Annotated in this window: 91 protein-coding genes, 1 tRNA gene and 5 pseudogenes (1 of these 97 running past the window's edge); 45 read left to right on the top strand and 52 right to left on the bottom strand. The window is 36.9% G+C overall.

All coding sequences use genetic code 11. The annotated features are described in order from the left end of the window. Both uvrB and ACFIJW_RS09795 read left to right on the top strand, forming a co-directional pair. Positions 1-1,814, top strand: partial view of an excinuclease ABC subunit UvrB gene (gene uvrB, locus ACFIJW_RS09800; protein WP_375634198.1) — the 3' portion only. It extends 496 nt beyond the left edge of the window; the window shows 1,814 of its 2,310 coding nt (coding positions 497-2,310); its start codon lies beyond the left edge, outside the window; the stop codon is at positions 1,812-1,814. A gap of 628 nt (positions 1,815-2,442) precedes the next feature. Continuing rightward, the gene (locus tag ACFIJW_RS09795; protein ID WP_375634293.1) at positions 2,443-3,231 is read left to right on the top strand and encodes a BA14K family protein; all 789 of its coding nucleotides are present in this window, start codon (positions 2,443-2,445) and stop codon (positions 3,229-3,231) included. A 69-nt stretch (positions 3,232-3,300) separates the two neighbouring features. Here ACFIJW_RS09795 and ACFIJW_RS09790 read toward each other — a convergent pair. Continuing rightward, positions 3,301-3,611: pseudogene (locus tag ACFIJW_RS09790) on the bottom strand (MBL fold metallo-hydrolase); the annotation flags it as partial. Positions 3,612-3,615: 4 nt separating this feature from the next. Here ACFIJW_RS09790 and ACFIJW_RS09785 point away from each other — a divergent pair. Both ACFIJW_RS09785 and ACFIJW_RS09780 read left to right on the top strand, forming a co-directional pair. Continuing rightward, positions 3,616-4,014: pseudogene (locus tag ACFIJW_RS09785) on the top strand (sensor histidine kinase); the annotation flags it as partial. A gap of 472 nt (positions 4,015-4,486) precedes the next feature. Further along, positions 4,487-5,110, top strand: coding sequence for a BA14K family protein (locus ACFIJW_RS09780; RefSeq protein ID WP_375634202.1), 624 nt, complete (start codon positions 4,487-4,489; stop codon positions 5,108-5,110). Positions 5,111-5,177: 67 nt separating this feature from the next. Here ACFIJW_RS09780 and ACFIJW_RS09775 read toward each other — a convergent pair whose 3' ends face one another. Beyond that, the gene (locus tag ACFIJW_RS09775; protein ID WP_375634204.1) at positions 5,178-5,828 is read right to left on the bottom strand and encodes an MBL fold metallo-hydrolase; all 651 of its coding nucleotides are present in this window, start codon (positions 5,826-5,828) and stop codon (positions 5,178-5,180) included. Between the two features lie 144 nt (positions 5,829-5,972). On the opposite strand from ACFIJW_RS09775, the gene ACFIJW_RS09770 reads away from it, so the two are divergent. Beyond that, a complete protein-coding gene (locus tag ACFIJW_RS09770; protein WP_375612976.1) occupies positions 5,973-6,677 on the top strand; it encodes a response regulator in 705 nt (234 codons plus the stop codon). An 8-nt stretch (positions 6,678-6,685) separates the two neighbouring features. After that, positions 6,686-8,026, top strand: a complete 1,341-nt coding sequence (locus tag ACFIJW_RS09765) for an ATP-binding protein (protein ID WP_375617608.1) — start codon at positions 6,686-6,688, stop codon at positions 8,024-8,026. Positions 8,027-8,071: 45 nt separating this feature from the next. Here ACFIJW_RS09765 and ACFIJW_RS09760 read toward each other — a convergent pair whose 3' ends face one another. Then, positions 8,072-8,572 (bottom strand): YbjN domain-containing protein, encoded by a 501-nt coding sequence (locus ACFIJW_RS09760; RefSeq protein ID WP_375634290.1) that lies wholly within the window; start codon positions 8,570-8,572, stop codon positions 8,072-8,074. A 403-nt stretch (positions 8,573-8,975) separates the two neighbouring features. Then, positions 8,976-9,221: an accessory factor UbiK family protein gene (locus ACFIJW_RS09755; protein ID WP_273791228.1), complete on the bottom strand. Its 246-nt coding sequence runs from the start codon at positions 9,219-9,221 to the stop codon at positions 8,976-8,978. Positions 9,222-9,542: 321 nt separating this feature from the next. Between ACFIJW_RS09755 and lgt the strand changes: the two genes are divergently transcribed. From lgt to ACFIJW_RS09735, 4 genes are all read left to right on the top strand, one after another. Then, entirely contained in the window at positions 9,543-10,421 is an 879-nt protein-coding gene (gene lgt, locus ACFIJW_RS09750) for a prolipoprotein diacylglyceryl transferase (RefSeq protein WP_375634208.1), read from the top strand. Continuing rightward, the gene (locus ACFIJW_RS09745; protein ID WP_375634210.1) at positions 10,396-11,475 is read left to right on the top strand and encodes a class I SAM-dependent methyltransferase; all 1,080 of its coding nucleotides are present in this window, start codon (positions 10,396-10,398) and stop codon (positions 11,473-11,475) included. The genes lgt and ACFIJW_RS09745 overlap by 26 nt, the downstream gene beginning before the upstream one ends. 102 nt (positions 11,476-11,577) lie before the next feature. Continuing rightward, on the top strand, positions 11,578-12,369 hold the full coding sequence (gene pgeF, locus ACFIJW_RS09740; RefSeq protein ID WP_375634288.1) for a peptidoglycan editing factor PgeF: 792 nt from the start codon (positions 11,578-11,580) through the stop codon (positions 12,367-12,369). Between the two features lie 474 nt (positions 12,370-12,843). Beyond that, entirely contained in the window at positions 12,844-13,776 is a 933-nt protein-coding gene (locus ACFIJW_RS09735) for a ribose-phosphate pyrophosphokinase (protein WP_375606345.1), read from the top strand. On the opposite strand, the gene ACFIJW_RS09730 is transcribed toward ACFIJW_RS09735, so the two are convergent. Next, positions 13,773-15,272 carry a helicase HerA domain-containing protein gene (locus tag ACFIJW_RS09730; RefSeq protein WP_375634287.1) on the bottom strand — a complete coding sequence of 500 codons (1,500 nt, stop codon included), beginning with the start codon at positions 15,270-15,272 and terminating at the stop codon, positions 13,773-13,775. The two genes, ACFIJW_RS09735 and ACFIJW_RS09730, sit on opposite strands and share 4 nt — an antisense overlap. Before the next feature lie 292 nt (positions 15,273-15,564). On the opposite strand from ACFIJW_RS09730, the gene ACFIJW_RS09725 reads away from it, so the two are divergent. Both ACFIJW_RS09725 and pth read left to right on the top strand, forming a co-directional pair. Continuing rightward, positions 15,565-16,194, top strand: a complete 630-nt coding sequence (locus ACFIJW_RS09725; RefSeq protein ID WP_375634286.1) for a 50S ribosomal protein L25/general stress protein Ctc — start codon at positions 15,565-15,567, stop codon at positions 16,192-16,194. A 76-nt stretch (positions 16,195-16,270) separates the two neighbouring features. Continuing rightward, positions 16,271-16,852: an aminoacyl-tRNA hydrolase gene (pth, locus tag ACFIJW_RS09720; RefSeq protein ID WP_375634285.1), complete on the top strand. Its 582-nt coding sequence runs from the start codon at positions 16,271-16,273 to the stop codon at positions 16,850-16,852. 221 nt (positions 16,853-17,073) lie between these two features. Here pth and ACFIJW_RS09715 read toward each other — a convergent pair whose 3' ends face one another. Beyond that, on the bottom strand, positions 17,074-17,817 hold the full coding sequence (locus tag ACFIJW_RS09715; protein WP_375611178.1) for a L,D-transpeptidase: 744 nt from the start codon (positions 17,815-17,817) through the stop codon (positions 17,074-17,076). Positions 17,818-18,082: 265 nt separating this feature from the next. On the opposite strand from ACFIJW_RS09715, the gene ychF reads away from it, so the two are divergent. Further along, positions 18,083-19,186, top strand: a complete 1,104-nt coding sequence (ychF, locus tag ACFIJW_RS09710) for a redox-regulated ATPase YchF (protein WP_375634283.1) — start codon at positions 18,083-18,085, stop codon at positions 19,184-19,186. 159 nt (positions 19,187-19,345) lie between these two features. Here ychF and ACFIJW_RS09705 read toward each other — a convergent pair whose 3' ends face one another. The 4 genes from ACFIJW_RS09705 to petA form a co-directional block, all read right to left on the bottom strand. After that, positions 19,346-19,786, bottom strand: a complete 441-nt coding sequence (locus ACFIJW_RS09705) for a PRC-barrel domain-containing protein (protein WP_375611176.1) — start codon at positions 19,784-19,786, stop codon at positions 19,346-19,348. Positions 19,787-19,896: 110 nt separating this feature from the next. Continuing rightward, a complete protein-coding gene (locus ACFIJW_RS09700) occupies positions 19,897-20,793 on the bottom strand; it encodes a cytochrome c1 (RefSeq protein WP_375634282.1) in 897 nt (298 codons plus the stop codon). Further along, a complete protein-coding gene (locus tag ACFIJW_RS09695) occupies positions 20,787-22,043 on the bottom strand; it encodes a cytochrome bc complex cytochrome b subunit (RefSeq protein WP_375634280.1) in 1,257 nt (418 codons plus the stop codon). Before ACFIJW_RS09695 ends, ACFIJW_RS09700 begins: the two co-directional genes overlap by 7 nt. Positions 22,044-22,047: 4 nt before the next feature. After that, positions 22,048-22,596, bottom strand: coding sequence for a ubiquinol-cytochrome c reductase iron-sulfur subunit (petA, locus tag ACFIJW_RS09690; protein WP_375634279.1), 549 nt, complete (start codon positions 22,594-22,596; stop codon positions 22,048-22,050). A gap of 746 nt (positions 22,597-23,342) precedes the next feature. Here petA and ACFIJW_RS09685 point away from each other — a divergent pair. After that, complete coding sequence (locus ACFIJW_RS09685; protein ID WP_375634307.1) at positions 23,343-23,819, top strand: tRNA (cytidine(34)-2'-O)-methyltransferase; 477 nt, start codon at positions 23,343-23,345, stop codon at positions 23,817-23,819. Positions 23,820-24,304: 485 nt separating this feature from the next. Here ACFIJW_RS09685 and ACFIJW_RS09680 read toward each other — a convergent pair whose 3' ends face one another. Next, the gene (locus ACFIJW_RS09680; RefSeq protein WP_375634230.1) at positions 24,305-25,558 is read right to left on the bottom strand and encodes a CCA tRNA nucleotidyltransferase; all 1,254 of its coding nucleotides are present in this window, start codon (positions 25,556-25,558) and stop codon (positions 24,305-24,307) included. Between the two features lie 245 nt (positions 25,559-25,803). On the opposite strand from ACFIJW_RS09680, the gene ACFIJW_RS09675 reads away from it, so the two are divergent. The 5 genes from ACFIJW_RS09675 (at position 25,804) to ACFIJW_RS09655 (ending at position 34,115) form a co-directional block, all read left to right on the top strand. Continuing rightward, the gene (locus ACFIJW_RS09675; RefSeq protein WP_375634232.1) at positions 25,804-26,835 is read left to right on the top strand and encodes an AAA family ATPase; all 1,032 of its coding nucleotides are present in this window, start codon (positions 25,804-25,806) and stop codon (positions 26,833-26,835) included. Continuing rightward, on the top strand, positions 26,836-27,747 hold the full coding sequence (locus ACFIJW_RS09670; protein ID WP_375617591.1) for a DUF58 domain-containing protein: 912 nt from the start codon (positions 26,836-26,838) through the stop codon (positions 27,745-27,747). After that, positions 27,744-30,542 (top strand): DUF4159 domain-containing protein, encoded by a 2,799-nt coding sequence (locus tag ACFIJW_RS09665; protein WP_375634234.1) that lies wholly within the window; start codon positions 27,744-27,746, stop codon positions 30,540-30,542. The genes ACFIJW_RS09670 and ACFIJW_RS09665 overlap by 4 nt, the downstream gene beginning before the upstream one ends. Then, positions 30,539-32,635: a glutamine amidotransferase gene (locus ACFIJW_RS09660; protein ID WP_375634236.1), complete on the top strand. Its 2,097-nt coding sequence runs from the start codon at positions 30,539-30,541 to the stop codon at positions 32,633-32,635. Before ACFIJW_RS09665 ends, ACFIJW_RS09660 begins: the two co-directional genes overlap by 4 nt. Positions 32,636-33,230: 595 nt before the next feature. Next, on the top strand, positions 33,231-34,115 hold the full coding sequence (locus ACFIJW_RS09655) for a metallophosphoesterase family protein (protein WP_375634238.1): 885 nt from the start codon (positions 33,231-33,233) through the stop codon (positions 34,113-34,115). 905 nt (positions 34,116-35,020) lie between these two features. On the opposite strand, the gene ACFIJW_RS09650 is transcribed toward ACFIJW_RS09655, so the two are convergent. The 13 genes from ACFIJW_RS09650 to ACFIJW_RS09590 form a co-directional block, all read right to left on the bottom strand. Next, a complete protein-coding gene (locus tag ACFIJW_RS09650; protein ID WP_375617587.1) occupies positions 35,021-35,146 on the bottom strand; it encodes a hypothetical protein in 126 nt (41 codons plus the stop codon). A 347-nt stretch (positions 35,147-35,493) separates the two neighbouring features. Then, the gene (locus tag ACFIJW_RS09645) at positions 35,494-36,318 is read right to left on the bottom strand and encodes an outer membrane protein (RefSeq protein ID WP_375634241.1); all 825 of its coding nucleotides are present in this window, start codon (positions 36,316-36,318) and stop codon (positions 35,494-35,496) included. Between the two features lie 452 nt (positions 36,319-36,770). Further along, positions 36,771-39,716, bottom strand: coding sequence for a bifunctional [glutamine synthetase] adenylyltransferase/[glutamine synthetase]-adenylyl-L-tyrosine phosphorylase (locus ACFIJW_RS09640; RefSeq protein ID WP_375634243.1), 2,946 nt, complete (start codon positions 39,714-39,716; stop codon positions 36,771-36,773). 77 nt (positions 39,717-39,793) lie between these two features. Next, positions 39,794-41,176 carry an ATP-binding protein gene (locus ACFIJW_RS09635; protein WP_375634245.1) on the bottom strand — a complete coding sequence of 461 codons (1,383 nt, stop codon included), beginning with the start codon at positions 41,174-41,176 and terminating at the stop codon, positions 39,794-39,796. Continuing rightward, positions 41,173-41,859, bottom strand: coding sequence for a response regulator transcription factor (locus ACFIJW_RS09630; protein WP_273791552.1), 687 nt, complete (start codon positions 41,857-41,859; stop codon positions 41,173-41,175). Before ACFIJW_RS09630 ends, ACFIJW_RS09635 begins: the two co-directional genes overlap by 4 nt. Before the next feature lie 72 nt (positions 41,860-41,931). After that, positions 41,932-43,443: a Do family serine endopeptidase gene (locus ACFIJW_RS09625; RefSeq protein ID WP_375611163.1), complete on the bottom strand. Its 1,512-nt coding sequence runs from the start codon at positions 43,441-43,443 to the stop codon at positions 41,932-41,934. Positions 43,444-43,661: 218 nt separating this feature from the next. Next, the gene (locus ACFIJW_RS09620) at positions 43,662-44,072 is read right to left on the bottom strand and encodes a cytochrome c-type biogenesis protein CcmH (protein WP_375634247.1); all 411 of its coding nucleotides are present in this window, start codon (positions 44,070-44,072) and stop codon (positions 43,662-43,664) included. Position 44,073: 1 nt separating this feature from the next. Continuing rightward, the gene (locus ACFIJW_RS09615; RefSeq protein WP_375634249.1) at positions 44,074-46,053 is read right to left on the bottom strand and encodes a heme lyase CcmF/NrfE family subunit; all 1,980 of its coding nucleotides are present in this window, start codon (positions 46,051-46,053) and stop codon (positions 44,074-44,076) included. Between the two features lie 7 nt (positions 46,054-46,060). Beyond that, entirely contained in the window at positions 46,061-46,540 is a 480-nt protein-coding gene (gene ccmE, locus ACFIJW_RS09610; RefSeq protein WP_375634251.1) for a cytochrome c maturation protein CcmE, read from the bottom strand. 77 nt (positions 46,541-46,617) lie between these two features. Then, positions 46,618-47,388: a tetratricopeptide repeat protein gene (locus ACFIJW_RS09605; protein ID WP_375634274.1), complete on the bottom strand. Its 771-nt coding sequence runs from the start codon at positions 47,386-47,388 to the stop codon at positions 46,618-46,620. A gap of 230 nt (positions 47,389-47,618) precedes the next feature. Continuing rightward, a complete protein-coding gene (locus ACFIJW_RS09600) occupies positions 47,619-49,037 on the bottom strand; it encodes an ATP-binding protein (RefSeq protein ID WP_375634272.1) in 1,419 nt (472 codons plus the stop codon). After that, positions 49,037-49,702 (bottom strand): response regulator transcription factor, encoded by a 666-nt coding sequence (locus tag ACFIJW_RS09595; RefSeq protein ID WP_375634257.1) that lies wholly within the window; start codon positions 49,700-49,702, stop codon positions 49,037-49,039. Before ACFIJW_RS09595 ends, ACFIJW_RS09600 begins: the two co-directional genes overlap by 1 nt. Positions 49,703-49,723: 21 nt before the next feature. Next, complete coding sequence (locus ACFIJW_RS09590; RefSeq protein WP_375634259.1) at positions 49,724-49,960, bottom strand: hypothetical protein; 237 nt, start codon at positions 49,958-49,960, stop codon at positions 49,724-49,726. Between the two features lie 348 nt (positions 49,961-50,308). On the opposite strand from ACFIJW_RS09590, the gene ACFIJW_RS09585 reads away from it, so the two are divergent. The 4 genes from ACFIJW_RS09585 (at position 50,309) to ACFIJW_RS09570 (ending at position 54,920) form a co-directional block, all read left to right on the top strand. Then, positions 50,309-52,462, top strand: coding sequence for a transglycosylase domain-containing protein (locus ACFIJW_RS09585; RefSeq protein ID WP_375634261.1), 2,154 nt, complete (start codon positions 50,309-50,311; stop codon positions 52,460-52,462). A gap of 17 nt (positions 52,463-52,479) precedes the next feature. Continuing rightward, positions 52,480-53,076 carry a DUF1214 domain-containing protein gene (locus ACFIJW_RS09580; protein ID WP_375634262.1) on the top strand — a complete coding sequence of 199 codons (597 nt, stop codon included), beginning with the start codon at positions 52,480-52,482 and terminating at the stop codon, positions 53,074-53,076. Further along, positions 53,069-53,608 (top strand): hypothetical protein, encoded by a 540-nt coding sequence (locus ACFIJW_RS09575; protein WP_375634269.1) that lies wholly within the window; start codon positions 53,069-53,071, stop codon positions 53,606-53,608. The genes ACFIJW_RS09580 and ACFIJW_RS09575 overlap by 8 nt, the downstream gene beginning before the upstream one ends. Positions 53,609-54,134: 526 nt before the next feature. Continuing rightward, entirely contained in the window at positions 54,135-54,920 is a 786-nt protein-coding gene (locus ACFIJW_RS09570; RefSeq protein WP_375634267.1) for a DUF1499 domain-containing protein, read from the top strand. Positions 54,921-56,378: 1,458 nt separating this feature from the next. Here ACFIJW_RS09570 and ACFIJW_RS09565 read toward each other — a convergent pair. Then, positions 56,379-56,669 carry a hypothetical protein gene (locus ACFIJW_RS09565; protein ID WP_375634265.1) on the bottom strand — a complete coding sequence of 97 codons (291 nt, stop codon included), beginning with the start codon at positions 56,667-56,669 and terminating at the stop codon, positions 56,379-56,381. Between the two features lie 256 nt (positions 56,670-56,925). On the opposite strand from ACFIJW_RS09565, the gene ACFIJW_RS09560 reads away from it, so the two are divergent. The 3 genes from ACFIJW_RS09560 to ACFIJW_RS09550 are packed head-to-tail and all read left to right on the top strand — an operon-like array spanning position 56,926 to position 60,379. Continuing rightward, positions 56,926-58,593: a peptidase domain-containing ABC transporter gene (locus ACFIJW_RS09560; protein WP_375634263.1), complete on the top strand. Its 1,668-nt coding sequence runs from the start codon at positions 56,926-56,928 to the stop codon at positions 58,591-58,593. Then, positions 58,583-59,908 carry an HlyD family type I secretion periplasmic adaptor subunit gene (locus ACFIJW_RS09555; protein WP_375634260.1) on the top strand — a complete coding sequence of 442 codons (1,326 nt, stop codon included), beginning with the start codon at positions 58,583-58,585 and terminating at the stop codon, positions 59,906-59,908. Before ACFIJW_RS09560 ends, ACFIJW_RS09555 begins: the two co-directional genes overlap by 11 nt. 6 nt (positions 59,909-59,914) lie before the next feature. Next, positions 59,915-60,379: a toxin-activating lysine-acyltransferase gene (locus ACFIJW_RS09550; protein WP_375634258.1), complete on the top strand. Its 465-nt coding sequence runs from the start codon at positions 59,915-59,917 to the stop codon at positions 60,377-60,379. A gap of 232 nt (positions 60,380-60,611) precedes the next feature. On the opposite strand, the gene ACFIJW_RS09545 is transcribed toward ACFIJW_RS09550, so the two are convergent. Further along, positions 60,612-60,686: transfer RNA gene (locus ACFIJW_RS09545), tRNA-Gln, on the bottom strand. A gap of 559 nt (positions 60,687-61,245) precedes the next feature. Between ACFIJW_RS09545 and ACFIJW_RS09540 the strand changes: the two are divergent. Next, positions 61,246-61,955 (top strand): annotated as a pseudogene (locus ACFIJW_RS09540) (tyrosine-type recombinase/integrase); the annotation flags it as partial. A 492-nt stretch (positions 61,956-62,447) separates the two neighbouring features. Next, positions 62,448-63,050 (top strand): superoxide dismutase, encoded by a 603-nt coding sequence (locus tag ACFIJW_RS09535; protein WP_375606385.1) that lies wholly within the window; start codon positions 62,448-62,450, stop codon positions 63,048-63,050. Positions 63,051-63,132: 82 nt separating this feature from the next. Here ACFIJW_RS09535 and ACFIJW_RS09530 read toward each other — a convergent pair whose 3' ends face one another. Further along, positions 63,133-65,226, bottom strand: coding sequence for a S9 family peptidase (locus tag ACFIJW_RS09530; protein WP_375634256.1), 2,094 nt, complete (start codon positions 65,224-65,226; stop codon positions 63,133-63,135). A gap of 855 nt (positions 65,227-66,081) precedes the next feature. Between ACFIJW_RS09530 and ACFIJW_RS09525 the strand changes: the two genes are divergently transcribed. After that, positions 66,082-66,519, top strand: a complete 438-nt coding sequence (locus ACFIJW_RS09525; RefSeq protein WP_012754848.1) for a MucR family transcriptional regulator — start codon at positions 66,082-66,084, stop codon at positions 66,517-66,519. A gap of 98 nt (positions 66,520-66,617) precedes the next feature. On the opposite strand, the gene ACFIJW_RS09520 is transcribed toward ACFIJW_RS09525, so the two are convergent. Together ACFIJW_RS09520 and ACFIJW_RS09515 are read right to left on the bottom strand one after the other, a co-directional pair. Continuing rightward, the gene (locus tag ACFIJW_RS09520; RefSeq protein ID WP_375611146.1) at positions 66,618-67,028 is read right to left on the bottom strand and encodes a SufE family protein; all 411 of its coding nucleotides are present in this window, start codon (positions 67,026-67,028) and stop codon (positions 66,618-66,620) included. Positions 67,029-67,136: 108 nt separating this feature from the next. After that, positions 67,137-67,512 (bottom strand): annotated as a pseudogene (locus ACFIJW_RS09515) (DUF5330 domain-containing protein). Between the two features lie 1,054 nt (positions 67,513-68,566). Here ACFIJW_RS09515 and ACFIJW_RS09510 point away from each other — a divergent pair. Then, positions 68,567-69,427 (top strand): peptidoglycan-binding protein, encoded by an 861-nt coding sequence (locus tag ACFIJW_RS09510; RefSeq protein WP_375634254.1) that lies wholly within the window; start codon positions 68,567-68,569, stop codon positions 69,425-69,427. 847 nt (positions 69,428-70,274) lie between these two features. Here ACFIJW_RS09510 and ACFIJW_RS09505 read toward each other — a convergent pair. The 4 genes from ACFIJW_RS09505 to ACFIJW_RS09490 form a co-directional block, all read right to left on the bottom strand. Continuing rightward, the gene (locus tag ACFIJW_RS09505) at positions 70,275-70,472 is read right to left on the bottom strand and encodes a hypothetical protein (RefSeq protein ID WP_375634252.1); all 198 of its coding nucleotides are present in this window, start codon (positions 70,470-70,472) and stop codon (positions 70,275-70,277) included. A 719-nt stretch (positions 70,473-71,191) separates the two neighbouring features. Beyond that, positions 71,192-73,858, bottom strand: coding sequence for a pyruvate, phosphate dikinase (gene ppdK, locus ACFIJW_RS09500; RefSeq protein WP_375634250.1), 2,667 nt, complete (start codon positions 73,856-73,858; stop codon positions 71,192-71,194). Positions 73,859-74,030: 172 nt separating this feature from the next. Next, positions 74,031-74,687 (bottom strand): DsbA family protein, encoded by a 657-nt coding sequence (locus ACFIJW_RS09495; RefSeq protein ID WP_375611143.1) that lies wholly within the window; start codon positions 74,685-74,687, stop codon positions 74,031-74,033. Positions 74,688-74,769: 82 nt separating this feature from the next. Further along, a complete protein-coding gene (locus ACFIJW_RS09490) occupies positions 74,770-75,270 on the bottom strand; it encodes a DUF721 domain-containing protein (protein ID WP_375631604.1) in 501 nt (166 codons plus the stop codon). A 142-nt stretch (positions 75,271-75,412) separates the two neighbouring features. Between ACFIJW_RS09490 and mutY the strand changes: the two genes are divergently transcribed. Next, complete coding sequence (gene mutY, locus ACFIJW_RS09485) at positions 75,413-76,471, top strand: A/G-specific adenine glycosylase (protein WP_375634248.1); 1,059 nt, start codon at positions 75,413-75,415, stop codon at positions 76,469-76,471. A gap of 757 nt (positions 76,472-77,228) precedes the next feature. Here mutY and ACFIJW_RS09480 read toward each other — a convergent pair. Next, the gene (locus tag ACFIJW_RS09480) at positions 77,229-78,317 is read right to left on the bottom strand and encodes a site-specific DNA-methyltransferase (RefSeq protein WP_375613050.1); all 1,089 of its coding nucleotides are present in this window, start codon (positions 78,315-78,317) and stop codon (positions 77,229-77,231) included. 371 nt (positions 78,318-78,688) lie between these two features. Here ACFIJW_RS09480 and ACFIJW_RS09475 point away from each other — a divergent pair, with 371 nt between their 5' ends. The 7 genes from ACFIJW_RS09475 (at position 78,689) to ACFIJW_RS09445 (ending at position 89,531) form a co-directional block, all read left to right on the top strand. Beyond that, positions 78,689-79,384 (top strand): HAD family hydrolase, encoded by a 696-nt coding sequence (locus tag ACFIJW_RS09475; RefSeq protein ID WP_375634246.1) that lies wholly within the window; start codon positions 78,689-78,691, stop codon positions 79,382-79,384. A 2,000-nt stretch (positions 79,385-81,384) separates the two neighbouring features. Beyond that, complete coding sequence (locus ACFIJW_RS09470) at positions 81,385-81,741, top strand: hypothetical protein (RefSeq protein ID WP_375634244.1); 357 nt, start codon at positions 81,385-81,387, stop codon at positions 81,739-81,741. A 178-nt stretch (positions 81,742-81,919) separates the two neighbouring features. Then, positions 81,920-82,282, top strand: coding sequence for a hypothetical protein (locus tag ACFIJW_RS09465; RefSeq protein ID WP_375634242.1), 363 nt, complete (start codon positions 81,920-81,922; stop codon positions 82,280-82,282). 209 nt (positions 82,283-82,491) lie between these two features. After that, positions 82,492-82,854, top strand: a complete 363-nt coding sequence (locus ACFIJW_RS09460; RefSeq protein ID WP_375634240.1) for a hypothetical protein — start codon at positions 82,492-82,494, stop codon at positions 82,852-82,854. A gap of 637 nt (positions 82,855-83,491) precedes the next feature. Further along, on the top strand, positions 83,492-84,889 hold the full coding sequence (gene thrC, locus ACFIJW_RS09455) for a threonine synthase (protein WP_375634239.1): 1,398 nt from the start codon (positions 83,492-83,494) through the stop codon (positions 84,887-84,889). Positions 84,890-84,972: 83 nt separating this feature from the next. Beyond that, positions 84,973-86,247, top strand: a complete 1,275-nt coding sequence (locus ACFIJW_RS09450) for a M16 family metallopeptidase (RefSeq protein ID WP_375618402.1) — start codon at positions 84,973-84,975, stop codon at positions 86,245-86,247. Between the two features lie 398 nt (positions 86,248-86,645). Further along, on the top strand, positions 86,646-89,531 hold the full coding sequence (locus ACFIJW_RS09445) for an EAL domain-containing protein (protein WP_375634237.1): 2,886 nt from the start codon (positions 86,646-86,648) through the stop codon (positions 89,529-89,531). A 35-nt stretch (positions 89,532-89,566) separates the two neighbouring features. Here ACFIJW_RS09445 and ACFIJW_RS09440 read toward each other — a convergent pair whose 3' ends face one another. Beyond that, positions 89,567-90,151, bottom strand: coding sequence for a YqgE/AlgH family protein (locus ACFIJW_RS09440; RefSeq protein ID WP_375613019.1), 585 nt, complete (start codon positions 90,149-90,151; stop codon positions 89,567-89,569). Positions 90,152-90,222: 71 nt separating this feature from the next. Here ACFIJW_RS09440 and ACFIJW_RS09435 point away from each other — a divergent pair, with 71 nt between their 5' ends. Then, entirely contained in the window at positions 90,223-91,101 is an 879-nt protein-coding gene (locus tag ACFIJW_RS09435) for a protein-disulfide reductase DsbD domain-containing protein (RefSeq protein ID WP_375634235.1), read from the top strand. Positions 91,102-91,127: 26 nt separating this feature from the next. On the opposite strand, the gene rnhA is transcribed toward ACFIJW_RS09435, so the two are convergent. The 4 genes from rnhA to cyoE all read right to left on the bottom strand — a co-directional run bounded on the left by rnhA (position 91,128) and on the right by cyoE (position 94,716). Further along, positions 91,128-91,595 carry a ribonuclease HI gene (gene rnhA, locus ACFIJW_RS09430; RefSeq protein ID WP_375634233.1) on the bottom strand — a complete coding sequence of 156 codons (468 nt, stop codon included), beginning with the start codon at positions 91,593-91,595 and terminating at the stop codon, positions 91,128-91,130. A 5-nt stretch (positions 91,596-91,600) separates the two neighbouring features. After that, entirely contained in the window at positions 91,601-92,560 is a 960-nt protein-coding gene (locus ACFIJW_RS09425) for a homoserine kinase (protein ID WP_375634231.1), read from the bottom strand. Beyond that, complete coding sequence (gene ispH, locus ACFIJW_RS09420; RefSeq protein ID WP_375634229.1) at positions 92,560-93,615, bottom strand: 4-hydroxy-3-methylbut-2-enyl diphosphate reductase; 1,056 nt, start codon at positions 93,613-93,615, stop codon at positions 92,560-92,562. Before ispH ends, ACFIJW_RS09425 begins: the two co-directional genes overlap by 1 nt. 165 nt (positions 93,616-93,780) lie before the next feature. Then, positions 93,781-94,716 carry a heme o synthase gene (gene cyoE / locus ACFIJW_RS09415; protein ID WP_375634227.1) on the bottom strand — a complete coding sequence of 312 codons (936 nt, stop codon included), beginning with the start codon at positions 94,714-94,716 and terminating at the stop codon, positions 93,781-93,783. Positions 94,717-95,060: 344 nt separating this feature from the next. Between cyoE and ACFIJW_RS09410 the strand changes: the two genes are divergently transcribed. Then, a complete protein-coding gene (locus ACFIJW_RS09410; RefSeq protein ID WP_375611128.1) occupies positions 95,061-95,600 on the top strand; it encodes an invasion associated locus B family protein in 540 nt (179 codons plus the stop codon). Positions 95,601-95,710: 110 nt separating this feature from the next. Further along, positions 95,711-97,135, top strand: a complete 1,425-nt coding sequence (tldD, locus tag ACFIJW_RS09405; RefSeq protein WP_375634225.1) for a metalloprotease TldD — start codon at positions 95,711-95,713, stop codon at positions 97,133-97,135. Positions 97,136-97,691: 556 nt separating this feature from the next. On the opposite strand, the gene ACFIJW_RS09400 is transcribed toward tldD, so the two are convergent. The 8 genes from ACFIJW_RS09400 to ACFIJW_RS09365 all read right to left on the bottom strand — a co-directional run bounded on the left by ACFIJW_RS09400 (position 97,692) and on the right by ACFIJW_RS09365 (position 106,320). Then, on the bottom strand, positions 97,692-98,945 hold the full coding sequence (locus ACFIJW_RS09400; protein ID WP_375634223.1) for a class I SAM-dependent RNA methyltransferase: 1,254 nt from the start codon (positions 98,943-98,945) through the stop codon (positions 97,692-97,694). Continuing rightward, the gene (locus tag ACFIJW_RS09395; RefSeq protein WP_375634221.1) at positions 98,942-99,685 is read right to left on the bottom strand and encodes a TlyA family RNA methyltransferase; all 744 of its coding nucleotides are present in this window, start codon (positions 99,683-99,685) and stop codon (positions 98,942-98,944) included. The genes ACFIJW_RS09400 and ACFIJW_RS09395 overlap by 4 nt, the downstream gene beginning before the upstream one ends. 16 nt (positions 99,686-99,701) lie before the next feature. Continuing rightward, entirely contained in the window at positions 99,702-101,609 is a 1,908-nt protein-coding gene (dxs, locus tag ACFIJW_RS09390; RefSeq protein WP_375634219.1) for a 1-deoxy-D-xylulose-5-phosphate synthase, read from the bottom strand. A 241-nt stretch (positions 101,610-101,850) separates the two neighbouring features. Continuing rightward, positions 101,851-102,105: an exodeoxyribonuclease VII small subunit gene (locus ACFIJW_RS09385; protein ID WP_375618413.1), complete on the bottom strand. Its 255-nt coding sequence runs from the start codon at positions 102,103-102,105 to the stop codon at positions 101,851-101,853. Between the two features lie 7 nt (positions 102,106-102,112). Further along, positions 102,113-103,216 (bottom strand): 3,4-dihydroxy-2-butanone-4-phosphate synthase, encoded by a 1,104-nt coding sequence (gene ribB / locus ACFIJW_RS09380; protein WP_375634217.1) that lies wholly within the window; start codon positions 103,214-103,216, stop codon positions 102,113-102,115. 15 nt (positions 103,217-103,231) lie between these two features. Beyond that, positions 103,232-104,320 carry a chorismate synthase gene (aroC, locus tag ACFIJW_RS09375; protein ID WP_375634215.1) on the bottom strand — a complete coding sequence of 363 codons (1,089 nt, stop codon included), beginning with the start codon at positions 104,318-104,320 and terminating at the stop codon, positions 103,232-103,234. A gap of 148 nt (positions 104,321-104,468) precedes the next feature. Next, positions 104,469-105,287, bottom strand: coding sequence for an enoyl-ACP reductase FabI (fabI, locus tag ACFIJW_RS09370; RefSeq protein WP_273787904.1), 819 nt, complete (start codon positions 105,285-105,287; stop codon positions 104,469-104,471). A 127-nt stretch (positions 105,288-105,414) separates the two neighbouring features. Continuing rightward, on the bottom strand, positions 105,415-106,320 hold the full coding sequence (locus ACFIJW_RS09365; protein ID WP_375634213.1) for a DnaJ C-terminal domain-containing protein: 906 nt from the start codon (positions 106,318-106,320) through the stop codon (positions 105,415-105,417). Positions 106,321-106,646: 326 nt separating this feature from the next. Between ACFIJW_RS09365 and pdxH the strand changes: the two genes are divergently transcribed. Then, positions 106,647-107,270: a pyridoxamine 5'-phosphate oxidase gene (gene pdxH / locus ACFIJW_RS09360; protein ID WP_375611119.1), complete on the top strand. Its 624-nt coding sequence runs from the start codon at positions 106,647-106,649 to the stop codon at positions 107,268-107,270. A 237-nt stretch (positions 107,271-107,507) separates the two neighbouring features. Here the strand turns inward: pdxH and ubiA are convergent, their stop codons facing one another. Further along, entirely contained in the window at positions 107,508-108,512 is a 1,005-nt protein-coding gene (gene ubiA / locus ACFIJW_RS09355) for a 4-hydroxybenzoate octaprenyltransferase (RefSeq protein ID WP_375634211.1), read from the bottom strand. Between the two features lie 90 nt (positions 108,513-108,602). Between ubiA and purD the strand changes: the two genes are divergently transcribed. Beyond that, positions 108,603-109,877 carry a phosphoribosylamine--glycine ligase gene (purD, locus tag ACFIJW_RS09350; protein WP_375634209.1) on the top strand — a complete coding sequence of 425 codons (1,275 nt, stop codon included), beginning with the start codon at positions 108,603-108,605 and terminating at the stop codon, positions 109,875-109,877. A 1,059-nt stretch (positions 109,878-110,936) separates the two neighbouring features. Here the strand turns inward: purD and ACFIJW_RS09345 are convergent. From ACFIJW_RS09345 to ACFIJW_RS09335, 3 genes are all read right to left on the bottom strand, one after another. After that, entirely contained in the window at positions 110,937-111,464 is a 528-nt protein-coding gene (locus ACFIJW_RS09345) for a DUF6101 family protein (RefSeq protein ID WP_375628324.1), read from the bottom strand. A 144-nt stretch (positions 111,465-111,608) separates the two neighbouring features. Further along, complete coding sequence (locus tag ACFIJW_RS09340; protein WP_375634207.1) at positions 111,609-113,018, bottom strand: FAD-binding oxidoreductase; 1,410 nt, start codon at positions 113,016-113,018, stop codon at positions 111,609-111,611. Positions 113,019-113,020: 2 nt separating this feature from the next. After that, positions 113,021-113,983 carry an L-threonylcarbamoyladenylate synthase gene (locus ACFIJW_RS09335; RefSeq protein WP_375620641.1) on the bottom strand — a complete coding sequence of 321 codons (963 nt, stop codon included), beginning with the start codon at positions 113,981-113,983 and terminating at the stop codon, positions 113,021-113,023. Positions 113,984-114,260: 277 nt separating this feature from the next. Here ACFIJW_RS09335 and ACFIJW_RS09330 point away from each other — a divergent pair. Together ACFIJW_RS09330 and ACFIJW_RS09325 are read left to right on the top strand one after the other, a co-directional pair. Then, positions 114,261-114,541: pseudogene (locus tag ACFIJW_RS09330) on the top strand (type II toxin-antitoxin system RelB/DinJ family antitoxin). A 9-nt stretch (positions 114,542-114,550) separates the two neighbouring features. Further along, on the top strand, positions 114,551-114,823 hold the full coding sequence (locus ACFIJW_RS09325; protein ID WP_375634310.1) for a type II toxin-antitoxin system YafQ family toxin: 273 nt from the start codon (positions 114,551-114,553) through the stop codon (positions 114,821-114,823). Positions 114,824-114,884: 61 nt separating this feature from the next. Here ACFIJW_RS09325 and ACFIJW_RS09320 read toward each other — a convergent pair whose 3' ends face one another. Next, on the bottom strand, positions 114,885-115,103 hold the full coding sequence (locus tag ACFIJW_RS09320) for a hypothetical protein (RefSeq protein WP_375634205.1): 219 nt from the start codon (positions 115,101-115,103) through the stop codon (positions 114,885-114,887). Between the last annotated feature and the right edge of the window lie 240 nt (positions 115,104-115,343).

The raw sequence follows: 115,343 nt of genomic DNA, 5'->3' as shown, positions 1-115,343 counted from the left end.
CTGCAACACGTGCTGTCTTAGAGCGTGATGACGTCATTATTGTCGCATCTGTATCCTGTATCTACGGGATTGGTTCAGTAGAAACTTATACTGCTATGACCTTCCAAATAGCAAAAGGGGACAAACTCAATCAACGAAAACTCTTGGCTGATTTAGTCTCTCAACAGTATTATCGACAAGATATCAATTTCATTCGTGGTTCCTTTCGTGTTCGAGGGGATACAATCGAAATTTTCCCTGCCCACCTCGAAGATCGTGCTTGGCGTATTTCGCTCTTTGGTGATGAAGTGGAAACAATTACAGAATTTGATCCTCTAACGGGTCAAAAAACAGGCGATCTTCAATCGATTAAAATTTATGCCAACTCACACTACGTAACACCACGCCCAACACTTAACCAAGCGATGAAATCGATCAAAATGGAACTCGTTCAACGCCTCGATGAATTAAATGCGGCTGGACGTCTTTTAGAAGCACAACGTTTAGAACAACGTACAATTTTTGATTTAGAAATGTTGGAAACTACCGGCTCATGCTCTGGAATCGAGAATTATTCACGCTTTTTAACGGGACGAAAACCCGGAGAACCACCACCAACCTTGTTCGAATACATTCCAAATAATGCTCTTGTTTTTATCGATGAAAGCCACGTAACCATTCCCCAAATTGGTGGCATGTACCGAGGTGACTTTCGTAGAAAAGCAACCTTAGCAGAATATGGTTTTCGCCTCCCTTCTTGTATGGATAACCGTCCTTTACGCTTTGAAGAATGGGATGCTATGCGCCCACAAACGATTGCTGTCTCCGCAACACCTGGACGGTGGGAAATAGAACAATCTCACGGCACTTTTGCAGAACAAGTTATTCGCCCCACAGGGCTTGTTGACCCACCAACAGAGGTTCGTCCAGCCAAAAATCAAGTCGATGATGTTGTGAATGAAATTCGTAAAACAATTCAAAAAGGCTACCGTACATTGGTGACAGTTCTCACAAAGCGTATGGCCGAAGACTTAACTGAATATCTCCACGAACAAGACATTCGTGTACGCTATATGCATTCTGACATTGATACATTAGAGCGCATTGAAATTCTACGCGATCTTCGGCTTGGCACCTTTGATGTCCTCATCGGTATTAACTTGCTCCGAGAAGGCTTAGATATTCCAGAATGTGGTTTTGTTGCCATTCTAGATGCCGATAAAGAGGGCTTTTTGCGCTCTGAAACTTCCCTCATACAAACAATCGGACGTGCTGCACGTAACGTAGATGGCCGTGTTGTCCTCTATGCAGATACGATCACTGGTTCCATAGAACGAGCCTTACAGGAGACACAAAGACGTCGACAAAAACAAATAGCCTATAATGAAGAACACCATATCACACCGAAAAGTATCAAAAAAAATATCGGAGATATTCTTAATTCAGGCTATGAAACCAACCATATTCATACAAATATCCCTGATGTCATCGAGAAAAAAAATATGGTTGGCAACAATTTAGCATCTCATATTAAACACCTCGAAAAATTAATGCATGAAGCAGCTGCTGATCTTAATTTTGAAGAAGCAGCACACCTTCGCGATGAAATCAAACAATTACAAAAGATAGAACTAGAACTCGCGGAAAATCCCTTAACACATCATAGCGAACAATCCACCCATGAGCGCGTATTACAACCAAGTCTTTTCTCCAAACCAGACCTTGCACACATGGGACCAACCATGGACACTGGTATTTTGGAAAATCAAAAAGGAAAATCTCGTAAAAACACCCCTAATCAAGCAACAATAAAACGAAAAAAACGCAATCAATGAAGGAGCAAAAAATTTCAAACCGCATAAAATAATCTTCAGCTCTTCTAAAAAAAGACGAAAGCTCAAAAGCAAACAGCGTTATCCGAAAAATAGACAACCTCCAACATCAAGGGTGCTTCAATTTGTCTAAAACAACATGAGAGAGAACATTTTATAAAAAATTTCTAAAATATATTATCTTTATACAGTTATACTCTGATATCTAACTCAATATTATTTATCCTTACAAGAAAATATTCAAATAGGACACTGTCCTATAACACAAATAAAGTAAAATAAGACTTTCTCATAGAACCATAAGCCTATGATAAAAAATGATAACTTTTATTCATATCCCTATTGTTCAATTCATATTGTACCAAACAATAAAAAATTATCCCTAAATAAAGAGTTTATATCCCATAGTAAAAATCGGGTACTACAAATACAAACTTATTAATTAACCTCAAGCAGAGTACATTAATTGAAATCAAAATTCTGTTATGATTTCATTTTACTGTCTCCGCGATAGATTTAACTAAATAAATTTTTATTTTTTTGTCACAATAAAGCCCAAAATTGTTCAGGCTCTATTCAGTTTGAAACGTGTAGGATGTGAAAAATACGAATTTACACAAGGAGCATCATTATGAAAAAAGTGATCAGGTTAGCGGTATTATCAGCAATGTCAACTGTGACCGTTTTGATGCCGCTAAATGCAACGCTTGCGGATATGGCATGGAATCGTAGTGACTCTATCTCGAGAGAAATAGATGATATGATGAGGAAGATGCGTAAAGAAACAGATGATGCGATAAGGGAAATGAGGAAGAAAGCTGATATTCTGCCTTGCGTTTTTTCTCGCTCCCATTGTTCTGATAAAAAACGTGGCTTTTTTTCTGATGATTTCCAAAAGTTTGTTGATGATTTCCACAAGAGTTCTGATGACAACAAGAGAAGATTTAAAGCCAAACATGAAAGGTCTGTAGCCAAACAGAGTAAGACGGAACAACAACAACAACAACATCATCATCACCACCACCATTATCATCATGTTGAAAACAAAACATATCATTACGTCGAGCGCAAAAAGACAAAACACAGTAATATTCATATAGACAACTCAGGAGATGCTTTAGCGGTGGGTATTCTTGGTCTTGCAACAGGTACGATTCTTGGTACAATTTTAAAAAAACCAGAACAGCCACAAGTGGTTTATCAAATAGTACCACAAAATCAGGTAATTTATCAAAAAGTTCCGCAAAATCAAAGAGTTTATCAAGTGCAGCAAACGGTGGCATATGAGCCACTCCAGCAATCATTAGAATCTGATTGGCTTAACTATTGCAAGAAAAAATACCGTTCCTTTAACCCTAAAACAGGGACCTTTCGAGACCGTAATGGTTTGGAGCACATTTGTTATGCCCCAATAAATTAACTTCTGTTCCGTCCTACTAAAAAGTCTTAAATGGCAAAAAAAACGCTTCAAAGCGTTTTTTTTGTTTGCTCATATATTAAAATCTTGAAGAAAAGGATTATTTGGCGCCCATAGCCTATACTACTTTTGGGATCATGCCCACAGATAAAGCAAACATCATCGCCTAAAGGTAAAACTTTTTCTCGAAGGGATTGCATCAATTTTTCATAAGAACAGAAGGGGAAGTCCGTACGTCCAATAGAACCACGAAAGAGAACATCACCCAAGAGGGCTAAGCGCTCTTTTTCATTGAAATAAAGAACATGACCAGGGGAATGCCCCAGTGTATGTAAAACCCTAAACTCATGTCCAGCAAAATACACACACTCACCATCTTCTAACTATATCGAACAACGCCCCATGATGCTTTCGGGTATAAGCCATGATTTAAGAACCATTCTCACCCGTTTTAAACTTCAGCAAGCGTTAGCAAATACTGACTTTGATATCAAGCCGCTTGAACAAGATGTGAGCGACATGCAAAATATGTTAGAAGATTACCTTGCTTTTGCCCGTAGTGAAGAAAGTGAGTATGTTAAAACTTTTGATTTAAATGCTCTTATGCAAAAATTCTCTACCGATGCGCATCTTCACAAACGTCAATTTTCCTACACCATTGAAAGCCCTACACAAATACAAGCACGCCCACGTGCCTTCACGCGTCTCATCAGCAATCTTGTGTCAAATGCATTTTGTCATGTCAATACTGTCAAACTAACAGCCATATCCCAACAAAAATGTTTCCCATATATCAAAAAAAGTTCCCGCAATATATTATATTTATACAGTTATAATATGATATCGAACTCAATATTTAGCCTCACAAGAGAGTAGTCAAACAGGACTGTATTCAATCACACAAATAAGGTTCTATCTTAGCACCATAAGCCTATAATAAAAAACGATAACTTTTGTTCATACACCTATTGTTCAATTCATATTGTATCAAGCAATAAAAAAGTACTCATCAATAAATAATTTATAACCAATAGTAAAAAATCTGGTGCTCTAAATACAAGCTGCTTAATTAACCTTAAAAAGAGTACATTAATTGAAATCAAAATTCTGTCATGATTTTATTTTATTGTATTGATAATAGTTTTAACTAAATGAATTTTTATTTTTTTGTCACAATAAAGTCCAAAATTGTTCAGGCTCTATTCAGTTTGACACGTGTAGGATGTGAAAAATACAAATTTACACAAGGAGCATCATTATGAAAAAAGTGATCAGATTAGCGGTATTATCAGCAATGTCTACTGTAACCGTTTTGATGCCATTAGATCCAACGCTTGCGGATATGGCATGGTATCATAACTATGACATGAGAAGGGAGGCTGGTTTACCGTCTCACAATTTTAGCTCCCATTTTTCTCATAGTGAACATCACTCTTTTGATAATCCCCACAAGCGTCATTATGTTAGCCATAAATGGGGAGCACAACAACACCATCATGTTGAACACAAGACATATCATTATGTCGAGCGCAAAAAGACAAAACACAGTAGTATTAATATAAATAACTCAGGAGAAGCTTTAGCAATGGGCATTCTTGCTCTTGCAGCAGGTGCACTTCTCGGCAAAATTTTTAAAAAATCAGAACAACCACAAGTTGTTTATCAAACCGCACCACAGCATCAAATTGTATATCAACAGGTTCCACAAGAACAGATAATTTATGAAGCTCCGCAAACGGTGGAATATGAGCCAGTACAACAATCATTAGAATCTGATTGGCTTCAATATTGCAAGAAAAAATACCGTTCTTTCAACCCTAAAACAGGGACCTTTCGAGACCGTAATGGTTTGGAACACATTTGTTATGCCCCAATAAATTAACTTCTGTTCCGTCCTACTAAAAAAGTTTTAAATGGCAAAAAAACGCTTCAAAGCGTTTTTTATTTGCTCATATATTAAAATCTTGAAGAAAAGGATTATTTTGTCGCTCATAGCCTATGCTACTTTTGGGACCATGCCCACAGATAAAACAAACATCATCGCCTAAAGGTAAAACTTTTTCTCGAAGGGATTGCATCAATTTTTCATGGGAACAGAAGGGGAAGTCCGTACGTCCAATAGAACCACGAAAGAGAACATCACCCAAGAGGGCTAAGCGCTCTTTTTCATTGAAATAAATAACATGACCAGGGGAATGTCCTGGGGTGTGAAAAACCTTAAACACATGTCCAGCAAAATGAACGCACTCACCATCTTCTAACCATTGGTCAGGAATACAGATGCAAGCATCAGTGATACCATAATTTTTTGCGCTTTCGCTCACGGCATCCATCACAGGCTTATCATCGCGATGTGAACCAATAATTTTTACATTAAGCGCTTCTTTCACTTGCATCGCTGCTCCTACATGATCAAAATGACCATGTGTTATCCAAATAGCCTCAACGATAACACCATTCTTTTCGATTACGTCTTGAATCCGCGGCCAATCACCACCAGGATCAACGAGAACCCCCGTTTTACATTCACTATCAAAAAGCAAAGTACAATTTTGTTGGAATGTTGTAACTGGAATAATATGTATATTAAGACTACCCATAATATCCTTTTCAAAAATAACTTTTTTAAATTTATAAATAAAACTTTCTCTCTTTTAAGGTAAAGGTGCTGCTCGACAGCTTTATACAACTTATGTAAACTTGCATTTTGTGTAAACTAAATTTTTATCAAGGTTTTTTTAAGAATGAGCAATCACGTTCAAGTTTTGTGTGACGATGCCCCTCACCTTCTTGTGATTGATGACGATACACGTATTCGCAATCTTTTATTTCAGTTTCTCATTAAAAATGGATTTCGTGTTTCAGTTTCAGCCAATGCGAATGAAGCAAGACGACTGTTGGCAAGTTTAGATTTTGATCTTCTTATTGTTGATGTCATGATGCCTGGCGAAAACGGTATTGATCTCACTCATTCACTCCGCCAAACAAAAGATGTCCCTATCTTCATGTTAACAGCTTTATCAGAAATAGACAATCGTATCCGTGGATTAGAAGCAGGGGCAGATGATTATCTGGCTAAGCCGTTTGACCCTCGTGAACTTCTCCTTCGCATCAACGCCATTTTACGACGTGGTTTTCCCCCTCACCAACCCAAAATTGAGCAAATAGTTTTTGGTCCTTATATATTTTCAATTTCACGACGCGAACTCAAAAAAGGAGGAGAAATTATTAAATTAACAGATAAAGAACAAGAAATGATGGTCATGTTTGCCGAAAATGCAGGCGATACAATTCCGCGCCATAAATTCGCGACCGATGACAGCAATATAAGTGAACGTGCCATTGATGTGCAGATCAACCGCCTTCGTCGTAAAATCGAAAAAAACCCAGCACTGCCTATATGGCTCCAAACCGTGCGAGGAATAGGGTATAAACTCTCTATTGAATAGGCACAAGAATGATCAAACCTTTAAGATTTTTTCTTCGATGGTTAACGAAAAAAATGCCTAAACGGCTTTATGCTCGCTCTTTGATCATTATCATCGCTCCCATGGTGCTTCTGCAAACGGTCATTGCTTATGTCTTTATGGAACGACATTGGCAAATGGTAACCGAGCGTCTTTCAACGGCTGTCGTGCATGATATTTCAGCCATTATTGATATTCTTGAAACATATCCCCAACAAGATAACTATGAAGATATCAAGCGTATTGCACAACAACGTATGGGATTAAATATTTCTATTCTATCTCCTACCTCCTTACCCCCTCCAGGACCTAAGCCATTTTTTGCAATTCTTGACTATTTTTTAAGTGAAGAAATCACCCGCCAAATTAACCGTCCCTTCTGGATTGATACCGTAGGAGATTCTGATCTTGTTGAAATCCGTATCCACCTTGGTCACAACATCTTACGCGTCTTTGCTCCACGCAGCCAAGCCTATGCTTCCAATACTGCTATTTTTTTAAGCTGGATGGTAGGAACAGCTCTTGTTTTATTGCTGATAGCAATTTACTTTTTACGCAATCAAATCAAACCGATTCAACAATTGGCTGAAGCAGCAGAAAGCTTTGGACGCGGTCGTCCTTTACCAAAAGGATTTCAACCACAAGGAGCTGATGAAGTCCGTCGTGCAGGCATCGCTTTTTTACGTATGCGAGAACGTATTGAACGCCAAATCGAACAACGCACCATGATGCTCTCAGGAGTAAGTCATGATTTAAGAACCATTCTTACACGTTTTAAACTTCAGCTAGCATTAGCAAATACTGGCTTTGATATTAAACCGCTTGAGCAAGATGTAAGTGACATGCAAAATATGTTAGAAGATTATCTTGCTTTTGCTCGTGGTGAAGGAAGTGAAAGTGTCAAGACTTTTGATTTAAATGCTCTTATGAAAAAATTCTCCGCCGATGCTCATCTTCACAAACGTCAATTTTCTTACACTATTGAAGGTCCTACAGAAATACAAGTACGTCCCCGTGCTTTTACACGCTTGGTCAGCAATCTTGTATCAAATGCATTTTGTTACGGCACGACCGTTAAACTAACCGCTAACTCTCAACAAGAATCTTTTATATTGATAATCGATGATAATGGACCTGGAATTCATAAAAATATGCGCACAGAAGTTTTTAAGCCATTCTTTCGACTTGATAAAGCGCGAAATCAAGATGCAAGTGGAACAGGGCTTGGTCTTTCTATTGCTCAAGACATAGCACGCAGCCATGGTGGCAATATACAATTAGATGAGAGCCCACTCGGGGGATTGCGCGCTATTCTTGATATCCCCCTATGAGCAATATTTCAGCAAACCGTCTGTAAAAATAACAAACTGTATATTTTAGGCATTCCCTACAGTTTCAAACAAAGTGTACTGCAGTGCCTTGTAAGCACTTTCTCCCGACAAAGCAACCATCTGAAATGCAACATAATGGCTTTCACAGGCTTTAAGTGCATGTATCAATAATGTTTCAACCTGTATATGAGATGGATGCATCCCACCAGCCAAAAGAAGACCTTGTCGATAAATAACTGAATTATTCCTTTGCCAGTAATCAAAATGTCCCAACAACAACTTTTCATTAATTGCTAGCAATAAGCGCTGTATTTCAGCTGTTCGAGCATTTTTAATAGAAAGATCAAACGAACAAGCTAAATGAAGTGCTTCATGCTCTTCCATCCATGAAAAAGCAAGACGATAGTTTGCGCGTTTTCCTTCCACACAAACGCTAATTTCATCTTCTGCATCCCGCTCAAACGACCAATCATATTCACAGGCAATCTGTTCGATAAAGTCGACAGGGTGCTCTTTTCTTTCTGTGGAGCAAAATGCAAGCCTCATCACAATCCTCAATCATCTTAAAACATTGTCAACAGAATATAAACCGTCTAAACTGTAACAACATTTTGCTACAATCAGAACCTTTACACCAAACAAATACACATAAAAACATCGACAGTACACAAACACCCAGAACACAATCGCGCTGTTTAGGGCAACCTGATAGTCATAAAACGAATCATCAAGTCTTTTCAGTGTATTGATACAATTTCATAGCGCCAGCCCCCCTGATTCAAAAAAATGTATTTTACCCCCAAAAAAAATCAAAAATAAACAAATGCTCCGCTCTAACAGACTCAAGATTAAGCATTTTTTAGTTTCACGCATCATATTGAAAAATTGGGGATATTTTTTTGAAGATTCTTTTTTTTAAACTATTTTACTTTTTTGTGTCTGCGTTTTTTTAATCATCTTTTTTTAAATCATCAAGGCGTCTTTTCAAATCAGCGTTATCAGCATGGATTTTCAGCACCATCTCCTTAAAAGTCTCAAACTCTTCGCGAGAAACAAGATCAAGTTTGTTTGCTATCTTTTCAGCCTGCACACGAAAAGCTGTTCCAGCTTCACGTCGTATGCCTTGCGCAACGTCAGCAGCATCCGTTGCTAATTTTGCTAATTCATCAAGAATACGATTTGATCCATTACGCATAACCTTTTTCCTTAAATTTTAATTATTGACGCACGCATTATAGCGTATTCTCATAATAGCGTATTCTCATAACATTTAGATACTGTAATTTGTTCCTTTTACTCTATATTTTACATACTGTGCAGATTTTTCATAATGATTTTGTTTAAGATTTTTTAATATTCCTTTTATCACCATATTTTTTACCGCGATAAATCAGTGGAAATCTACCCCCCTTTCTGACTAGCCTCCCTACTGACTTGACCATTGTGTATTCATCTGTCATTTCTGATCATCAGAGTCACTTCATATTCATCTCGTATAATGTAAGATGCTTAACTCATGAACAATTTGTCTTGTCCAGCCATTGCTTTTCCGTCTTTTCTTGATCCTGTTATTATCCAGCTAGGTCCCATAACACTTCATTGGTATGGACTTGGTTACGTGCTGGGTATTCTTTTTGCTTGGTGGTATGCGCAAAAATTATTAAAAGAAACATCTCTATGGTATAGAAACTATCCTCCTATGGATAAAGAAAAGATCGGAGATTTTGTTGTCTGGTCTGCCATAAGTGTTGTTGTCGGAGGGCGTTTAGGACAAGTTCTTGTATGGGATCCCATTTACTATTTTAATCATCCAAGTGCTATTATTGCCGTATGGGATGGGGGAATGTCCTTTCATGGCGGACTTATTGGTATTATCATTGCTATGATCTGGTTTGCCCGTAAAAATCATATTAACATACGAGCCATGTTTGATATCATTGCTGCAGGTGCTCCTATTGGTATCGGCATTGTACGAATCTGCAACTTCATTAACCAAGAATTATGGGGTAATATTACTACACGTCCTTGGGCTGTTTGTTTTCCTCTCGATCCTTACTATTTACCGCGCCATCCAAGCCAGCTTTACGAAGCATTTATGGAAGGATTTCTTCTCTTCATCATCCTGTGTCTTCTTATTTTTGGGTTCAAAGCATTAAAACGTCCCGGTACTGTATCAGGAACATTTATTATAGGCTACGCAGTAACACGCAGCATTTCTGAAATTTACCGTGCGCCTCAAGAAGATCCAGAATGGTTTTCGACTCTTTTCCATTCTACTGGTTTTACCTATGGCATGGCTTTATCTCTTCCCATGCTTCTTGTAGGGTTTTATCTTCTTCTCCACGCCTTTAAATATAAACCGACAGAAAATGGCCAATCTCAAAGAAAAAATTAAAGAAATTATTGTCCTTAATGGACCAATCACTGTTAGCCAATATATGACGTTGGCACTTACAGATCCTCAATTTGGTTATTATCAAACACAAACACCTTTCGGACGTGCTGGTGATTTCATTACAGCACCTGAAATAAGCCAATTATTTGGAGAAATGATTGGCATTTGGACTCTTGCAAGCTGGAAAGCTCAAGGTTATCCTCATCCTTTTATCCTCGCTGAGATAGGTCCAGGACGTGGAACTTTGATGGATGACATTTTGCGAACTATCCAAAAGCTTTCTACAAGAGCATTTAATGCTGCTGAAATTTTTCTGATCGAAATAAGCAAAAAACTTGCAAAAGAACAAAAAAAGCGCCTTTGCTCTTATCAAAAACAAATCCATAGCATTGAAAATTTTAATCAAATTCCTTCAAAACCTCTCTTCCTCATTGCTAATGAATTTCTCGATACACTCCCTATCAACCAATATATTAAAATCAATGGAGAATGGAAAGAGCGCCGCATTACAGTCAATCAAAATGGAGATTTCATCTTTATTGCTGCCCCGCATAAACTTCCCTCTTCTTGTCTACAAACCTATTGTTCTAAAGTGCCTGACGGAACAATTTTTGAACATGCCCCCTTACGGCATCAATTCATGCAACAAATCAGCCACCATTTAGTGCAAGTGACGGGTTCTGCTTTACTTATCGACTATGGTGCTTGTGAGCTTGCCTTTGGCGATACCTTGCAAGCACTCTCAAAACATAGATTTCGTGATGTTTTTGATGCCCCTGGTGAACATGATTTAACATCCCATGTTGATTTTTCTTTTTTAAAAAACATAGCTCTTGAACAGGGCTGTTTTGCTGAAATCTTAGAGCAAGGAGAATTTCTTTTTAAAATGGGGCTACTGGAGCGCGCAAACCAGCTTGGAGTTGGCAAAAGTGCTCCTTTGCAAGACAAAATCCGCCAAGACATCGAACGGCTCGCTGGTCCAGATCAGATGGGAAAATTATTTAAAGTTTTACATTTCAGTGATAAAAATATCTCTATACCTCCCCAATTTTAGTGATCGGCGCTTTTGTCAATAAACACATCATTATCTGAAATATTCATTGACAAATATGAACATCTCCATCCTCACTTTAAATAATCTCCATAAGGAACTTTTATGAAATCTATCCCTCATCCCATTCTTGCAAAAAATCTTTCTACTTTACACACCCATGGAATAAAACATGGATTTTTTACACGTCAAGATGGTGTTTCAAAAAATCTTTATCATAGTCTTAATGTTGGGAAAGGTTTAAATGATCAACTTGAATATATTGTACAGAATCGTCTTTTGATTGCCAATTATTTTTCTATTGAAGCGCAAAATTTAGTCACAGTTAATCAAATACATTCCTGTAACGTTGTCGTAGCTCATCAAGCAACTATCGGTGCACCTCCTCAAGCTGATGCTCTGGTTACAACCACCCCAGAACTCGTTATTGGGGTTCTTACAGCAGATTGCGGACCCATTCTGTTTGCTGATCCACAAGCTAGAGTCATCGCTGCAACTCATGCTGGCTGGCGTGGAAGCTTAAATGGAATTATCGAGAAAACAATTGCTGTTATGGAAAAACAAGGAGCCAAAAGACAATCAATAACAGCAGTCCTGGGACCTTGTATTGGCCCTTATCACTATGAAGTAACAAATGAATTTTACGACCAATTTATTGATTACCACAGCAAATACCAAAAATATTTTTTAAAAAAAAACAAAATAAATCGCTTTTATTTTAATCTATGGGCATTTATTATAAATCAACTCAAAGAAGCAGGTGTTAATGCTTCTTGTGTAGAGCTTTGTACCTATCAAGATGAACAGCGTTTTTTCTCCTATCGCCGTGCAATACACCGCAACGAACCCGATTACGGACGGCAAATTTCTGCTATTATGCTGAAAAACAAAAGATGAGCCCCTTTTATGCTTGAGAACAATACCAAAACTGCAAAACTAAACTTTTTACCCAAATGGAAAAATAAATCCCATTGTACTTTGCTTTTTTCACGAAATTATCTACCAGCCCATAAAATATGATAGCCTTCGCTATGATCATTTTCAATGTTTGGTTATAATGATTGAAGGCAAGATGATACTTCTTTTTATTACTCCCCTTCATTCATCTTAAATATGAAACATTCCCCATATTGAAAGTATTTTTATAAAGTAATAACTAAAAAGCTTAATCAATATGTATTTCTTTGCCGCATGGAGAAAAAACTTTGCTCTAAAAGTAACAAACTTTTGGAAAAAGAGAAAACATACTGCATAGCTCTTTAATAATAATCAATAAAATTGTAAGGCTTTTGTAATTGTTCTCTTGCAATTTAATAAAAAGAAATTAAAAACCGTGTCGCATTCCCACCATGATGATTCAGAGGTTCTACTATGAAACTTTTCTGCGGAAATTCTAATCCACGCCTAGCTGAAGATGTTGCAAATTATTTGAACATCCCCTTAGGCAAAGCAACTGTAAAGCGCTTTGCTGATCAAGAAATTTTCGTAGAACTGCATGAAAATGTACGTGGACAAGATGTTTTTGTTTTGCAATCTACATCCTATCCCGCAAATGATCATTTGATGGAATTACTCATCATGATTGATGCCCTTCGTCGTTCTTCTGCGCGTCGTATTACAGCTGTTATCCCCTATTTTGGCTATGCCCGCCAAGATAGAAAACCAGGACCACGGACTCCTATTTCTGCAAAACTTGTTGCCAACCTAATTACGGAAGCAGGAGCCCATCGTGTTTTAACATTGGACCTTCATGCAGGACAAATTCAAGGTTTTTTTGATATCCCTACGGATAATCTCTATGCTGTTCCTGTCATTTCTCGCGATGTCAAAGTGCATTATTCTCTTGAAAATGTTATCGTTGTTTCACCTGATGTGGGTGGTGTGGTGCGTGCGCGCGCACTCGCCAAGCGCTTGAACAGTTTGCTCGCTATTGTGGATAAACGTCGCGAAAGCCCCGGTGAATCAGAAGTTATGAATATCATTGGAGATGTATCGGGAAAAGATTGCCTTTTGCTTGATGATATTGTTGATTCAGGTGGAACTTTATGCAATGCAGCAAGTGCTCTGCTTAAACATGGTGCCAATAGTGTCACGGCTTATATCACGCACGGTGTTCTTTCTGGTAATGCAATCGAGCGAATTGCCAATTCAGAGATGAAAGAATTGGTTATTACAGATTCAATTATGCCAACACAAGCTATTGAGAAAACCCATAATATTCGTGTTTTGCCCATTGCCGACCTTATGGGAGAAGCAATAGCAAGGACAGCAGCAGAACAATCGGTTTCCAGCTTATTTGGTTAAAGTGGTTCCTTGGGGTCTCCTGGTGCTGTTTCAACACCAAGATCAGGAAATGCAACAATACGTCGACCACTAAAATGCGTGTGAATAACAATAAGTCCACGCTCTTCAAAGTAGGTTAAAAGTCGGCGTACACGGCTTAAAGAATGAGTTCCATAAAGACGTGCTAAAAATGCATCAGATGGACATGGCTTTCCCCCTAATGCGGCCTGTGCCACATTCAAGAAGACTCCTTGAACATCTTCTTCCAAACTTTCTGATATCTGCAAAATATGTTTCCAATGTTCACTGACAGCCGTTTGTTCATCAACAAAAGCCTGAGCAATAGCCAATTTACGCCGAAATTGTGAAAGATTAAAAGGAACCTTTGACATACCATGGATACGACAACGAACTGAAAAATCTTGATAAAGCACCGCTGTTGAACGATAAAAAGCTTCAGAATCCTCAAGAATTTCCCGAATAATATGTTCTGCTTGCCCGTCACGCTCAACATCAGAAAGTTCAGGAAATAAACTCGGGTTTTCTTCCAACAACTCTTGTTTTTTATGCACTACCTCCTCTAACATCTCGTGCATTGACTTTTCCCTCATCGGCTCTCGTGTTTGTTTAAATGGCGTTAAAATTTCCTCTGGTGAAGCAGTAAAAACGAGCTCTTGCACATCATCCCGCTCTGTTGGAAGTGGCATTAATTTAGGACTAGAAGAGCGTGCCAAAGTTTCAACAGAACCGATAATGATTGGTAAGGGACGTCGTGATAGAGCAGGTCCTAAAGCTATAAAATTTCCCCGTTCAAGATCTCTAAACATTTCCGCTTGGCGACGCTCCATTCCCAAGAGATCAGCAGCGCGCACCATATCAATATCTAAAAAAGTCCGCCCTATTAAAAAGTTTGAAGCTTCCGCAGCAACATTTTTGGCAAGCTTAGCCAAACGTTGTGTCGCAATAACACCAGCAAGACCACGTTTACGTCCTCGACACATAAGATTGGTCATAGCGCTCAAAGAAATTTTACGCGCTTCATCAGAAACTTCTCCTGCTGCAGTTGGAGCAAACAATTGTGCTTCATCGACAACGACAAGCATAGGATACCAATAATCACGTTCTACATCAAACAGTGCCCCAAGGAAAGCCCCTACAGCACGCATCTGTTGTTCAGTATCCAAGCCTTCAAGATTAAATACCACTGAAACTCGATGTTGTCGAATGCGATGGGCAATACGAGTCAATTCTAATTCACTACGTTGAGCCTCTACAATAACATGACCAAATTTATCTGCCAAAGTTACAAAATCGCCTTCTGGATCAATTACACAATGCTGCACCCACTTAGCACTTTGCTCCAAAAGACGGCGTAAAAGATGTGATTTTCCTGAACCGGAATTACCTTGTACAAGAAGACGTGTCGCCAATAATTCTTCCAAGTCAAGAAGTGCTGGCATCGATTTATGCAAAGCACGACTCTCTGACATCTCACCCAAGGCAATCTCAACCTTCATAACATCTCCAGTGTTTGATTTTGAACATATCAGCGCCAGCACATATTGGTTGATTCTCCATCCACACCGTAATTTGTAACATTTCCTCCTTTTTAACGGTAGAAATCATCGATTTTTCCCACAACTCTTGCATCTATGAATAGTTTGAACTATAGAACAAACTTCTGCGTAGACACCCTTGGAGGCAACGCAGAATGGAGTGATCGCTGTTGGTTAGCGCATATCTTCATATCCATGCAAAAACTATTACTGTTTTTGAAGGATCTCCAATCATGTAAAAAGGACTTAAATTATGAGCAAAAGCTACACTCTTAAGGCCGAAAAACGCGAGCGGGTTGGTAAGGGGTCCTCCCGTGAACTTCGCCGCAACGGTCTTATTCCTGCTGTCATTTATGGTGAAAAACAACCACCCTTGGCAATAACAGTTCCCTATAAAGAAATTTTCTACAAAATTCATGCCGGTGGCTTTCGTACCACCATTGCAACGATTATTCTTGACAAGCAAAAAATTATGGTTTTGCCAAAAGATTATCAATTAGATCCCGTGCGTGACTTTCCCCTCCATGTAGACTTTTTGCGCATTTCAGCAAAATCCGTTGTAGAAGTGAATATTCCTGTCCACTTCCTCAATGAAGATACGGCACCTGGACTTAAAAAGGGTGGTGTCCTCAATATTGTTCGGCACGAAATTGAATGTACAGCTCCAGCAAGTGCTATTCCTGAAGCTATTGAAATTGATCTCTCCAGCTACTCTATTGGTGATTCTATTCACATTTCAGCAGTGCAACTGCCACAAGATGTGACTCCCATCATCCAAGATCGAGACTTTACCATTGCAACCATTGCAGCTCCTGCTGGCATGGATGTCAGCGATGAAACTTGTGAACAAGAAAATGATGAAGAAGACACGGAAACTTCATAAAACTCAAAAGGCGGGAATTTTTTCCGCCTTAATTTATGAGACATTACCCTTACTCATACTTTGACTGAAGATACACATGTGGCTTATTGCTGGTCTTGGCAATCCTGGTTTACAATATCAAAATAACCGCCATAATATCGGTTTTATGGCTGTTGATGCCATTTATCAGTCCTTCTCTTTTTCTACATGGTCAAAGAAGTTTCAAGCAGAAATCTCCAATGGTTTCATAAATAATGAGAAAATTTTTCTTATAAAACCACAAACTTTCATGAATCTTTCTGGTCAAGCTATCGGTGAAGCTTTGCGATTTTATAAATTAGATTTAAAGAATTTGATCATCATTTATGATGAGCTAGACCTGTCACCGGGGAAAGTTCGTATAAAAATTGGTGGAGGAAATAATGGGCATAATGGCATTAAGTCTATTGATGCCCATTGTGGTACTGACTATTGTCGTATACGCATAGGAATTGGTCATCCTGGAAGCAAAGAACTTGTTCATCAGCATGTCCTAGGAAATTTTACCAAATCTGATCAAGAATGGTTATCCCCTCTCTTAGAGACAATCGCAAAAAATATCGCTCTCCTTATAAAAGATGATAAATCCCTCTTTATGAATGAAGTTTTACAAACGATAAAACACAATCAGAACCATTAGCTTGCGTGCCCCTGTCGCGTGAAGAATATGAATAAGAACTCTTAAAAAAATCCTCTTATAAACTTTCTCAAAGGCAAAATCTGTTGGCAACGTGAGAAGCTAGAAAATAGAACAGAATACAAGCTTGTATACACCTTTGAAAAAGAAAGGCTTATATTCTCTTTTGAGAGAAAGAAAAGATTGAACAGCAAACACAGCTCTCTCCAATCTTCTCCCCTAAATTAAAAAAAATCATTTGGCTGAATGGTCGACTGTAGCGGATCGTAACCATTTGATTGTTGACTATAAACTGTAGGAATACTCCTATTGTTTTGCAATACCACAACGCGCGAACCAATAGGAACACGATCATAAAGATCGATAATATCTTGATTAAGCAAACGGATACACCCACTTGAAATAGCACGCCCAATTGACCACGATTCGTGTGAGCCATGAATACGGAAAAGTGTATCTTTCCCATTTTTGAACAAATAAAGTGCCCGCGCACCTAATGGATTATCGGGCCCTGGTGGCATTCCTTTCCCAAGATGACCATAACGTTCTGGTTCTCGAGCCATCATAGCTGCAGTAGGAGCCCAATTTGGCCACCGACGCTTGCGCTGTATAACCCCCTCACCTTCAAATGCTAGGCCTTCTTTACCGACACCAATCCCATAACGCAAAGCTTTTCCATTTTCACCAATAAGGTAAAGAAAACACTCTTGCGTATCTATAACCAATGTTCCAGGCGCATAAGATGTATAATAAATCACCTCTTGTCGCCAATATTTTGGATCAATTGTCGCAAGATCAACAGCAGGTAACGAATAGGTCTCATTCGTTACAGGACCATACAAAGCCTGTATTTCTGGTGGAATGTATCGAACTTGTTGAAAAGGGACCGATGACATATCTGACTGACGTGTAGCACATCCAGCCAAAGCCAAAAGTGCTGCAATTAAAAAGGCACAACGAGATAACACTCTTCTATTTTCTCCGATTAATTATTTATGCAGATTTGCATACCATGAAAAACTTAGCACAATATTAACATTAATTCGAAGTTTTCTTATCCTTTTAACTAAGGAGAACAATAAGGTAAGAAGAACTAAGGTAAAAAAGTAGATACCTATTACTTTAGACTTTTTTCTCACTTATCGCAAGACCAAGACTATAACTCTTCTGAAAATATGCTATAAAAAGGAAGCTTTATCTTGACCATAAAATTAATAGAAAAGAAAGACGCTCATGGGCTTTAAATGCGGTATTGTCGGATTACCTAATGTCGGGAAATCAACTCTTTTTAATGCATTAACAAAAACAGCCACTGCACAGGCTGCCAATTATCCTTTTTGTACCATTGAACCCAATACCGGAGAAGTTGCTGTTCCAGATTTACGAATGGAAAAAATTGCATCAATCGCTGGTTCAAAAGAAATGATTCCTACACGCATTAACTTCGTCGATATTGCGGGGCTTGTGCGAGGAGCTTCAAAAGGCGAAGGTTTAGGAAACAAGTTTTTAGCCAATATTCGCGAAGTCGATGCCATTGTCCACGTTTTACGCTGTTTTCAAAATGAAGATATTACCCATGTAGAGGGACGTATTGATCCTGTTTGTGATGCGACAACGGTTGAAACTGAACTCATGCTTGCGGATCTTGAAAGTCTTGAGAGACGAATCATACAAATCCGTAAACGAGCAACCGGAAAAGACAAAGAAGCTCTCACAATTTTACCTATTATAGAAAAAGCATTAAACATACTGCAACAGGGAAACCCTGTCCGGTTATTACTCAAAGATATTTCTTCCGATGAACACCACATTCTTAAGAGTTTGAATCTTTTAACCTCCAAGCCTGTACTTTATGTTTGTAATGTAAGCGAAAATGACGCCGCTCATGGAAATAGCTTTACCCAAACAGTTGAAAAAATGGCAACAGAGCAAAATGCGCAAAGCATTATCATTTCTGCTTCTATCGAAGCGGAAATTACACAACTGAGTGATGCTGAAGCATCAGAATATCTCAATGCTCTAGGACTCTTTGAACCGAGTCTCAATCGCCTCATTCGCGCTGGTTACCATTTACTTGATCTCATTACTTACTTCACCTGTGGGCCTAAGGAAACGCGAGCATGGACAATTACGCGTGGTACAAAAGCTCCCCAAGCAGCTGGTGTTATTCATTCAGATTTTGAGCGCGGTTTCATTCGTGCCCAAACCATCAGCTATAATGACTATATTGCTCTGGGTGGAGAAAGCGGTGCAAAGGAAGCAGGAAAAGCCCGCGATGAAGGAAAGGAATACATTGTGCAAGATGGCGATATCATGTTATTTAAACATAATACTTAAATCTTCACTCTGTCTTAATAGTTTATCTTGAAAACTTTGGTAATCGCTCCTTGGAATCTTGTCGCAAAAATTCTCAAGAGTTTTTAGAACAAAAAAACTGTTGCTAGCATATGATTGTGATAGCAACAGCTTGATCCATTAAAGAATAGAAATATAAAATTAGCGTGTCCAACGCCCTTCGTATTTAAATGTTGGAGCGTTCTTTAAAGAATCTTTTGTTGCATTTGTAATGAGTTTCCATTTACCATAATCATTTGTCATCTGGATTGTTTCTGGAGAAACGACCACATAACTCTCGCCTATGCCAAGAAAACCACCAACAGCAATAACAAATCCTGCAATATTATTTTCACGCAAAATAATATCTTTTACTTCACCAATATTTTCATCTTCTATATTATATACATTGGCGCCTATAAGACTGGAAGCAACAAAATCCGTTGCTAAAGGTGTCACATAACGCACAGACTTATCTATCCCCACCTGTACAATACCCGTCGAAGAGATCATTTCAGGTTTTGAAGGCACTTCAAAAGACTGAGCATAAGTACTAGAAACCATCAAAATTGACATAAGAGTAGTACATGCAATTTTTTTCATTTTAACATCTCCATTTTTACTTTGCTTTTAATTTATAAAACCTCAATGCATCATAAAAAGATTTGTTCCTTATGCTCTTTATACTCTATACTCTTTTGAGCCTTGTCGCTTTACCTTTTTCTCTTTATTTCGTCTTTTATTTCTTTCTCTAATTCTTCTTCTAAACCACACCAAATACGATTTTTTAAAATATAAACAAACCCTGCAAAAATGATTAAAAATAAAATAACACGAAAACCGGTTTTTTTACGAATTTCCATATGAGGATCGGCAGCCCACATCAAAAAAGCAGAAACATCGCGCGCATAATGTTCAATGATTTCTGGGGTCCCATCTTCATAAGAAACCATACCATCACTCAAAGGAGGAGCCATAGTTAAAGAATTACCGGCAATAAAATAAGGATTATACCAATAACCATTCGCAATTTTTATCTCCTTCGGTGCCTTCTGATATCCTGTTAAAAGAGCCGTAATATAATCTGGACCAGCTGTATCATAATGAGTCAATACATCAGTAATTAAAGCAGGAAACGGCAAAGATACCCCACGTGCACGTGCCATCAATGTCAAATCTGGAGGATAAGCACTATTCAAAATAAATCTTGCTTCTTCTTCATATGAAAAGGGAGAAGGAAAATAATCCGTTGCAATCCCAGCACGTTTAAAAAATTTTCCTTCTCGATTAGGACCATCGCGCACTTCATATTGCTCCGCCAAAGCTTTGATCTGTTCTTGATCATACCCAAGATCTTTTAAATTGTGAAAAGCCACATATTTTAGCCCATGGCAGCTGGAACAAACTTGTCTATAAACCTTTAATCCGCGCCTTAATTGCGCCTTATTATAAAGCCCAAATGGACCTGAAAAACTCCATTCTTGTTTTTTAGGAACCTGTAAAGGAAAAGAAATAAATCCCTCTTCCTGATCAGAGGCATCACTCGCTAAACTCTGAGCAGAAAAACTCATAGCAACAATAACAACCAGCCCGACAAAAACATTTACCATAGTCTCTTTTTTTTCTGTTTTAAATCTTGCATAATTGAAGAAGGAAGAGAACAATTTTTTTCAAACGCTGGCAAAATCGGCAAAATAACCAAAAAAAATATAAAATAATAAACTGTAGCCAATTGTGTCCATAAAAGAATTTTGTCACTTATTTCTCTTGACCCCAACCAACCAAGAAAAACGATATCAATAACCAACGCCCAAAAGAAAATTTTATAAACAGGTCGATATCTTGCTGAACATATTTTAGAGCGGTCTAACCATGGCACAAAAATTAAAATGCAAATCGAACTGACGAATAAAACAAAACCAACAAAGTTTGAAGAGAAAATACCAATATCAAAAGTTATAGCACGAAGCATCGCATAAAAAGGCAAAAAATACCATTCTGGAACCACACGAAGAGGTGCCTTTAAAGGATCTGCCACACTATAATTTTCAGCCTGCCCCATATAATCGGGCATATAAAACAAAAACCAGGCAAAGAAGATGAGAAAAACAGTAATAGCAAAAATATCTTTGATAAGCGCATAAGGCGAAAATGGAACCGTTTCCTTATCTGATTGTATAGCAAGACCTGTTGGATTGCCTTGCCCAACACAATGAATTGCCCAAATATGCAGCCCCACAAAAAGAAGCAAAATAAATGATAAAACATAATGGAAAACATAAAAACGATTCAACGTTGGTTGTCCTACGACATAACCACCCAGAAGTGTCTCATGCAACCATATCCCCACCAAAGGTATCGTTTTTAAAAGCCCTGCAATCACTGAAGCCGCTGAAATAGACATCATCCCCCAAACAAGCACATAACCAAAAAATGCTATTGCCATCATGATGATATAAATAAAAATACCTGTAACCCATACCATTTCTCGCATATTTTTATAAGAACCATAATAAAGTCCACGTGCCAAATGGATATAAACAGCAATAAAAAAAAACGAAGAGCCTACACAATGCCATGGACGAAAAAGCCAACCAAACTGCCCTTCACGCCGAAATCGTTCACTAGTTTCAAAAGCCAAATGAATATCCGGAACATAATGCATAGCCAAGACAATACCAGTCAAGAGCTGTGATAAAAGCATAATGGTTAAAATACCGCCAAATGTGTAAAAGTAATTAAGATTACGCGGAACAGAAAAACTCACAAATGCATTATAAAAAAAACGAGGAAGAGGAAAACGCTTATCAAACCAACGGGCAAGAGCACTTTTAGGACAATAAGGAGGAAACCTTATCATGACTTTATCCTATTTTGAGCAAAGTATCAGAAAGAAATTGGTAAGGTGGAATAGTCAAATTATAGTTAGCTGGACCTGACCGCACTCTTCCAGCAGTATCATAAACAGACCCATGACAGGGACACAACCATCCTCCAAATTTACCCGATTGCCCAAGTGTTACACAGCCTAGATGCGTACAAAGATTAATAACAATAAGCCAATTTTCACGTCCTTTACCTGCTGAACGCGCAAAATCTGTTGCTTCCTTTTCACCTTCAAGATTAGGATTGCGCGCTTGACGATCTTTTAGAAGTCTCAATTCAGTAGCGCGCGCATCAGCAATTTCTTTTGCCGTACGATTTCGAATAACAACAGGCTGTCCTCGCCACTTTACCGTTACCTCCATCCCCTCTTCAATACCAGAAAGATCAACCTCAACAGAGGAAGATGCCAAAACAGCTTCATCTGGACGCAACTGACGGATAAAAGGCCACACAACCGCTCCCATTCCAACTGCTCCTGCAACAGCTGTTACCAAAAACAGAAAATCCCGCCTCGTTTGCTCACCCATGTCCTTAACTTAAAGAGATACTTTGCTAAAACATTCTTTACCATACCCTCTCCCATTGTACAATGCTTGATCACTCAGTTACCTCAACCATAAAAACATCCCCGTAAAAAACTCCTGCCATTTATATGGTTTATACAAAAAACTGTTTTATAATGATAATTCATCGTTTTACAGAGTGAATGAAATCCCTAAACACCGTAAGTTTTTTTCATTTCAAACCTATTCATATTAATCAATCAAAATTACTCCCCCGCCCGTGAAAATCAGAGATAGCATGTAAATAAACACTTCTAAAGAAAGAAACATAGTCTTGTTATGACCATATCTCAGTAAACAAGTTGAGCTTATCGGTTATTTCTTTAACACATTTACAGCATCTCTCCCTCCCTCAATTCCAACTGGTTGCATGAGTATTTTTTTCGCTCTGTTTTTGCATAAAAAGCATATTTTGTTGATTTTAATTAAAATTGATGATCTAGCCTCATTAAATATCCCACTTTTCAACATAATGAGCCAATTCATTTCATGGATTGCTCAATAAAATGAAGTCCCTAATAGGGAGCTTCTCTCTGATCCCAAACAGACCTGTATACATAACTTTTTCCCTGAAATTTAAAGGGAATAAAAATTAACCGTAAAAAACATGTATTTCTCAAAGCATATTTTTCGAATAAATTGTGGTGCTTCTTTACAAAGTCGGTGGTGCTTCTTTACAAAGTCGAAAGAAAAATCATATTACAGAGAACATGACACTTCATATAGCTCTTTTCCAACCTGATATTGCTGGTAATACTGGAACGATTTTACGTCTTAGCGCTTGCTTTGGTTTACATGTGCACATTATTGAACCTGCAGGCTTTAATCTGTCGGATCGTAATCTCAAACGCGCAGGATTGGATTATCTCGAATATGCTTCCTTAGAACGACACATTGATTGGCAACATTTTATAAGCTCCATGAAACACTTTAAACGCCGCCTGTTGCTTTTAAGTACAAAAGCAAAAACATGCTATACGCAGATATGCTATCAAAGAAATGATGTTTTACTTTTTGGTCGTGAAACAGCTGGCGTTCCCGATTATGTTCATGAAGCGGCCGATTACACATTGAAAATTCCCATGCAACCACAGGCACGCTCTCTAAATCTCGCCATGAGCGTAGCCATAACAACAGGAGAAGCATTACGCCAAATTGGTTATCATGAAAGAAACTGTAACCTATAAAAACATAAATTATCACGAAAAACAATAATACAACATATAAAGAATAGTTAGAGCGTATAATGCCTATTATTTTCCAACAATTAAGTGCTGATAAAATAAACATTTTTTAGTGCCTAGCACATCCATTTCATATCACCTCATATCACCACCTATGAATGATTAAATACTCCTCATAGTAAAAATCCAGTGAACATCCCCCTCTTTATGGTCATACAAGGTGCAAACCGCTATCACTATTCTCTTTATTCGTTCTCATTTTCGAGAATCCTTATCTTTGAGATGATTCATAAGAGACATTTTTCCTCTCTGTAATCATTTTTCCTCACTTGTGGCGTGTAAGGCAATAACTTTGATTGGTGTAATATGAACAGGTTTGAAATAACCTTACAATATTGTGAACTCTTATTTCACATGAATAATGATTATTATAAATTAATATGTTGACTTAAAAAATATAAACAACAGTGAGTTTATAAACAGAAATATTATAAATCAATTTTTTCTAATAGTGCATGACGATCCATTAAAAATCCGCTTTCAATCCATATCATTTCTAGCTCTTTAAGCTTTTTTCCTAAAAGTACACCTTTCGTAAAACCTTTCTTTATTAAATCGTTACCATTAATAGGAAAAGTTGGAATTTGCCATTTTTTGGCAAATTGATAAAGCTTGACATAACCCTCTGCTTTTTGCAAAGCATCACTTTTTTCCAGATGATCAAGATGTGATGCAGCGACAGACAACGATAATTGATCTAAAACTGGCTGTCGTCCATGAAAATAAATCAGTTTTTGCACAAAATGATCAGAACAGTTTTGGTTTATTATTTCTAACTCTGCCCATTCTTTTAATCGCGTTGTTTCCTTAAGAGAAAAACGCAAGCGCTGTGCCATTTCATGAAGACGCATGGGATCAGGAGGAAGAAGGCTTTCTAGCCGTAACAATGGATCAACTTTCCAACCAAGAGCCTGTTCTGTCTTCACCAATGCGTGAATTGCATCAATACCCCATCGTTCTGTTTCAGGAAAAATGAGTGGCAAAATTCTGCTTTGTCGCATCCATAAAAGAGCACGCGTTGGATCAAACGCAGCAAGAAGCTTTTTCATTTCTGCCCAAATACGTTCAGAAGAAAGCTTTTTTAAACCGTGTTTTAAACGAACACATGCCTTCAATCCTTGCACATCAGGTCGCCCTGCTCCATACCACGCAAAAAAGCGAAAAAACCGTAAAATACGCAAATAATCTTCGCCAATACGATCTTCTGCAACCCCAATAAAACGAACTGTTCGGCTAGCAATATCACTCAAACCTCCCACATCATCATAAAGGTTGCCAGCAGCATCACAATAAAGCGCATTTATCGTAAAATCTCGCCGTTCAGCATCTTTTTTCCAATCACGACCAAATGCCACTTTTGCATGACGACCATCTGTTTCAATATCGCAGCGAAGCGTTGTAACCTCATAAGAACATGAATGAGCAACTACTGTTATTGTACCAAAAGCAATCCCTGTAGGAATAGCTTTAAATCCTGCTTCTTCTACACGTGCAATAACCTGTTGCGGCAAACAGGTTGTTGCAATATCAATATCACTAATAGGCTGCCCTAGCAGTTGATTGCGCACTGCTCCCCCTACAATACGCGCCTCTTCCCCCTCCACAGACAAAACACGAAGAAGTGTTTGGATATCACTTTGTTGTAACCACGCAACCTGTTTGAAGTTCTGTCTTATACTCACCCTTTAACCTTTCAAAAATTGTCTTCATTGCTTTAAAAAACTCTCTTCATAAAACAATTTTTTTAAGACATCCCTTATAAAGCACGTCTATTTCTTCCAAAGAAACTTTTCTCTTCTTATATACGAATATAAAAAAACGGCATATGATACTTCATTTCTTCTCATTTTCTGTTACAAACAATAAGATATCCATTATCATGCAGAGAAAATTACCATTTTTGCGACAAACGCCTTAAGGAAGAAATATGAGTCAACATGATCCATCATCCAATTCTATAAAAAAGGTCAATATCAATCATGAAGCTCAAGTCATTATTGATGATATTGATACGGCACACAAAGAATTGGATATTTTACAAAAAGAAATTGACAAAGTTATTTTTGGGCAAAATCAGGTAATCGAATATGCTTTAATCGCTATTTTCGCTGGTGGTCACGCCCTTCTTGTCGGTGCTCCAGGACTTGCAAAAACACGTCTTGTTGAAACATTGGGAACAGTCTTAGGGCTTGATGAAAAACGCATTCAATTCACTCCTGACTTAATGCCATCGGATATTATTGGTTCTGAAATTATGGATTCCGATAAAGACGGTAAACGTTCTTTTCGATACATTCAAGGTCCTATTTTCACGCAACTTCTCATGGCCGATGAAATCAATCGTGCTTCCCCACGGACACAGTCAGCCCTTTTACAAGCTATGCAAGAATATCATGTTACTGTTGCAGGTAACCGTTATGATTTGCCACAACCTTTTCATGTTCTTGCAACGCAAAATCCTCTCGAACAAGAAGGGACATATCCACTTCCTGAAGCACAACTGGATCGCTTTTTGATGCAAATCGATATTGACTATCCTGACCTTACAACAGAACGACGGATTATTTTAGAAACAACAAAAGAAAAAAAATCAAATGCAAAACCAATTTTATCCGGCAAAAAATTGCAAAAAATTCAAAATATCGTTCGCAAAATGCCTCTTTCAGAAAATGTGATTGAAGCTATTTTAAAAATTGTCCGCTCATCTCGCCCTCATAAAGACAATAGCCTTGCTAATACTTATGTTTCTTGGGGACCTGGTCCACGGGCATCACAAGCCCTTTCACTTTGTGTTCGCGCTCGTGCTCTTTATTATGGACGCTTAGCTCCTTCACTTGATGATGTTGAAGCATTGGCCTATCCCGTATTACAACACCGCATGGCTCTTAATTTTTCTGCCCGTGCTGAAGATATAACCGTAAAAGATATTATCAATAACCTTGTGAAAGATGCTCTTTGAATGGCTCTTGGCAAAAAAGTTTTACAAAAGCCTCCATTGTCGCTGGCAAATGAACTGCATAAGGATACTGGCAAAATGCCATATTTCCTTTTACAAGCGCGTCATATCGCTAATACATTGATCACCGGGTGGCATAGACAACGTAAAAGCGGTAATGGGGAAAACTTTTGGCAATTTCGTCCCTATATGGAAGGAGAATCCATTACCCGCATTGATTGGCGTCGCTCAGCGCGTGATGAAAATACGTATCTCCGTGAACACGAATGGCAAACGACACAAACCGTTTGGCTTTGTCCTGATCAGAGCGCATCAATGCATTACTGTTCGCGCTTTTCTAAAATCTCTAAAGGTAATCATGCCACTATTCTTACCCTTACCTTGGCATCCCTTCTTGCACGCAGTGGCGAACATATTGCTATTCCCAACTTAATGTCCCCCACAATGACATCCAATGTCGTAGAACGAATAGCCTTTGCTTTAGAAAATCATTCAGATGAAAATTTATTTCCGGATTTTTCAACGATTACACGCTTTTCACATGTCATTATAATGAGTGATTTTCTCGACTATCCTGAAAAAATCATCCAACATTTAACCGTTTTAACTACAAAACAGGTGACAGCTCATTTAATTGAAATTTCTGATCCCGCAGAAGAAAGCTTTCCCTACACAGGTCACACAGAATTTTTGGATCCTGAAACGAAAGAGAAACATGTTTCCACTAAAGCAGAAGATCTTCGTAAGAACTATTGTAAACTATATCACGCAAGGCGACAAGAATTGGTAAATTTTTGCGCACGCCAAGGATGGTCTTATCACGTTAGTACAACAGATCAACCTTTAACAGAGACCATTTTTCATCTTGCAAATACAATGAGCGACTCTCCATTGCAAAAAAGGAGGGCACTTTGAGTTTTGCTGCTCCCTTTCTGTTACTAGGGCTTTTGTTCCTACCGGTCATTTGGTGGCTGTTGCGGATAACTCCTCCATCTCCGCGTAAAGAGCTTTTTCCTCCTTTTCGCTTCTTACCCAAACCAACTCATCAACAAGAAACAGCAAAACATACACCTTGGTGGTTGCTCTTGTTGCGTTTAACCATAGCGGCACTTGTTATCATAGCTCTAGCACGCCCCACTTGGAATCAAAAACCAATAAGCTTTTCCGGGTCTCAACCCCTTGCACTCATTATTGATAATGGTTGGGTTTCTGTAAAAGAATGGAAACAGCGCATCTCTATCGCTGAAATGCTCCTTGCACAGGCAGAAAAACAGCAAAAAAATATTTATCTTGTTGCAACGGCTGAAAATAATATCTCCAATATAGAGCCCCAACCAGCCAAGATTATAAAACAGCATTTAATGCATTTGCAACCGCGTCCTTGGCCTGTCAACCGCGTGCATGCCTTCAAAAAACTCAGCAAAATAACCAAAGGAAAACCTCTTGATATTGCTTATTTAAGTGATGGATTACAAACAAATGAAGATGAGCAAGCTTTTGCTCTTCTTGAAGAATTAAAACCTAGAAACTTCTTGTGGTATTTGACTGATATTTCCGATTTAACCGGCATAACATCCATAGAAAATAACAATGGAAACATGGGCGCGCGTATTATCCGCTCAACAACACACAGTAACACTCCCGCTATACTCAGCCTCTACGATTCAAATAATCAACTTCTCGGACAATTTACGAACAATTTCTCTGAAGGAGAAACAACAGCACTTGTTCCTTTTAATGTACCACTTGAACTACGCAATGATATCGCTTGGATAAAAATAAACAATCAAAACCATGCTGCTGCAACCTTCTTGGTAGACAGCCATAACAGGATAAGCCGTGTTGCTCTTCTCTCACCCGATACCAATGAAATGGCACAGCCTTTACTTGCTCCATTTTATTACATTATCAAAGCCTTACAAGGTCATACACAGCTTATAACAGCCGGTGGAAGAGAACTTTCAACGGATATTGATCATTTGCTTAAACAAAATCCATCTGTTTTGATTATGGGTGACATTGTTAACATACCCCCAAAAGCAGAAAAAAAACTTTCTGATTTTGTGAATAAAGGGGGAACACTCATCCGCTTTGCAGGAGAAAAACTCAGTAGCGCAGAACATTACGATAACCTTCTTCCGATACCACTACGCCCAGGTCAACGTTCCCTTGGAAGTATTATGTCTTGGACAAAACCACAAAAGCTTGCCCCTTTTGCAAAAAATAGCTTTTTCTTTGGTCTTCCCTTTCCAGGAGATGTTACTGTCTCGCGCCAAATCCTCGCAGAACCAACCCCAGATCTTTTTGAAAAAACGTGGCTTAGCCTTTCGGATGGAACTCCTCTTATTACCGCAGCAAAACGTGGTAAAGGAACCCTCATTCTCATTCATGTTGCTCCTGACCCAACATGGTCTAACCTTCCTCTTTCTGGCTTTTTTGCACAAATGCTGCAAAAATTAATCACATTAGGTTCTAACGAAAACACAAACCTAACACACAGAGAAAAAAGAACAGTGGTACAAAACCCTTGGCGAACTATAGCCGTTGACGGACAATTACAAGTACCACCCTCTGATGTTGTTCCTTTGATCTTTGACTCTCAAAATCCACCCCATCCTTCCTACCATACTCCCCCAGGACTTTATGGTGTCAAAAACGATTTTTATGCACTCAATCTCTTAACTCATTCGTCGCACTTGATGAAACAATCATCATTGCCAACTTCTCTTAATAAAAAACCTTTATCTTACGATACAAAAGAAAAAAATCTTATCGGCCCACTTTTAGGATTAGCCATCTTATTATTCGCCTTTGACAATTTTCTCATTTTATGGATAGGAGATATTTTTTCTTTCATGAAACGGCGTAATATGTTTCTCCTCCCCTTTATAAGTCTTATTGCCTTGTTTTCATATGATCCAACTCTTCATGCACAAACGAAAGAAAATCAATATGATAGTGTACAAGCTGCTGGTGCAACACATCTTGCCTATGTTATAACCAATAATCATGAAATTGATACAACGAGTAAAAGTGGTCTAGAAGCATTAAGTCAATTTATCGCAGAGCGCACAATGCTTACCCTCGGCTCTGTTACAGCACTTGATCTCGATAAAGATGAACTCTCTTTTTATCCTCTTATTTACTGGCCAATTGATGTTAAGAGTCCTATACCAACCCCCAAAAGCCTTGAAAAAATAAATAACTTTATGAAACATGGGGGAACAATTTTATTTGACACGCGCGATCAGATAAAGAGCAATCTTAATCTTGAAGGAGATGCTACTCCAGAAACGCAAAGATTACGAGATATCTTAAAAGAGTTAAATATTCCATCCATTGAGCCAGCATCAACGGATCATGTTGTTGCACGTTCTTTTTATATTATGCCAGATTTTCCTGGTCTCTACCGTGGTTCACCTTTATGGATTGAATCCTCATCAACAAACAAAAAAAATAAAAATTCCCTTGCCAGCGGCGATAATGTAAGTTCTCTTCTCATTACTGCCAATAACTTTGCTGGTGCTTGGGCACTCGATAAAAAAGGGTCATGGAAATATCCCCTTGTTCCCAATGATCCAATGCAACGTCTATGGGCATTTCGTGCAGGTTTAAATATTGTCCTTTATGTTCTTACAGGAAACTATAAAGCGGATCAAGTTCATGTTCCAGCACTCTTGGAACGCTTTAAAAGAGAAAGAAGGCAATGATATCATTTTTCACTTTTCAGCCTTTTTTACCACTCATTTGGATTCTGTTCTTAAGTGGAATATCGATTCTTTTTGTCGTTGTTGGTCTTGTTACGCAACGGCAAGGTTCTTTATTTCGTCTGATGGCATTAAGCGCCCTCATCCTTGCTTTGCTCAATCCAATGATCATAAAAGAACAGCGTGAACCACTGAAAAGCACAGTAGGAATTGTTATTGACCGCAGCAAAAGCCAAACATTTGGAACACGTACAAACGACAGTGATGAAGCGCGCGCGCAATTAACTCAAGCATTGGCGCATTATCCACAATTTGAACCACGCTTTATTGAAGCTGGAAAACTTGCTGATAATCAGTATGCGCCCTCAACGAATTTGTTTGAGGCTTTAACACAAGCAGTATCTGATGTACCGCTCTCTCGTTATGCAGGAACCATTTTTATCACCGATGGACAAGTGCATGACATTCCTGACCTATCAGACCTTCATCATGAAGCACCTCTCAATGCCCTGATTACAGGGCACTCAGATGAATTTGATCGCCAAATCAAGTTTATTTCTCCTCCACGCTTTGCCCTTGTCAACAAACCACAAACGCTCTCCATTTTGGTAGAAGATAAAGGCCCCGCCAAAAAAACAATACCACAGAAAGCAAATATTACACTAAGCGTCAATGGACAAGACATTGGCCATTATTCTGTGACTCCTGGCGTGATTTTTCAAACTGAAATTAGCCTTCCTCATGCTGAAAAAAATATTATCCAAGTTATAACTGATCCACACAAAGGTGAACTAAGCTTTAAAAACAACCGCGCCATAACAATTATTGAAGGAATCAGAGAAAATTTACGCGTTCTTCTTATTTCAGGTGCTCCTTATAATGGAGAACGGACATGGCGAGACCTTTTGAAAGGTGACTCTAATATTGATCTTGTTCACTTTACTATTTTGCGTCCCCCCACCAAAGCAGATAATACGCCCTCAAGCCAATTATCCTTAGTGGTCTTTCCCACAAGAAAACTCTTTGTTGAAGAAATTAATAACTTTGATCTCATCATCCTTGATGGCTACCAGCACTCTACTGTTCTCCCCTTAATCTACTATGATTATATCGCCCAATATGTACAAAAGGGTGGTGCATTGCTGATGGTAACAGGACCTGAATTTACCCAAAAAAACTCACTTGCGAAAACACCTTTAATAAGCATTTTACCGGCATTGCCCAATGGAACTATTATTGAAAAACCTTTTCGCCCCACATTAACCAAAGAAGGTGAGCGCCATCCTGTCACAAGGGGTCTTGCAACACTTAACCTTCCCGCTTCTCAATGGGGGCAGTGGTTGCGACAAATTGCTATTCAAAACATAAATAACGGAATCGCCCTCATGAAAGGAGCCGATGAACAACCACTTTTACTTCTCTCGCATGTTGATAAAGGACGTGTAGGCATGTTGCTCTCTGATGAAAGTTGGCTTTGGGCACGAGGTTTCGAAGGCGGTGGTCCTTATGCTGCTCTTTATCGTCGTATTGCCCATTGGCTCATGAAAGAACCAGAACTTGAGGAAGAAAAATTAAGTGCGACCAGCAGCCATCATCATTTAACAATTCGCCGCCAAACTCTAAAAGACCATCCAGAACCCGCTGAAATAATCTTTCCCTCTGGAAAAAAAGAAAATATTACTCTGACCAAAGAGCAAGAAGGCCTTTTTACTGCAACTGTGACCACTGATGAGACAGGAATTTTTACCATTAAAAATGGCGGTTTAACAATACTTTCTTCTGTAGGGATGCTCGATAATCTTGAGTTGTTTGACTTGATTTCAACACAAGAAAAACTAGCCCCCATTATTAAGCACACTGGTGGCTACATCGGACGTTTACACCCTGAAGGAAAAGAAAACATTCATCTTCCTCCATTTAAGCTGATTCAATCAAAAACAAGTCCGTCCTCTTCCCCAGCACATTCAATTGTTCTGAAAGAAGCAACAGAAACCCGTTTAATCAATACCTTTTATTTTTCGATATTTTCTGGTTTTTTTGCACTGCTTGCTTACCTTTTACTGTTGAGCAGCATGTGGTATTATGAAGGCCGTTAAAAAGTCTGAGATTTCGTATAATAGTTTTAAAATTCAGCTTATCTTTTTACGTATCTACTTGTCTTTTGTAATTAGATAACGTATTGATTTATAACTCAAAATACAGTGGAATTCTCCTTATTTCTAATATCCTCATATTAAAACAATAAAAAACATTCTCTTGCGTATTATTAGAAGAGATGCTGTATGGATAGAAACCATTGAAGAAAAGAGTGAAATACCTCTTATGAATCCTCTTAAAGCAAAGCAAGGATTTTCATAAAATTGGGGGAAAATAGTATGATGTTTTTTATTTGCACCTTGTATAAGTGTAGAGATGGTAGTGTACAGTAAGCCCTATATAGTTCACAGAAGCTTTCCATTATAATATCGAGTACCGTCGTGAAGTTAGCTCAAACGCATTGAGAAATGTTTTTTTACAAATATGTGAATCTACAACACAATGATATTTTATTAGGGATATTCTATTTGGAACATTCCGCTTGAGACGTTCTTTTTTGCAAGCTAATTTTCATTTTACAATCTTTCTTGCCTTTAAGCACTAACTTATCTTATGTTTATTCTTTAAATCGTTTTTAATCCTCTACGAGCTTTTATGTTTTATCTTGCCCATATATCGGATGTACATCTTTCCCCTCTCCCGCAACCTTCCCTTTTTGAACTTTCTGGGAAGCGTCTTACCGGTTATCTGAACTGGCAAAAAAAACGTAAGAGTCAGATGGCAACAGATGTCCTAGAAACTGTAATAGATGCCTTGAACAAAAAAAAACCTGATCACCTTGTGATCTCTGGTGATCTTGTAAATCTTGCTCTCGATAAAGAATTTGTACAAGCTCATCGTTGGCTACTTAACCTAGGAAAACCTCAAGATATTTCTTTAACATTTGGAAATCACGATGCCTATGTCCGCGGCGCTTTACAAAAAGCATGCACTCTTTTTAAACCTTGGATTACAGGTGACATCCCTCAAAAAAGCGTCTTTCCTTATATGCGCATTCGCAAAGATGTTGCCATCATAGCAGCTTCTTCAGCCATTGCGACATTGCCTTTTCAAGCTTCTGGCTATTTTGGTAAAATGCAAGCGCAAACTTTACCGCTCTTTTTAAAGGAAGCAGCACAGCGCAACCTTTTTCGTGTCGTCATGATTCACCACCCCCCCTTTCCAAAGGCAACGTCTTGGCATAAAAAACTACGGGATATAAAACGTTTTCTAGACGTTATCAAATATCACGGTTGTGAGCTTATTCTTCACGGACATACTCATTTACCCACATTGAATTACATTGAAGGACCAATTAAAAAAATTCCTATTGTTGGTGTTCCTTCCGCATCACAAGCTTTTGGTGATAAAAAACCACCCGCAGGCTTTAATTTATTTTCCATTGAACGCTTACAAAATCAATGGCATTGCCAATTACAACGTTATAGCATTATCAATCTTCAAAACGAGATTGCATGTACTGAAACAATTAATCTTTAAACACCTTCATAGTTGCCAAAACAACAAAAAACGAAAATATTTTTATTTCATATTCCTTTGAAAATCATAATTCTTATTTCCCTTTTTCTCCTTAAAAGACAAAGTTTCACCTTCTCTGTCAATAGATCAATTTTTCTCAGACAGTTCCATCTGCTGCCCCACTTATGTGACTAGCTTTTTACAAACTTATCGGTTTTCTTCCTTCCCGCCCTAAAGAACGAAAATTCTACCACATCTGATTTATAAATAATCCGGATTCTTGTCTCACGGGTTCCAGCTGCTAATTGCGCATGTGATTTACTTCACAAAGCTCTACACATAAACCCTGCTTTGAATTTCATCATACACTCCTCCAAAAGCATCTAATGCGTAAAATCCTTATATTATTACAATGATGATATTTTATAGAATAATAGAGAAGCTCATTCAGCGTCTATACCTGAAAATCAATGCCTAAAAAAGCCAAATAATAACTAAAGTATATAATTTCAATAACCCAACCTACTTGTGATTCATAAACAAATGATGTTGATTGATTTATCGTAAATAGATTTGAAATGATCCATTACTATTTCACTCGACATTTATTATCGTACATTAAAAAAGTTATAAAAAATAGTAGATTATATTTCGATAACAGACATAGGTAATAATGTTTTTTATGTCTCAATAAATTCCTAATTTTCTCTCTATTTTTTCCTATAAATCACTTTATAATACTCTTTATAATTATTTTATTATTGAGTTACATTGCGGATGTAATTTTACGTGCTTTAGAATTTTTTTGCGATCTTTTTGTTATTAAATAAAATATTTTACGATACCGCAAAACAGAAAAGTTGATTGTATGAGAGATCTTTCAAATAAAATAAAATGCCATTAGCTTGCCAATTCACATGTTGGTTTTAAAAAGCATCTTTTAAAGCACCAAAACCCATTTCCCGACGGCACCTATGAATGATGTAATGATAAGTCCATTTAGCAACACCATCTTCACGTTTATGGAAAAGCAAGCTAGTATCAAATCTCATACTTTGCCACCCCCTAATGTAGCAACAGCCTTTAGCACTTAAGATAGTTCATAAGAAGCATTTTTATTCTTTCTTTAATGTTTTTTATCTCACGACTCCCCCTCTTTTTGACGTGCAAAAGACATGGTTTTGATTGGTTCAATATAGTATAGGTTTAAAATGAGAAAATCTTATGACACTCGGGTCTCTCACTCAACATGACAAAAAGTAATTTATATTTATAAATCAAAGTATTGTTCGAATAAAATAGTAGCTATTTTGAGTAAAGGATATTTACTAGAACATACCTGAAAAATAAAAGCCTCATTCGAAAATGAGACTTTTGAAGTGTTTTATTCTGCAAAAAATTAAAATTTATAAGCTACACCCACGCGGAAATCATTTGTTTTGTAGCCCATTTCAAATTTATCCTGTATGAACTTCTTTTTGCCAAAATCTGAATAACGATATTCTGCACGCACAATGACATTATCAGTCATTGCAAAATCAATACCACCTCCAAGGGTATAACCAATCATGGTCTTTTTTTCATCATGCAACCAATCAGAAAAATCAACTTCTCCATTTTTGCTATCAGCTACTGCCGCAAAAATATTCTGAAGCTGCGTATAAGCAATCCCTCCGGAAATATAAGGCATCATACGCTCAATCGCAAAACCAACTCTCACCCGTGTAGCACCAGCCCATTTTTGTTTTAAAGTATGACGTACAGCTTTAATACGCCTTGTTGAATCATTCTCCTGCAAATCTCTTGTTAGACTTGTTTCTTCTATAGGTTTTGGTGTTTCTTCAGTTGGACTTTTTTTCGGTAGATTGACATCTTTAGAATCCTTTTTACCAGACCACATAATATCTGTATCAACACCTATAATAAAACTATTATCGATATCAATATTGGAACCCGCATAAACTCCCCCGATAAAACCAGAAAGTTTAGGTAAATTCTCCTTTCCAATTGGATTCCATATCCCTGTCTCATGTTTTAAATAACTTGCAGTTGTTTTACCTGAAAAGTTACCAATCTGTCCTCCAAGATAAAATCCTGTCCAAGACAAAGCAGGCGCTGGAATAACAGGAACAGGTTGTTCAGGAATAACGATATCCGACGCCTGTACTACAGAAATTGAAATTAAAGAAAATAGAGATGTTGAGGCTAAATACTTTGTAATCATAATTGCTCCCCTAAAAGCTAATGTGATACATAAATAATGGTAAATCGTTTCACAATTTTTTGAAAAAATCTATAGCAAAAATGACACAGTTAAAAAATTAAAATTAGTTTTAAATAAAGCTTAAATATTATTTATAATTTCCAGAAACTATTAATCTATAGCAGCTTTTATAGCTTCATATTGATCATCATTATATTCAATAATATAAATAATTATAATGTCAATTTTTTGAAAAAATGAGATAACGCTCATAAAAAATATGATTCACTAAATTAATCACTCATCGTTTTTTGTATAAAGAATGATACCTAGAATGGAGAATTTTTTCATCACACTTGAAAAACCAGTAGAGAACTTCACTCTAACCATCTCAAGCGTCTATGAAATGAAAGACAAAAAATTAATATATAAAAATGGAATTAATAATTTTTATTTATTCTTATAGAATTATTTTAATGTTTCATGATTTTTGAAAAAACTGAACAGACCAATTGCCCAGTTTCTGCAATTAATTTTTCAACACGAAGCAAATCAGGTTCCCCAACACTATTCAACAAAAGGTCACTTAATCCAGGTGGCATATCATTGGGATCAAGAGAATCATTTAAGCAAAGCCGTATAATTTGACTCAAATTTGTATAAAGACGATAGGCATAATGTAAATCAGCAATACATGACTGATTAAGAAAACTGTTTGGTAAGTGATCTAAAATATCCGCTGTCGTCGCTCCAATTTGAAACTCAATGACATGCGTAATAAGAGAAAATTGAGCAATAAACTCCAAATCCATAATGCCACCAGACATCGTTTTTAAATCCCATTGATTTTTTGGCGGCTTTTCTTTTGCAATCAAGGCACGCATTTCACATACTTCTTTTGCAACTTCCTTCTTATCACGAGAAATAGCAATAATTGCACACACTTCATTTTCTAGCTTTTGTAAAAAATCAGGGTCTCCTGCAATGCCTCGAGCCCTTGTTAAAGCAAGATATTCCCATATCCATGCTTCTTGGCGATAATACTTTTTAAAAAATGGAAAAGAAACAGCAATAGGTCCTTTATTGCCTAATGGCCGTAACCTTAAATCAACGACATAAAGAATACCTTGGCTTGTAAGAGTGGATAAAGCAGAAACGAGGCGCTGTGCTAAACGCGTATAATATTGAGAGATATAAAGAGGCTTTTCTCCATCAGATATTTCTGCATCATTATCGTGTTCATAAAGCAAAACAAGGTCAACATCGGAATCTGCTGTTAATTCGCGACTTCCAAGCTTCCCCATACCCAATATGCCAACACGCCCCCCTTTAATACGACCATGAAGACGAGAAAATTCCTCTTGAACGGTAGCAAATGTTTTTGTAATCATAAGATCAGCAAGCGCAGTAAAAGCAAAACCCGCTCTTTCTCCTGTAATTGTACCGTTTAAAATTCGAATACCAATCAAAAAACGTTGTTCATCTGCAAAAATCCTTAAATGGTCAAGAATTTTCTCATAAGAAAGAACATTTTCAAGAAAATATTCAAGCCGTTTTTCTAAGTACGTTTTGGTCGGTAATTCTGAAAGAATATTCGGATCTAACATTCCATCAAAAACATGGGACCTGCGTGCAATAATTTCTGCAAGACGTGGAGCAGCCCCCATAATAAGGACAAGCATATCCAAAAGAGAAGGATTAGACTGCAAAAGACTAAAAAGCTGAATTCCTGAAGGTAAGCCCTGTAAAAAACCATCAAAACGCAACATCGCCTCATCAGCTCGTTTTGTCCCACCAAAAGCTTTCAAAAGAGCTGGTGTTAATTCCGTTAATCTCTCGCGTGCTTCGGCTGATTGCGTTGCTTTATAACGACCAAAATGGAGCGTGCGCATAATACGACAAATATCACTTGCTCTTTCGAAACCTAAACGGCTTAACGTTATTAATGTCTCTGGATCATCTTCTTCACCTGTAAAAACTAAATTACCAATTTCTAAACCAAGTTCTTGCTCATTCTCAAAAAGTGCAGCATAATGTTTTTCAACAACCTGAAGTGTTTTTAATAAATCACGGATAAAACTGTTACTGTCTTGATAACCCATTAAATAGGCAACACTCGTGAATTGAGCAGTATCATTTGGAAGAAGATGTGTTTGTTCATCGAAAAGCATTTGAATACGATGTTCTACATTTCGAAGAATAGCATAACTTTTTATAAGGCTATTTCTCGTTTTCTCACTGATCCAACCAAGCGTGTGAAGTTCTGCTAACATTGCAACTGTCTGACGTCCACGTAATTGAGGAAAACGTCCACCAGCAATGAGCTGCTGTGTCTGAACAAAAAACTCAATCTCACGAATACCACCACGACCTAACTTTATATTATGCCCATAAGCTGCAATTTGACCATAATTTTTATGCGCATGAATTTGACGTTTGATCGAATGAATATCAGCAATAGCAGCGTAATCTAAATATTTCCGCCACACATAGGGAAAAAGCTCTTTGAGAAAGTTAAAACCTGCCCTCTTATCACCAGCAACTGGACGTGCTTTAATCATGGCTGCTCGTTCCCAATTTTGCCCACGCCCTTCGTAATAACGCAATGCAGTCCTTACTGGTAAGGCCAAAGGGGTTGATCCTGGATCTGGACGAAGACGAAAATCAAGACGAAAAACATATCCTTCCGCAGTGCGTTCTTGAATGATACGGATTAATCGGCGTACCATTTTAGAAAATATGTCAACACTTTCAGAAAGATTACCAATATGAGGTGATGTTTCATCAATGAAAACAATAAGATCAATATCAGAAGAATAATTAAGTTCCCCTGCTCCTAACTTTCCCATCCCTAAAATAATTAAACCACAGTCTTTTTCTGGATTCTCACGGCTTAATAAATTGATCTTACCATGATCATGCGCTTCTCTTAATAGAAAACGTAGTGCTACACTTAATGCTGCTTCGCCCAAACGTGTCAACCAAGCACATGAAACTTCGTAAGTAAAAACACCACCCAAATCAGCTAAAGCAATAAGAACATGCGCTTCTCGTTTTTTGCGCCTTAAAGCAGCCATCAATGAAGTTTCATTTATAGCTTCATCCTTATCAATAGCTGTAATATCATCTATAATTTCGCTCAGCCTTGTTTCTATATCAACATTTAATAAAGCACTAAGATATGATGGGTTGGCAATTAAAACCTCACGCAAAAAAGGAGATAAGGTCATAACCGAACTGATAAAATCAATCTGCGTTCCACTCTCTGAAATGATGGAAACAAGCGATTCTAAACCTTCTTTCCTTGCTTGTTCTTCCATGTCTTTTAACCATTGGGAACCACTTTTATCGAGAGGACATAAAGGGAGAAGCTGTGTTTTAAAAAAAGCTTGTTTCGTCTGCGCTCCCTTGAAAAGCATTTTTCTTTCCTTTCTATTGCTTTATACTTTTAAAATAGTTGTTACGTATGAAAAGAGAAAAGTGAAGAAAAATATCTTTAAGGAAATAACAAAATAGCCCTAAGCCCTGGATTTGCATTTTCAAGTAACAATTCACCCCCATGAAGCTTCATAACCGCTTTTGCTATACTTAAACCAATCCCAAACCCAGGTTGTGTGCGGCTTTCTTCAAGACGAACAAATCGTTCTGTCACTTTTTCACGTTTATCCTCTGCTATTCCTGGTCCATTATCGCTCACAACAACTAATAAATGTTCATCACGATATTCCATTGATAAGCAAACCTTCGCTTGCCTTCCACCTTTAGGCGCATATTTAATTGCATTATCTATAAGATTAAAAATTGATTGTGCAACAAGCTCACGATTCAATTTTAGCTCTTTATCAAATATATCTCCCAACTGAAGTAAAACACCTGACTCCTCAGCAAAAGGTTCGTAAAGCTCAACAGCATCCTCAATGATCAATTTCATATTCATCATTTCAAGATGTTCAATTGCACTGCTGGCCTCAATACGTGAAATCATTAAAATCGCATTGAACGTACAAATAAGTTGATCTGACTCTGCAATAACCCTATCAAGGACCTGACGATATTCAAGCTTTGTCTTATTTCCTGAAAGTGCCTCTTCAGCGCGATTTCTAAGACGCGTTAACGGCGTTTTCAGATCATGAGCAATATTATCTGATACTTGACGTAAACCAATATTTAACTCTTCAATGCGGTCTAACATAACATTAAGATTGGTTGACAATCGATCAAACTCATCCCCTACTCCAGAAACAGGTAAACGCCCACTGAAATCACCATCCATCAAGCGCTGTGATGCAGCCGTTACATGATCAATCCTTTGTAAAGCTCTCCTGCCAACAAAAAACCATATGAGTAAAGCGCCTCCAACCATTGCAGCAAGTGCAATGATCACAGCTTTGCGAATAACAACAGCAAAACGTTCTGGCTCATCCAAATCACGTCCTATAAGAATCTTCATAGCATTAGGCAAATCAACAATAACCGCCAAAGCGCGATGTTCACTTGTTTTGCCATGTTCTCCAAAACGGGAATACAAAAAAGAGGTAGAAATAAAACCACTCTGATTCAAAAGACCTAATTCAATACGTGCTACATTTCCTGCTAAAATACGCCCCATAGAATCTGTAACAAGATAAAGAAATGCTCCTGGTTGTCTTGAACGATAATCAATAGTGCGCATTAATAAGGATAATCCCCCATAATTATAAGCATTTTCAATATACTTTAATTCTTCATGTAAAGCCTGTTCAGTTTGCTCTGTTAACAATGAAGCAGAAAATGCCGTCATATAAATAGAAAGTCCTGTTGCCACCAATCCAAACAATAAAATGTAAAGTGCTGAAAGCCTTAGCGCCGTCGTGCGCATTATATTAATCAAACGATTCATGCTTTGTTATCTGGTACTTTCAGCATATATCCAGCTCCACGCACTGTATGGAGAAGGGGAACATCAAAATCTTTTTCAATTTTGGCTCTCAAACGAGAGATATGGACATCAATGACATTCGTTTGTGGATCAAAATGGTAATTCCAAACGTTTTCCAAAAGCATAGTGCGTGTAACAACCTGCCCCGCATAACGCATCAAATATTCAAGTAAACGAAACTCTCGTGGTTGCAATAGAATGTTTCTATCACCTCGTTTTACCGTATGTGCTAACCGATCAAGCTCAAGATTACCTACACAGTAAACAGTTTCTGCTTCTTTAGGATTTTTCCGCCGTTGTAAAACTTCAACACGCGCAAGAAGTTCAGAAAAAGCATAAGGCTTTGTCAAATAATCATCTCCCCCTGCACGCAGCCCCGTTACACGATCATTAACTTGCCCTAAAGCAGACAGAATAAGAACCGGTGTTTCATTGCCTTTAGCGCGCAATTCAGCAATAATAGAAAGACCATCACGATGCAAAAGCATTCGGTCAACAACCATAACGTCATAATTTTCCGTGGTTGCTAAAGCATATCCCGTATCCCCATCATAAGCAACATCAACAGAATGCCCTACTTCCAAAAATGCTTTTTCGAGATAATGCCCCGTCTCATGATCATCTTCAATAACGAGTATCTTCATAAAACGTATCTCCATTATTTTATTATGTTGTAGGACAAATATTTAATAAACATTTGTCCTACAACTAAAGCCTTATTTTTTGAAAATTGGAAGAGCAACAAAACGATTTTGATCATTTGTTCGCACTTGTAAGAGTATAGCCTTTCGTCCTAACTGCTGAGCATTTTTGATTGTGTTAATAATATCAGAGACTCGTTTAACCGGTTTATTATTTACTGTCACAATGATATCACCAGGGCGTATCCCTTTATCTGCAGCATCTGAATCGGTATCGACATCCGTTACGACAACCCCTACACCATCATCAGAAGGCATAACAATCAAACCATAATCTTCCAATGTTTCATCTAAATCACTCTGTCCATTTGAATATTTTGAAGTCTCTTTCTTACTTTCATCTTCAGACATTGAAGCGAGTTTAACCTTTATACTCTCCTCCTTACCTGATCTCCAAATCCCTATGGTTACCATTTCTCCTGGTTTAATATTTGCAATACGTTTCGCCAACTCACGCGCATCAGCAACTTTTTCATTATTCACTGAAATAATTACATCACCCGCTTTAATACCAGCCTTTTCTGCCGGTCCTTTTAACGGATCAGTAACCAAAGCACCTTTGGCTTCTTTCAATCCTATTGAATCGGAAATCTCCTTTGTTACCGGCTGAATCTGAACACCTAACCAACCACGTTGAACTGAACCTTTTTCAATAAGTTGTTGTACAACCTGTTTTACAGTCGCTGCTGGAATAGCAAAAGCAATCCCAACATTTCCTCCAGAAGGAGAAAAAATTGCTGTATTAACCCCAACAACCTTTCCATTAAGATCAAACGTTGGACCACCAGAGTTTCCTCTATTAACAGCAGCATCAATCTGAATAAAATCATCGTATACACCAGTGCCAATATCACGTCCACGTGCAGAAACAATACCTGCTGTCACAGTTCCACCAAGACCAAATGGATTCCCAATAGCAACAACCCAATCCCCAACACGAAGCTTTGAATCATCACCAAAATCAACATAAGAAAATTTTCTTTTATCATTCACTTTTAATACGGCAAGGTCGGTTTTTGGGTCTTTCCCAATGAGCTTTGCGTTCAATTCTGTACCATCATCAAGAACAACAGTATAACTTGTTCCGTCAGAAATCACATGATCATTGGTCACAATGTAACCATCAGACGAAATAAAAAAACCCGATCCAAAAGCAACAGGACGGAGTCTCTGCGATTGGTGCGGAAATTTATTTTTAGGTTTATCAAAATCATAAAACTCTTTAAAAAATCTTTTTAAAGGATGCTGATCTGGTAATTGATCAAGTCCTGGACCACTAAAAAAGTTGCTAAAGAACCTATCTTCTTTCTTTTTATTGCTCTTTACTTGTACTGCCACAACGGCTGGTTTCACTTGAGCAACAATATCGGCAAATCCCTGTTGTTGCATTAACGAAGTAAATACAGAACTTGCATGAGCCTTTGTCATCCACAAGCTTGATGTACATCCACTAAAAAACAGTGCACTTTCCAATATCGCAGAAAAACTCACTGCGACAAATGTTTTAAAGAAAGCCTTTTTAACCATTTATTCTATGCTCCTATTCAATCATACCTATATTTCAATTCCGATCACTTATAAAATACCAGACCTTACCGTTTTCTGTCTAAATTATTAAAGTTTTGTAAGGTTTCAGTATTCCCTAATATAATTACAATAAGATTGTCTGCTTATTGCAGATGATCTGATTTTTTTCTTTTATGTAACATTTTTTTTAATGCAATGACATTTTTGACTGTTCTTTTTCATTCACATAACGCATGATTATTCCGTTTGAAGTGGAAAAATATAATACTTACGCCAATGATAATAATGATCAAAGGCGAGAACCATAAAAACCAAGTTATTTTATTCAATGGTGGTTTCAAGAGAATAAATTCACCATATCGCTCAACAAGAAAGTCAGTGACTTGCTGATTACTATAGCCCATTTTTAGCCTTTCCCGAATTAAAAGCCGTAAATCACCTGCTAAAGCAGCATCTGAATCATCAATTGATTGATTTTGACAAACCGGACAACGTAAATGCGATGAAATATGGCGTGCTCGCGCTTCAAGAATCTTATCCTTTAAAATCTCATCCGGCTCTACTGCTATTGCTAATCGAAAAGGAAACGTTGCAATTAAAAAAAATACAATCCAAAGAATTTTTTTCATCTCAATGTCTTTTCCAAAAATTTAAAGCAAGCACTATCCTATTGTACATGCCAATGCGAAACCAATACCCCAAAAGAGAAAAACATCCCCCCATAGCCATCATGAATGCCCCTAACCAAATACATATTACATAAGGCTTCCACCATACGTGCACAACGAGACCCCGATTATCGATATGTCCCGGTACAATATATAGCTGCGATAAGCCATAATTTTTAAGACCAACTTCTGTTGTTGATGTATTTTGGCTTGAATAAAATCGCTTTGAGGCTGTTACATGACCCACAATGTTTTTATTTTCATATATTTTAAAATAAAATTCCATTGTCGAATAATTCGAACCAACACCATCATGCACTGCATCAAAATGAAGCGTTTTATCCGCTATCGTCACCCTATCCCCTACGTTCATGATTAAAATACGTTCTTGCCCAAAACTTACCACGCAAACAATACCAAATAATGTAATGCCTAATCCCATATGTGCTATTGCTGCACCAAAAGTAGACCATGGCAATCCAAGAAATCTCTTAACGCGTACTGAAAAAGCTCTCTTGCCATATCCACTCTTTCCCCATAGATCCGCTAAACTGCCTAAAAAAACAAACGCTGAAAGCCCAATCCCTAAAACTGCAAAAATATCACGCACAGATGCCGCATAGAATATTATAAAACAGACGATACCAACCAATACAAAAACAAACCACAACCGTTCAAAAACTGCAAGAAAATCACCGCGTTTCCATGCCATCATTGTCCCAAATGGAACAAACAACAACAGCAAAACCATTAGCGGTCCACAGGTAAGGTTAAAAAAAGCAGCCCCTACAGAAATTTTTTGCCCTGTTAATATCTCAATAAAATAAGGATAAAGCGTACCAATCAATACTGTTGCTGTTATTGTTGTCAGTAACAAGTTATTTAAAACAATAAACCCTTCACGTGAAATTGGTTGAAAAAATCTTTCTGTTTTTAAAATAGGGATACGCAAAGCAAAAAGAAGAAAAGCAGCTCCCGTAAAAAAAAATAAAAGAGCAAGAATTGCTTGCCCGCGTGCTGGATCAACAGCAAAACTATGAACAGAAACTAAAAGCCCAGAACGCACAAGAAAAGTTCCCATCAGAGAAAGGGAAAAAGTAAGCAGCGCTAAAAACAGAGTCCAACTTTTCAATATTTCTCGTTTTTCGAGAACAAGAGCAGAATGTAAAAGAGCCGTTCCTGAAAGCCAAGGCATAAACGAAACATTTTCAACAGGATCCCAAAACCAATAGCCTCCCCATCCTAGCTCATAATAAGCCCAATAAGAGCCAACCATAATACCCAATGTCAAAAAACACCAAGCAAGTAAAAGCCACGGACGAATCCCACGCGCCCAAATTCTATCAACATGTCCCATAATCAATGCCGCAACGGCAAAAGAAAAACAAAGTGAAAAACCGACATAACCTAAATAAAGTAGCGGTGGATGAATTGCTAATGCGATATCTTGTAAAAGAGGATTGAGACCATTTCCCTGCAATGCTGGTGGATTTACGCGTAAAAATGGATTGGATACAAAAAGAATAAATAAAAGAAAAGCAGTTGTAATCCAACTTTGGCAAATTAAAACAAGCGTCTTAAAATCTTCTGGCAAATGTTGGCTAAAAAAAGCCATCAATGCACTAAAAAAAGCAAGACTTAAAACCCACAACAACATAGAGCCTTCGTGGTTGCCCCAAACACCTGTAATTTTATAGAGCATCGGTTTTTCTGAATGAGAATTCTCAACAACGTTCAAAACAGAAAAATCAGATACAACATAAGCATAAATTATCACTAAAAAAGATAAAAGCAGTAATGTAAAAGTAATATATGTTAGAGGAACAACTGTTTGCATTAACAAACGCTCTCTCCACCAAAAACCTAAAGCAGGTAAAAATGCCCCTAATAAGCTTACTGAAAATGCTGCAGCTAAAAAAATATGACCCAGTTCGACAAGCACAATCGAATTATTTCTCCATAATGTAATGTTTTTTCAAACGATCAGCTGTTTCTTTAGGCATATAAGTTTCATCATGTTTTGCTAAAATACGCATCCCTATAAAAAATCCCTGTTTATCGAAATGCCCTTCTACGATCACCCCCTGACCTTCACGAAAAAGATCCGGTAAGGCACCATTGAAAACTACTTTTTCATGTTTTTTGTTATCCGTTACAAAAAAAACAACGCCTCTCTCTCCAACATATTGAACAGTTCCCTTTTCAACAAAGCCACCCAAACGCAAAGGGCGCTCCGTTAAAATATCTTCTCTTGTAATTTCAGAGGGCATTCTAAAAAAACTGACCGCATGACGCATTGCATACACTATGAGACTTGCTGCAATTGTTATAACCAAACAACATAATAATATGATCAGTAAGCGCTTTTTTTTTCGCTGCTCTAAAATAACCTTCCATGAGGTAGAATTCTTTAAAGATTGACTGTTCATAGACACTCTGCGAAAAAATTTTAAATACGTTATAACTAAGTATCAATATTTTATTTTTTAAGAGCTTTGCACATCTTCTACATAGGTGCAAGATTTCTTTTCTTTGTATGATCACTCGATAAATCACGTAACTGAATCATCATTTTTTTAACACGTGATTGTCCTGAAAAATTTTCAGGCATTGTATCAAGAAAGCTTTGTAAAAATTGCACTGCCTGCGCAGTTTTTCCTGCTTGATGCAATGCATCTGCCAACAATAAACGTGGATAAAAATCTGTTGGCGCTAAATCTGCTGCTTTTTGAAAAGCATTTTGCGCTTCTTGCGTTATCACTCCCCCTTCATAACCAACCAATGCTAAACCGTATCCTACAAGCCTTGGAGCTGTTTCTCCATTCAAACGAAGTGCATCTAAATAAGTATTCACTGCTTCTTGAAAAAGGCTTTCTTCGAGATACCCTACCGCTAACGCATCTGCTAGCTTGCCATCATGAGGTGCACGGAAAAAAAGCACTTGTAAACGAATAAGCTTTTCTTGCTTACTAAGAGTTTGAGGATTTTTATCCATTAATTCGCTAAAAAAATAACTTTTCACTTCTGGATTGCCTGTCAGCCCATAAATATTCCATGTCATAAGGAGAACAAACAAGATACTTAAAGCCTTAAGAATATTTCTTTTTTTATAATGCATATAAAGCTTGTTAAACTCAATCATACGCTTATGGCTTCTGTAACCATCCACGGTTTGAACTTTCCATTCTTTTTTTATCTCATCGTCAAAACGTAGTGAAAGAAAAAGAACACTTGCCAGAAAAATCAGAAAAAATGCTGCAAAAATTAATAAGAGCATATCGTTTTTTTCCAATACGAACAGAGAATAACTCGCTTACATTTTATCCTCTTCATGAGAAAAATGATGTGAATTAATAAAAATTCATTTTTTCATGGAGAATATTAATCTATTATATACATCAATTAAACAAAGAAACTAAAAACAATGTTTCCCTACTCTTTGATGTATTGTCTGAAAATACTGCTTTAAAAACTTTATAGACATTTCTTGCTTAAGGAGAAAATATGTTATTCTCCCATCTTAGGTAATAAAACTTTTGCATACAATCCACCCAAATCAGAACGTGATAAAAAGAGATTGCCACCATATTCACTGACCATATCTGAAACAATTGCTAACCCTAAGCCTGACCCTAGTTTATTTTCATTAAACCGCCGCCCTCTTTTTAATGCTTCATCAATTTTGTCTTCTGTTAAACCAGGACCATCATCTTCTACAAAGATACTAAAATATTCTGTTTCTTCAGCATTTTCTTCTAAACAACAAGAGATCAAAACCTTTGCGCGAGACCACTGAGTAGCATTTTCAATCAAATTCCCTATAATTTCTTCTAAATCTTCCTTCTCTCCAGAAAAAACAATATCATCAACATCCATAATAAATTGAATTTGTTTTTCAGGATTAAGCTTTTTCATAACCCGCACCAAGCGTTCAAGCACACTGCGAACAGACGTATGATAGACAACACTATCGCATTGTGCTGCAATCCGCGCACGCTGAAGATAATGATTGATTTGAGCTTGCATTATTTGCGTTTGCTCTCTCAACAAACTAGCCTTTTCTCCGCGCATCTTATCTGTCTCATTCATAATCACGGATAGAGGCGTCTTCAATGAATGCGCGAGATTACCAACCTGTGTGCGAAATCGCTCAATAATACGCTGATTATTATTAATGAGAGTATTCATCTCTTGTACAAGCGGCATCACTTCGCTTACTAAATCCGTATTCACATAATGAACTCTTCCTTCGCGAATATCATTCAATGCACGTCGAATAAGCTTCAACGGTTGAAAACTAAAGAAAATAATAGCAATATTAATAAGAACACTCCCGATACCGAAACTCCAAAGAAAAATTTGCAAAGTTCGCTTAAATTCCTTTACCTGGGCATGAGCTTCATCGATATTCCCAACAAGCCGAAAACGTGCAATATGATTTTTATTATCAAGAACAACATCACTCTCAATCACTTGTAGCTTTTGACCATTGTTCCCCGTTATCCGATAAGAGCGAAAGAATTTATTGTTAAAAGGTATATCAACATCACTTGGTGTAAATATCTCGCCTGTTCCCAATGAGGGGGATGTCAATCTTCCTTTTAAATTATGGGATATCGCAACAACTTCCCAATACCATCCTGTTGTTGGATCAGAATAACGAATATCATCAATCCCAGCCCCTCCTCTTAAAGTACCTTCTGATGACACCGTCACTGTTGCAATAAGACTGTAGAGTTGAGCAGAAAGGATACGCTCTAGGCTTTGTTCAGTCGAACGCTTATAAAATAAAATACTTACTGCAGAAATCGATAAAAGAGAAATAACAACCCATAATGTTGATAAGATCATAACACGTAAACTGAGAGATCGAGTAATTACAAAAAAGAACCTCCTATACCAATTATTCTCTTCAAAAACATTCATTAATCACCTCGCGTTCTCACGCGATATCCCATTCCTCGAATAGTTTCAATCAAATCCACTCCAAGCTTTTTCCGTAACCGACCTACAAAGACTTCCACTGTATTCGAGTCCTTATCAAAATCCTGATCATAAAGATGTTCAGTAAGCTCTGTTCTTGAAATGACTCTGTCACAATGATGCATGAGATACGAAAGCAGTCTGAATTCATAAGATGTTAGTTTAATCAATTGACCATCCACAAAAACACGAGATGTCTTTGTATCCAACAAAACATTTCCGCAACATAATGCACTCGTCGCATGTCCCGTAGTGCGACGAATTAATGCTCGCAAGCGCGCCATCACTTCCTCCAAATGAAATGGCTTCACAACATAATCGTCAGCTCCAGCATCAATACCGTGCACCTTATCAGACCAACGGTCTCGCGCTGTTAGCATTAAAACAGGCATGGAGATCCCTTCTTGACGCCACTTTTCAACAACACTAATACCATCAATCTGCGGTAAACCTATATCAAGTATCACCGCGTCGTAAGACTCTGTGCTACCTAAAAAATAAGCCTCTTCACCATCGAAAGCACTATCGGAAACATATCCTGCACGTCTTACAGCTTCTGCTAATTGATGGTGAAGATTCCGATCATCTTCAACGATTAAGATACGCATCACAACACCATCTGCTAAAGACTAATCAGCAGGAACAAAAAACTCAACACGACGTAACTTTTCACCATTACGGGCTGGTACAACAACCACAATTGCACACATGTCCTTTCCATCCTGAACAACCGGTTTTGAACGGACGAGAACCCCGCTCTCTTGCGCGGCAACCTTCTTACCTACTTCAGCACACCCAGAAGCTCGAACAGAATCTGCTCCTAAAAAAGCTGCTATTATTACAAACAAGAATTTTTTTTTCATCATAAATATTTCAATAACCCATCTCTTCTTTTCCTTGATAAAGGATAAAAGAAATAATGGTTTTTTTGGGTCGACTTAAAAATCACAAATGGAAATAATTTATCCTCTATCTTACAGAAGAACACATTAATATTATTCCAAATTTTTAAAAACTCAAAATAAAATATTTTTAATAATGAGAATAAAATTTATTCAATAAAATAATAAAATCTTAATACACTATCTTATGAAAAATGAATAATTCTAAAATAAACTCTTTCTCTGTTAGCACTATAGCAAAAAAATACTTCTACTCCATATAATTATTGTAGATTTGTTTGGTTGTATTTCTTTGCCATAGGCTCTCTTTAAATGTTTGATTTTTTTAAAAAAAAGAAAAGGCAACATCGTAAGCCATTTCACAGTCCTGCTCTCATTGAATTAGACGCACGATTAGACACAGCGCTTTATCACATTCGTTCTGCTAACAGTTTTTTCTGGAAAAAGGCAAAAATCGTCTCACAAAATTTTCATCTTCAAGGATGGAAACGTTTTATCGTTGAAGTTCTCGATGAAATACTAACATTAGGGTTGATGGGATTTACTCTTTTTACCATTTTTGGCATTTCTGTTTTTGAACTGACCAAAACAGATTGGTCTTCTCCTAAAAACTTTTCCATTCTTTTTCTAGATCGCTATGGAAATTCCATTGGGCACCGTGGTGCACTGCCGGCAATCTCTGTCCCCGTTGAAGAAATGCCTGACACTGTCATTAAAGCGGTTCTCGCTACAGAAGACCGTCGTTTTTTTGATCATTGGGGTATTGATTTTCAAGGACTTACACGGGCAATTTCACAAAATATGCAAGCTAAAGGTGTGGTGCAAGGTGGTTCAACTCTCACACAACAATTGGCTAAAAATTTATTCTTAACAAACGAGAGAACCATAACACGTAAAATCAAAGAAGCTTATCTTGCTCTTTGGCTAGAAGCAAATTTTAGCAAAAAGCAGATTTTACAACTTTATCTTGACCGAGCCTATATGGGAGGAAACAATTTTGGTATTGCCGCAGCGGCAAAATTTTATTTTGGAAAAAACATACGTCATGTATCTTTAAGTGAATCTGCTATGTTAGCAGGACTCTTTAAAGCTCCAACAAAATATGCTCCTCATAGTCATCTCTTTGCTGCTCAAACACGTGCCAATGTCGTCCTTTCTAATCTTGTTAATAGTGGCTTTATGACAAAGAGCCAAATTATCAATGCGCATCGCCACCCTGCTAAGGCACTTCCCCAAATAGAAAATAATCAGCCAGATTATTTTCTTGATTGGGCATTCGAGGAAGTCAAAAAAATGCGCAATCAACTTCCAAGCCATAGTTTAATTATTCAAACAACCCTTGATCCGAATATTCAAAAAGCAGCAGAAGAATCAATCGCATATCATTTACATCAATATGGTCAACAATATCGCGTAACCCAAGCTGCCACCGTTATACTCGATAATAACGGTGCCGTATGCGCAATTGTTGGAGGACTCGATTATAAAAAGAGCCAATTTAACAGAGCAACACAAGGCGGACGGCAAACTGGTTCTTCATTCAAACCTTATGTTTACGCAACCGCACTGGAACACGGACTGTCTCCCTCGACAATTGTTTTAGATGCTCCTATCAATTGGGGAGGTTGGACACCCAAAAATAATTCTGGTCGTTATTTGGGAAAAATTGATTTAGCAACAGCTTTAGCTTTTTCTATTAATACAGTCCCTGTGTATCTCACCTATCAATATCTTAACCGTGATACCCAACCCATCATAGATCTCATCAAGAATATGGGGATTAACGCGCATATTTTATCACACAAAACAATGGTTCTTGGCACTTCCAATATGACCCCCATGGATCAAGCTACAGGCTTTAATGTCTTTGCCAATGGAGGAATAGCGGGTAATCGTCATGGGTTTACGCAAATCAAAACAATTGATGGTCGTGTCGTGTGGGATTTCGAACATAACGGAAATAAGTTACACCGAGTTCTCAGCAGACAATCAACAGCTTATATGAACCAAATGATGGTGGGTGTCACGACACGAGGATCTGGTAAGCGTGCTGCTCTGCCCATGACTCTCGTCTCAGGGAAAACTGGAACATCACAATCTTATCGTGATGCTTGGTTTGTTGGCTTTACAGGCAATTATACGGGAGCCGTATGGATGGGAAATGATAACTTTTCACCGATGAATCGTGCTTTTGGGGGTGGCGTTCCTGCCATGATATGGCATCGCATCATGCTTGCTGCACATCAAAATATCATGCTCAAACAGCTCTATGGTGTTCAAGATTCTCTCCTTCCTCCTTATCAGCCCCCAGTACTTTCTTCCCATGCAGATTCTGAAGTTCCTCCTCCAATACCCTCTACGCTTTCTCCTGAAACATTGAATATTGTGCGATTGATTAACAAAGATCTGAAAAAACCATCTGCAATTTCTTTGAAGATGAAAACAACTGGAGATTCAACATTTTGAATTCAAGATATTCACTGATGTTTTTTAATATCACCATTTTCTTTTTTATCTTCGCTTTTTCCATTTTATGTGGAACACTGAGTGTCGATTATGTGCTCAATTCCTTTCCTCATTTTGAACGCTTTAGAATTGGAAAATGGAGTGCTTATCCAAAAATGGGAACCGCCAATATGGATCCTTATACCCGCGCCCGCACGACCAAACGAGGCATTGTTTCACTCGGACGAACTGAAGGTATTCAATTCCAGATTTGGCAAGATAACCAAGGGCGTCCACTTCATCATCACTGTCATTATTTACTCAAAGGCACCATCCCTGAAACCCGTCTTTTTACCCTTTATACAGCTGACAAATCCCTAAAACCTTATACTTCATCCAAAGAAATACCTTTTGAACTCCACACTGACAATATTATCTATGAGCATGATGGCTCATTGCGCATTAATATTTCACCCACACCGCAAACCGGCAATTGGCTTGCAACAGTTAGTCAAAAAGAATTCGGGCTTATTCTTACTTTATACGATACCCCAATCATCTCAGCAACGGCATTACAAACGCTTACAATGCCATCAATAGAACAAATCCCATCAGGACAAATAAATTGTGACTAGATTTATTTATACCGCACTTCTTGCAATCATTGGCGCTATTATCGTTCATATTTGCGTTCTCTTTCTGATCCCCTATTGGGCACAAGATAATATATGGACAGCACTAAAAAAATCTGGAACCTCTTATCAATTTGTCGATTTTACTCCCGATAATCCTATTCAACAATCTGCTGATCCCCTCTTTCTTCTTAAAGTCTGCAGATTTAACCTTGAAAATGGACCTGTTCATTTAAAAGCTTTGAAAACACGACAATTTTGGTCACTAGCAGCCTACACACACAACGGAATTATTTTCTATAGCCTTAATGACCGAACAGCCCCTGATGCGACACTCGATCTTATCATTGGAAAACCAATACAAATCATAGAACTCAAAAAATCAAAACCTAAAAAAAATACCAATTCAGTTTTGGTTGCTAAAAATTTGAATGAAGGGTTTGTTATTTTACGTACTTTTGTCCCTTCTTCCCTTGCGGGAAAAGAAAGTGAAGCTTTCCTTTCATCTGCGACCTGCCGTATATTTTATGAATAAAAACCGACTAACCTCTCATTTGTACAACACCTTACTTTCTATACAAAATACATGAAGCCTATCAAAATGGTTATCTTTTTTCTCTATTAATTGAATATTCAAATTTATCTGATTATAAATCCCTCAATTTTTTATTGAGATATAATTAAATCTCTATTGCACATCATCATATCCTATTTGATACGCATTATCTGACAGAAAAAACTCCCCGCAATCAGAAGAGAAAAATCAAGAGTAAAGCTCTAAAAAATATGCTGCTAACAATTGTAAAACTTGTTATTTGAGTTTATTTCTTTTTATTTACAAACATTCCCATAAAATTCGCATCAATAACATGATAAACTATAGAAGAAATACTGTTTACCTTCAATGAAGTGCCAAAACAATCGCTGGAAACTTATAAGACATTACGCATCCTTGACCTCAAAAATAAGTGCTTTATTTTTGTTTTATGAGCATAAGCTTTTTGTAAGATAGCACTCTGAAAAGACTTGGCTTATAGTTTACAATTGAGGGGAAAAACTTCATGAAGAAGAGATATGTTCGGTCCGTTTCAAGAGCAGCAGTATGGTCCCCTCGATTTGGTGGATTGTCGTTCTTTATTTTATTATTTTCAGTCATTTTACAACGTTTTTCCGTCATTAACATAAGCGACTTCATAATTTTGATAGGTATCTCTACTGGCTGTGTAATTATTTCTCTTTTTCTGGCTATTAAAGCACTTCATAGTTTATGGTTATATGGTGCTCTAGGGGGAATGAAAGCTTTAAAAGGGATCGTTTATTCACTCATAACTGCGACACCATTGATGCTCTTTTTTGGACTTTGGTTTACCTTACCGGCTCTTTACGATATTTCTACCGATACACAAAGCCCGCCGGCTTTTTTTCGCACAATACGTCCCAGCGATGCTTTACCGCTCAAAAGTGTTTTGACTGAACAAGCAGCAATACAGATGTCACAATGGCCAGAAATATCGGGGCGCCGTTATGATGGCTCACCTGACCGTATTCGCGAATCCGTTCTTAATGTTTTAGCTGCGTATGATTGGCCTGTTGTAGCACAACGAGAATTCAAAGGCGAAGAAAATGAAATTTATATCGAAACGAGAGCAAAAACTTTTTATCTTGGCTTTATTTTAGATATTGTTATTCGTTTAACTGATGAAGGGGATACAACTTTTGTTGATATGCGTTCTGCTTCTCGTTATTTGCCAAGAGATTTGGGGACAAATGCTGCTTTTATTATCGATTTTATGGATGCACTTGATACAGAAATCGCCTCACTTCCTCTTTCTGAAGATAATGAGTAGAGGTTAGAAGTATAGTAAGTTACATTTACTAAATTAGCTTATTTCAAAAATAAATTTTGAGACGTGCAGAAACGCACAAAACATTTATCGTCTCTCGACGGCCATAAGCATTACTGACAAGTTCTTTAAACACCCAAAAGCAACTTATAGACTCTTTTTAGCGCGTGACATATAGATAAAATATTTGAATTCAAATTCTAAACTTAAATACTATAATTGATTTTACATATATTTTTTATGCTCAGAAATCTCATCATAAAAGTAGGAAAGAAGACTTCTCTAATAAGGAAATTAAGCATTTCTTACAGGCGCATTTTTCCAATGAAAATAGAAAAATACACCCTCATCAAGAAAGATGAAATACATTTATCATAAAATATGATGCATATGTAATATAGTTACAGAAAAAAATAAACAATAAAATACACATAAATTCATCTGTATTTTACAATAAATGATTATTTCAATTTTATAAAGAAATTTCATAATAATAAAAAAAATATATATTATTACAAATAATAGAAACTTATTTAAATGAAAATAATTTTTTATCAAACATAACTTAAATATAAATACTAATATCTAATATATTTAAACGCAACATAAATAAAACAAAACGCCAAAAATAACAAAAAGAACCCACTAAATGTCTTAATTGCTTCCTTTATACTATTTTTCCAACTGTCACCACTGTATCTATAAATTAATGAAAATATAAAAATAAATATTGAAAATAAAATATCAAAAACATTATTATATAAAGATAATAAATAATCATTTTTCATATAAATAACGTATACAAATAAAAACTGTTATAGAAAGTAATATAACAAATATAATGAACAAAAATGTGCTTAACAACATTTTTTTCACAATTTCTTTGTTACTATAACCTTTAAATTTATACCGTAAAAACATTGCATAGAAAAATATAAAGAAAGCACATGTAGAAGATAATAATTCTGCAATAATACGAATAATATCACTCATAAAAAAATCCAAATTAAATATATATAAAAACAATAAACATTAACATATATTATATCATACAAAAGTTAATAAAGTAAAATAATATAAAAAATAAAATTTCCAAATTAATCTATAATTATAAATTAATAATGAATAATCATTGTTCATAGAAATAACGTATATAAATAAAAAATATTATAGAAAATAATATAACGAACAAAAATATTCTTAACAAAATTTTTTTCCAAATTTCCTTTTTACTATAACCTTTAGATTTATAATATGAAAACAATGTATAGAAAAATATAAATAAAGCACCTATAGAAAATAATAATTCTACAATAATACTAATAATCTCATTCATAAAAAAAATCCAAATTAAATATATAATTTTGTAAAATTATGCACCTAAACCTTCCTGTCAAGTTTGTAGACACATAATTATGCCTACAAGCTTGTTCATTTTAGAAATATCTGCTGATTTTTATATTAGCGATAACATCCATAGGCTGTATTTCCTATACCTGTGGCAAATCCTACTCCAGAGCCAACTCTTCCTCCTAACCATAAACCTTCCACAGCGCCTATTGGTCCTCCAGTTACCCCCCCCATAACTCCACCAATTACCACTCCCATATCATGTCCCCTATGTCCCATTGAAAATCCTGCAGAGAGATAATCTCCAACAGTACACCCAGGTCGTGATCCACTGCTTGAAAAATTCATTGATGAAACATGAGACCAACCATTAGAAAAACTAGAACCAAATGAACGAAACATATAAAACCTCTTTAATTATTGTTAAAAATAACTGTATCATAACGACACAGTGGGAATTTCATTATTGTTCATTTTAGCAAATGTCAAATATAATTTGTATAAATAACAATAAAAATACTGTATAAATAAAATATACATTTTGTTTGTATTGCATACATACAAAATGTATATTTTGTATAAATATAATACTATTTACAATACTGTTTAAATATGCGACATCCATCGCTCTTTCTCTTAAACAAAATCATAAATTCAAATGAGTCATTCACAAGAAAAACCTGTATCATTCTCTTGGTTTACAAGAACAACAAAGAAATATATTTATTATGTCATCGAACTCAGTTGCGTTGCTGTTGTTTTGCGCTTACTTGGCTTGGTGAATCCTTTTATTTTTCAAGCGATTATCGACCGTATTCTCCCTTTTCAACGTATTGAAAGTCTCTATGCTATCGTTGTCTTGATGGTTACTATTATGCTGTTTAGCACGGCTCTTAGCACTCTATCAGGTTACCTAGGCGCTTATTTAGCCAATCGGCTTACATTAGAATTTGGGCGGCGCATTTACAGCCATCTGTTAAGTCTTTCCTTGCCTGTCTTACGCACTTGGCAAGTGGGAGAACTATTCACGCGAATCGGAGAGGTTGATACAATTCGCGGTTTTCTAACAGGAACCATCGCCACAACTGTGCTAAATGTTCTGTTCGCAATCATTTATCTTGCGGCACTCTTTTCCATTAGTCCGAAACTGACCTTCATTGTCCTTATCATTTTACCTTTACAAATGGGTTCTTTAGCGTTGGTCGGTCCCTTCTTGCGCCGCCAATTACGCCGTTCTTTCACTCTGCAAGCTGTCCATAAATCGCGCCTTATTGAAAGTTTTACCAATCTTGAAGCCATTAAAGCACATGTAAAAGAATCTGCTCATACGATACGCATGCAAGAAACTTTAGCTCGTAGTTTAGATCAAAGCCTTACAACCAGTAAATTGCATCTTCTCAATGGAGCCATGAGCCATATTTTTGGTGATCTTTTCACTATTTTTATTATCTTTTTTGGTGCTCAGGCAGTTCTTCAAAACCAGATTACGCTAGGGCAACTTATTGCCTTTCATCTCCTCGCTGGAAATGTTTCTGGTCCTATCTTAAGCCTTGCATCCCTATGGGAAGAATGGCAGCATTTGAAAATCTCTCGTCTTCGTTTGGGCGATATTCTTAACTCCCCTTCAGAATGGGAAGAAGAAAAGCCGCCTCTTCAACTCAGCGCTCCTCCTCATCTTGAAACCAACGATCTCTGTTTTTCTTATGGAGATAAGTCCATTATCAATCATCTTGATGTCTGTTTACAACCTGGGCAACCAATTATGTTACTTGGTCCTTCAGGGTGCGGAAAAACAACCTTGGCGAAGCTCCTTTGTGGACTCTACCCCCCAACAAGCGGAAAGATATTGATTAACGCCCAACCTTTACAGAATTTTGATGTCCGTAGCGTGCGTGACACAATCGCGTATTTTCCCCAAAATCCTTGCCTTTTTTCCGGAACCATTCTTGAGAATATGCTTCTTGCTAAACCAGATGCCACTAAAGATGAAATCGACTCTGCACTATATGTTAGTGCTTGCCATGATTTGATTGCTCAGTTGCCTCTAGGACTCAATACTCAAGTAGGAGAGCAAGGTGGTTTTTTATCAGGTGGTCAGCGCCAACGCTTGGCTTTGGCTTGTTTCTTTCTGATAAATCCAAGCCTTCTTATTTTGGATGAACCTACTTCCGCATTGGATGACACTGTCAGTGCACAAATTGTTGAGCATTTATATAAACTTTCGCAAGAACGTATTGTTCTTGTTATTACCCACAAAAGTGACCTCTTTCCTCAGCATGCAACCGTCTTAAACTTTACTGATTTGGAGGCAAAAAATGGCAGATAAAGCTCCCTATTTGCGCCCTTTGTCACCAACGCTTCATATGGTGGTTGCTGTTTTGGTCACCTTATTTCTCTTTATTGTAATCGGCAGCTTTATCGCAAAAACAGAGATTGTTGCACGGGGGCAAGGAAGTGTTATTCCCACCGCTTACGTTCAGCTGGTCCAAGCGCAAAATACAGGACGCATTGAGAAAATTCTTGTAAAAGAAGGGCAATTTGTTCATCAAGGGGATCTCCTTATTCAATTAGATCCTCGTGAAGCCCTCAATGAGTGTGCACGTGTTCAAGCAGATATCGCGCAACAAACCCTTCAAGCACAAATCGCAACAGCTATTTTAACAGCTTTGCATGAAAGTGATCCTTTGGATAAAGATTTTGTAACCAAAGGGCTTGCCTATCTGCCAGTTCCTCCTTCTGGCAACACGACTGCAAGAATAGAAGGGGAAAAACTCATTAGCGCTACCCTTCAATCTCTCCAAGATAAATTAAGAGCGCTAAAAGCACAAGCGGACCGTGTCGAACGCAGCGGTGCAACACAACATGCGCAATTAGATAGGTTGGAAGATGATCGTCAATTAAGCCAAGGAAAATTAAAGGCTGCAAAAAGCCTAATGGAAACAAAAGTCATTAGCCAAGCGGTTTATTTAGAGCGTTTACATGACTTTAAAAATGTCGAGCATGAAATTTTAACCAATCAAAGACGTTTGGAAGAAAATACCGCCGAAATAAACACCCTCCGCCAACAACGGAAAAGTCTCATTTCCGATGAAATCGCCCGCTATCGGCAACTTTCGCGTGAAACAGAACTGAATCTTCAAGGATTAAAAGCAAAGCTTGATAGCACTCAATACCATCTTGACCACTTATCACTTTATGCACCTGTTGATGGGCGTATCGATGATTTAAGTATCCATACTTTGGGCGGCTTTGTAGAAGCTGGTAAAGCCCTCATGCGTATTGTCCCTGGTGCCGGCGGACTCATTGTCGAAGCGTTTTTTGATAACAGCGATATCGGCTTTTTAGAAAAGGGCCAACGCGCTTACATCAAGTTTTCTGCCTTTCCTCCTGAACGTTTCGGTGTTATCCACGGTACAGTCGTTAATGTAGGCGCTACAGCGCGCTATAATAAAGAAATTAATGGTGTCTACGCTGTTTTAATCAAAATTGACCAAGATCACATCACTTTGAATAACAAACAACTTAAATTTATCCCTGGCATGACTGTGACAACGGATGTCATTACCTCAAAACGGCGTCTCATTTCTTATTTCTTTGAACCTATCACCAAAGTTTTAGAACAATCTCTAAAGGAAAGATAAAGATTAATGTGTGTGCATAAAAATCCTTCATCATCATTCATAGACCCTCTTACAGCGTTAGGAGCTATGATGGTTTTAATGCTTACATCTCCCTTATACCGCCGCTGGCGAATCTGGGATATCGAACGAAATTTAGGACCAGCTTTACAGACTGGGCAATATAAACTCTATAAAAATGAACGTGGAGAATTTTGTGCCTTTATCACTTGGGCTTTTTTAGATGAGAAAAATCATCAATCTATGCTTAAAAAGGGAGAATTTTTACCCGATGTCAATTGGCAGAATGGAAAATACGTATGGTTTATTGATTGTGTAGCACCCTATGGCCATACTGCTCATATTGTACGCGATATGCAACGAAATATATTTCCTGATCAGCGTTATTGTTATGCTGTACGACGTAATGAAGATGGTGGAATACGAAAAATTGCACGCTGGTGTTGCTATAGAGCGCAAAATCCAGCCAAATAGTTTTTCTAAAGCAAGTGCGCATAAATCATTTATTCCCCTCTTATAAAAATAAGCTTTTAAAAGAGTTCTTTAAGCGATAGCTATATTAAAAGAAAACTTTACCATTATTTAGAGCTGCCCCGCTACAAATAGGTGTTTTTCAACTTACCAGACTTTCTATGAATAGCAATAGATGGTTAAGGGGATTGATCCACTCTCAAGCTGAACTTTGATTAACTAATTTCACTAATATTGGCTGGGGTACCTGGATTCGAACCAGGGAATGCCGGTACCAAAAACCGGTGCCTTACCGCTTGGCTATACCCCAAAAAAACACGCTTTATAGCAACTCTTGCACTTTATAGCGATTCCTGTGATTGGACGCAATATCTGAAAATCAAAGACTTTACTTTTTTATCATAAAATTTCTGAGTTTTGTATGGCATTGCCATCGATACAAATTCGTAGCAGAAACTGATATACAGTTGTGATTTTAACATAAGAAAAAACCATTTATCCATCAATTATTTTGCTCTTTGTATTGATTTTCTAGGAACAGAAAATGAAAATCTTGCAGTTTACTCATGTATCTAATAAATTTGCATATGATTTACTTTTCTTGATATATTAAAATCCCATCTTGCTCAATTTAAGAAAAAAGCTGTCACCACATTGGCAATCGGTAAGTGTATAATAGTGCTGCTGTGCTCTGGCAACACATTGATTTATAATAATAAATCATCCTTTTTCAACTTGAATCATAACTCCGAATATAGTAAGATTTTCTCATCACAAACCCTCTCAGATTGAATCAATTAATATCACTTGCTTGCACGTCAAAAGCGGGGCTAGCGTGTGGGTAAAAATTGTACAAGAAAGGAGTAAAAATGGTTCTTATGAATCGTCTTAATGCAAGGGCTGTCGCAACATTGGGTCTGGCAAATATAATGATGGTGCCGGCTTGCTTCTTCATAAGCGTAAAGATGGTGGTGCTCAATGGCTTTATCGTTATACCATTCATGGTCGGCGCCGCGAAATGGGCTTGGGTGCATTAAGACATGTTTCTTTAAAAAAATCCCGTGAATTAGCAAATCAATGGCGTTCTGTTTTGCATGAGGGGCGTGATCCCATTAAAGAACGTGAGAAACAAAAGCGTGAGGCAATAAGTAATCTCCATTACCTAAAAGACATTGCCTTAGATGCTTTTGAAAGTCGTAAAGCTGAATTAAAAGGAGATGGCAAGGCTGGGAATTGGTTTCTACCTTTACAACTTTATATTCTCCCCAAATTAGGCTGTATTCCTATTTCAGAAATTACACAAACAGAGATACGCAATGTTCTTGCTCCCATCTGGCATGCAAAAGCTGCAACCGCAGAGAAAGCAATAAATCGTCTTAATATTTGTCTCAAACATGCTGCTGCTTTGGGGCTGGATGTTGATTTACAAGCAACGATAAAAGCACGGGCTCTCTTAGGGAAACAACGCCATAAAGCACAAAATTTACCAGCAATGGACTGGAAAGATGTTCCTGCCTTTTATCAGTCACTCTGCAAAACAACAACAATGACACAACTGGCTTTGCGTTTGCTTATTCTTGCATTAAGCATAAAGATGGTAATGTCCACTAATTTTTACATTATATTATTCATGGGTAGCACCATAAAATAAAATCAAGCACATTGAAAAATATTTCCTAAAAAATAACACTTAATATTCTGTTGAAAACGTTATGATACACCAATAAACTGGAAGAGTTTTGCAAAAATTAAAAACATTTTATATGGTATTTGAAAAAATAGAGATACAAAAACAAGGAATAATAACTATTTCCATTTACTTTTTATTCAAAAGATAATGATATTTATTACCCACTCATAGATGTAAAAAAATCTTCAGAAGCAATCTTTATGTAGACCAATACCCTTTTTGATTGATGAATATACATTTCCTAAAAGCTTCTTTTACAAAAAGAGAAACATTAAAACTATTTCATACAAACTAGGTATTCAACATTTGCTTTTAAATGCGGTAAATGGCAAATTAGACTTATGAAATAAGCTTAACAATTAGAATCGAGGAGATTTTTAAATGGCTTTTGAATTGCCCCCGTTGCCTTATGATTACGATGCCCTTTCGCCTTATATGTCACGCGAAACGCTTGAATATCATCATGATAAGCATCACCTTGCTTATCTTACCAACACCAATAATTTTGTGAAAGAGTTAGGCTTAGAAAATGAAAGCCTTGAAGATATTGTTAAAAAAAGTTTTGGAAAAAATATTGGTTTGTTTAATAATGCAGCGCAGTATTACAATCATAACCACTTTTGGCTTTGGATGAAAAAAAATGGTGGTGGCCAAAAACTTCCTGAAAAGTTAGCAAAAGCTATTGACGCTGATCTAGGTGGTTACGACAAATTCCGCGCTGATTTTATTGCTGCTGCTAGTGCCCAATTTGGTTCTGGATGGACGTGGGTTGCTGTTAAAGATGGCAAGCTTGAAATTATGAAAACGCCTAATGGTGAAAATCCCTTAGTGCACAATGCTCGCCCTATTTTGGGTGTCGATGTGTGGGAACATTCCTATTACATTGATTATCGCAATGCTCGACCGAAGTACCTCGAATCCTTTGTAGACCATTTAATTAATTGGGACTATGTTTTGGAACTTTATGAAGAATGTGAATTTTAAACTATCTAGATAACTTTTTAGTGTATGAAAGTCTCTATAATCCAATAAATTATCGGAGACTTTCATACAGAAGTATTATGGATTAGCAAAAGTCTTTTCCTGCTATCTTTAGAATATATGCATAGATATAGGCAACTTCTTCTAGCTTTGAAAAACGTCCAGCTGCACCAGCGTGCCCTGAATCCATATTAATACGTAATAAAACTGCATTATCGTCTGTTTTTAGGTCTCGTAATTTTGCCACCCATTTTGCAGGCTCCCAGTAAGTTACACGAGGATCTGTTAATCCTGCCATCACAAGTATAGGGGGATAGTTTTGAGCTTTGACATTATCGTAAGGGGAATAGGAAGCAATAAGCTTATAATCTTCTTCTGATTCAAGAGGATTCCCCCATTCGGCCCATTCTGGAGGTGTGAGTGGCAATGAAGCATCTAACATTGTCGCTAAGACATCAACAAAAGGCACATTCGCTACGATCCCAGCAAAATCCTGGGGAGCTATATTGGCAATGGCTCCCATCAACATCCCCCCTGCTGAACCACCATGAGCAATCAGCCGGTCGTGAGAAGTGAATTTATTGTTTACAAGGTAACGCCCACAAGCAATAAAATCTGTAAATGTATTGTGCTTAAAGAGATGCTTTCCTTTCTCATACCACTCTACTCCCTTTTCTTTTCCTCCGCGAATATGAGCAATCGCGTAAATAAAACCTCTGTTTACTAGAGAAAGTACATTACTATTGAAACTGGCAGGAATAGAGATCCCATAAGCACCATAACCGTAAAGCAGACAAGGCGCACCACCATCAAGGAGAGTGTTTTTGTGGTAAAAAAGTGAAATAGGAATCTTCTCACCATCGTCTGCTATTGCTGTAATCCGTCGTGTTACATATGCATCTTTATTATGCCCAGAGGGAATTATTTGCGTTTTTAAAAGCATTCGTTTACAATTTTTCATCTCATAATCAAACACTTGATCAGGTATTGTCATAGATGAATAGGAAAAACGAATAGTTGGACTGTTATATTCTGCAACTCCTTGCAAACTTAAAGAATAAGCCTCTTCAGTAAAAGCAATGGAATTCACTTGTTTAGTGGTACGTTCCATCACTTTTATACGTGGAAGCCCCTCAAAACGTTCGATCCAGACAAGAAAATCTTGATAAGCATCATGGGATAATATTAGGCACCCAAGCTGATGTGGGACAAACTCAGACCAATTTTCTGATTGTGGAGATGTATATGGCGCTACCATAATTTTGAAATCTTTTGCATTATCTAAATTGGTCAGAATATAAAAGACATCACCACCCTCTGTAAGTGAATATTCAATACCTTTTTGTCGTTTCCGTACACATTGGGGAACAGTAAAAGGCGCCTCAGCAGGAATTAACCAGATCTCGGATGTTTCATGATCATGAATATTAATATAAATAACATCATTAAGCTTAGAACCGCTTACATCTAAGAAAAAACCTGGATTGTCTTCACGAAAAATAAGCTTATCTTGTGATTGATCTGTGTTTAATTGGTGATAATAGAGCTCTGAAGGTCGGTGGTTTTTATCCATCTTAGTATAGAAAAAACCTTCAGACCTAGCATCCCATACAATTTGACCAGATGTATCAGTAATTGTGTCCGTACAATCAGACAATGTCTCAAAATTACGAATTTTAGCTGTATAGAATTCTGATCCTTTGTCATCATAGGTCCATACCACATGTGTATGGTCAGGAGATTCTTGAACTGAACCAAATTTGAAATATTCTTTGCCTTCTGCCAAGACATCACCATTAAGGTACACGTTTTTTTCTCCGCCATTCCTTGGTGTCTGAAAATAATGTGGTTGTTGGCCTCCGGTAACATAAGAGAATCCGTAAGCAAAAGGACCATGTTTTATAGGAACAGAACTATCATTCTCTTGGATCCTGTTTTTCATTTCGGTAAAAAGCAAATCTCGTAATGGTTTTGTATCAGCCATTTGAGCTGATTGATAAGCATTTTCTTTTTCAAGATAATGTCGAATATTGGGATCAAGACAGTTAGGATCTTTAAAAACATCTTGCCAATTAGACGCACGTAGCCAATGATAGGGATCATCACGAAAAATACCATGATATATTTCCTTATGAGTGATTCTAGATGCTTTGGGAGGAATTGCAAAAGTGCGAGTCATACACAATCCTATATTAAAATATGTTAATAGCTTCGTTTATATGTTAGAATCACAGTGATTGATGCAAGTGTAAAAGTCTATAAGTTCTATTCACTTGCAAAAATAGCACCATGATAATTTTTAAAACTAATACCTTTCTGTTCATTACATATCACAGCTATTGTTTTCTAGGGATATAACACCACTTTTATAATGAAAGTGACTGGTAAAACAATTAAACTATGAGAAAAAGAAGTGATTTTTTTTGAAACAGTATAATCGCATAATTTTACAGAAAGGAATAAATATATCTAAAATATTATTATTACTGTATAAAAATAAAAATGTCATATCTCCTTTTAATGAATAGTTTTATATTATAAATAAATATTATTATGTCATATTTATAATATATAATGTTTTTTTATTATTAAATTTTATAAATATAATAATAAAAATTAATTTAAAACTTATTAAACATAAACTTACTAAACTATAAGTATTCAAAACAAAATATAATAATTTATATATTATATTTTTATAATTAGTAATTTTATTTTTACGTTCTCAAAAAAAATAAATAAATTTTATCATATATTTTTTTATATTTGTGATGTATTATATATTATGTATGATATGTTATAGGATAAAAATATATTTTAGCATGTAATAATTTCGTTTTTCTTATTGTATATTATGACAAAAAATGGGTATTTATTTGATTTTTTTGTGTTTTGGCAATTTTATAGAATAATTGAATTGACAAAAAAGATTTTTGTACAATATGAAGCTCATGTGCATGAGATCTTTATATCATGAGTATATGCACTATATCTCGATTTTGAATTACTCAATTTTAAATTAAAGGAAACAAGAATGGAACATCGTGCAGTCTTAGAGACTGAAAGCAATTTAGTTATTACATTGGTTGCTGATATTGTTGCTGCCTACGTGAGTAATAATTCTATTCGACCGACTGAAGTGCCAAGTTTAATTGCTGATGTCCATGCTGCTTTTCGTAAAGCAGGGAATCTAGAGTTAACAGAAGTCGAAGTTGAAAAACAAAGGCCTGCCGTTAATCCGAAGCGTTCAGTATTTCCTGATTATCTCATTTGCCTTGAAGATGGAAAGAAGTTTAAATCTCTAAAGCGTCATCTCATGACACATTATGGAATGTTGCCAGAGGAATATCGTGAAAAATGGCAGTTAGATAGTTCTTATCCTATGGTGGCGCCTAATTATGCAAAAACACGATCAGCTTTGGCCAAAGAAATGGGGCTTGGACGCAAAAGCAAACGGAAAAAAACTAAATAATCTTATTTTGCGAAAAAATGGTTTCATGTATAAAGTTGATTTTAGTATACATGTTTTGTGTGAAGCTTTTGTATATATAGCAATTTCTACCAAGGGGATTACATATAGCTTTCGTTACGAATCCGTTTAATCATTGATTTCAGACCATTTGATCGTTGTGGTGTAAGATTTTCATTTAAACCAAGTTTTTCAAAGAGCTCTTGAGCATCAGAATTGCGAATTTCAGAAGCTTTTTTGCCTGAATAAAAAGCAAGAAGTATGTAAATGAGTCCACGCACAATATGAGCATCGGAATCACCTTGAAACGTCAATATTGGATCTTTTGAGTTATTACGTGAAGATAAAAGCCACACTTGGCTAACACAACCAGGAACTTTGTGAGCATCGTTTCGAGCGCTTTCTGGAAAAGGTGGCAATTCATAGCCAAGCTCGATGACATAACGATAACGATCTTCCCAATTATCCAAAAGCGAAAAGTTTTCTATAATATTACCGATTGTTTCCGCCATTATTTTAGTCCTGTTTCGTTTGAATAATCATTCTTGAATACACTTATAAAAAATAAATATTTATTCTTCCTAACATAAATAACACGAAGAACGTTAAAAATCCTTATTTCAAGATAACATTGCATGGTTTTGTAAGAACTCTTGTATTTCGATTTTGTAAGAAACATTAGGGGAAGTCTCTGATATCATTTTTGTTTCCTAATATGTTCCCTAAATATTCATAAGCAGCTCTTGCACCGTAATATGCGCGCTCGCCAAGTGAACTTAAAAAGGATTTTCCTACTTTGCAGGTTTTTATATTACGGTCACAAAATGCGCCTAAGTCATTTAAGGCTTCCTTAAAAGCAATAATCACATCGCTCGTTGTTGTCTCATTATTTTGGGGGCTAGAAGAATGGTTACTGCTTGGATCTGCTACAAAAAATGAAATAATGACAAAAATAAAAAATAAAAAAAATGATAATTTGATTAAAAAACGTATCATGGATAATCAATGTACCGCAGTGGTAAATACAATAAAAGAAACATTTTATACACTGTTGCTTTATAAACAATTTATAAAATGTGCTTTTTATAAAATTGAGTATTCATGTATTGGATCTATATCATTGGCTTTTTTATAAATATGGCACAATTCCGCTGTATAAAATGGGATACATTGTCTATTCAGTAAAAAATTAACATCAAAATTATACACTTACAAGCTGGTCATGTTAATGAACATACTATGATAAAAAATGAGAGAGATAATCATGTTGTGTACATAATTATTTTAAATAATAGTCCACCATATTAGCTTAGTTGAAAAGGCTAAAAAGAGTAAAATTCTGTTATTCTGACTATAGTGTCGATAAAATATTTATATTATCTATAAAATTTTTACTGGAATGTTATGAAAATGGTCAACATGTCGATAAAAACATCAAAAAAATAACTGCATCTCTTATGATTACATCTCAAGCCAGTTTTTTTTCTATAACATTGTAAACATCAATTTAATTGATACTTATGAAAATTATTTAATAGAAGGAATTTATACCAAAATATAATAATATTAAGAGATAATTATTCTTACCAAACCGTTTATGGATCAGTAACCATCTATATGTAAATTATAAAGAATAGATAACGATTGTCATCTTTTTAGCGTTATAGGCAAATATTTTCAATTTTATTTTAAATAATAGGCAAACATATGCCACAAAATGAAGAATAACGTGGCATTATTGTTTAGATAATTATATGTGATAATGCAGTTTGCAAACACCAAAATGATCTTGAATGCTAATCATTTGGTACTCTCTTTATACACATTAAAGATTTGTAAAAAATGAAATGAATAAAAGTTGGTAAGAACTCTTGTTGATTTATCAACTTATAAATTGATATAATGAAGCTGCTCATTCTAGGAGTTTGAAAGGAAAAATCAATAATGTCAATGCATTTCTCTCTGGCTGGAAGTAAGAACTGATTCATATTCGTTTCCTAATTTATATTTGTTTCTTTGTAAAAAATAAACGCAACTGAAAATAAAAGTAATGGCAACAAAACGAAAGACATACCGAAAAAAAACTGTAAAACACCGTAAATACTACAGTAGTATTGTTATAACACTTCTTCTTATAACTTTTCATTTTATTTTTTGGAGTGCAAAAACTCTTTATTTCTATACACGAAAAAATACTTTATTTTTTGTTGGATTTCTTCTTTTTAGCATTAGTTTTTTATTTATTTCATTTAATGCTTTATTTTCGCAAATGACAACGCATCAAAATATTTTAACTCAAATGAAATTTTCCTCTGTTCAAAGTATAGGTAAGAGCTCTAATTTATCGGAAAAAGAAGAAAAATCACAAGAACTCTCCCGTGTAGCTTCTGTACATTCTCAAAGTCATAACCACACAAATTCACCTTTACCCTCTCAATCAGCAAGTTCACCTTTACCCTCTCAATCAGCAAGCATGCTGGAAAAGCAAAAAGAACTAGCAAAATTAGGATTTTATGATGGTCCATTAGATGGACTGGAAGGACCTAAAACACGCCGAGCCATCACTTTATGGAAACAGCAAACTGCTCAGAGAATGCAAAAGAATGTTCTATCTAATCCCGCAGCAGATGAAATCGCGATATTAATTAAGCAAAGCGAAATAGAAACAAACAATACAAAAAATATGACACACTTAAAAGAAGCTATTTTAGAGCCTTCTGTTGAAGATATTATACAAGTGCAAAAAGCTTTACATATTTTTGGGAATGAGGAGGTTATTGTCACAGGAATAGAAGATCAAAAGACGATAGAAGCCTTAAAACAGTTTCAAAAAATATTTGATCTTCCTGTAACAGGTAAAATTAATCACACAATTTTAATGAAAATGCGTGAAATTGGTTTATTAAATTGAAGCTAATCATAATAATCTCTTAATTTATAATGATAATTCATCTTTCGTTTGTTTAATGCTCCCCTCAAACATTCCTTCATCTCAAGCCCTCTTATATTCAATCAATCAGAATGGTTTTCTTACACATTACATATTGAGCCGTATAATTTGCTTCAAAAAAACCACAACCGATTGCAGAAAAAAGAATATTGCAAAATAGCAAACGCGCTTGTTCTAGCATTTTTATTGCCTCTGATGATAAAAAGACACGAAATTTTTGTAGTATCACGTAAACCTTTCATATTATCGAACCACGAATTGTCCATATATTATCGTCAATTTGATCTTTATAAATATGATGCAAAGAATTTGTGCAAACACCTGTAAGGATAAGTAGACATAAAGCTAGTTGTGTTATGGTTGTTGTTTTGCAAAGTGTCTGATAAAAAACCGGCACTTCTCTCTAATCTACTGCTGGAAAGTTATGTGTTTTATGACATTGTCTTCTTAAGAGAGCGTGTGCGTTTAGTATTGCCTATAAATCAACATCCAAACCTAACGCAGCAGTATGTTTGAAACAAATGTTAAGACAGTTTAGTACTTCTCTCAGCTGTTATAGCTTTTGTATGCCAAATGGAAGCAAGAATATTGCGCATCTCTGTTTGTATAATCTCTTAAAACAGGAAAACAGCCTAATTTGGGAAGAATATGAAAATTTAAGGTAAAAACCAGTTTTCATCTTTGCCATTTCCTTTTAATTCAGCTTTACGCCTTTCAAAGACATCTAAAGCAATATCTTTAAAATAACGGAGATTACCTATTGCCTCATGCTCTTATTTATCACATGTCTTTTTAGTCTCACTCCCCCTCACCTAAAACAAAATGTCCCAAACGGAATATACTTGGATTGCCATTCACGGGCTTTCTTAAAAAACATCTCTAAAGCACCCAAAACCACTTCGCAACAACGCCCGTGAATAATAATAGCAGGCCCCCCCACAACAACTGCGCGACAGCGCACATCATCTTTACGCTTGTGAAGAAGCAAGCCGGCACCATTACACACTGTACCTACCTTCAATTTGTGATAGCTCTCACTTGAGATGATTCATAAGAGGCATATCCTTGCTTTATTTTTTTATCCACAGACGCTCATCCCGCCTGTAACATACAAAAAACATGGTTTTGATTGATTCATTATAAAAGAAGTCGAAATAAGAAGATCTTATGATATTTACAGCTTTCATTCAATATGAGAAATAAAAAATTATCTTTATAAATCAATAGATTGTGTAACTTTGATATTCCTTTATAAATGTAAAGATGGGAGTGCATAATGGAGTTTATAAATTTTGGGAAGATTTTTATAAACTTACGGGGAGTTTTACATAATCCCCATTCCACGAATATCAATGTGAAATGGAGCATCCACTGAGAAATGTCTATCTCAAACAGCATGATGTGCAAAAAAAAATGCATTTGTTTGGAGCATTCTATTTTGCGTGAGGAGCTCATTCCCCTATAAAAAAGCAAACGCATAAATTGACTGCACAATAACACGTTTCTCTCTATCAAGAGGTTCGCCAATAGAAAGTAGTATTAATAATACATCTTTGTCTATCCTGCTTTATATTTTCTCTCATAAACCTCTAAAAAAAACACTTTCTCGCGTAACACAACTTATCGTGCATTTTAGAAGCATTTTTATTCCCTTTATTAAAGAAAATAAAAGAATATATAAAAATTTATTTCAGTAATAACGATACAACAAAAAATATTAACCCATTACATCCTTTTTGCTATTGCGGCCTGAGCTGCTGCTAAACGAGCAATTGGCACTCGAAAAGGAGAACACGAAACATAATCTAGGTTATTTTCTTCGCATAAAGCAATAGAGGCAGGATCGCCTCCATGTTCACCGCAAATTCCCAATTTTATTTTTGCACACTTTGAGCGTCCACGCTGTGCAGCAATGGTAATAAGTTCCCCTACTCCATCACGATCAATAGACACAAAAGGATCTTGCTCTAAAAGACCTTTTTGAAAATAGGTTGCCAAAAAAGGAGCTGCATCATCACGGGAAATCCCAAAAGTAGTTTGTGTCAAATCGTTTGTTCCAAATGAAAAAAATTCAGCAGTTTCAGCAATTTCATCTGCTCGAAGCGCCGCTCTTGGAAGTTCAATCATCGTCCCAACCATATATTGAATAGTGCTTCCCTTTTCTTTCATCACTTCCTCAGCAACCTGATCAATACGCGCTTTCACAAAATCGAGTTCAGATTTAAGCGCAACCAGTGGCACCATAATTTCAAGCATAACAGGAGATCCAGATTTTTGGGCAGCTTCTGCTGCTGCTTCAAAAATCGCCCGCGCTTGCATTTCTGCAATTTCAGGATAAGTAATAGCTAAACGGCATCCTCGTAATCCAAGCATAGGATTAAATTCGTGCAACTGCTGAGTGCGTTCAGCAAGCACTTCAGCAGAAACCCCCATAGCTGTTGCAACATCAAGAATTTCTGCTTTCGTTTTAGGCAAAAATTCATGTAATGGTGGATCTAGCAAGCGGATAGTAACAGGTAAACCACACATAATTTCAAATAATTCACTAAAATCTGAACGCTGCATTGGCAAAAGCTTATCTAGTGCTTTACGACGACCACTTTCATCATGACTTAAAATCATTTCACGCATGGCAACGATACGTTCATCAGAAAAAAACATATGCTCCGTACGGCAAAGACCTATACCTTCAGCCCCAAAAGAGCGTCCCATACGGGCATCAGATGGTGTATCAGCATTAGCGCGAACTCTTATACGTCGCATCCCATCAGCCCATTCCATTAATTTTGCAAAGTCTCCGCAAAGCTGAGGCTGCAACATTGCAACTTTCCCTTTGAAAATTTCTCCACTTCCACCATCAATTGTGATAACATCACCTTTTTTTAGGCTTTCTCCTGAGGCAAACAACGTATTTGTGTTATAATCAATCCGCACACTGCCAGCACCAGAAATACATGGTTTTCCCATCCCCCGCGCAACAACAGCAGCGTGACTTGTCATACCGCCACGCGTTGTTAAAATTCCTTCTGCAGCATGCATACCATGAATATCTTCTGGGCTTGTTTCTACCCGGACCAAAATAACTTTGCGACCTTCCGCCGACACAGTTTCTGCCTCTTCTGAAGTAAAAACAATTTCACCAGTTGCGGCTCCAGGAGAAGCAGGTAAACCACGTCCTATAACAAAACGTTCTGCTTTGGGATCAAGTGTTGGATGCAAAAGTTGGTCAAGCGACTTTGCATCAATACGCATCACAGCCTCTTCACGGTTTATTAACCCCTCCTCAACCATTTCAATTGCCATCTTGAGAGCCGCACGAGCCGTGCGTTTTCCTGAACGAGTCTGAAGCATCCATAATTTACCTTTTTCAATGGTAAATTCGAGATCTTGCATATCCCGATAATGCTGCTCAAGATTCTGCGCAATCTGACATAATTTCAAAAAAGCCTCAGGCATAATTTTTTCTAACGACGGTCTATTTGAACCAGAAACAATACGCGCATTTTCTGTAATATTTTGAGGCGTTCGAATGCCCGCCACAACATCTTCCCCTTGCGCATTAACTAAAAACTCACCATAAAGTTCTTTTTTCCCTGTCGATGGATTGCGTGTAAAAGCAACGCCCGTTGCCGAATCTTCTCCCATGTTACCAAAAACCATAGCTTGCACATTAACTGCCGTTCCCCAACTTTCAGGAATGCTATGTAAACGGCGATAAGTAACTGCACGTGCTGTCATCCAACTTGAAAAAACGGCTCCAATCGCCCCCCATAACTGTTGTTCAGGATCTTGTGGAAAAGGGGTTCCTAATTTTTCTTCAACATAGGCTTTATAAGAAATAATAACATTCTTCCAATCATCTGCTGTCATTTCTGTATCAATAGTGTAACCATTGCATGCTTTTACTTCATCAAGAATCTCTTCAAAATACGAATGGTCTAGCCCCAAAACAACGTTAGAATACATTTGGATAAAACGCCGATAACTATCATAAGCAAAACGTTCATTATTGGCTTGTAAAGCAATTGCTTTTACAGTTTTATCATTCATGCCAAGGTTCAGCACTGTATCCATCATCCCTGGCATAGAAGCCCTAGCCCCTGAACGAACAGACAGCAAAAGTGGTCTTTGTTCATTCCCAAATTCACGTCCTGTTTGTTCAGCAACGTATCTTAGTGCTTGCTTAACAGATTCCTGTAGCTCTTCTGGATATGATTTGTCATGGGCATAATAAAAATTACAAACTTCTGTTGTCAGCGTAAATCCGGGTGGTACGGGCAAACCAAGATTACTCATTTCTGCCAAATTAGCCCCTTTACCTCCGAGAAGGTTACGCTCACTTGCACTTCCTTCTGCCTTTCCATCTCCAAAACTATAAACCCATTTTTTCACTGTACAAATCCTCCCATATCAGCTTCAAAACATCATTCAACCCAGGCTCACTTAAAAGCAATGATTTGATTCAAAATTGGCTCAACGATATCGCTTCATAAATGCATAATATTAATCCTTCCAAAAGAGATAATGACCAAAAATCACTATCCATCTTCTGGAAGATTAAGATTCAGTTTTTTAGAAAACTATCAATCACCGAAAAAAATTCTTCTACTTTCATGGCACCTTCATATTTACTACCATTAATAAAGAAAGTAGGTGTTGCTGTGACACCAAGCTCTTTACCGCGTTCAAAAGATGCATTTACTTCATCTAAAATGGACTGATTTTTCAAACACGCAGTAAAACTTTCATCTGTAAAACCAGCCATTAAGCCAATTTTCTTCAATGGTGTTAGAGCATTTTTTCCGAAAGCCCATTCATTTTGTTTTTGAAATAAAACTTCTATCAAAGGAAAATAGCGATCTTCCGGTGCACACCGTGCCAACATAAAACCTGCTGTTGCCCGAGGATCAAAAGCATATTCTCGGAAAATAAGTTTTACTTTTCCTGTTTTGATATATTTTTTACGAATTTGGGGAAGTATATCATTATAAAAATGCGCACAATGGGTACATGTCAACGAAGCATACTCAACAATGACGACTGGTGCATCCGCCTCTCCCTCAAAGCGATCCTTTACTTTACCCGATTGAAGAAGCTCTGCCATATCAACAGTTGCCACTGATTTGGGATCACGCGCTAAAGCAACTGTTACACTGTTTTGTACAATCGTTATGAAGAGAAAAATTATCCCGAAAGATAAAAAAGAACGATATTTTACCATAAATAATACTTTTCTGTTGTTATTAACGAATAGGAATCCAATGCTTTCTCATATATTAAAGAAAAATATATAAAATATCTTTCTATTTATTATTTTTTTCCAAAAAAATGCAACAGCCAAGTTGATAAAGTGCTTGGTGCAAACTTTTATCTTCAATTCCTTCAAGCATTTTTTCCACGCATTTTTTGTCTTGTTCACTCAAAGGCGGTTTTAGAGGCAAGTGATTCATAAAAACCGACATACTCCTTTGCTCAATCTTGATGCGATCAATAGCAATATAGCCAAAAAATCCGTTAATTCTATGAAGTAATTCCTCTGTTTCATGCATCAATTTTAACGCAGCAAATCCTTCACATGCGACAACAAGTGTTGCTGGCTGAAAAACTTCATCTTGATCTGCACGACGTTTCCAAATAATTTTAAGCGGCATTGTATGTTCACTGATATCATAGCCCGCAATTTGTGGCCAATGTTCTATAAGCGCTACATTAAGCCCTGTCCGTTTGCGTAAAACTGGATCAAGTATTTTGTATACCGTCTCAGAAAGAGAATAAAAGATACGTTTTTTAAGTTGTTTTCTCATTTTTAGATCATTGTTCAACCGCTTACTAAATTAAAATCATTTGTTTCATCTAAAAATTGTTGCCTCCTCAATTTATGAAATATCAACAAAATAAATAATTTTTTCTTTTGCATTTTATATCTCCCTATGCTTGAAAGCAATCATGTATGAAATTTCTTCGCACCTCCTTGCTTGGTACGATCAAAATCACAGACATCTTCCGTGGCGGATTACCCCAGAAAAGCAAAAACAAGGTATCCGTCCTGATCCTTATCAAGTTTGGCTTTCTGAAATCATGCTTCAACAAACAACCGTTGAAACAGTTAAGCCTTATTTTAAAAAGTTTCTAAAACTATGGCCTGATCTTTCCTCTTTAGCAAAAGCCTCACAAGATGATATCATGAAAGCATGGGCTGGACTTGGTTATTATTCACGCGCACGTAATCTTAAAAAATGTGCGCGACAGCTTGTTGAAAACTACGCGGGACAATTTCCACAATCTGTAAAAGAATTGCGAACTCTAGCCGGTATTGGAGATTATACTGCCGCAGCCATTGCTGCGATTGCTTTTAACCACCCTGTAGCAGTGGTTGATGGTAATGTCGAACGTGTGGTAGCGCGACTTTTTGCTATCACTTCAATATTGCAAAAAGCAAAAGTTGAAATTAAAGAAAAAACACAAAAAATTACTGCTTTAAATCGTCCTGGTGACTTTGCTCAAGCAATGATGGATTTGGGAGCAACAATTTGTACTCCACGCAAACCATCTTGTTATACCTGCCCTCTTCAATGTTTATGCAAAGCAGAAAAGATGCAACAAACGGAGTCTTTTCCAGTTAAAGCCCCTAAAAAAGAACGCCCTTCAAAAACAGGTATTGCTTTTGTGGTCCTTAATAAAAAGAAACAAATTTATTTGGAAAAACGACAGACGCAAAAGCTCCTTGGTGGAATGACCCAAATTCCTAACAATATTGGCATAAACAACGAAAATGGGCTCCAAAATGCACCCTTTACTGCCAATTGGCAATTCAAAGGACAAATTACGCATGTTTTTACTCACTTTTCTCTAAAACTCGATGTTTACTATACTGAGAATGTTCATGAAATGAATTATGAAAATGGTTGGTGGTGTAACATTCAACATCTTGCCGAAGAAGCACTACCTACTGTTATGAAAAAAGCCATTTCCGTAGCACTTCCCAATTCTTTCAGATTTAAATAACCTTCCCTATTCATAAAAATGTTTTCTAATGGAGACTTTTGTATCTCTAGCGATCATTTATTAATCTGTAAAAGAAAAATTTTAAAAAATGAAATAACCAATTTTTTCTACAGACAAAAATTAAGGAGGGATAGAAACGCTTAGAAGCTTTAGATTTAAATTTCAGGATCTATCCTTTTTTGCTTATGAAGGAGCAAGTCAGCACCATCATTATATTTACCAGCCTCCTACAACAACCCTTGGCACTTGAAACGGTTCATAAAAGGTACTTTTTAATTCTTTCTTTAATAATTTTATTCACACGCCACCCCCGCTTATGACATGCAAGCAAGTAAATTTTATTGATTCAATATGAAACAGGTCTGAAATAAGAAAATTTGACGATATTCGGGGAGGACGTCAATATGAATAACGCTAAATTAGCTTGATAAACCAATACATCTTACGCACTTTACAGATGTACGTATTCAAAAACGCACTTAATTTTGAACTTCTGAATGAACCTTTTAATTCTGATATTTCATTTTTATAAGCTTATATTGAAATTTTACTGTTTTGGAACTAAAATCAGAACATAGAGTGAAAATTTCTCATTTTAATTTCTTCTAAAAGAAGCATAAAAATACTCGCTTGCCGCTTATAAGCGGATTAGTGTTTTAATAAAAAACATCTAAGAAAGGCAAAAACACCCTCCCGTCCATCTCAATCAAGATCAGGTACATTGATGATCACTCTAGAATGAAGCGATCAGCTTAGTTCATAAAACACCCGTTTTTAACATTTGTGAACGTATGATCATTCTTAAATGATCTATGGACTTCAACCGTCCATTTTCCTCATAATACCAAAAGGTCCAACCATTACAACTCTGCGAATCTTGAGCCTTTCTTCCCATTGCGTGAATTGAGCCCGCTTCACCACCATGCATAATCGTACCATCAGCTCTTACAATAGCAGATACTTGCTTCTTACGATCATACAGAACTTCTCCAGGATAGAGTAAACCTGCTTCAAGCAAACTGTTGAATGCTACGCGTGGTTCTGCTTTTTTTCTATCCAAAATCGCTAGTTCTGGTTGCGCTAAAGGTTGAACCGCTGCAATTCTCTCACATGCTGCATCGATGTAATCTTGCTCGCGTTCAATCCCAACAAAATCACGCCCTAAAAGCTTGGCAACAGCACCTGTTGTTCCCGAACCAAAAAACGGATCGAGAATAACATCTCCAGGTTTACTAGAAGCCATAATAATACGCGCTAATAACGCTTGCGGTTTTTGTGTTGGATGTAATTTACGCCCTGAATCATCCTTTAAACGTTCAGCTCCAGTGCAGAGAGGGAAAAGCCAATCTGAACGCATTTGTAGATCTTCATTTGCCGCTTTTAAGGCATCATAATTAAATGTGTACTTTTTATCTTTTTGATCTCGCACAGCCCAAATAAGCGTCTCATGAGCATTTTGAAAACGGCGCCCTCGAAAATTAGGCATCGGATTATTCTTGCGCCAAATAATATCATTAAGCATCCAAAAACCTAAATCTTGTAATGCCGTCCCAACTCGAAAAATATTATGGTAAGATCCGATAACCCAAAGTGTTCCGTTGGGTTTTAATACACGACGACAAGCAAGCAACCATGCACGAGTAAAAGCATCATAAGCAGCAAAACTCTCAAACTGATCCCATGCATCATCAACCGCATCAACAAGCGAATGATCTGGACGATATAAAGCTCCGTCCAATTGCAAATTATAGGGTGGATCCGCAAAAATCATATCAACGGAATGTTTTGGAAGTTTTTCTAGAACGGAAACACAATCTCCTTTAAAAATTTTATTGCGCCATGGCATCTGTGAGGGAGTACGAAGAAAATCTTTTTGAAGCTGAATAACTGTCATGAAAAACCCAACAAAATTAACTGAATTTGCCCTATAATCAACCAAAATAGTTTATAGGCCCGCATTACCAATCCATATTTACAAAATAGCGTAAACGTATCGTTAAAGTTCTACAAAATTGATAATTGTTTTTGTTTTTTTAAGTAAAAAAACTTTCATATGAATGAAACCTTATTTTTCTTTTTTTCAATGTACTGTTCCCATATCTTTTATTTCGTAAAAGAATTAAGAATCATTTTCAAAGCGTATTTTTATGAAATAAGATCCTCTCAATATCGTTTTCATGAAAGTTGTCCATCTCGTAACATGTAAAGGAATATCTTATGCCTCAGATAGATCTTATTATTTTTGATTGTGACGGAGTTCTCGTCGACTCTGAATATCTTGCAGCAAAAATTGGATCTCAATTGCTCAAACAAACAGGATATGAAATATCACCCGAAGAATTGAGTGAGCGTTTTGCAGGGCTTATTTTTCGCGATATTCTTAAACACGTTGAACAGGAAACAGAAAAACCAATTTCCGCTCATCTCATAGATCAGATGACTAATATTTTTCGTACACAAATAAAAACTAAATTACGGGCTATTGATGATGTAAGAGAAGCCATAGAAATTATTCAAACACGCTATCCCTACTGTATCTGCTCTAATGCAAAAAGCGTAGATATAAAAGAGATGCTCACCACGGTTGATCTCTATGACCTTTTTGAAGGTAAAATATTTTCAGCACCTGAAGTTGGAACAAAAAGAACGAAACCGGCCCCTGATGTTTTCCTTTTTGCCGCACAACAATTACAGGCAGAGCCCCAAAACACTATCGTTATAGAAGATTCCCTTCATGGTGTACACGCAGCCACAGCAGCAGGCATGCGTGTCATCGGCTTTACGGGAGGATCACATAGCTATCTTGGCCACTCTAATGCACTTGCAGAAGCTGGTGCAGAAACAGTTATCGCAAAACATGCTCATTTAGGAGAAGTCTTAGAAGCAATGGCAGTATGGAGGGATCTATTATAAAAAATCTCTTGAATATATTAGTTTGTAAACTCTTATGTAAGAAGCATTTTTACTCAAATGCCCTTCTCTTCTCGTTGCTTCTTTTATAATAACTTCAATAAATGCGTAATTCACGATACGGGTGAATTGCATTTCAATGTGAAGGAAAAAATATAGCACCTCGTTGAGCAATCAATAAGTCAGTTAACCATTGCACGCGCTTTAAAAAAGCAAACAACAGGGAGGAAAACTCATAAAAATCAAACCCTGCTTATCTATCTCAAATCCGATATCTCACTCCCAACCTCAGCAGCCCATCCTGATAAGTTATTATATTTTTCAAAAAAGGAATATGACGATGCCCTGCTCGATAAGATGTGAAAATTGCTAGCCTCTTCCATCTGATCAAAAAAATCACACACTATGGTAAAATTTTAGAGTATGTGCGTATTGGTCATGGAAAGCATATTAAAATTCGCGGAATCTATGGAATACAAGAGTTTATTGAAAACAACAAAAGCGTCCTTGTTGAGTTAGAAGAACTTATATTTACTCAATCCAAATCTCATAAACTTGTTGAAGGCTTATTTACTTTGCTGCTTAAACAGTATTTTAACAGCTTCAATCGGTACAACCTCCCTAAGATTACAAAAAACAAAAAGAATACATTCTTATAAAGATTTGCATTTTATAAAAAACATTTCATACCAAGTAATTTACAGACAATATATTGATTTATAATCATAATTTATCATTATTCAAATTAAGCAAAAAAAACGAATATTGTAAGATTCTCTCATTTCAAATCTGGATATGCTGAATTAAATAAATAAAGAAATAAAAATGCCTTTTAATGAATCATCTCAAAAGGCAAAAATTATAGCAACATTAGGAGCGAGAAAAGTGTATGGCAATGCCATCTTTCTTCTTTATAAACGTCAAAAATTCTGATGCCCTAAGAATTTTATATTATGGGGGCTTTATCATCATATCTATCATTGCAAAATAGGCTTGAGTAACTTGAGAACGGTTTCTTTAAAAAAGCACATAAATATGAAACATATAATCATGTTAAACAAGCGACAGAGATACCAATAGTTGCTTAAAATTTTCCGAAAGCACTTAATAGCCTTTTTAAATAAGCAATGAAATCAGATCTTTTCAAAAGTAATCCACTTTCTAAAAATAAAAGCGGCTTTTCAGTTTGGAAAAAAGAAAGTGTTGAAAATATTATCTAATGCTGATCTTTCGGCACTCATAAATATGTCTAAATTATATTCTTCTATACACCGCCTTCCATCATAGTAATATGCTGTTCACATTGGCGAGAAAAAGATAATATCATTTATCTCTATCCAATTCGAGCTCTACTTTATACTATGAGAAAATTGTACATTTTTTAGTATCTATAACATATTATTATCTATAAGATAAATGTATATATTTAATAGTAAATTAAGAATTATTATTCTGCTATCACGATGCACTTAAATAACCATTGAATAATAACTTAAATAATATCTATATAACACACATTATACAATAATGACTATCTATAATAAATACTATAAATAATAAAATTTTATCGTATCCTTTCATATTTTAATTGTTAATAATATTTTTATAACTACATCATAATTTTCATGTTTTCTATTATACTATCGATAATAAATAAATTTTTATATATTTAATATGTAAAAATTTTGATCACTTTTATTATCTATAAATGTATTTAAAAAATATATTAATATCGTTTTATAAAAATTATACGATAACCATATGTTGTTTTATATATAACACATAATAAAATATTGTATAAAGTTTTTAAAAAATATAATTTGTAATTATTACTGTTACTTTTTTACAATAACGTTTATAAAAATTATAGTTATATTTTTATATGTATTTTTATTATTGACTAAAAATACATATTGAACTATATGGCTTGTATATAGTGTGATATACATAAACATTATGTATATTTATTACATATATAACTTAAAAATATTTGAGGTAAATTTATGGTAAAAATATTTAAAAATTATATTTTAAGCATTTTTATAGCGAGCACTTTTTTTATTTCACAAACTGTAAATGTTAATGCAAACTATTTGAAAAACGATACTCCAAAAGAGGAACTTTCTGTTTTCCCAATGGAACAAGTAAAATATGCGAAATCCGATGTAGTTTCTACGACTGCTTTCTATGCTCCGTCTGTAAATTATCAAACAGAACATGGAACAATAGGTGAAGGAAAATTTGAAAAGGTCGTTGGGCCTATGACTATAGGAATGGGACTATTGTACGCTGGATATGCACTGAGTTTTATAGGATCGATAATAAGTTGGATAAAGGACATAGTATTGATGTTCAAATAATTCAACCTCGTCTATAACTCTAGAATAATAGCTTCATTATGAGTCAATAATTAATTGTAAATAATTACATAATGAAGCTTATTTTTCCATGAAATATAAATTTCGTAGATTACATCCAAATATCCAAAGTATAAATTTACGCATATGTATTGAATATTATAAATATTTGAGGTAAATTATGATTAAATTATTTAAAAATCATATATTAAGTATTTTCATTATGTCTGCCTTTTCTCTTTCTCAGGTTGTAAATGTGCATGCAAACTCTTTACAAAATAGTACTCATCGTGAGAATATTTTTGTTTCTGCAATAGAGCAGAAAAGAAAGGATGTAGTCCATACTGTTTCTCTCTATAGACCTAGTCTAAATCGTGGAGTGGGTAATGAAGCTACTATTGAAGGAAAATTTGAAAAGGTTGTTGAACCTCTTACACTCGGGGCTTTTGGTATGGGGATGGCACTTGGATATGCATCAAGTACGATAGGCATGTTTTTAGGATGGATAATAAGTAAAATAATATTGTATTTTAAATCTCGTTAAAATTGAAATTTCATCAGAATAAGACCTTCTCATATGAAATATAAACTATGAACATATTCTGTGTTTATCCATTGTTGATGACAAAAACTAATGAATTACCACACTAAGAGTGAAAAAAGCTTTAAATGCTTCTGTTTCTCTCAATGTGCACTAATTCTGCCGATGCATCTATTCAATTCAGATTAAAATAAAAGTATTGGTGGTAAACTATGATTAAAGTATTGAAAACTTACGTATTAAATATTTTTATAGCAGTTGCTTTTTTGCTTTCACAAGTTATAAATGTTCATGCCAATCATTTGAAAAATGATACTCAATGGGAAACTGTCTCTCTAATAGAACAAGGAAAGAAAAAAACTATCGATATAGCTGCTCTTTATGTCCCAAGTTTCACTCATAGAGCAAAAAGTGAATCTGCCTTTGAAGGAAAATTTGAGAAAGTATTTGAACCCATTACGCTAGGAGTTTTTTCTACAATGGGAGCTTTGGGTTTTGGATTTTTAACCGGATCTGTTATGGCCATATTTAGTGCGATAATCGGATGGGCAATAGGAAAAATTAAAGGCAAATAATTCAAAGATACTTAGTTATTTTTTTCTATTTAAAATGAAAATACTTTACAGCCTGCTTCCCATCATTTAGCAGGCTGTTGTATGTTTTCTATGGATAAACTTTAGGTTACCATACTGTATAGCACAAATATAATATCTATTATTATACAAAGTGATAAATTAAGCTAAAAAAGCTTATTCAAAGTATAGATTTGCGCACGAAATGCCATAAATTTACCTTATAAATCTTCCAATGTGAGTTCTGAGGTGTATCATTTTAACATTCAGTTCAGCAGATTTAATTGTTACAAAGTATTAAGAGCATAAAATAACTATAAATGATTGAGTTTTATACAAAAGTTCTTCAGTAAATGCCATTCTATCTATTTAATTGTATTATTTAAGAAGGTGTACAAATGAAGATACGTTGTAAAATTTAAGTGAATGAATAATAGAGAGAAAATTTTCGACTGTAAAAGATTTTCTGTGAACATTTGGCGTTTATATCTCAAAAATAAAAATGCTTAAGGCTATTTCCTTTCATTATTGAGTTAAAAAGAAGAAAAGAAGCTCTATCCATTTAATAATTTAAATATTATGAAAAACGTGAAATAAATAACTTCACCAATTTGCCAGAAATAAAAAAAGGATAAGACTTATGGAATATATCAGCACGAGAGGTGAAGCTCCTGCTTTAAGCTTTACGGAAACAATCATGACAGGGTTGGCGAGTGATGGTGGGCTTTATCTTCCAGATAAATTTCCGCAATTATCATTTGATGCGTTACGAGCACTTCGTGGTCAGTCCTATACAACAATTGCTAAAACTATTCTGTGGCCCTTTGTGAATAACGAAATCGAATATACAGCTTTTGAAAATATGATCGCTGAATCTTATGCAACCTTTCACCATCCAGCAATCTGTCCGTTACGACAAACTGGAGCAGATGAATTTATCCTTGAACTCTTTCATGGTCCTACTTTAGCTTTTAAAGATGTAGCAATGCAGTTTCTTTCTCGACTGATGGATTATGTTTTGACTAAAAAAAATAGATGTGCAACGATTATTGCTGCAACATCAGGTGATACAGGAGGAGCTGCGATACAAGCTTTTGCTGGAAAAGAACACTCAGATATTTTTATTTTATTTCCTAAAGGACGTGTATCACCTGTTCAACAACGGCAAATGACAACCAATCAATGTTCCAATGTTCATCCCATTGCCATTGAAGGAAATTTTGATGATTGCCAAGCTCTTGTCAAAGCAATGTTTAATGATCATAATTTTCGTAAAAAAACAGCGCTTTCAGGTGTTAATTCTATAAATTGGGCGCGTATCATGGCGCAAATTGTTTACTATTTTTCATCTGCACTTTCTTTAGGAGCACCTGATAGAGCTGTTTCATTCACTGTTCCTACTGGAAATTTTGGTGATATTTTTGCAGGTTATGTCGCAGCCCGTATGGGATTACCCATTGCTCAACTGGTCATCGCAACGAATGATAACGACATCCTTGTACGTACATTGACCAGTGGTACTTACGAAACAAAACCAATAGTCCATACAACATCACCTTCTATGGATATTCAGGTCTCTTCTAATTTTGAACGTTTGCTCTTTGAAAGTGGCAATCGTGATCCAATGTGGATTCGCAATGCAATGGAAAACTTGAAAAAAACGGGTCTCTTTACTCTTGATGAAAAGCAACTCAAAAATATTCGTTCGCTATTTTCCGCTGGGAAAAGCAACATGGCTGCAACAGCTCAAAAAATTGATAGTGTCTATAAGGAAAGTGGCTATCTTGTTGATCCACATACAGCGGTCGCTCTTCAAGTAGCGCGTGAAAACAAAAAACCGCATATTCCAATGATCGTTCTTGCCACGGCTCATCCAGCTAAATTTCCTGATACTATTAAAAGCGCTTGTGGCCTTCATGCTCCATGGCCATCTCATCTCAATGATGTAATGAAACACGAAGAACATTTTATAAATCTTGCTAATGATGAAAAAATAGTAAAAGATTATATTTCTTTAAAATCGCGTGCATCTTATTAAAGTTAGCTGCATTAATTTAAATCAAGAAGATTCTGATACCCTTACAATGAGGTATTTAGCTTATTTAATGGAGTTGTAAATACATGGATGTAGATATCTGTCGCCTAAATAATGGTTTGACTATCGCCACACATACAATGCAACAAATTGATAGTGTTGCCCTCGGAATATGGGTTAAAGTGGGCTCACGCAATGAAACCTCCACACAGCATGGTATTGCTCATCTTCTTGAGCATATGGCTTTTAAAGGAACCGAAAACCGTACTGCTTTTCAAATTGCAACCGATATTGAAGATGTTGGCGGTGAAATCAATGCTACAACCAGTATTGAAACAACAGCTTACTTTGCACGTGTACTTAAAAGCGATATCCCACTTGCTATAGACATTTTAGCCGATATTTTAATGCATTCAAAATTTGACGACGATGAACTAGAACGAGAAAAACAAGTAATCTTTCAGGAAATTGGTGCTGCCCATGACACTCCTGATGATATTGTTTTTGATCACTTTACAGAAACAGCCTTTCGTCATCAATCCCTTGGACGCTCTATTTTAGGAACAGCTAAAACTATTCAATCATTTACATCTACTGATCTCCATGATTTCATCAATAAACAATATAGTGCAGATCGTATGATTGTCGTTGCTGCAGGAGCTGTAAAGCACGAAAGTTTCTTGCGAGAAGTTGAAAGTCGTCTTGGTACTTTTCGCTCCCATTCAACCGCACCTCTTACTAATCTTGCAAATTATGTCGGTGGCGACTTTCGTGAATATCGCGATTTAATGGATACACAAGTTGTTCTAGGGTTTGAAGGGCGTGCTTATCACGCGCGTGATTTTTATGCGGCCCAAATTCTTTCAATCATTCTTGGTGGTGGTATGTCTTCACGTCTTTTTCAAGAGGTAAGAGAGAAACGTGGATTATGCTATTCTATTTATGCTTTTCATTGGGGATTTTCAGATACTGGGCTTTTTGGTGTTCACGCAGCTACCGGACAAGAAGGGCTCAAAGAACTTATTCCTGTGATTCTTGATGAACTTTCCAAGGTCAGCAAAAATATTCACGCCAACGAACTGCAACGAGCACAAACGCAATATCGTGCAAATCTGACAATGTCACAAGAAAATCCCTCTAGTCAAGCACATCTCATTGCTCGCCAAATACTCCTTTATGGTCGACCAATTCCAATATCGGAAACAATTGAACGCCTCAATCTCATCACTCCTAAAAGATTAACTGATTTAGCACATCGTCTTTTTACAAACTCCACTCCAACACTAACTGCTGTCGGACCTGTAGGCCCCCTCATAAATTTTGATGATTTAACGTCAACTCTTTCATACAAGCTAAAGTAAAAACTTCTTTTTAAAGCAGCATCACAATAACGTCACATATTTTATCATAAAATTTACCACAAAAGCTCTCCTCATTAAATAAGTTTTGGAAATATTGGGCAAAGAGGTGTACAAAACTACCCAATTCATACTTCATGTGATAAAGATTCTAATAAGTGAAGGTATATCCGTGAAATCTGAAAATTCATGGTTTAACTTTGCCCTTTTAAAATATAAAACTTCATTCGCTTCAGGTTCCATTGAAGCAAATGGGTGTGTGGTCTATTTGTATATAAAATCACATAACTTAAGAAAAAGTGATAACAATTTATTATGTAAATAAATTATAAAAGGTGGACGTTTTTTCTCAAAAGTCGAAATGAAAATTAAACATCCTAAAATATTGAGAGTGGGACATTGTGAAGAGTTTGCGTAAAATAATTGACATCATTTTCATTGTAGTCGTTAGTTCTCTTGTCCATCTTACATCAGCACAAGCAATTGAACCAGTTAAAATTTCTTCTCAAGATGCTGCTCTTGATCTCTCAAAAGCAATTGAAATTCACCATACAAACAACTCTATTTTTCAAACAAGTACAGCACCAGGACCAGATGGTATTGTATGGCGTATTGAAGTGCAGGCAAAAAATGAAAAATTTTCCGGAAATTGGGCAGTTTTTTCTCTTGCAAATCCAACAGATGAACAAGTTGATCGTCTCATCGTTGCCCCCCATTACCGCATGGCACGTTCTGGATTTTTTTGGCCAGACCTTGGATCATCAAGGATTCAATCCATAACGCCAAGCGAAGGTTTTTCCCTCGATCGTCAACTTAGTGCAAACTCTGATATCTTTCGTATTACCCTTAACCCTGGTGCTGTTATTACATTTGTGGCCGAACTTAACTCTGCAAATCTACCGCAAATCTATTTATGGCAACCTGAAGCTTATAAAGATGCAATTAATTCTTATACGCTTTATCATGGTATTCTTCTTGGGATATCAGGTCTCTTAGCGCTTTTGTTAACTGTTCTCTTCGTCGTCCGTGGAACAGGGCTGTTTCCTGCAACAGCGGCAGTTGCTTGGGCAGTGCTTTTTTATATTGGTATTGACTTCAACTTTTTAAATAAATTCTTTGCAGTTACACTCACAACCCAACCAATCTGGCGTGCTGGTACAGAAGTAGCACTTACTGCTACACTCTTCATTTTTCTTTTTACCTATCTCAGCCTTAACCGCTGGCATTATCATTTTAGTTACGGTGCTATCGCTTGGACCATTGCGTTTTGCAGTCTAGGAGCCTTTGCTATTTATGATCCCATCAGAGCAGCTGGAATTGCGCGTTTGTCTTTTGGCCTTACCGCTGTGCTTGGTATAATATTAATCATCTATTTCTCAATCAGAAGCTATGACCGCGCCATTATGCTTATTCCAACATGGTTGCTCGTTAGCTTTTGGTGCGTTGGAGCCTATGCCTGCATAGCTGGACATTTAAACAATGATATTATCCAGCCAGCATTAGCGGGGGGATTAGTGCTCATTGTTCTTCTCATAAGCTTTACTGTCCTGCAACAAACTTTTTCTAATGACGCTTTCCATGAAGGAATATTTTCCGACCTTGAACAACAAGTACTCGCAGCAAAGGGAGCTGGAAATATTATTTGGGATTGGAATATTGAGCGTGACCGTATTGTTGTACATCCAAACATGGCAACCCTTTTTGGTACTGAAATTCATAACCTCAATGGACCTATGCGCAACTGGATTTCAGCCTTGCACCATGATGATCGTGAACGCTTTCAAGCCGTATTGGATATCATTCTTAAAAATAAAAAAGGGCGCATTGATCAAATTTTTCGGCTTTCTTCCGGTGGTGGTTATTATCATTGGTTTTCTCTTCGTGCACGTCCGGCTATGCAAAAAGATGGAAAAATCACACGTGTTATTGGAACCATTGTCAATATTACTAACCATAAAAAATCCGAAGAACGCTTATTGCATGATGCAATCCACGACAGCTTAACTGGACTTCCTAACCAACAAATTTTCTTTGATAGACTACAAAATTATACCTCTTTAGCGAAAGCAAATATCAAAATTAGACCGACTGTCTTTATGATTGATTTTGACAATTTTCGCCAAATTAATCGCAAATTAGGCATAGCAGTTGGGGATACTGTACTGCTTATAATCGCACGTCGTTTAAATCGTCTCATTAACTTTCAAGACACCTTATCGCGTCTTTCAGCAGACCGCTTTGCAATTATTTTACTCAGTGAAACCGAACCACAAAAAATTGCAGCATTTGCAGATCATTTGCACAAAACAATTTCAGCACCTATTTCACTTTCAGAAAATAAAATAATCCTTTCAACCTCTATCGGATTGGTTACATGGAGTGAAAGCCGATCGACGGCTAAAGATATTTTTAATGATAGTGAGTTAGCGATGATTCGCGCAAAACAAATGGGTGGGAACCATATTGAACCTTTTCGTCCTAATTTTCGCACTTTGGGTCTCGAACATAATACTCTGGAGAAAGATGTTCATTATGCCATAAAACGTAATGAGATGAAAATCCTCTACCATCCTATTCTTAATTTATCAGACGGACATATTATTGGTTTTGAAACAATTGTAGAATGGCATCATCCCACTTATGGAAATTTAAATGTCTCTGATTTCATAAAAATCGTAGAAAATGAACAAATTGTTATGGATTTGTCACAATTTATCATCGATAATGCCATTATTGATCTTATAAATGTACAAGAAAAGTTTTCCCAACAATCTTTCTTTATTTCAATTAATTTACCAAGCGCAGAAATGATTCATCCTCGTTTTATCAGTCAATTGCGTGCCGCTTTGCTTCGCCATCCGCTCCACAAAGGGCGTCTGATGATTGAAATATCTGAATTTGTCTTAAGAAATAATCCTGAACAATCAGCGCACTTTCTTGAACAAATTAAAACACTTGGAATGAATCTCGCACTCGATAATTTTGGAACAGGTTATTCGTCTCTGACCTATCTCGTACGTTATCCATTTGATATGGTTAAACTTGATCATTCACTTATCTCAATCGACTCTCTTAAGAAGAAAATTGTTCTAAAGTCTATCATTAATATGGCAACAGATCTTAATTTGCAAATTATCGCAGAAGGTGTTGAAAATGAAAAAGAAGCAATCTTCCTCCGTCAAGAAGGCTGTAAATATGTTCAAAGTACACTTGTGACAAAACCGATTGCCATAGAAGAATTAATTACGCTCGTTCAGAGCCATTTCTCTTATAAAATAAAAACATAAGGGATAAAATAAAGTTAAAAAGCTTAGAAAAAACTCTACGCGTGTCCCATTTCAGAAGCAAGATAAGTTGGATCGATACCCATGCGTGTTAAACTTTTATCATATTTGCAGCTTAAATCGCTTTCAAAAAGAAAACTAGGTGATGTAGAACTGATTAGCCACCCATTTGTAGAAATTTCTGCCTCAAGTTGCCCCGCTTTCCATCCAGCATAGCCTAATGCGACCAGTGCATGTTGCGGACCTTGTTCGCAACTGATCGCTTTTAATATATCAATTGTCGCAGTAAAACAGATCTTATCTGCAATAAAAACAGTTTCTTCACAAGCATAATCATCTGAATGAAGAACAAAACCACGCGAAGGATCAACAGGACCACCATAGCGAACTGGAAACTGTTTTATTGGTTCAGAAAGACTTTTTTTTTGGCCACTGTCTATGATTCCTAAGTGAAGCAAAAGCTCCGGAAAATCAATATGATGCAATTGATTGAGAATGATGCCCATCGCACCGGCATCAGAATGCGCACAAATATAAATAACAGAACGAATAAAGCGTTTGTCATTCATCCCAGGCATTGCTATGAGTAATTGTCCACCTAAAAAGCCATTACACCGCTTCATTAATCTGTTATTCTCCATAATTTACATGATAAAAGTTTGTTCATTTAGCACACTAGGAAAATAAAACTCCAATGAAAAAAAGTTATATATTTACAAATTTACAAAATATCGCAACTTTCTTTTATAAAAAGCTTTTAGTTACTTTAAGCTTAACATTCATAGTTTTAGAATTACTTAACATTCCTGTAAATGCTCAAACAGAACAAAAACTCCAGCTTTTCGCAACATCTTGGTATGAATCAGATGGTGGTCGTATCCGATTAGCGATCACTGAACCTTCTCTTTCTGGAATAAGAGAAGGCATTATTGAAATTGAGCTTAAACCAGAATGGAAAACTTACTGGCGTAATCCAGGTAATTCTGGCATGGCACCATTTTTTAATTTCAACCAACAGATTTCTTATGAAATCTTTTATCCTACTCCACAGCTTTTTGAAACAGAAAATGATTGGTCATTAGGTTATAAAGATAAAGTAATATTGCCCTTCAATCTTTCTAGTTCAAGCAAAAATTTAAGTGGTGCTTTCACTCTTGGATTATGTCACAAAATCTGTCTTCCATTTACTGTTAACTTTGATTTTTCGCCATCTGCTCTTAAAAATAAACAGCTTCCTGCTTCCTTCTTAAAAAAGGCGCAAGATTCTTTGCCACGCATGGCGCAGAATGCACTAAAAATAAGTGCCGAAAAAAATAACAGTACCCTTCTTATAAAAATACAAAATAATAACAAAACCACTCCTTCCTCTCTCTTTTTAGATGGAGGAGAAATGCAAATTGGAGCAGCAAGAAAAGTCAGTGATAACGCAGAATATACACTCTTTAATGCTCCACTCTATTTCGCACCAGAAGAAATAAACCAAAAAATTTTTTATACAGTTTCTTTTAAAGATCACGCCTTAAGTGGAACATTCATATTCCATACGCAGCCAACCCCTCTTGCGTCTCCGTGATAAAAGAAAAAGCTCTCAAACAGCAATTATGCTGGAAAACGTCCATTTTCACGATATTGAGTAATTGCTTTGCGAGCAAGGGCATCTGCGCGTTCATTTTCTGGATGTCCCGCATGCCCTTTTACCCAGTGCCATCTAACTGTATGACAAGAACTAGCATCCTCAAGAGCTTGCCATAGCTCCATATTTTTAACAGGATTTTTTGATGCGGTGCGCCAATTATTCTTTTTCCAATCTTCAATCCACTTAGATATACCGTTACGTACATAAACTGAGTCTGTATAAAGATCGACCAAACAGGGCTCTTTAAGCACCTTTAATGCACAAATTGCCGCCATGAGTTCCATTTGATTGTTTGTCGTATGGACCTTACCGCCATAAAGCTCCCGTTCATGACCATTCCAGCGTAAAATTGCCCCCCACCCTCCAATTCCAGGATTCCCTGAGCAAGCACCATCTGTATAAATTTCAACGACTTTTTGTTGAGTTGCCATAAAATTTAAAAACCTAATTCACTTAGCGAATTTACATTACTGAAAAAACAAAGCTTGTGCCAATACTCCCATGGATCTTTCTTAATAACAAAGCTATTAGGCGGTGTATTAAACCAATCATATAGACGTGTGAGTAAGAAACGTAGAGACGCACCACGAGCTAATAAAACCATCTTGTCCAATTCTAAAGGGATCAATGGTCTTATTTTTTGATAATTTTCCAATAACTTACGTGCTTTGGTAAGATTATAGGAATGATCAGGCTCAAAGCACCAAGCATTTAAACAGATCGCTAAATCATAAGCAAAAAAGTCATTACAAGCAAAATAGAAATCTATCATCCCAGAAAGACGATGATTCACAAAAAAAACGTTATCATTAAATAAATCTGCATGAATAATGCCTATTGGTAAATTGAACGGCCAATTTTCCTGTAAAAAAGCCAATTCCAACTCAATTTTTTGTCCAAATTCTTTTAACAATGCATCTTCTTTGGTTTGACAACGTTGCCACAATACCTGCCAATCCATAACAGAAAGAGTATTTTTACGACTGAGTGTAAAATCCTGTCCTGCTAAATGTAATTGTGCTAACCCCATCCCCACTTCGCCACAATGATCTATGTTGGGCTGGCGGATCCACTCTCCTTCCAGAAAAGTAATAATAGCAGCAGGACGTCCTGCTAATTCACAGATCATCATTCCATCATTTTGAATAACAGGTTTAGGACAAGGAATTCCACGTTGTCCTAAATGCTGCATCAAGCGACAAAAAAAAGGTAAATCATCTTTTGAAATACGCTTTTCATAAAGTGTTAAAATAAATCGCCCTTGTGTTGTCTCTAACATAAAATTGGAATTTTCAATCCCCTCTTCTATACCTTGATAAGACAAAAGTGATCCTATTGCATAACGTGTTAAAAACACTTTTAAATCATTTGGGTGAATATCTGTATAAACGGCCATTATTCTGCTTTCGTTGTAGACATGTCTGTATTCTGATTTTCATTTTTTGCATTATTTGCTTGACCATTGACGAAAGCCATATCTTGAGACGTTAAAATGACGTCACGTAATTCGCGACTCACTAAAAATTTTTCCGTTTCTACCGCTGTTTCAGCTAATTCTATTGTGACATCATAACGCTCACGAAACGCTGAAATAATTTCATCAATAATAATTTCAGGAGCCGAAGCCCCTGCTGAAAGACTGACAATAGAAAGAGATTTTAGGTTTTCAAAATTAATTTCATCAGCGCGCTGAACTAAAATAGCTTGTCGCGCACCAGACTTTTCGGCAACCTCTACTAAACGTCGTGAATTAGAAGAATTTGGTGCTCCAACAATCAAAAACAAATCACTCCCCTTTGCCGCTGCTTTAACCGCATCTTGTCGATTCGTTGTAGCATAGCAAATTGATTCAGCCGCTGGGGCTGCTAATGTAGGAAAACGTTGTTGTAATATATCGATAATTCCTGCAGTATCTTCAACAGAAAGCGTTGTTTGTGTAACAAATCCTAATTTATCTGGATCATTGGGTTGATAATGCAAAGCATCTTCTATCGTTTCAATAAGCGTCACAACCCCTTCTTCAAGCTGTCCCATTGTCCCTATCACTTCAGGATGACCAGCATGACCAATCAATATAACATGACGACCATGACGTTGATGTCGTATCGCTTGTTTATGAACTTTCGAGACCAACGGACATGTTGCGTCGAGATAAAACAAATTATAGCATCGTGCTTCTTCTGAAACAGATTTTGGTACACCATGAGCAGAAAAAACAACTGGTTGATTGCGATGTTCTTCTGGAATCTCATTAAGTTCTTCGACAAAAACAGCACCCCGTTGCTGTAATCCCTCAACCACGTAGCGGTTGTGTACAATTTCATGACGAACATATACTGGAACACCATATTTTTTTAATGCAAGCAGAACAATCTGGATAGCACGATCAACCCCTGCACAAAATCCACGTGGACTACAAAGACGTATCGTTAAAGGGGGAAGTCCAGACATAATCATCCTTAATCTCTATAGCTTTATCATATTCAAACAACCTATCATTATACATGAATAAGCAATGTAAAAAAACGCGCAATATCATCTTTTGTATAAGAACACACTCTATCGTATTTTCTTGAAGAAAAGCTCTTTTAAAATTTGCTCCTTCATTTTACGCGACTAAAGAGCGATAAAATACCAAACAAGAGATTCAATCAAAAGAATTCCAAAGATAGCTGCCAAATAAAGTAATGAAAAGAAAAACGTTTTTTTGGCCATCAAAATAGTTTCATTATGTGTATCAGCTTTCCACAAACGATAGGCAAAATAAATAAAGATAATGCTTAAAATTGTTGAAAAAATACCATAAAAAATTCCGCCAAGACCAGTAAAACACGGAGCAGCAGCGCATAATGCCATCAAAACAGTATAAAATAAAATCTGTTTTTTTGTTGAATGCTCACCTCGTACATTAGGCATCATAGGGATACCTGCAGCCTCATAATCAAGAGATGAAAATAAAGAAAGAGCCCAAAAGTGAGGAGGGGTCCACATAAAAATGATTAAAAATAATAAAAAGCTATCAATACTCACTGTCCCTGTTGTCACGGACCATCCAATCATTGGTGGAAAAGCCCCAGAAGCACCACCAATAACAATATTTTGTGGTGTGATACGCTTTAACCAAATTGTATAGATAACGACATAAAAGAAAATCGTAAACGCAAGAAAAAATGCCGCAAACCAATTAATGAAGCTCCCCATAACCAATACCGAGAGCATAGAAAGAACCATGCCAAAAATAAATGCCTTTTGGGAGCTGATTTTACCCATGGGAATAGGACGCTTTTTAGTTCGTTCCATCACAGCATCAATGTCAGCATCATACCACATATTCAATGCTCCCGCACCACCACCGCCAACAGCAATACATAAAATTGCTAAAAAACCATACAACGGATTGATAGGAACAGGCGATACAAGCAAACCAACCAGAGCCGTAAAAACCACAAGAGACATAACACGTGGCTTTAATAATGTGATGTAATCACCAATACCGGATTTTGGTGGCGTTGATTTACCATTCACAACAGATAACTCTTCTGAAACTGACATTCCACTCAAAGCCCTTTTCCATTTCTGTCATTCACAAACCCAATATTATCTGACAAATATTATCTAGCGTATGGAAATGACCAATTAAGACCAATCGTATTTTTGAGAAAATATGAAATATCTCTTTCGCACGTATCCCCTAAAAGTAAATGGAAATATTGGCAATAAAAATACATTTTTTCAATCAACGTTCTCTCCACATTACAAATGTATCATAAAAATATATCATATGAATTAATATATTTGGGTAAATACTGATTTTGTGTTATAGTTTTTTATGGGGAGTTCATTTTTTTATGTAAATCTATGCATGGTTGTGGGTGTTGAGTCGGATAGGATTTTCTGTGATACTTTATAAATTACTCAAAAAAACTTTTTTTATTGGTGCTGTTCTTTACACACTTTATAGTAGTTTTATCAGTCATGCATTTGCACAAACACCCTATGCACAAGATGTCCCTGCTCCACAAACCTATGGTGCATGGACAAAAGTGTGTTCTCTACCACCAGGTACACCTAACATGCAGTGTGAAGTTGTACAAAACGTTCACACACAAGGGCGTCAAGATATTACCTTGCGCGTTACATTTTATAAACTTCCTCAAAAGCAAGGTGCCTTGATGCGTGTTTTTGTTCCGATTCGCGTTGAATTACGTCCTGGCGTTGGAATTAAAATTGACGATAAAAATATGGGCAGAATGGAATATCGTCGTTGTCTTGGTGATAATTGTGTTGCTGAAGCCTTTCTTAAAGAAGACATATTGCAGCTCTTTTTAAAAGGAAAAATGGCAACCTATTTTATCTTTACAACTCCTGAACAAGGGATTGGAGGTTTTGTTGACCTTCATGGTCTTGGCGACGCCTATGCAACCTTACCGACATGAATGAAATCAATACATTTTAAACAATCAAAATCTCATCGTATATTTTGAAAGATTCTTAAAATTAGATTGATAAAAATCTTCTAAGCCCCCATAAAAATAGGATAATTCTTATGAAATCGCTGATTGATCATTTTGATATTGCTTCCTCTAAAGTGCAATCACTTATACAGGAAACACTTCATCATGCTGATGATGGTGAGCTTTACCTTGAGTATACAGAAAGCGAAGCTCTTTTATTTGATAATGGACAGCTTAAAAACGGCTCATTTCATCAAGATATGGGATTTGGACTACGCGTTGTTGCTGGAGAGGCTACTGGATATGCTCACTCTAGTGAGTTATCAGCTGCTGCACTCAAACGTGCCAGTGAAGCTGCTAAAGCTGTTACCTATAATAATCATGCAGGGACTTATAGCATAGCACCTCAACAAACAAACAAAAGACTTTATCAACCGCATAATCCCCTTGATTCTCCATCATTTGAAGAAAAAAGTGCTCTTTTGCAAAAAATTGATGCCTATTTACGTGCTAAAAATGATAAATTGCATCAGGTGACTGTTTCTCTTTCCGGCTCGCTACAACATGTTGAAATTTTACGTGCAGATGGTTATTTGGTTCGTGATATTCGTCCCCTTGTGCGACTTTCTATATCTGTGGTCGCAGCTGAAGGCAATCGACGTGAAAATGGTTTTTATGGATGTGGAGGGAGACAAGCATTTAACCAATTTATTCATGAAGACAATTGGAAAAAAGCTGCAGATGAAGCCTTACGTATGGCTTTAACAAATTTAGAAGCAGAAGCAGCGCCAGCAGGAACATTTGATGTTGTTTTAGCCAATGGATGGCCCGGTGTTATGCTTCATGAAGCCGTAGGTCATGGATTGGAAGGTGACTTTAACCGCAAAAAAACTTCTGCTTTTGCTGGACTTCTTGGCCAACAAGTTGCCGCAAAAGGTGTTACAGTTGTTGATGATGGTACAATTCCCGAATGCCGTGGTTCACTTACTGTTGATGATGAAGGAACCCCATCAGGATATAATGTTCTTATTGAAGATGGAAAACTCGTTGGCTTTATGCAAGACAGACTAAATGCTCGACTTATGGGGGTTAATCCAACTGGAAATGGACGGCGTGAATCCTATGCACATGCACCAATGCCGCGGATGACTAATACGATCATGCTAGGAGGCGATAAAACACCTGAAGAAATTCTATCATCATTCAAAAACGGTATCTACGCTGTTTCATTTGGCGGAGGACAAGTTGATATCACTTCTGGAAAGTTCGTCTTTGAATGTACTGAAGCTTACAGAGTAGAAAATGGTAAAATTGTAGCGCCTATTAAAGGTGCAACCCTTATCGGTAATGGACCAGATGCCATGAAACGTATTACAATGATTGGCAATGATAGCAAACTTGATAATGGTATTGGCATGTGCGGAAAAGCAGGGCAAAATGTCCCTGTTGGTGTTGGTCAACCTCATCTTCGAATCAATAATATGACAATCGGTGGAACTGCGCTTATAGAGGAATAAGCTTGCTCATTCCTTCCCAGTATTGCCTCCTTCTCGTCTATTACGACCATTTTGTGAGGGGGATGTTACAATGAATTGATTTATAAAGATAATCTAGCGTTATTCATATTTTATTAGAACCTTGAATACCGTAAGATTCTCTCATTTTAAATCTGTGTCTGTTGGATCAATCAAAATCATTCGTTTATACGTTACAGGCAGGGAGAGTTATATGGATAAAAACTGTACAAGAAAGAACTAAAGATTCCTCTTATGGGCCGTCTCAAGTACCAAGAGTTTTAAGAAACATTAGGGGATGGCAAATATAACGACGGCACAGGCTTATTCAGACACATCTTCTTCGTAATACATTAGTCTTTTGTGGTTTTTTTGTGTGGGGTAACTTGTCTTTTATATTTCATAATAAAAAAGCTTAAAAGAAAAAAAACACTTTCTACATTCAGTGCTCTTAACTCAACGAGAAAAAGATTATTATTATAGATAAATTTTGGAGAGATTTTATAATAATACACAGGTCAACTTTTAAAAAATCTTCATAGCATTAAAAAAAATTAGGCTAAAGTTTCCAACCTTTCTTTTTTTTCTTTTTGCTCAAAACAGCAACAATTTCGACATGTGGTGACCATAAAAATTGATCAATCGGTATGATTTTTTCTACTGTATACCCCCCTGCAACAAGAAGAGATAAATCACGAGCAAATGTAGTAGGATTACAAGAAATTGCCACAACACGTGATACTGTTGTCTTCGCTAATTCACGTACTTGTTGCTCTGCACCAGCACGGGGAGGATCAAAAACAACACTCTCAAAACATTCAAGTTCCTTTACAGAAAGGGGATGTCGGAAAAGATCACGTTTTTCACAAGTGAACGTTTTTAAACCAGTCGCAAAACGTGCTGCTGTATTTAGATTTCTTAATGCATCTTCATTATTTTCTACTGCATGAACATTCATCTTTTTTGCCATACGCAAGGTAAATGTTCCTACCCCTGAAAACAAATCAACAGCATTCTTTACTTTTTTAAAATGAGTCAAAATAATATTGCCCATTATATTTTCAGCTTCACAAGTTGCTTGCAGAAAACCACCAGAAGGAAATTCAACACGGACATCTCCAAAGTAAATCTCTGGTTTTTCTCGTTCAACCAAAACTTCACCGTCAACAGATAAACGTATAATCCCATATGAAAGAGCAGCACTGATCATTTTCTGACGAAGTGATTCATGGTGTATAATGCAACCGCTTAAAGCAACATCTAAACCATTTTCAACACATGTTATCGTAACATGAAACCGTTTGGCAGAGCTGCTTAGAAAAGCACAGAGCTCTCTAATATTATGCAACTGAGAAATAAGCTCTGGACGGCTTACTGGACATTCCTCAAGAGCTACAATCTCATGAGAGAGATAACGGTTAAAACCAACTTTTTGCCCCTGTGGGGTCATAGATGCTGTTAGAGTAATCCGCCGTCGGCTATAAGGTTTACATTCTATTAAAGGCGCAACAACATTATTAAGTCCATACTTTTTAAGCGCATCAACAACCAATTGTTGTTTCCATACGCGATAAGCATCCATATGCCAATGCTGAAGAGTACACCCTCCACATTCTCCAAAATGCTGACAAAGAGTATCAATGCGTTCTAATGATTTTTCTTTTAATGCTATATATGTTGCATATTTTCCATGAACCGTAATTTCAGCACACTCTCCTGGTAAAGTAAAAGGAACAGAAACGAAGCCGTGAGACGTCTTAGCAGTACCATAACCATTTGCTCCGATATGATCGATTATGACATTGTCATTCACTCTTGTTTTTCTCCGAATAGTAAATATTCCACGTTGCCATCACCACCTGTAATAGGGGAAGAAATTAAACTTTTTGCACTCCACCCTGTTTGTGTATTTAACCAAACAAAAAGCGCCTCAGCAATTTTTTTAGCACTTGATGGACTTAATATTCCTCCCTTACTAAAGTGTTTACGACCAACCTCAAACTGAGGCTTTACCAGTAAAACAGCTTGGGCTCCCTTCTTGGCTAAAGACAACACGGGAGGCAATGCAAGTTTGAGCGAAATAAAGCTAACATCTGAAACGATAAGATCAATTTCTCGCCCACCTAAATGTTCCTGTTTAAAATCTCTGACATTCAAGCCTTCTAATAACGTTATAGCACTGTTGCCCAATAAACGTTTATCAAATTGATGTTGCCCAACATCAACGGCAATGACATGATCTGCTCCACGCTCTAAGAGAACTTGCGTAAAACCACCTGTTGATGCACCAACATCAATGGCTGTCACTTTATCTGTTATAATTGGAAATGCATCAAGTGCAGCAATCAATTTTAACGCTGCCCGAGAAACATAATTCTGTGCTGGATCACAAACGGTAATCTCTGCATCATCAAAAACGATTTGCCCAGCTTTAAAAACGATTTCTCCGTTAACTTTAACAGTTTGGCGCATAATTGCATCACGTGCGCGTGAACGTGTCGTAAAAAAGTTTTTTTCAACTAAAAAAATATCGAGTCTTTTTCTGGAAGCCATCTCATACTCGAATTTTCTATTCTGTTCGAATCTCGCGTCCCAAAACAGCAAAAACCGTGCTTAAAATACCCATAGCGTCAAGTCCGACACGTGAAAGAACTTTTTCTGGTGAACCATGATTCAAATATTCATCAGGAAATTTTAGTGTACGAACTTTCAAACCATGCTCTAAGAGCCCTTCTTGCGCTAAAAATTGTAATATGTGCGCTCCAAATCCACCGATTGCCCCTTCTTCAATTGTCACCAATACCTCATGCTCACGTGCCAAACGACGCATCAAATCCTTATCTAAAGGTTTTGCAAACCGTGCATCTGCAACCGTTGTAGACAATCCTTCAGCCTCCAACGCATCAGCAGCTTGCAACACTTCTGACATCCGCGTTCCAAAACAAACCAAAGCGATTCTATTTCCTTCACGCAGAACGCGCCCTTTTCCAATTTCTAATAACTCACCACGTTGCGGTAAATCTATACCAATCCCCTCACCACGCGGATAACGAAAAGAAATTGGTCCCTGATCATAAGCTGCAGCTGTACGCACCATATGCATCAGTTCAAGCTCATCAGAAGGTGCCATAACAACAAAGTCAGGAAGAGTGGCCAAAAAAACAATATCAAAACTTCCAGCATGTGTTGCACCATCTGCCCCCACAAAACCTGCTCGGTCAATAGCAAAACGTACCGGTAATTTTTGAATTGATACATCATGAACAATTTGATCATAAGCACGCTGTAAAAAAGTAGAATAAATTGCAACAAAAGGCTTATACCCTTCACAAGCAAGTCCTGCCGCAAAAGTTACGGCATGTTGCTCAGCGATACCAACATCAAACATTTTTTCAGAAAATTTTTTCGCAAAAGAATCAAGACCTGTCCCTGTTGGCATCGCTGCTGTTATGCCAACAATCTTATCATCATGGCGAGCTTCTTCTATTAAAGCTTTAGAAAATACCTTGGTATAGGGTAGAATATTACTTGATGCTTTTACCTGTTTTCCTGTCGTGACATCAAAACGATTAACACCATGATATTTATCAGACGAGGCCTCTGCAGGTGGATATCCCTTTCCCTTATGGGTTACAACATGCACCAAAACAGGACCATTAGGATATTCACGAACATTTTTAAAAACAGGCAATAAATGCCCCAAATTGTGCCCATCTATGGGGCCAACATAATAAAAGCCAAGCTCATCAAATAAAGTTCCCCCAACCAAAAGGCCACGCGCAAATTCCTCTGAACGACGGGCTTTATCCAAAAAAAACTTTGGCAATTTTTCGCTCAACATCTTTACGCGTTCACGCAAATGACGATAAGAAGGACGAGACACTAATCGTGCAAGATGTGCACTCATAGCACCTGTAGGTGGTGCTATAGACATATCGTTATCATTAAGAACAACAATCAAGCGTGCATTCAAAGCACCAGCGTTGTTCATTGCTTCATAAGCCATGCCCGCAGACATTGCACCATCACCAATGACAGTTATGATATTGCGTCTTGTCTCTGCTTTCAAAGCACTTGCCACCGCCATACCAAGCCCCGCTGAAATAGAAGTAGACGAATGCCCCGCTCCAAATGGATCATACACACTTTCTGAACGTTTTGTAAAACCCGATAATCCGCCCTCTTGACGTAATGTGCGAATTTTTTCTCTACGCCCCGTTAAAATCTTGTGTGGATAGGTTTGATGACCAACATCCCAAATAATCCTATCCTCTGGTGTATTAAAAATATAATGTAATGCAACAGTGAGCTCAACAACACCAAGTCCCGCGCCAAGATGACCACCTGTTACAGAAACCGCATCAATTGTTGCGGTCCGCAACTCATCAGCCAACTGTACCAAATCAGACTCAGGCAATGCCCGCAAATCTTGCGGAAAACAAACACGGTCAAGCAATGGTGTTAAGACCTGAGACAAAAAAAATCCTTTCTATTATCTTAACTCAAGAAAACACAATGATAAAAATATATCTTCTCTACTCTTTTATTTACAGTTTTGCATCTTTTTTACTGAAAAATGCTCTTTTCTATTTGAGATGAGCTATAATTTCCTCATTTTTAACTTATTTTATAAAAAAGAAATCAATAAAACTTTCTATTTATAAACTAAGGTTATTGCTTCTCTTAAGTCCCACAATAAATATCCAAAAAGATTTAAATTATTTAGCATCAAGTGGTTCCACTCCTTCTGGAGAACCTTCTTCTGAAAGCTGGATTTTTTCAACTTTAGCTTCAGCAACTCTTAAGAGTTTTTCACAATGCTTTTTAAGCGCTTCACCGCGTTCATAAATATCAATGGATTGTTCCAAAGGCACATCGCCACGTTCCAAATTTTCGACAATAACTTCAAGTTGCTTAAGCGCTTGCTCAAAGCTTAAGGTCGTAATATCCCCCTCTTGTATCTCTTTTTTCATATGAACCTCAAAAAATATCTGTTCTGGATATACGAACTCCAAAACCTTCCAAACCTACATAATGATGCTCTTTAGAAGCATAAACAATAACAGAGCCTATTCCTAAATATTTTAAAATTTGTGATCCTAAACCAATTTTGCGCCATTCTTCTTCGCGTTCAATCGCCTGCACATGGTTTTCTGAACTGTTTCTTGTCATGTTTTGAATACCAACAGTTGATTGTATAACAGATCCTTCACGCAAATAAATAAATACGCCACGTTTTTCTTTTTCCATCATACGCCGCATCATCACCATAATATCTGAAGTTTGACAAAAAACGTCACTTATAATGTTTTCATGATGTAAATGCACAGGAATATTCTCACCCTCACGGACATCACCAAAAACAATTGCAATATGCTGAACGACTTCCCAAGGGAGTTGATAACTTTGAACAATAGCGGGACCTACAGATGTTTCAATAAGCATTTCTCCAACATGCTTGATCAATATTTCCTTACGTTGGCGGTAAGAAATTAAATCTGCAACCGTTATAATATGCAACCGATGTTCTTGCGCAAATTTCATAATCTGATCGCCATGTTTAACGCTTCCATTATCATTGACTAATTCACCGATAACACCAACCGGCGGCAAATTAGATAATTTACATAAATCAACAGCGGCCTCCGTGTGACCTGAACGCATGAGCACCCCCCCTTCATGCGCAATTAAAGGAAAAACATGCCCTGGACGAACAAAATCATCCGCACTTGCATTTGAATTCGCAAGATTACGTACAGCTAATGTACGGTCATGCGCTGAAATTCCTGTTGTTATGCCGTGTTTAAAATCAACAGTAACCGTAAATTGCGTCCCATGTGCAGAGTTATTATCTGGTACCATAGGAGAAAGATTAAACCGTTTTGCTTCTTTTTTTGGCATAGGTGTGCACACAATACCTGTTGTGTGACGAAGAATAAACGCCATCTTTTCTTCTGTACAATGCGCTGCAGCAACAGTTAAATCACCCTCATTTTCACGGTCATCATCATCTGTCACCACAACAATTTCACCGCGTTCAAAAGCTTTAAGTGCAGAAACAATTTTTTTTTCATCATACGCCATTGTTCACCTTTTCAATCACCCAACTTGACCGCGATGTCTTAGATAATGGTCAGCAATAGCACAAGCAACCATCGCCTCACCAACAGGAACGGCACGAATCCCAACACATGGATCATGACGTCCCTTTGTTATAACGTCTATATCATGACCATCAACATCAATGGAACGACGAGGTGTTAAAATTGATGAAGTAGGCTTTACAGCAAAACGTGCAACAATTGGCTGTCCACTCGATATTCCCCCTAAAATACCACCAGCATGATTGGATAAAAAAAGCGGTTTTCCATCATTTCCCATTCGCATTTCATCGGCATTTTCTTCTCCCCTCAAGCGGGCTGCCGCAAAACCATCACCAATTTCCACACCTTTTACCGCATTAATCGACATAAGTAACGAGGCAATATCTTGATCAAGCTTTGCGTAAATAGGGGCTCCTAAACCTGCCGGAACATTTTCTGCAACGATCTCAACAACCGCACCAACAGATGTCCCCTCTTTACGGAGTTTACTGATATAGTCACTAAAAATGTGAACCATCTCTGCATCAGCTGTAAAAAAAGGATTATTATCAACCTCTGACCAATCCCAACGATCACGATTAATATTATGAGGACCAATTGCTATCACTGCTCCTCGTACAATCAAACCAGGAACGATTTTACGAGCAAATGCACCTGCTGCAACACGTGCTGCCGTCTCCCGTGCCGAAGCACGTCCCCCGCCTCGAAAATCACGAATGCCATATTTAATATCATAAGTATAATCCGCATGTCCTGGACGATACTGATGAGCAATTGCTCCATAATCTTGAGAGCGTTGATCTGTATTTCGAATCAACAGAGAAATTGGTGTACCTGTTGTCACCAATGTCGTTCCATCGTCTTGAACAACAACTCCTGAAAGGACCTCTACTTCATCTGGTTCTCGGCGCTGCGTTGTATATTTTGATTGTCCTGGCTTGCGTTTATCAAGATAAGCTTGAACTTCTTCAAGAGTAAAAATAATTCCAGGTGGACAACCATCAATGATACAACCAAGAGCAGCACCATGACTTTCACCCCATGTTGTTACACGAAACAAATGACCAAATGTATTATGCGACATGAAAAAAGATCCATTTCTCTGTCAAATATATACAACGATAACGTATGTTGTGTGCTATACACAAGACAACTCTTTTCTCCCAAATACTCTTGGACACCTTAAATTTGGTCAAATTACTGCTGTCTAATAAAATCTTATAAACCAAACTTTATTCTTTAACGACAGAAATGTCTGGTGCATCAACTGCCTTCATACCTATGATATTATAACCCGAATCGACATGATGGACTTCACCGGTAACAGAACGAGACAAATCTGAAAGAAAATAAAGCGCAGAATCACCAACCTCTTCAATTGTTACCGTACGACGTAATGGAGCATTATATTCATTCCATTTTAAAATATAACGAAAATCACCAATACCAGAAGCCGCTAACGTTTTAATTGGTCCAGCAGATATAGCATTAACACGAATATTTTGGGGACCTAAATCTACCGCTAAATATTTCACGCTCGCTTCAAGAGCGGCTTTGGCAACCCCCATTACATTATAATTGGGAACAACCTTTTCTGCACCATAATAGGTTAGTGTCAAGATTGAACCACCATCTGGCATCAATTTTTCTGCACGCTTCGTTAGAGCTGTTAGGGAATAAACGGAAATATTCATCGTCATCATAAAATTTGATTCGCTGATATCAATATAACGACCACTTAATTCATCTTTATCAGAAAAACCAATAGCATGAACTAAAAAATCAAGTTTTCCCCATTTCTTCTCTATTTCTCTAAAGACCGTATCAATAGAGACACTGTCAGAAACATCACAATGTCCACAAACAAATCCCTTTAATTCTTCAGCCAAAGGCTCGACACGCTTTTTCATTGCTTCACCCTGATAGGTAAAAGCAAGCTCTGCCCCTGCGCTACTTGCCGCTTTAGCGATTCCCCAAGCGATGGAGCGATTATTGGCCAACCCCAAAATTAAACCACGCTTACCGTACAATAAACCATTACCCTTAGCCATCAGCACTGCCCCATTGTTACTTAAAATTAGTATTATTCACCTGCCTATGACACAGGTCAACTTTTTCTTCAAGCAATTGGTTTAAAATCAAACAAAAACTACGCTTTTATATATAAAATTTTTAAAATTAATCTTGTTGCATTTGCAAAAACTGTTCTAGTGCGGCGGCATTTTCATCTCCCGGCAACATAATGCGAACATGCACATAAAGATCATCTCTTGTACCATTTTTTAAACGAAGCCCTTTCCCTTTCAACCGTAAAACGCGATCAGAACTTGACCACGCAGGAATCGTTAAAACCACACGCCCCTCCAACGTCTCAACTTCTTCTTTTGCTCCCAAAACAGCATGTTTAAGAGAAACTGGTAAATCAAGATGGAGTGCTTTTCCTTCAACCCGAAAACGAGGATGTTTTTGAATCTGAATGGTTATCAACGCATCTCCTGCTTGCCCGTGAGGTACCTCTTCTCCCTGACCTTTTAAACGAATAGTCTGTCCGTCTTCAATATAATCTGGAAGTTTAATTTTTAACTTTTTTCCATTTGGAAAAACAGCCTCCACCTTTTCTGCGCCAACCATCTGCTCTAATGTTATGGCAAGATTAGCACGAACATGTGCTCCTTGTTGGGGACGGTTATAGTGTGTGGAATTCGAAAAGCTACCTCCTCCTCCAAACAGATCCCGAAAAATATCACTCGCATCAAAACTTGCACCACCTGAAGAGGAAAAATCAAATCCCTTTGCTCTTCCTGAAAAGGGATTTTGTTTATTGCTAAAATTTTCACCAGCACCATAGGCTTGATAAAGCGGTTTTCCTTCCATATCAATTTCACCGCGGTCAAATTGTGCCTTTTTATCTTTATCACCTATAATTTCATAGGCTTGATTAATTTCAGCAAATTTCTCTTTAGCCTTTGTATCATCTTTATTATGGTCTGGATGATATTTCTTCGCTAATCTTCTAAATGCCGATTTAATCTCTTGCGATTTTGCGGTACGTGCCACACCCAGAATCGTGTAGGGATCACGCATATTGCCCTCTTTTCAATTTCTTCGTTTTCAAAATATCAACTGATACGTTGTTCAATATCCCTTATAGCTTCATTAGTCTATTCTAGAGAATAATTTCTTCTTTTCTCTTTATATGTCTATCAATAAACTAAAATACCAGATAAAATGAGACATTTATTTAATATAGCTCCTTGTAGTCTATGCTAAAGTAAAAAATAATTAAACTACCATAGAAATACACGATAGCATTGGCTTTTTGAAAATAAGAAAAAATAGTACTGTAACTTCTTGATGATCAAGTAAATGAGAAAATGCCTCACCCATGCTCACTGATATTTGGAGAAACTATGAGCACAAAAATACCAACAGATGATCATTTTATGAAAATGCAAAAACCTTTTGAACTTTTCGCAAAGTGGCTTGAAGAGGCAACGATAAGTGAAATAAATGATCCGAATGCTATGGCATTAGCAACAGTTGACGAAACAGGACTCCCTAATGTTCGTATGGTTCTCCTCAAAGACTACAGTCCCCAAGGATTCGTCTTCTATACCAATTATGAAAGCTGTAAAGGACAAGAAATTTTAAAATCAATGAAAGCATCCTTAGGTTTTCATTGGAAATCACTCCGTCGTCAAGTCAGAATTAGAGGAATCGTTGAAAAAGTAAGTCAACAGGAAGCCGATGCCTATTTCCAATCGCGACCACGTGGTAGTCGAATTGGTGCATGGGCCTCTAAACAATCTCAACCTTTAGACAATCGTTTTGTGCTCGAAAAAGCAATTGCTCAATATACTGCGCGTTATGCTCTAGGCAATATTCCACGACCACCTTATTGGTCTGGGTTTCGTGTTAAACCCCTTTCTATAGAGTTCTGGTGCGATCGCCCATTTCGTTTACATGATCGTTTGCTTTTTACACGGGATTGTGTTGAACACAGCGATTGGAAAAGACAAAAACTTTATCCCTAATCCTTCAAACTTCATCGTTATGAAGATTTTTTCTTCGCAACAATTAAACAAATATTTTTTATTCGAAAAATTCTAAAAGAAGATGATTTATTCTATTTAAATAGAAGAATTTTATTTTCACTGTAAAGGTTAATTGGTGATATTTTCTACTGTATTGCTTAAAAATAGATTAGCAACAAGCTTATTAAAAAAAACATACTGTATTCAGTAGAAACTATGATTTTAGCTAACTTATTTTTAGACCGCAGGATAAAATATCATCCATATACCCCCACATACTAAACCAGAAAAAATCACAAAACCAATAAGCGAATTAGATTTGAAAAGCCTGAGGCATTGTGAACTATCATCTATATCAATGACTTTAATTTGAATAAACATATGGATACTTGCCACAAAAATCCCCAAAAAACTAAGAACAGGGACTCCAGCTAAATAAAATGCTAGACTAACGAACATCACAAAACCACCATACAAAAATACTAAAGCACGCTTGGTTGCTTTACCAAAAAGAAGAGCCGTAGAACGGACACCAACAGTAACGTCATCTTCTTTATCTTGATGTGCGTAGATTGTGTCGTATCCTATGGTCCACAAAATTGATCCCACATAAAGCAAGATTGGTGCCCAGCTTAAACTTCCAAAGACAACAGCCCACCCCATTAATGCCCCCCAATTAAATGCAACGCCTAAAAAAAACTGCGGCCAATATGTTACGCGTTTCATAAAAGGATAAAATGCAACAGCTATCAATGACGAAATACCTAGAAAAAAACTAAACCTATTAAATTGTGATAAAACGACTAAACCAACAAAACATTGCACAAGGATAAAAACTCTCGCTTGAAACCGACTCACATGTCCTGTTGGCAATGGGCGAGAACGTGTCCTTTCTACCTGAGCATCAATTTTATGGTCAATAAGATCATTCCAAGTACATCCTGCCCCTCGCATAGCAATAGATCCCAGAAAAAAAAGAAAAAGATACCAAACCCAATGAAGAAACATTGATAAAAGAGTATCGTAATGCATGTTATAAGAGAAAAAAGCCATTGTTGTTGACCAAAAACAAGGCCACATCAACAATTGCCAACCGATAGGTCGATCCCAACGCGCCAATTGCGCATAAAACCATAAAGAACGGGGAAGGAAGCTGTAGACCCATTGTTTGGAAGATGCATCCATAACCCGTCCTTGGCTATCATAGGACTGAACATGCGCGATATTTTTATTTTTTTTCATCAAATGATTTACCTTTGGTCTTGCGATAGAGACATTTCATTCTTATGAGAAGAGGATGAGATTAATTATCTTTTATGAGAGGAGCAAGCAATGAATATTCTTCTTATTGGCTCAGGTGGACGAGAACATGCTTTAGCATGGAAAATAGCAGCATCACCACTGCTAACAAAGTTATATTGTGCTCCTGGAAATCCTGCAACAACAGAATTTGGTGAAAATATTAATTTGAACATTGATGACCATCCCCTTGTTATTGATTTTTGTAAGGCACATTCTATTGATCTTGTAATTGTAGGACCAGAAGCACCCTTGGTGGCGGGTATAACAGACTCTCTTAATAGCGCTAACATCTGTGTATTTGGTCCTACTCAAAAAGCTGCTCAACTAGAAGGTTCAAAAGCCTTTACAAAAGATTTATGTCGGAAGAATAACATTCCTACAGGAAGTTACCAATGCTTTAATGATGCCTCTAAAGCTAAAGCTTACATTCAGCAACAAGGTGTTCCCATTGTTATTAAAGCTGATGGCTTAGCAGCTGGCAAAGGTGTCGTGGTTGCAACAACTATGGAAGAAGCGTTTAACGCAGTTGATGCCTGCTTCAAAAGTACATTTGGAGATGCAGAAAACAAAATTGTTGTAGAATCTTTTCTTGAAGGTGAAGAAGCAAGCTTCTTCTGCCTTTGTGATGGTAAAGTTGCTCTTCCTTTTGGATCTGCTCAAGATCATAAACGTGTAGGTGATGGGGATACTGGAGCAAACACCGGTGGTATGGGTGCTTATTCACCAGCGCCCATCATGACCCAAGAAATAGTGAATCGTACTCTCAAAGAAATTGTTGAACCAGCTTTAAAAAGCATGAAAGAAATGGGTGCCCCCTTTAAAGGTATTCTCTTCGTCGGATTAATGATAACGCAAAAAGGACCCGAATTAATTGAATTTAACGTACGATTCGGTGATCCTGAATGTCAAGTTTTAATGATGCGCCTCAAAGATGATATTTTGCCAATTTTTCTTGCTGCAGCTCAAGGAAAACTTGAAAATCAGCCTCTTCGGTGGTCTGAAAAAACAGCTCTCACCGTTGTTATGGCTGCTAATGGTTATCCAGACTCTCCCCAAAAAGGTACTGTTATCCGTAACGTTGATCAAGTAAACACTCTTCTCGATGTGAAAGTTTTTCAAGCTGGTACAGTGTTGCGTGATGGAGAACTCATTGCAAATGGTGGACGTGTACTCAATATAACAGCAACAGGAAAAACGATTACCCATGCACAAAAACGTGCTTATGAAGCTGTTGATTGTATTGATTGGCCAGAAGGTTTTGTTCGTCGAGATATCGGATGGAGAGCCGTTGCGCGAGAAAATTAAATCCTTTGAATATTCTTTTTTTACGATTTTCTTATTTTATATAAGAGCATGATACAAAAATTTTCTCACTGTTTTACGTTGACCATAATTTTGAAAAAATGAGTGTGCTTTCCTTTGAACAATCAAATATTGTAAATAGGATATCTACTCATGATAAAATAGGAAAATTTTCTGAATCTGAAGATGTAATATAAAATAATCATTTTACTGTTGTCTTTACTTTAAACGCATTTTCTCATCATTTTTATAAACACTTTCTTTCTTATAAAATCCTGAGGAAAAACGTATATACTATCATTTCTTTTATTTATCGCGTTTTTAGTGAAATTCCGCTTTTACGAAAAATGAAATGCCCAAAAAAGATAGTTATGTTATTCACATACAAACTCTTAAACAATATCTCTCATGCTTATCATTCCCATTTTACGACACTACCTGCAAATAGTATAAATCCATTCTGCCAGCTTTCTGGAATAAAAATAAAAACCTATACCATCATTGTATTTTCCAATTCTCAATATTACGATAACCCTTTCTATCTAAATGATTTTGATTATAAAAGAGAGATGAAATAAGAATATTCTGCAATATTCAAAGCTTTCATTCAACATGAAGAAATGATTTATAAAAAAATTCAAAAACACTTCCAGTAATCTTCTGGTGTTTTTAATAATGTGGCAAAAACCCAAAATTATACCGCAAAAAAACAGTTTCTATTGTTATGAAAACCGTTTTTACCTCTCTGAAAAAAGCGTTTTACATCATCGATTCCTGCTGCCAATGTATGGTGTCAAAAAACTCTCATTTACAATCATTGACTTTCTCTTTGTTTTAAAGAACCAAAAGTCACACCAAATCCCGTCTGTAAAGGTCTGAATTCTCATTAATATGCTGCACTTACACAAAGACCTACAAGCAAACTTAAGAATATTCGCCATATCTTCTAAAAACACTTCATGTGTGAAGTTTACATGCCTTATGTTACCTCCCCAAACAACGATGTTTTACAGCACAACAAGATAAATGCTGACGGTAGTACAAAAATGAATGCATGTTAATTTACTGGAGTGCAATTCGATTCGCAATCACCAAACGCAAGCCTAACGGATTGCTATAACGAAGTAAAAAATGCTTTTGTTTAGAATGTGCTGTTGTACCAAAAAATCGATGTAAATCAGAACGATCTTTTACAACCAGAATGCGATTATCTTCATTGATCATAAGCATGGGAAGGCCATAAGTATCCGCCCATAACCGCCAATCCAGAAGAACATTATTCAAATCTCTGGAAACCAAAAGCGGTATACAAGCTTCCTCATCGGCATGAAGTAATTCTAATGCAACAGCTCTTTCTCCTGAACGCGTTTTTACGGTACGTGCTGCAATTCCTTGAAAATGATAAGGGGGTATTAAATGCGATAAGCTTGAAGGCATATCCGTTTTAAAAGAAACACCACGCTCATTTAACGAACAAATAACCTGATTACCCGTTTTGGATGAAAAATATGTCGTCGTTTGTGGCAAATGGCACGGATCTAACCGAAATTCAAGCACCGCTTTTGCCTGATTAAAGCATTGATTAGCCATATACATTATCCCAATTTATCTTAAATAACATACACCCTTTAGCAGCTTTTTCTCATTGGATTATTAAAAGTTTGAATAAAAAACAACTGGTTTCTTTTTTGGTTATTAAAATCTAAACAAAAATGCATGATCACCATTCTTGAATTATAATACTTTTCCAGGATTCATTATCCCTAAAGGATCGAACGTTTTTTTAATCCCTTGCATAATATCCAATGCGACAGGCGATTTAAAAGAACGAAGTTCTTCGCGCTTAAGCTGACCAATTCCATGCTCAGCAGAAAATGCACCTCTATAGTCCACCACTAAACTATGAATGCGATGATTCATTGTTGACCATAACTGCAAGAACACTGTCGTATCAGCTCCTACAGGTTGTGTAATATTATAATGTAAATTTCCATCGCCCATGTGTCCAAAACAAATCACCCGTGCTCCTGGAGCAATATCCTCAACAATAAGCGCTGCATCAGCAATAAAATCAGGAATAGAAGCAAGTGGGATTGCAATATCATGCTTAATGGACCCTCCTGCTAACTTTTGTGCTAATGATATACTTTCTCGTAATTGCCAAAAAAAATCTTGCTGTTTTAAAGATTGCGCAACAACTGCATCTTCTATCACCGCATTCTTTAAAGCTTCTTCTAAAATAGTACTCAATACCGATAACGCCTCATCATTGCCTTGCAACGATGAAATGTTCATTAATACATACCATTCATGTTTCCGCTGAAGAGGAGGCTTCTCACACATCTTATAATCTAAAGCCATTTGCAAACTGAGATTTCCCATGAGCTCAAAACCTGTCAACATCCCTCCTCCATACTCTTGAGCCAGAGATAAAAACTCTAAAGCCTTCGCCGGACTATATAATCCCACCAAAGCAACAGCTTTTCCTTTTATTTTTGGAAACATCTTCAAAACGGCTGCGGTTATAACACCCAATGTACCTTCTGCACCAATAAAAAGATCTTTTAAATCGTAACCGCTATTGTCTTTTTTAACAAAACGCAAATCATCTAAAATACGCCCATCCGGTAAAACAACTTCTAAACCAAGACAAAGATCACGCATATTGCCATAGGCTAAAACAGCTGTCCCTCCAGCATTCGACGAAAGATTTCCTCCTACTTGGCAAGAACCTTCAGATGCCAAAGAAAGAGGGAAAAAACGACCTGATTCATCCACTTTTTTCTGTAAATCCTGTAAAATAACACCAGCCTCTACAACAACAAAATTTCCTTCAATATTTATAGCTCTAATCTTATTTAATCGCTCCATGGATAAAAGAACGCCCTCTCCTCTTTCATCTGGTTGTTGTCCCCCCACAAGCCCTGTATTTCCACCCTGTGGCACAATCGGTGTGCGCGTTTTGCTCGCTAACTGCATAATCGATGAGACCTCTGCGCAAGAAGATGGACGTAAAAGTAAAGGTGTTTTTCCATGAAAAAGCCCACGCTCTTCAAGCAAATACGGTGCAATCAACGCTTGATCTGTTATAGCATGCTTAGCACCAACAATTTCCCTAAACCCTTCAATTAATTCCTGCTCCATGTTCATTTCTCCTTTGGAGCCGCAGCCCGTATAAGACGATCATTGATAGCCTCCCCTAATCCGTATAATGGAATAGGTTCTACTGCGATACATCTCACTTTAAATGAATCTAATTCCTTCATATATTGAAATAAATGAGAGGCTGCCTCTTCTAACTTTCCATCTTCGCTAAGGTTTAAAATAGAAACGGCATTTTCAGCCCCCATAACACGCTTTGAACCAAATGCTAAAAGCGCTTCACCATTTTCCACCTTTTCTACATTCAAACGAACCGTGGCATTGGGAGCATAATGCGACTTTAACATCCCAGGAGCTTCAATCGCCGCCCTTTGATCTATCCGTTTTAAAGGCTTCCCCACAACTTCTTCAATTTCATCAGCCGCAAGCCCCCCTGGACGCAAAAGATAAATATTTTCACCACAAATTTTAATAATCGTTGATTCCAGCCCTATTTTAGCAGGTCCTCCGTCCAATATCAAAGGAACAGATTCCCCCAAAGATGCAAAAACAGCCTCAGCTGAAGTAGGGCTAAGACGCCCCGATTGATTCGCACTAGGAGCAGCAAGTGGGCGGCCAAAATGTTGTACCACTTCCGCAAAACGACTGTCTGGAAAACGAACAGCCAAGGTATTCAAACCAGAGGTTGTTAAAGGATGGATATTATGCTGTTCCTTTAAAGGCAAAACCAATGTCAAAGGACCTGGCCAAAATTCCTCCATTAATTGGCGTGAAAGAAAGTCAATTTTAACATAACGTTCCGCCATTTCGATGCCGCTGACATGCGCAATAAGAGGATTAATTTGCGGACGACCCTTTGTAGAATAAATAGAAGAAATTGCTCTCCCATTGGTTGCATCGCCCGCTAATCCATAAACAGTTTCCGTTGGTAATGCTACTAACTTCCCTTGTTCAAGAAGCGCTATTGCCTCTCTTATCGAAGCACTATCGAGTGGTAGAATCGTCATGACACATCATTTCTATAACACTCTTTTAGTGATATTATGCTCTTTTTTATTCATATATCACATTGATTTATATGTTTTTTTAAGTATGGGGTTCATAAATAAAGGTTAGGGAATAGGATTTTCCAATATTCTTCTACAAAACATATCTTATTCTGCTAACTTTCTCTAATAATTTTTTGAATTTTGCTAAGTTCTCTTGTGAAAAGCTATTGTTGAAACTCTTGACATAGACTTAACGTACAGTACATTGTGCTACAATTGAATAGGGGATTTAGCAATGGGAAAAATTCAAGCCCGCATACCTGATCAAGTTCAAGAAATTGCAAGTGCAGTTATTAAGTCTACGGGTTTAACTGTATCGGATGTAGTACGCATGTTTATGACCCGCATTGCTAGAGATCGTACATTACCGCTTGGATCTTTCAACCAAATCCGGAAACATTACGAGCTATCGAGGATGTCGAAATGGGATGCGTCGAACGTACATTATTAGACAGCTTAAGGACCATGATACGCGAAGATAGAACCGAAATGCGTAAATCTGAAAAGAAAACCTAAGCTTGCTATATTGTCTATACGCGTTCATTCCGGTCTGACCTTAAACGTGAAAGCAAAGGTAGGTATGCTAATACACTAGAGAAGGATTTGCTGCTTTTGGTCAAAGCGTTAGCGGAGAATGAACCGCTAAAAGCGCATTGGAGAGATCATGCGCTAACAGGTCAATGGCGCAATTGTCGTGATTGTCATATCAAGCCAGATTTAGTTTTGATCTATCGAAAGCCGAATACCAAAACACTCGAGCTCTTACGACTTGGTTTGCATTCTGAACTACGCTTATGATTGGATCTCCAATTCATAGTAAAAAGAATTTTTCGAAGTTTTTGCTTGTATGACAGTTTTTCTAATTCTTTGAGAACCACTGCTTCAAATGAGCGAAGATGTTGTCTATCGCATCCATGAGGCATGCAAAATCAAGGATAAGCAAAAAAAGAAAAAATGCTATCCACTTCATCAAGCGAGACATCATTTTCACGCTTTGATAGGTGATGATCATTTCTTGAAGCATTTCTTTTTCTGCTTCTGTAAGCTCTGTGTATTTTTTGGATTTTTTTCTAACCATGTTTCCACCCACACAAGCGTTGACCCTGCTTGTTATGCTTTAAGATCTCTCTTGCTAAGTTTGAGCTAATGGTGTTCAGATCTTGCCGGCTTAAATAAATAGGTAACCAACCAACACAAGAAGAAACATATTTATTTGTCGCGCAACCAGTGTGTAATGCATTGATTTATAATGATAATATAGCGTTATTCATATTGAATTAGAATCCCGAATAACGTAAGATTCTCTCATTTCAAATCT

This window comes from Bartonella sp. MM97QHHN (genome assembly GCF_042194285.1).
GTDB lineage: Bacteria > Pseudomonadota > Alphaproteobacteria > Rhizobiales > Rhizobiaceae > Bartonella.
This window is presented reverse-complemented; position numbering and strand designations above follow the sequence as displayed.

What these genes read in the sequence shown, in the direction of transcription:
- tldD (WP_375634225.1), top strand. Translation starts at nt 95,711, where the DNA reads ATGAAATCGCTGATTGATCATTTTGATATTGCTTCCTCTAAAGTGCAA.
- ACFIJW_RS09555 (WP_375634260.1), top strand. Translation starts at nt 58,583, where the DNA reads ATGGCAGATAAAGCTCCCTATTTGCGCCCTTTGTCACCAACGCTTCAT.
- ACFIJW_RS09795 (WP_375634293.1), top strand. Translation starts at nt 2,443, where the DNA reads ATGAAAAAAGTGATCAGGTTAGCGGTATTATCAGCAATGTCAACTGTG.
- fabI (WP_273787904.1), bottom strand. Translation starts at nt 105,287, where the DNA reads ATGGCTAAGGGTAATGGTTTATTGTACGGTAAGCGTGGTTTAATTTTG.
- ACFIJW_RS09480 (WP_375613050.1), bottom strand. Translation starts at nt 78,317, where the DNA reads ATGCCATGGCGCAATAAAATTTTTAAAGGAGATTGTGTTTCCGTTCTA.
- pdxH (WP_375611119.1), top strand. Translation starts at nt 106,647, where the DNA reads ATGAGCACAAAAATACCAACAGATGATCATTTTATGAAAATGCAAAAA.
- ACFIJW_RS09320 (WP_375634205.1), bottom strand. Translation starts at nt 115,103, where the DNA reads ATGGTTAGAAAAAAATCCAAAAAATACACAGAGCTTACAGAAGCAGAA.
- ACFIJW_RS09775 (WP_375634204.1), bottom strand. Translation starts at nt 5,828, where the DNA reads ATGGGTAGTCTTAATATACATATTATTCCAGTTACAACATTCCAACAA.
- ACFIJW_RS09530 (WP_375634256.1), bottom strand. Translation starts at nt 65,226, where the DNA reads ATGACTCGCACTTTTGCAATTCCTCCCAAAGCATCTAGAATCACTCAT.
- lgt (WP_375634208.1), top strand. Translation starts at nt 9,543, where the DNA reads ATGAACAATTTGTCTTGTCCAGCCATTGCTTTTCCGTCTTTTCTTGAT.
- ACFIJW_RS09425 (WP_375634231.1), bottom strand. Translation starts at nt 92,560, where the DNA reads ATGGCCGTTTATACAGATATTCACCCAAATGATTTAAAAGTGTTTTTA.
- ACFIJW_RS09365 (WP_375634213.1), bottom strand. Translation starts at nt 106,320, where the DNA reads ATGCGTGATCCCTACACGATTCTGGGTGTGGCACGTACCGCAAAATCG.
- ACFIJW_RS09675 (WP_375634232.1), top strand. Translation starts at nt 25,804, where the DNA reads ATGAGTCAACATGATCCATCATCCAATTCTATAAAAAAGGTCAATATC.
- ACFIJW_RS09590 (WP_375634259.1), bottom strand. Translation starts at nt 49,960, where the DNA reads ATGATGAAAAAAAAATTCTTGTTTGTAATAATAGCAGCTTTTTTAGGA.
- ACFIJW_RS09440 (WP_375613019.1), bottom strand. Translation starts at nt 90,151, where the DNA reads ATGAAGCGGTGTAATGGCTTTTTAGGTGGACAATTACTCATAGCAATG.
- ACFIJW_RS09725 (WP_375634286.1), top strand. Translation starts at nt 15,565, where the DNA reads ATGAGCAAAAGCTACACTCTTAAGGCCGAAAAACGCGAGCGGGTTGGT.
- ACFIJW_RS09645 (WP_375634241.1), bottom strand. Translation starts at nt 36,318, where the DNA reads ATGATTACAAAGTATTTAGCCTCAACATCTCTATTTTCTTTAATTTCA.
- ACFIJW_RS09335 (WP_375620641.1), bottom strand. Translation starts at nt 113,983, where the DNA reads ATGACGATTCTACCACTCGATAGTGCTTCGATAAGAGAGGCAATAGCG.
- ACFIJW_RS09560 (WP_375634263.1), top strand. Translation starts at nt 56,926, where the DNA reads ATGAGTCATTCACAAGAAAAACCTGTATCATTCTCTTGGTTTACAAGA.
- ACFIJW_RS09450 (WP_375618402.1), top strand. Translation starts at nt 84,973, where the DNA reads ATGGATGTAGATATCTGTCGCCTAAATAATGGTTTGACTATCGCCACA.
- ACFIJW_RS09630 (WP_273791552.1), bottom strand. Translation starts at nt 41,859, where the DNA reads ATGAAGATACTCGTTATTGAAGATGATCATGAGACGGGGCATTATCTC.
- ACFIJW_RS09495 (WP_375611143.1), bottom strand. Translation starts at nt 74,687, where the DNA reads ATGGTAAAATATCGTTCTTTTTTATCTTTCGGGATAATTTTTCTCTTC.
- pgeF (WP_375634288.1), top strand. Translation starts at nt 11,578, where the DNA reads ATGAAATCTATCCCTCATCCCATTCTTGCAAAAAATCTTTCTACTTTA.
- ACFIJW_RS09470 (WP_375634244.1), top strand. Translation starts at nt 81,385, where the DNA reads ATGGTAAAAATATTTAAAAATTATATTTTAAGCATTTTTATAGCGAGC.
- pth (WP_375634285.1), top strand. Translation starts at nt 16,271, where the DNA reads ATGTGGCTTATTGCTGGTCTTGGCAATCCTGGTTTACAATATCAAAAT.
- ACFIJW_RS09525 (WP_012754848.1), top strand. Translation starts at nt 66,082, where the DNA reads ATGGAACATCGTGCAGTCTTAGAGACTGAAAGCAATTTAGTTATTACA.
- ACFIJW_RS09620 (WP_375634247.1), bottom strand. Translation starts at nt 44,072, where the DNA reads ATGAAAAAAATTCTTTGGATTGTATTTTTTTTAATTGCAACGTTTCCT.
- ACFIJW_RS09490 (WP_375631604.1), bottom strand. Translation starts at nt 75,270, where the DNA reads ATGAGAAAACAACTTAAAAAACGTATCTTTTATTCTCTTTCTGAGACG.
- ACFIJW_RS09605 (WP_375634274.1), bottom strand. Translation starts at nt 47,388, where the DNA reads ATGCTCTTATTAATTTTTGCAGCATTTTTTCTGATTTTTCTGGCAAGT.
- ACFIJW_RS09595 (WP_375634257.1), bottom strand. Translation starts at nt 49,702, where the DNA reads ATGCGTATCTTAATCGTTGAAGATGATCGGAATCTTCACCATCAATTA.
- ACFIJW_RS09475 (WP_375634246.1), top strand. Translation starts at nt 78,689, where the DNA reads ATGCCTCAGATAGATCTTATTATTTTTGATTGTGACGGAGTTCTCGTC.
- ACFIJW_RS09640 (WP_375634243.1), bottom strand. Translation starts at nt 39,716, where the DNA reads ATGCTTTTCAAGGGAGCGCAGACGAAACAAGCTTTTTTTAAAACACAG.
- ACFIJW_RS09755 (WP_273791228.1), bottom strand. Translation starts at nt 9,221, where the DNA reads ATGCGTAATGGATCAAATCGTATTCTTGATGAATTAGCAAAATTAGCA.
- ACFIJW_RS09625 (WP_375611163.1), bottom strand. Translation starts at nt 43,443, where the DNA reads ATGGTTAAAAAGGCTTTCTTTAAAACATTTGTCGCAGTGAGTTTTTCT.
- ACFIJW_RS09660 (WP_375634236.1), top strand. Translation starts at nt 30,539, where the DNA reads ATGATATCATTTTTCACTTTTCAGCCTTTTTTACCACTCATTTGGATT.
- ubiA (WP_375634211.1), bottom strand. Translation starts at nt 108,512, where the DNA reads ATGAAAAAAAATAAAAATATCGCGCATGTTCAGTCCTATGATAGCCAA.
- thrC (WP_375634239.1), top strand. Translation starts at nt 83,492, where the DNA reads ATGGAATATATCAGCACGAGAGGTGAAGCTCCTGCTTTAAGCTTTACG.
- ACFIJW_RS09670 (WP_375617591.1), top strand. Translation starts at nt 26,836, where the DNA reads ATGGCTCTTGGCAAAAAAGTTTTACAAAAGCCTCCATTGTCGCTGGCA.
- ACFIJW_RS09550 (WP_375634258.1), top strand. Translation starts at nt 59,915, where the DNA reads ATGTGTGTGCATAAAAATCCTTCATCATCATTCATAGACCCTCTTACA.
- petA (WP_375634279.1), bottom strand. Translation starts at nt 22,596, where the DNA reads ATGGGTGAGCAAACGAGGCGGGATTTTCTGTTTTTGGTAACAGCTGTT.
- ccmE (WP_375634251.1), bottom strand. Translation starts at nt 46,540, where the DNA reads ATGAACAGTCAATCTTTAAAGAATTCTACCTCATGGAAGGTTATTTTA.
- ACFIJW_RS09345 (WP_375628324.1), bottom strand. Translation starts at nt 111,464, where the DNA reads ATGGCTAATCAATGCTTTAATCAGGCAAAAGCGGTGCTTGAATTTCGG.
- ACFIJW_RS09655 (WP_375634238.1), top strand. Translation starts at nt 33,231, where the DNA reads ATGTTTTATCTTGCCCATATATCGGATGTACATCTTTCCCCTCTCCCG.
- ribB (WP_375634217.1), bottom strand. Translation starts at nt 103,216, where the DNA reads ATGGCGTATGATGAAAAAAAAATTGTTTCTGCACTTAAAGCTTTTGAA.
- ACFIJW_RS09385 (WP_375618413.1), bottom strand. Translation starts at nt 102,105, where the DNA reads ATGAAAAAAGAGATACAAGAGGGGGATATTACGACCTTAAGCTTTGAG.
- ACFIJW_RS09765 (WP_375617608.1), top strand. Translation starts at nt 6,686, where the DNA reads ATGATCAAACCTTTAAGATTTTTTCTTCGATGGTTAACGAAAAAAATG.
- rnhA (WP_375634233.1), bottom strand. Translation starts at nt 91,595, where the DNA reads ATGGCAACTCAACAAAAAGTCGTTGAAATTTATACAGATGGTGCTTGC.
- ACFIJW_RS09600 (WP_375634272.1), bottom strand. Translation starts at nt 49,037, where the DNA reads ATGAATGTTTTTGAAGAGAATAATTGGTATAGGAGGTTCTTTTTTGTA.
- aroC (WP_375634215.1), bottom strand. Translation starts at nt 104,320, where the DNA reads ATGTCGCATAATACATTTGGTCATTTGTTTCGTGTAACAACATGGGGT.
- ACFIJW_RS09770 (WP_375612976.1), top strand. Translation starts at nt 5,973, where the DNA reads ATGAGCAATCACGTTCAAGTTTTGTGTGACGATGCCCCTCACCTTCTT.
- ACFIJW_RS09685 (WP_375634307.1), top strand. Translation starts at nt 23,343, where the DNA reads ATGACACTTCATATAGCTCTTTTCCAACCTGATATTGCTGGTAATACT.
- ACFIJW_RS09340 (WP_375634207.1), bottom strand. Translation starts at nt 113,018, where the DNA reads ATGGAGCAGGAATTAATTGAAGGGTTTAGGGAAATTGTTGGTGCTAAG.
- ACFIJW_RS09745 (WP_375634210.1), top strand. Translation starts at nt 10,396, where the DNA reads ATGGCCAATCTCAAAGAAAAAATTAAAGAAATTATTGTCCTTAATGGA.
- ACFIJW_RS09395 (WP_375634221.1), bottom strand. Translation starts at nt 99,685, where the DNA reads ATGGCTTCCAGAAAAAGACTCGATATTTTTTTAGTTGAAAAAAACTTT.
- cyoE (WP_375634227.1), bottom strand. Translation starts at nt 94,716, where the DNA reads ATGTCAGTTTCAGAAGAGTTATCTGTTGTGAATGGTAAATCAACGCCA.
- ACFIJW_RS09705 (WP_375611176.1), bottom strand. Translation starts at nt 19,786, where the DNA reads ATGAAAAAAATTGCATGTACTACTCTTATGTCAATTTTGATGGTTTCT.
- ACFIJW_RS09735 (WP_375606345.1), top strand. Translation starts at nt 12,844, where the DNA reads ATGAAACTTTTCTGCGGAAATTCTAATCCACGCCTAGCTGAAGATGTT.
- ACFIJW_RS09580 (WP_375634262.1), top strand. Translation starts at nt 52,480, where the DNA reads ATGTTTTTTAATATCACCATTTTCTTTTTTATCTTCGCTTTTTCCATT.
- ACFIJW_RS09460 (WP_375634240.1), top strand. Translation starts at nt 82,492, where the DNA reads ATGATTAAAGTATTGAAAACTTACGTATTAAATATTTTTATAGCAGTT.
- ACFIJW_RS09700 (WP_375634282.1), bottom strand. Translation starts at nt 20,793, where the DNA reads ATGGTAAATGTTTTTGTCGGGCTGGTTGTTATTGTTGCTATGAGTTTT.
- purD (WP_375634209.1), top strand. Translation starts at nt 108,603, where the DNA reads ATGAATATTCTTCTTATTGGCTCAGGTGGACGAGAACATGCTTTAGCA.
- ACFIJW_RS09435 (WP_375634235.1), top strand. Translation starts at nt 90,223, where the DNA reads ATGAAAAAAAGTTATATATTTACAAATTTACAAAATATCGCAACTTTC.
- ACFIJW_RS09535 (WP_375606385.1), top strand. Translation starts at nt 62,448, where the DNA reads ATGGCTTTTGAATTGCCCCCGTTGCCTTATGATTACGATGCCCTTTCG.
- ACFIJW_RS09635 (WP_375634245.1), bottom strand. Translation starts at nt 41,176, where the DNA reads ATGAATCGTTTGATTAATATAATGCGCACGACGGCGCTAAGGCTTTCA.
- ACFIJW_RS09730 (WP_375634287.1), bottom strand. Translation starts at nt 15,272, where the DNA reads ATGAAGGTTGAGATTGCCTTGGGTGAGATGTCAGAGAGTCGTGCTTTG.
- ACFIJW_RS09650 (WP_375617587.1), bottom strand. Translation starts at nt 35,146, where the DNA reads ATGAGATTTGATACTAGCTTGCTTTTCCATAAACGTGAAGATGGTGTT.
- ACFIJW_RS09565 (WP_375634265.1), bottom strand. Translation starts at nt 56,669, where the DNA reads ATGTTTCGTTCATTTGGTTCTAGTTTTTCTAATGGTTGGTCTCATGTT.
- ychF (WP_375634283.1), top strand. Translation starts at nt 18,083, where the DNA reads ATGGGCTTTAAATGCGGTATTGTCGGATTACCTAATGTCGGGAAATCA.
- ACFIJW_RS09465 (WP_375634242.1), top strand. Translation starts at nt 81,920, where the DNA reads ATGATTAAATTATTTAAAAATCATATATTAAGTATTTTCATTATGTCT.
- ispH (WP_375634229.1), bottom strand. Translation starts at nt 93,615, where the DNA reads ATGTCTGGACTTCCCCCTTTAACGATACGTCTTTGTAGTCCACGTGGA.
- ACFIJW_RS09570 (WP_375634267.1), top strand. Translation starts at nt 54,135, where the DNA reads ATGAAGAAGAGATATGTTCGGTCCGTTTCAAGAGCAGCAGTATGGTCC.
- ACFIJW_RS09585 (WP_375634261.1), top strand. Translation starts at nt 50,309, where the DNA reads ATGTTTGATTTTTTTAAAAAAAAGAAAAGGCAACATCGTAAGCCATTT.
- ACFIJW_RS09510 (WP_375634254.1), top strand. Translation starts at nt 68,567, where the DNA reads ATGGCAACAAAACGAAAGACATACCGAAAAAAAACTGTAAAACACCGT.
- mutY (WP_375634248.1), top strand. Translation starts at nt 75,413, where the DNA reads ATGTATGAAATTTCTTCGCACCTCCTTGCTTGGTACGATCAAAATCAC.
- ACFIJW_RS09760 (WP_375634290.1), bottom strand. Translation starts at nt 8,572, where the DNA reads ATGAGGCTTGCATTTTGCTCCACAGAAAGAAAAGAGCACCCTGTCGAC.
- ACFIJW_RS09780 (WP_375634202.1), top strand. Translation starts at nt 4,487, where the DNA reads ATGAAAAAAGTGATCAGATTAGCGGTATTATCAGCAATGTCTACTGTA.
- ACFIJW_RS09520 (WP_375611146.1), bottom strand. Translation starts at nt 67,028, where the DNA reads ATGGCGGAAACAATCGGTAATATTATAGAAAACTTTTCGCTTTTGGAT.
- ACFIJW_RS09695 (WP_375634280.1), bottom strand. Translation starts at nt 22,043, where the DNA reads ATGATAAGGTTTCCTCCTTATTGTCCTAAAAGTGCTCTTGCCCGTTGG.